The 115,343-nt window shown below is 37.3% G+C and carries 109 protein-coding genes and 1 pseudogene (1 of these 110 running past the window's edge); 73 read left to right on the forward strand and 37 right to left on the reverse strand.

The window, feature by feature from the left end; all coding sequences use genetic code 11:
• Window positions 1-456 precede the first annotated feature (456 nt).
• Window positions 457-2,622: a malate synthase G gene (locus NQ782_RS11060; protein WP_000126961.1), complete on the forward strand. Its 2,166-nt coding sequence runs from the start codon at window positions 457-459 to the stop codon at window positions 2,620-2,622.
• A gap of 101 nt (window positions 2,623-2,723) precedes the next feature.
• The gene (locus tag NQ782_RS11065; RefSeq protein WP_057092788.1) at window positions 2,724-3,173 is read left to right on the forward strand and encodes a GNAT family N-acetyltransferase; all 450 of its coding nucleotides are present in this window, start codon (window positions 2,724-2,726) and stop codon (window positions 3,171-3,173) included.
• A gap of 66 nt (window positions 3,174-3,239) precedes the next feature.
• Here NQ782_RS11065 and NQ782_RS11070 read toward each other — a convergent pair whose 3' ends face one another.
• From NQ782_RS11070 to NQ782_RS11095, 6 genes and pseudogenes are all read right to left on the reverse strand, one after another.
• The gene (locus NQ782_RS11070) at window positions 3,240-3,653 is read right to left on the reverse strand and encodes a biopolymer transporter ExbD (protein WP_000525670.1); all 414 of its coding nucleotides are present in this window, start codon (window positions 3,651-3,653) and stop codon (window positions 3,240-3,242) included.
• A 19-nt stretch (window positions 3,654-3,672) separates the two neighbouring features.
• Window positions 3,673-4,095 carry a biopolymer transporter ExbD gene (locus NQ782_RS11075; RefSeq protein WP_032051263.1) on the reverse strand — a complete coding sequence of 141 codons (423 nt, stop codon included), beginning with the start codon at window positions 4,093-4,095 and terminating at the stop codon, window positions 3,673-3,675.
• A 15-nt stretch (window positions 4,096-4,110) separates the two neighbouring features.
• Window positions 4,111-4,992 (reverse strand): MotA/TolQ/ExbB proton channel family protein, encoded by an 882-nt coding sequence (locus NQ782_RS11080; RefSeq protein WP_002061127.1) that lies wholly within the window; start codon window positions 4,990-4,992, stop codon window positions 4,111-4,113.
• Window positions 4,993-5,032: 40 nt separating this feature from the next.
• Complete coding sequence (locus tag NQ782_RS11085) at window positions 5,033-5,749, reverse strand: energy transducer TonB (protein ID WP_057092790.1); 717 nt, start codon at window positions 5,747-5,749, stop codon at window positions 5,033-5,035.
• Window positions 5,750-5,858: 109 nt separating this feature from the next.
• On the reverse strand, window positions 5,859-8,573 hold the full coding sequence (locus NQ782_RS11090) for a TonB-dependent receptor (protein ID WP_029424371.1): 2,715 nt from the start codon (window positions 8,571-8,573) through the stop codon (window positions 5,859-5,861).
• 520 nt (window positions 8,574-9,093) lie between these two features.
• Window positions 9,094-9,186: pseudogene (locus NQ782_RS11095) on the reverse strand (hypothetical protein); the annotation flags it as partial.
• Between the two features lie 162 nt (window positions 9,187-9,348).
• Between NQ782_RS11095 and NQ782_RS11100 the strand changes: the two are divergent.
• The 7 genes from NQ782_RS11100 (at window position 9,349) to NQ782_RS11130 (ending at window position 19,623) form a co-directional block, all read left to right on the forward strand.
• Window positions 9,349-11,139, forward strand: a complete 1,791-nt coding sequence (locus tag NQ782_RS11100) for an ABC transporter substrate-binding protein (protein WP_086230978.1) — start codon at window positions 9,349-9,351, stop codon at window positions 11,137-11,139.
• Window positions 11,140-11,154: 15 nt separating this feature from the next.
• Entirely contained in the window at window positions 11,155-12,978 is a 1,824-nt protein-coding gene (locus tag NQ782_RS11105) for an ABC transporter substrate-binding protein (RefSeq protein WP_086230977.1), read from the forward strand.
• The gene (locus tag NQ782_RS11110; RefSeq protein ID WP_086230976.1) at window positions 12,979-15,012 is read left to right on the forward strand and encodes a M3 family metallopeptidase; all 2,034 of its coding nucleotides are present in this window, start codon (window positions 12,979-12,981) and stop codon (window positions 15,010-15,012) included. It abuts the gene before it with no gap.
• A 12-nt stretch (window positions 15,013-15,024) separates the two neighbouring features.
• A complete protein-coding gene (locus tag NQ782_RS11115; protein WP_000881926.1) occupies window positions 15,025-15,963 on the forward strand; it encodes an ABC transporter permease in 939 nt (312 codons plus the stop codon).
• Between the two features lie 7 nt (window positions 15,964-15,970).
• On the forward strand, window positions 15,971-17,113 hold the full coding sequence (locus NQ782_RS11120; protein ID WP_057093695.1) for an ABC transporter permease: 1,143 nt from the start codon (window positions 15,971-15,973) through the stop codon (window positions 17,111-17,113).
• 12 nt (window positions 17,114-17,125) lie between these two features.
• Window positions 17,126-18,856, forward strand: a complete 1,731-nt coding sequence (locus NQ782_RS11125) for an ABC transporter ATP-binding protein (RefSeq protein ID WP_057093697.1) — start codon at window positions 17,126-17,128, stop codon at window positions 18,854-18,856.
• A gap of 107 nt (window positions 18,857-18,963) precedes the next feature.
• Window positions 18,964-19,623 (forward strand): SOS response-associated peptidase family protein, encoded by a 660-nt coding sequence (locus NQ782_RS11130; RefSeq protein WP_000332555.1) that lies wholly within the window; start codon window positions 18,964-18,966, stop codon window positions 19,621-19,623.
• Between the two features lie 53 nt (window positions 19,624-19,676).
• On the opposite strand, the gene NQ782_RS11135 is transcribed toward NQ782_RS11130, so the two are convergent.
• The gene (locus tag NQ782_RS11135) at window positions 19,677-20,045 is read right to left on the reverse strand and encodes a hypothetical protein (protein WP_000979740.1); all 369 of its coding nucleotides are present in this window, start codon (window positions 20,043-20,045) and stop codon (window positions 19,677-19,679) included.
• A gap of 309 nt (window positions 20,046-20,354) precedes the next feature.
• Between NQ782_RS11135 and NQ782_RS11140 the strand changes: the two genes are divergently transcribed.
• Together NQ782_RS11140 and NQ782_RS11145 are read left to right on the forward strand one after the other, a co-directional pair.
• Window positions 20,355-21,212: a 3'(2'),5'-bisphosphate nucleotidase CysQ gene (locus NQ782_RS11140; protein WP_000471053.1), complete on the forward strand. Its 858-nt coding sequence runs from the start codon at window positions 20,355-20,357 to the stop codon at window positions 21,210-21,212.
• 57 nt (window positions 21,213-21,269) lie between these two features.
• On the forward strand, window positions 21,270-22,004 hold the full coding sequence (locus tag NQ782_RS11145; RefSeq protein ID WP_001162376.1) for a histidine phosphatase family protein: 735 nt from the start codon (window positions 21,270-21,272) through the stop codon (window positions 22,002-22,004).
• Window positions 22,005-22,060: 56 nt separating this feature from the next.
• Here NQ782_RS11145 and rpsT read toward each other — a convergent pair whose 3' ends face one another.
• Entirely contained in the window at window positions 22,061-22,327 is a 267-nt protein-coding gene (rpsT, locus tag NQ782_RS11150) for a 30S ribosomal protein S20 (protein ID WP_000013652.1), read from the reverse strand.
• Between the two features lie 212 nt (window positions 22,328-22,539).
• Between rpsT and NQ782_RS11155 the strand changes: the two genes are divergently transcribed.
• The 8 genes from NQ782_RS11155 to NQ782_RS11190 all read left to right on the forward strand — a co-directional run bounded on the left by NQ782_RS11155 (window position 22,540) and on the right by NQ782_RS11190 (window position 31,794).
• Window positions 22,540-23,205: an NAD(P)H-binding protein gene (locus tag NQ782_RS11155; RefSeq protein WP_000156076.1), complete on the forward strand. Its 666-nt coding sequence runs from the start codon at window positions 22,540-22,542 to the stop codon at window positions 23,203-23,205.
• Between the two features lie 12 nt (window positions 23,206-23,217).
• Window positions 23,218-23,724, forward strand: coding sequence for a ribonuclease E activity regulator RraA (rraA, locus tag NQ782_RS11160; RefSeq protein WP_000108825.1), 507 nt, complete (start codon window positions 23,218-23,220; stop codon window positions 23,722-23,724).
• A 24-nt stretch (window positions 23,725-23,748) separates the two neighbouring features.
• Window positions 23,749-24,531: a glutathione S-transferase N-terminal domain-containing protein gene (locus NQ782_RS11165; protein WP_085944070.1), complete on the forward strand. Its 783-nt coding sequence runs from the start codon at window positions 23,749-23,751 to the stop codon at window positions 24,529-24,531.
• 145 nt (window positions 24,532-24,676) lie between these two features.
• A complete protein-coding gene (locus tag NQ782_RS11170) occupies window positions 24,677-25,609 on the forward strand; it encodes a Dyp-type peroxidase (RefSeq protein WP_001222569.1) in 933 nt (310 codons plus the stop codon).
• A 75-nt stretch (window positions 25,610-25,684) separates the two neighbouring features.
• On the forward strand, window positions 25,685-26,041 hold the full coding sequence (locus NQ782_RS11175; RefSeq protein ID WP_057093699.1) for a hypothetical protein: 357 nt from the start codon (window positions 25,685-25,687) through the stop codon (window positions 26,039-26,041).
• Between the two features lie 134 nt (window positions 26,042-26,175).
• Entirely contained in the window at window positions 26,176-29,637 is a 3,462-nt protein-coding gene (gene mfd / locus NQ782_RS11180; protein ID WP_057093701.1) for a transcription-repair coupling factor, read from the forward strand.
• 200 nt (window positions 29,638-29,837) lie between these two features.
• On the forward strand, window positions 29,838-30,272 hold the full coding sequence (locus NQ782_RS11185; protein ID WP_000492048.1) for an HIT domain-containing protein: 435 nt from the start codon (window positions 29,838-29,840) through the stop codon (window positions 30,270-30,272).
• A gap of 52 nt (window positions 30,273-30,324) precedes the next feature.
• Window positions 30,325-31,794: an adenylate/guanylate cyclase domain-containing protein gene (locus NQ782_RS11190; protein WP_057093702.1), complete on the forward strand. Its 1,470-nt coding sequence runs from the start codon at window positions 30,325-30,327 to the stop codon at window positions 31,792-31,794.
• A gap of 48 nt (window positions 31,795-31,842) precedes the next feature.
• Here NQ782_RS11190 and fdx read toward each other — a convergent pair whose 3' ends face one another.
• The 8 genes from fdx to NQ782_RS11230 form a co-directional block, all read right to left on the reverse strand.
• A complete protein-coding gene (gene fdx / locus NQ782_RS11195; RefSeq protein ID WP_001137383.1) occupies window positions 31,843-32,181 on the reverse strand; it encodes an ISC system 2Fe-2S type ferredoxin in 339 nt (112 codons plus the stop codon).
• Window positions 32,182-32,199: 18 nt separating this feature from the next.
• Window positions 32,200-34,059, reverse strand: coding sequence for a Fe-S protein assembly chaperone HscA (hscA, locus tag NQ782_RS11200; protein WP_001196570.1), 1,860 nt, complete (start codon window positions 34,057-34,059; stop codon window positions 32,200-32,202).
• A gap of 38 nt (window positions 34,060-34,097) precedes the next feature.
• Complete coding sequence (gene hscB, locus NQ782_RS11205) at window positions 34,098-34,616, reverse strand: Fe-S protein assembly co-chaperone HscB (protein ID WP_001015254.1); 519 nt, start codon at window positions 34,614-34,616, stop codon at window positions 34,098-34,100.
• A gap of 85 nt (window positions 34,617-34,701) precedes the next feature.
• Window positions 34,702-35,022: an iron-sulfur cluster assembly protein IscA gene (gene iscA / locus NQ782_RS11210; protein WP_000581597.1), complete on the reverse strand. Its 321-nt coding sequence runs from the start codon at window positions 35,020-35,022 to the stop codon at window positions 34,702-34,704.
• A 30-nt stretch (window positions 35,023-35,052) separates the two neighbouring features.
• The gene (gene iscU, locus NQ782_RS11215; RefSeq protein WP_000331712.1) at window positions 35,053-35,439 is read right to left on the reverse strand and encodes a Fe-S cluster assembly scaffold IscU; all 387 of its coding nucleotides are present in this window, start codon (window positions 35,437-35,439) and stop codon (window positions 35,053-35,055) included.
• 66 nt (window positions 35,440-35,505) lie between these two features.
• Window positions 35,506-36,723 (reverse strand): IscS subfamily cysteine desulfurase, encoded by a 1,218-nt coding sequence (locus NQ782_RS11220; RefSeq protein WP_000828390.1) that lies wholly within the window; start codon window positions 36,721-36,723, stop codon window positions 35,506-35,508.
• 1 nt (window position 36,724) lies between these two features.
• Window positions 36,725-37,198 carry an Rrf2 family transcriptional regulator gene (locus tag NQ782_RS11225; protein WP_001241480.1) on the reverse strand — a complete coding sequence of 158 codons (474 nt, stop codon included), beginning with the start codon at window positions 37,196-37,198 and terminating at the stop codon, window positions 36,725-36,727.
• Window positions 37,199-37,308: 110 nt separating this feature from the next.
• On the reverse strand, window positions 37,309-37,956 hold the full coding sequence (locus tag NQ782_RS11230; protein WP_000005343.1) for a hypothetical protein: 648 nt from the start codon (window positions 37,954-37,956) through the stop codon (window positions 37,309-37,311).
• Between the two features lie 210 nt (window positions 37,957-38,166).
• Between NQ782_RS11230 and NQ782_RS11235 the strand changes: the two genes are divergently transcribed.
• The 3 genes from NQ782_RS11235 to NQ782_RS11245 all read left to right on the forward strand — a co-directional run bounded on the left by NQ782_RS11235 (window position 38,167) and on the right by NQ782_RS11245 (window position 41,061).
• The gene (locus NQ782_RS11235; protein ID WP_000368000.1) at window positions 38,167-38,622 is read left to right on the forward strand and encodes a phasin family protein; all 456 of its coding nucleotides are present in this window, start codon (window positions 38,167-38,169) and stop codon (window positions 38,620-38,622) included.
• 169 nt (window positions 38,623-38,791) lie between these two features.
• On the forward strand, window positions 38,792-39,064 hold the full coding sequence (locus NQ782_RS11240; RefSeq protein WP_001043034.1) for an HU family DNA-binding protein: 273 nt from the start codon (window positions 38,792-38,794) through the stop codon (window positions 39,062-39,064).
• A 131-nt stretch (window positions 39,065-39,195) separates the two neighbouring features.
• Window positions 39,196-41,061, forward strand: a complete 1,866-nt coding sequence (locus tag NQ782_RS11245) for a SurA N-terminal domain-containing protein (protein WP_057093704.1) — start codon at window positions 39,196-39,198, stop codon at window positions 41,059-41,061.
• 39 nt (window positions 41,062-41,100) lie between these two features.
• Here NQ782_RS11245 and NQ782_RS11250 read toward each other — a convergent pair whose 3' ends face one another.
• A complete protein-coding gene (locus NQ782_RS11250) occupies window positions 41,101-42,066 on the reverse strand; it encodes an AraC family transcriptional regulator (RefSeq protein ID WP_000565267.1) in 966 nt (321 codons plus the stop codon).
• Between the two features lie 171 nt (window positions 42,067-42,237).
• On the opposite strand from NQ782_RS11250, the gene NQ782_RS11255 reads away from it, so the two are divergent.
• Window positions 42,238-43,461 (forward strand): alkane 1-monooxygenase, encoded by a 1,224-nt coding sequence (locus tag NQ782_RS11255; RefSeq protein ID WP_032028389.1) that lies wholly within the window; start codon window positions 42,238-42,240, stop codon window positions 43,459-43,461.
• Window positions 43,462-43,580: 119 nt separating this feature from the next.
• Here the strand turns inward: NQ782_RS11255 and NQ782_RS11260 are convergent, their stop codons facing one another.
• The 4 genes from NQ782_RS11260 to NQ782_RS11275 form a co-directional block, all read right to left on the reverse strand.
• The gene (locus tag NQ782_RS11260) at window positions 43,581-44,786 is read right to left on the reverse strand and encodes an acyl-CoA dehydrogenase family protein (RefSeq protein ID WP_057093133.1); all 1,206 of its coding nucleotides are present in this window, start codon (window positions 44,784-44,786) and stop codon (window positions 43,581-43,583) included.
• 21 nt (window positions 44,787-44,807) lie between these two features.
• The gene (locus tag NQ782_RS11265) at window positions 44,808-46,091 is read right to left on the reverse strand and encodes an acyl-CoA dehydrogenase family protein (RefSeq protein WP_086230990.1); all 1,284 of its coding nucleotides are present in this window, start codon (window positions 46,089-46,091) and stop codon (window positions 44,808-44,810) included.
• Between the two features lie 229 nt (window positions 46,092-46,320).
• Entirely contained in the window at window positions 46,321-47,694 is a 1,374-nt protein-coding gene (locus NQ782_RS11270) for an AarF/ABC1/UbiB kinase family protein (RefSeq protein WP_267581201.1), read from the reverse strand.
• A 236-nt stretch (window positions 47,695-47,930) separates the two neighbouring features.
• Window positions 47,931-48,233, reverse strand: coding sequence for a hypothetical protein (locus NQ782_RS11275; protein WP_057093134.1), 303 nt, complete (start codon window positions 48,231-48,233; stop codon window positions 47,931-47,933).
• Between the two features lie 190 nt (window positions 48,234-48,423).
• On the opposite strand from NQ782_RS11275, the gene ybaK reads away from it, so the two are divergent.
• The 20 genes from ybaK to NQ782_RS11375 all read left to right on the forward strand — a co-directional run bounded on the left by ybaK (window position 48,424) and on the right by NQ782_RS11375 (window position 72,297).
• Window positions 48,424-48,888 carry a Cys-tRNA(Pro) deacylase gene (ybaK, locus tag NQ782_RS11280; protein ID WP_000186520.1) on the forward strand — a complete coding sequence of 155 codons (465 nt, stop codon included), beginning with the start codon at window positions 48,424-48,426 and terminating at the stop codon, window positions 48,886-48,888.
• A 373-nt stretch (window positions 48,889-49,261) separates the two neighbouring features.
• On the forward strand, window positions 49,262-51,046 hold the full coding sequence (locus NQ782_RS11285) for an IucA/IucC family siderophore biosynthesis protein (protein ID WP_057093137.1): 1,785 nt from the start codon (window positions 49,262-49,264) through the stop codon (window positions 51,044-51,046).
• Window positions 51,039-52,472, forward strand: a complete 1,434-nt coding sequence (locus NQ782_RS11290; RefSeq protein WP_057093139.1) for a lysine N(6)-hydroxylase/L-ornithine N(5)-oxygenase family protein — start codon at window positions 51,039-51,041, stop codon at window positions 52,470-52,472. Before NQ782_RS11285 ends, NQ782_RS11290 begins: the two co-directional genes overlap by 8 nt.
• Window positions 52,473-52,492: 20 nt before the next feature.
• Window positions 52,493-53,932: a DHA2 family efflux MFS transporter permease subunit gene (locus NQ782_RS11295; protein ID WP_057093140.1), complete on the forward strand. Its 1,440-nt coding sequence runs from the start codon at window positions 52,493-52,495 to the stop codon at window positions 53,930-53,932.
• Window positions 53,933-53,943: 11 nt separating this feature from the next.
• Window positions 53,944-55,785: an IucA/IucC family siderophore biosynthesis protein gene (locus NQ782_RS11300; protein WP_057093143.1), complete on the forward strand. Its 1,842-nt coding sequence runs from the start codon at window positions 53,944-53,946 to the stop codon at window positions 55,783-55,785.
• Between the two features lie 9 nt (window positions 55,786-55,794).
• A complete protein-coding gene (locus NQ782_RS11305; protein ID WP_057093145.1) occupies window positions 55,795-57,705 on the forward strand; it encodes an IucA/IucC family siderophore biosynthesis protein in 1,911 nt (636 codons plus the stop codon).
• 12 nt (window positions 57,706-57,717) lie between these two features.
• On the forward strand, window positions 57,718-58,488 hold the full coding sequence (locus tag NQ782_RS11310; RefSeq protein WP_057093147.1) for a (2Fe-2S)-binding protein: 771 nt from the start codon (window positions 57,718-57,720) through the stop codon (window positions 58,486-58,488).
• The gene (locus tag NQ782_RS11315) at window positions 58,475-59,092 is read left to right on the forward strand and encodes an RraA family protein (protein ID WP_001071706.1); all 618 of its coding nucleotides are present in this window, start codon (window positions 58,475-58,477) and stop codon (window positions 59,090-59,092) included. The genes NQ782_RS11310 and NQ782_RS11315 overlap by 14 nt, the downstream gene beginning before the upstream one ends.
• Before the next feature lie 163 nt (window positions 59,093-59,255).
• Window positions 59,256-61,400 carry a TonB-dependent receptor gene (locus NQ782_RS11320; RefSeq protein WP_370529499.1) on the forward strand — a complete coding sequence of 715 codons (2,145 nt, stop codon included), beginning with the start codon at window positions 59,256-59,258 and terminating at the stop codon, window positions 61,398-61,400.
• A gap of 84 nt (window positions 61,401-61,484) precedes the next feature.
• Window positions 61,485-61,778 carry a hypothetical protein gene (locus NQ782_RS11325; protein WP_000018791.1) on the forward strand — a complete coding sequence of 98 codons (294 nt, stop codon included), beginning with the start codon at window positions 61,485-61,487 and terminating at the stop codon, window positions 61,776-61,778.
• Window positions 61,779-63,302, forward strand: a complete 1,524-nt coding sequence (locus tag NQ782_RS11330; protein WP_002133430.1) for a PepSY domain-containing protein — start codon at window positions 61,779-61,781, stop codon at window positions 63,300-63,302.
• Window positions 63,299-63,637, forward strand: a complete 339-nt coding sequence (locus NQ782_RS11335) for a hypothetical protein (protein ID WP_000006577.1) — start codon at window positions 63,299-63,301, stop codon at window positions 63,635-63,637. The genes NQ782_RS11330 and NQ782_RS11335 overlap by 4 nt, the downstream gene beginning before the upstream one ends.
• Before the next feature lie 134 nt (window positions 63,638-63,771).
• A complete protein-coding gene (locus NQ782_RS11340) occupies window positions 63,772-64,392 on the forward strand; it encodes a GNAT family N-acetyltransferase (RefSeq protein ID WP_000956973.1) in 621 nt (206 codons plus the stop codon).
• Window positions 64,393-64,723: 331 nt separating this feature from the next.
• A complete protein-coding gene (mtlD, locus tag NQ782_RS11345) occupies window positions 64,724-66,868 on the forward strand; it encodes a bifunctional mannitol-1-phosphate dehydrogenase/phosphatase (protein ID WP_057093148.1) in 2,145 nt (714 codons plus the stop codon).
• Window positions 66,869-66,972: 104 nt separating this feature from the next.
• Window positions 66,973-67,599, forward strand: coding sequence for a 2'-5' RNA ligase family protein (locus NQ782_RS11350; protein WP_057093150.1), 627 nt, complete (start codon window positions 66,973-66,975; stop codon window positions 67,597-67,599).
• Window positions 67,587-68,105, forward strand: coding sequence for a bifunctional adenosylcobinamide kinase/adenosylcobinamide-phosphate guanylyltransferase (gene cobU / locus NQ782_RS11355; protein WP_000939716.1), 519 nt, complete (start codon window positions 67,587-67,589; stop codon window positions 68,103-68,105). Before NQ782_RS11350 ends, cobU begins: the two co-directional genes overlap by 13 nt.
• A gap of 1 nt (window position 68,106) precedes the next feature.
• On the forward strand, window positions 68,107-69,162 hold the full coding sequence (gene cobT, locus NQ782_RS11360) for a nicotinate-nucleotide--dimethylbenzimidazole phosphoribosyltransferase (RefSeq protein ID WP_057093152.1): 1,056 nt from the start codon (window positions 68,107-68,109) through the stop codon (window positions 69,160-69,162).
• Window positions 69,155-69,754 carry a histidine phosphatase family protein gene (locus NQ782_RS11365; protein ID WP_057093154.1) on the forward strand — a complete coding sequence of 200 codons (600 nt, stop codon included), beginning with the start codon at window positions 69,155-69,157 and terminating at the stop codon, window positions 69,752-69,754. The genes cobT and NQ782_RS11365 overlap by 8 nt, the downstream gene beginning before the upstream one ends.
• 124 nt (window positions 69,755-69,878) lie before the next feature.
• Entirely contained in the window at window positions 69,879-71,447 is a 1,569-nt protein-coding gene (locus NQ782_RS11370; protein ID WP_057093156.1) for a histidine-type phosphatase, read from the forward strand.
• 106 nt (window positions 71,448-71,553) lie between these two features.
• Window positions 71,554-72,297: an adenosylcobinamide-GDP ribazoletransferase gene (locus tag NQ782_RS11375; RefSeq protein ID WP_057093159.1), complete on the forward strand. Its 744-nt coding sequence runs from the start codon at window positions 71,554-71,556 to the stop codon at window positions 72,295-72,297.
• A 76-nt stretch (window positions 72,298-72,373) separates the two neighbouring features.
• On the opposite strand, the gene NQ782_RS11380 is transcribed toward NQ782_RS11375, so the two are convergent.
• The 6 genes from NQ782_RS11380 to NQ782_RS11405 form a co-directional block, all read right to left on the reverse strand.
• Window positions 72,374-73,483: a 3-deoxy-7-phosphoheptulonate synthase gene (locus NQ782_RS11380; protein ID WP_000572397.1), complete on the reverse strand. Its 1,110-nt coding sequence runs from the start codon at window positions 73,481-73,483 to the stop codon at window positions 72,374-72,376.
• Window positions 73,484-73,579: 96 nt separating this feature from the next.
• The gene (locus NQ782_RS11385; RefSeq protein WP_000011876.1) at window positions 73,580-74,467 is read right to left on the reverse strand and encodes a sulfite exporter TauE/SafE family protein; all 888 of its coding nucleotides are present in this window, start codon (window positions 74,465-74,467) and stop codon (window positions 73,580-73,582) included.
• 132 nt (window positions 74,468-74,599) lie between these two features.
• The gene (locus NQ782_RS11390) at window positions 74,600-74,902 is read right to left on the reverse strand and encodes a hypothetical protein (protein WP_057093160.1); all 303 of its coding nucleotides are present in this window, start codon (window positions 74,900-74,902) and stop codon (window positions 74,600-74,602) included.
• The gene (locus NQ782_RS11395; RefSeq protein ID WP_057093162.1) at window positions 74,899-76,455 is read right to left on the reverse strand and encodes a PepSY domain-containing protein; all 1,557 of its coding nucleotides are present in this window, start codon (window positions 76,453-76,455) and stop codon (window positions 74,899-74,901) included. Before NQ782_RS11395 ends, NQ782_RS11390 begins: the two co-directional genes overlap by 4 nt.
• Entirely contained in the window at window positions 76,448-76,747 is a 300-nt protein-coding gene (locus NQ782_RS11400; RefSeq protein ID WP_000091759.1) for a hypothetical protein, read from the reverse strand. The genes NQ782_RS11395 and NQ782_RS11400 overlap by 8 nt, the downstream gene beginning before the upstream one ends.
• Before the next feature lie 60 nt (window positions 76,748-76,807).
• Window positions 76,808-78,943 (reverse strand): TonB-dependent siderophore receptor, encoded by a 2,136-nt coding sequence (locus NQ782_RS11405; RefSeq protein ID WP_057093165.1) that lies wholly within the window; start codon window positions 78,941-78,943, stop codon window positions 76,808-76,810.
• 221 nt (window positions 78,944-79,164) lie between these two features.
• Between NQ782_RS11405 and lpxB the strand changes: the two genes are divergently transcribed.
• Window positions 79,165-80,340: a lipid-A-disaccharide synthase gene (gene lpxB, locus NQ782_RS11410; protein ID WP_000013434.1), complete on the forward strand. Its 1,176-nt coding sequence runs from the start codon at window positions 79,165-79,167 to the stop codon at window positions 80,338-80,340.
• Here lpxB and NQ782_RS11415 read toward each other — a convergent pair.
• Entirely contained in the window at window positions 80,337-80,984 is a 648-nt protein-coding gene (locus tag NQ782_RS11415; RefSeq protein WP_000091623.1) for a CerR family C-terminal domain-containing protein, read from the reverse strand. The two genes, lpxB and NQ782_RS11415, sit on opposite strands and share 4 nt — an antisense overlap.
• Window positions 80,985-81,102: 118 nt before the next feature.
• Here NQ782_RS11415 and NQ782_RS11420 point away from each other — a divergent pair, with 118 nt between their 5' ends.
• Genes NQ782_RS11420 through NQ782_RS11435 form a run of 4 tightly spaced genes read left to right on the forward strand, consistent with a single transcriptional unit; the run spans window position 81,103 to window position 86,133 of the window.
• Window positions 81,103-82,125: an HlyD family efflux transporter periplasmic adaptor subunit gene (locus NQ782_RS11420; RefSeq protein ID WP_086230974.1), complete on the forward strand. Its 1,023-nt coding sequence runs from the start codon at window positions 81,103-81,105 to the stop codon at window positions 82,123-82,125.
• A complete protein-coding gene (locus NQ782_RS11425; protein ID WP_057093779.1) occupies window positions 82,118-83,875 on the forward strand; it encodes an ATP-binding cassette domain-containing protein in 1,758 nt (585 codons plus the stop codon). Before NQ782_RS11420 ends, NQ782_RS11425 begins: the two co-directional genes overlap by 8 nt.
• Before the next feature lie 10 nt (window positions 83,876-83,885).
• A complete protein-coding gene (locus tag NQ782_RS11430; RefSeq protein WP_057093781.1) occupies window positions 83,886-85,010 on the forward strand; it encodes an ABC transporter permease in 1,125 nt (374 codons plus the stop codon).
• 4 nt (window positions 85,011-85,014) lie between these two features.
• A complete protein-coding gene (locus NQ782_RS11435; protein ID WP_057093782.1) occupies window positions 85,015-86,133 on the forward strand; it encodes an ABC transporter permease in 1,119 nt (372 codons plus the stop codon).
• A 49-nt stretch (window positions 86,134-86,182) separates the two neighbouring features.
• Here the strand turns inward: NQ782_RS11435 and NQ782_RS11440 are convergent, their stop codons facing one another.
• On the reverse strand, window positions 86,183-87,052 hold the full coding sequence (locus NQ782_RS11440) for a DUF2797 domain-containing protein (protein WP_000422836.1): 870 nt from the start codon (window positions 87,050-87,052) through the stop codon (window positions 86,183-86,185).
• A 39-nt stretch (window positions 87,053-87,091) separates the two neighbouring features.
• On the opposite strand from NQ782_RS11440, the gene NQ782_RS11445 reads away from it, so the two are divergent.
• Together NQ782_RS11445 and NQ782_RS11450 are read left to right on the forward strand one after the other, a co-directional pair.
• Window positions 87,092-87,553, forward strand: coding sequence for a DUF6231 family protein (locus NQ782_RS11445; RefSeq protein ID WP_000840537.1), 462 nt, complete (start codon window positions 87,092-87,094; stop codon window positions 87,551-87,553).
• 99 nt (window positions 87,554-87,652) lie between these two features.
• Complete coding sequence (locus NQ782_RS11450; protein WP_000183448.1) at window positions 87,653-88,243, forward strand: YidB family protein; 591 nt, start codon at window positions 87,653-87,655, stop codon at window positions 88,241-88,243.
• A 108-nt stretch (window positions 88,244-88,351) separates the two neighbouring features.
• On the opposite strand, the gene NQ782_RS11455 is transcribed toward NQ782_RS11450, so the two are convergent.
• From NQ782_RS11455 to NQ782_RS11465, 3 genes are all read right to left on the reverse strand, one after another.
• Entirely contained in the window at window positions 88,352-89,458 is a 1,107-nt protein-coding gene (locus NQ782_RS11455; RefSeq protein ID WP_000734917.1) for a porin, read from the reverse strand.
• 254 nt (window positions 89,459-89,712) lie between these two features.
• Complete coding sequence (locus tag NQ782_RS11460) at window positions 89,713-90,126, reverse strand: HIT family protein (protein ID WP_057093743.1); 414 nt, start codon at window positions 90,124-90,126, stop codon at window positions 89,713-89,715.
• Window positions 90,127-90,144: 18 nt separating this feature from the next.
• Window positions 90,145-90,414, reverse strand: coding sequence for a YARHG domain-containing protein (locus NQ782_RS11465; RefSeq protein WP_031983120.1), 270 nt, complete (start codon window positions 90,412-90,414; stop codon window positions 90,145-90,147).
• Window positions 90,415-90,677: 263 nt separating this feature from the next.
• On the opposite strand from NQ782_RS11465, the gene NQ782_RS11470 reads away from it, so the two are divergent.
• The 5 genes from NQ782_RS11470 (at window position 90,678) to NQ782_RS11490 (ending at window position 93,654) form a co-directional block, all read left to right on the forward strand.
• Window positions 90,678-91,103 (forward strand): GFA family protein, encoded by a 426-nt coding sequence (locus NQ782_RS11470; protein WP_057094157.1) that lies wholly within the window; start codon window positions 90,678-90,680, stop codon window positions 91,101-91,103.
• A gap of 130 nt (window positions 91,104-91,233) precedes the next feature.
• A complete protein-coding gene (locus NQ782_RS11475; RefSeq protein WP_000564581.1) occupies window positions 91,234-91,434 on the forward strand; it encodes a hypothetical protein in 201 nt (66 codons plus the stop codon).
• 500 nt (window positions 91,435-91,934) lie between these two features.
• Window positions 91,935-92,159 carry a hypothetical protein gene (locus NQ782_RS11480; RefSeq protein WP_000826149.1) on the forward strand — a complete coding sequence of 75 codons (225 nt, stop codon included), beginning with the start codon at window positions 91,935-91,937 and terminating at the stop codon, window positions 92,157-92,159.
• Window positions 92,160-92,337: 178 nt separating this feature from the next.
• Window positions 92,338-92,712: a TonB C-terminal domain-containing protein gene (locus NQ782_RS11485; protein ID WP_000800035.1), complete on the forward strand. Its 375-nt coding sequence runs from the start codon at window positions 92,338-92,340 to the stop codon at window positions 92,710-92,712.
• Window positions 92,713-92,886: 174 nt separating this feature from the next.
• On the forward strand, window positions 92,887-93,654 hold the full coding sequence (locus NQ782_RS11490) for a class I SAM-dependent methyltransferase (RefSeq protein WP_000934174.1): 768 nt from the start codon (window positions 92,887-92,889) through the stop codon (window positions 93,652-93,654).
• An 80-nt stretch (window positions 93,655-93,734) separates the two neighbouring features.
• Here the strand turns inward: NQ782_RS11490 and NQ782_RS11495 are convergent, their stop codons facing one another.
• On the reverse strand, window positions 93,735-94,820 hold the full coding sequence (locus NQ782_RS11495) for an alpha/beta fold hydrolase (protein ID WP_267581200.1): 1,086 nt from the start codon (window positions 94,818-94,820) through the stop codon (window positions 93,735-93,737).
• 133 nt (window positions 94,821-94,953) lie between these two features.
• On the opposite strand from NQ782_RS11495, the gene NQ782_RS11500 reads away from it, so the two are divergent.
• From NQ782_RS11500 to NQ782_RS11530, 7 genes are all read left to right on the forward strand, one after another.
• Window positions 94,954-96,141, forward strand: a complete 1,188-nt coding sequence (locus NQ782_RS11500; RefSeq protein WP_001076394.1) for an O-succinylhomoserine sulfhydrylase — start codon at window positions 94,954-94,956, stop codon at window positions 96,139-96,141.
• 177 nt (window positions 96,142-96,318) lie between these two features.
• Window positions 96,319-96,555, forward strand: a complete 237-nt coding sequence (locus NQ782_RS11505) for a hypothetical protein (protein ID WP_000917295.1) — start codon at window positions 96,319-96,321, stop codon at window positions 96,553-96,555.
• 265 nt (window positions 96,556-96,820) lie between these two features.
• On the forward strand, window positions 96,821-97,150 hold the full coding sequence (locus NQ782_RS11510; protein ID WP_001024697.1) for a YbaB/EbfC family nucleoid-associated protein: 330 nt from the start codon (window positions 96,821-96,823) through the stop codon (window positions 97,148-97,150).
• Window positions 97,151-97,159: 9 nt separating this feature from the next.
• A complete protein-coding gene (gene recR / locus NQ782_RS11515; RefSeq protein WP_000490551.1) occupies window positions 97,160-97,756 on the forward strand; it encodes a recombination mediator RecR in 597 nt (198 codons plus the stop codon).
• A gap of 305 nt (window positions 97,757-98,061) precedes the next feature.
• The gene (locus NQ782_RS11520) at window positions 98,062-99,186 is read left to right on the forward strand and encodes an HRDC domain-containing protein (protein WP_057093472.1); all 1,125 of its coding nucleotides are present in this window, start codon (window positions 98,062-98,064) and stop codon (window positions 99,184-99,186) included.
• A gap of 502 nt (window positions 99,187-99,688) precedes the next feature.
• Entirely contained in the window at window positions 99,689-99,955 is a 267-nt protein-coding gene (locus tag NQ782_RS11525; protein ID WP_000183704.1) for a hypothetical protein, read from the forward strand.
• Window positions 99,956-100,085: 130 nt separating this feature from the next.
• On the forward strand, window positions 100,086-100,427 hold the full coding sequence (locus NQ782_RS11530; RefSeq protein ID WP_045544175.1) for a hypothetical protein: 342 nt from the start codon (window positions 100,086-100,088) through the stop codon (window positions 100,425-100,427).
• A gap of 71 nt (window positions 100,428-100,498) precedes the next feature.
• Here NQ782_RS11530 and NQ782_RS11535 read toward each other — a convergent pair whose 3' ends face one another.
• Entirely contained in the window at window positions 100,499-100,663 is a 165-nt protein-coding gene (locus NQ782_RS11535) for a hypothetical protein (RefSeq protein ID WP_000086293.1), read from the reverse strand.
• A gap of 442 nt (window positions 100,664-101,105) precedes the next feature.
• Between NQ782_RS11535 and NQ782_RS11540 the strand changes: the two genes are divergently transcribed.
• From NQ782_RS11540 to aroC, 7 genes are all read left to right on the forward strand, one after another.
• Window positions 101,106-101,411: a YcgL domain-containing protein gene (locus tag NQ782_RS11540; protein ID WP_057092968.1), complete on the forward strand. Its 306-nt coding sequence runs from the start codon at window positions 101,106-101,108 to the stop codon at window positions 101,409-101,411.
• Complete coding sequence (locus tag NQ782_RS11545) at window positions 101,404-101,790, forward strand: hypothetical protein (protein WP_001206390.1); 387 nt, start codon at window positions 101,404-101,406, stop codon at window positions 101,788-101,790. Before NQ782_RS11540 ends, NQ782_RS11545 begins: the two co-directional genes overlap by 8 nt.
• A gap of 29 nt (window positions 101,791-101,819) precedes the next feature.
• Complete coding sequence (locus NQ782_RS11550) at window positions 101,820-102,671, forward strand: MoxR family ATPase (RefSeq protein ID WP_001271636.1); 852 nt, start codon at window positions 101,820-101,822, stop codon at window positions 102,669-102,671.
• Between the two features lie 15 nt (window positions 102,672-102,686).
• A complete protein-coding gene (locus tag NQ782_RS11555; RefSeq protein ID WP_000498051.1) occupies window positions 102,687-103,874 on the forward strand; it encodes a VWA domain-containing protein in 1,188 nt (395 codons plus the stop codon).
• 36 nt (window positions 103,875-103,910) lie between these two features.
• Window positions 103,911-105,116 (forward strand): tryptophan synthase subunit beta, encoded by a 1,206-nt coding sequence (gene trpB, locus NQ782_RS11560; RefSeq protein WP_057092971.1) that lies wholly within the window; start codon window positions 103,911-103,913, stop codon window positions 105,114-105,116.
• 236 nt (window positions 105,117-105,352) lie between these two features.
• Complete coding sequence (gene prmB / locus NQ782_RS11565; protein ID WP_000441019.1) at window positions 105,353-106,357, forward strand: 50S ribosomal protein L3 N(5)-glutamine methyltransferase; 1,005 nt, start codon at window positions 105,353-105,355, stop codon at window positions 106,355-106,357.
• A 12-nt stretch (window positions 106,358-106,369) separates the two neighbouring features.
• Window positions 106,370-107,461 carry a chorismate synthase gene (aroC, locus tag NQ782_RS11570; RefSeq protein ID WP_000918444.1) on the forward strand — a complete coding sequence of 364 codons (1,092 nt, stop codon included), beginning with the start codon at window positions 106,370-106,372 and terminating at the stop codon, window positions 107,459-107,461.
• 96 nt (window positions 107,462-107,557) lie between these two features.
• Here aroC and NQ782_RS11575 read toward each other — a convergent pair whose 3' ends face one another.
• Complete coding sequence (locus NQ782_RS11575) at window positions 107,558-108,787, reverse strand: GGDEF domain-containing protein (protein WP_057092973.1); 1,230 nt, start codon at window positions 108,785-108,787, stop codon at window positions 107,558-107,560.
• 320 nt (window positions 108,788-109,107) lie between these two features.
• On the opposite strand from NQ782_RS11575, the gene NQ782_RS11580 reads away from it, so the two are divergent.
• Entirely contained in the window at window positions 109,108-109,860 is a 753-nt protein-coding gene (locus tag NQ782_RS11580) for a TenA family transcriptional regulator (protein WP_000126114.1), read from the forward strand.
• A gap of 46 nt (window positions 109,861-109,906) precedes the next feature.
• On the opposite strand, the gene NQ782_RS11585 is transcribed toward NQ782_RS11580, so the two are convergent.
• Window positions 109,907-111,046, reverse strand: coding sequence for a helix-turn-helix domain-containing protein (locus NQ782_RS11585; protein ID WP_086230973.1), 1,140 nt, complete (start codon window positions 111,044-111,046; stop codon window positions 109,907-109,909).
• 157 nt (window positions 111,047-111,203) lie between these two features.
• Entirely contained in the window at window positions 111,204-112,190 is a 987-nt protein-coding gene (gene lipA / locus NQ782_RS11590; RefSeq protein WP_000364554.1) for a lipoyl synthase, read from the reverse strand.
• Window positions 112,191-112,553: 363 nt separating this feature from the next.
• Between lipA and NQ782_RS11595 the strand changes: the two genes are divergently transcribed.
• The 3 genes in view from NQ782_RS11595 to NQ782_RS11605 are tightly spaced (at most 13 nt apart) and all read left to right on the forward strand, a layout consistent with a single transcriptional unit that may run on beyond the window.
• The gene (locus tag NQ782_RS11595) at window positions 112,554-113,516 is read left to right on the forward strand and encodes a thiamine pyrophosphate-dependent dehydrogenase E1 component subunit alpha (RefSeq protein WP_001177517.1); all 963 of its coding nucleotides are present in this window, start codon (window positions 112,554-112,556) and stop codon (window positions 113,514-113,516) included.
• Between the two features lie 13 nt (window positions 113,517-113,529).
• Entirely contained in the window at window positions 113,530-114,549 is a 1,020-nt protein-coding gene (locus tag NQ782_RS11600; protein WP_001133051.1) for an alpha-ketoacid dehydrogenase subunit beta, read from the forward strand.
• Window position 114,550: 1 nt separating this feature from the next.
• Window positions 114,551-115,343: the 5' portion of a 2-oxo acid dehydrogenase subunit E2 gene (locus NQ782_RS11605; protein WP_057092886.1), read on the forward strand. The gene runs 743 nt beyond the window's last position; 793 of the gene's 1,536 nt are visible here — the first part of the coding sequence; it begins with the start codon at window positions 114,551-114,553; its stop codon lies off the right edge, out of view.

Genomic DNA, 115,343 nt, shown 5'->3' on the forward strand with positions numbered 1-115,343 from the left:
ATGTAGTTTAAAAAATACGTAAAACAAGACAAATGCAGATTTAAAAAATAGTGCAACAAAAGTGTAGTAATCTTATTTAACCTACTGATTTATATAAGTAACAACCGCTCTAAATTGAGCGCTTTTTTTACAACAAAAAAAGATAAATTTAGCGAAATAGTACTTTTTCATTGTGCAAAGTTTGATATAACTAAATACGCTTTAGAAAAAACAAGATAGTGAAATTTTTTGTCTGTTAACAAAAAGTCTAGTTTCAGTATCTTTAAATATTGAATAAATTGTTGGGAATCCTAGTTAGAATTTTAATATTTTCCTATATAGAAAAATTTATCTTTGTCAATAGTTATGCAAGGGAAAATGCTTACTATTTAGGAATGTGATATTAGTATTCAGCTTAATTTAAATCGGTATACTAGGATTCTCTTGGTATAAAAAGTAGCAACTTCAGGAAAGACAATGACTGCACGTATTCAAAAAGGCAAGTTAGCGATTGCTAAAGAACTTTACGATTTTATCGAAAATGAAGCTTTACCAGGTTCTGGTTTAGATAGTGAAACTTACTGGAAGAACTTTGAGCAAGTTGTTGTCGACCTTAGTCCAAAGAATAAAGCATTATTGGCTAAGCGTGATGAATTACAAGCAAAAATTGATGAATGGCACCGCAACAATAAATTTGAATTAGGTGCTTACAAAGCATTTTTAACTGAAATTGGTTATTTATTACCAGAAGTTGAAGACTTCCAAATTACTACTGAAAACGTAGATGAAGAAATTGCATTGTTAGCAGGGCCACAATTAGTAGTGCCTGTACGTAATGCACGTTATTGCTTAAATGCAGCAAATGCGCGTTGGGGTTCTTTATATGATGCACTTTACGGTTTTGATGTAATTTCAGAAGAAGGCGGTGCAGAAAAAGGAAAAGGATATAACCCTGTACGTGGTGCGAAAGTTATTGAGTTTGCTAAAAACTTCTTAAATGAAATTTTCCCGCTTGCGCAAGGATCACATGCTGATGCAACTAAATATGCAATCGAGCAGAATAAACTCGTTGTGACTTTAAAAGATGGTACTAAAACTGGCTTAGCTCATGAAGCTCAATTTGTGGGCTTCAATGGTGAAGAAGCGAACCCTTCAGAAGTTGTTCTTTTGAGTAATGGCCTACATGTCATTATTGAAATTGATGCGAATAGCCCAATTGGCCAAACTGATTTAGCGGGTGTTAAAGATCTAACACTTGAAGCTGCGGTTACAACAATTCAGGATCTTGAAGACTCTGTAGCAGCTGTTGATGCAGAAGAAAAAGTTGAAGGTTATCGTAACTGGTTAGGTTTGATGAAGGGTACTCTTCAAGAATCTATCGAAAAAAATGGTAAAACAATTGTTCGCGCTTTGAATAAAGACCGTGAAATTAAAAATTTGATCGGTGGCACAACAAAACTACATGGTCGTTCACTTATGTTACTTCGTAACGTAGGTCATTTAATGACGAATCCAGCGATTTTAGTTGATGGTGAAGAAATTTTCGAAGGTATTATGGATGCGTTGGTAACGCCATTGTTATCAATTGCTGACATCCGTAGTGAAAACGAAAATAAAAACTCTCGTAAAGGGTCTATGTATATTGTTAAACCAAAAATGCATGGTCCTGAAGAAGTTGCTTTTGCTGTTGAGTTATTTGAGCGTGCTGAGCAAGCCCTAGGATTACCAGCGAAGTCTTTAAAAATCGGTATTATGGATGAAGAACGCCGTACATCTGTAAACCTGAAAAACTGTATTGCTGCTGCTAAAGATCGCACAATCTTTATTAACACTGGGTTCATGGACCGTACTGGTGATGAAATCCATACTTCTATGGAAGCTGCTCCAGTTGTTCGTAAAGAAGCGGTTAAAACACAAAAATGGATTGCTGCATACGAAAACCGTAACGTTGCAATTGGTTTGAAATGTGGTTTACAAGGTAAAGCTCAAATTGGTAAAGGCATGTGGCCAAAACCAGATAGCATGAAAGATATGTTGGCAACTAAAGCTGCTCATCCAAATGCTGGTGCTTCATGTGCTTGGGTTCCATCACCAACAGGTGCTGTACTTCATGCGATGCATTACCATCAAGTAAATGTAAAAGCACGTCAAGATCAGTTAAAAGCTGAAGAAATGTTGTCATTAGATGACTTGTTAACTCCTCCATTTGCAACTGATACAAACTGGTCAGCAGAAGAAATTAATAACGAACTTGAAAATAACTGCCAAGGTATTTTAGGTTACGTTGTTCGTTGGGTTGACTTAGGTGTAGGTTGTTCAAAAGTTCCTGATATTAACAATGTGGGCTTAATGGAAGACCGTGCAACATTACGTATTTCTTCTCAACATGTTGCCAACTGGTTACGTCACGGTATTGTGACTCGTGAACAAGTTGAAGAAGTGCTTAAACGCATGGCAAAAATTGTTGATGAACAAAATGCGAATGATCCATTGTATAAACCAATGGCTGCTAACTTCGAAACTAATATTGCTTTCCAGGCAGCTTCAGACCTTATCTTTAAAGGTTGTGAACAGCCTTCTGGTTATACTGAGCCATTACTACATGCGGCTCGTTTAAAATTAAAAGGTTATACAGGTGACTAATTTTAACCTGTTATAAAAAAGCCTCTTCGGAGGCTTTTTTATTTCCGGTATATTTTGTGCTTATAGATAAGACGTGAATTTATAAATAAAGGATTTCAAGTTTGATTAACTTAAAAACTCTCGATAGTGAGAATTGGCTTCTATGCGCAAAATTATCATTAGATGAATCTCAAAAGGACTACGTCGCACCAAATGTATATTCTATTGCTGAGTCTAAAGTTGAGGAACACTATTGCCCAAGAGTGATCTATTTTAATGATGAGGTGGTTGGGTTCTTAATGTATTGTGTGGAAATTGATCCCCCTGATGAGACATTATTTTGGTTGTTTCGATTTATGATTGGCAAAGATCATCAAGCTAAAGGTTATGGTACCTTAGCGTTGCAAATGGCAATTGATGAAATGGCTGCAAAAGGGGCTAAACGAATCCGAACGATGTATAAATCTTCTAATAACATTGCTGGAAAACTTTATAAAAAAATGAATTTTATAGAAACTGGGGAATATGATGAATGTGGTGATATTATTTTAGAGTTGGGTATTTCTTTTTAAAAAACGCTAACTGAGGATTCAAGTTAGCGTTGAAGGAAATGGAATTAACTAAAGTTAAAAGCGATATTAATTGCTACTCACAATCCCAATTTTAGTTACACCTAAACGCTGAGCCGTAGCCATGACCATCGCTACATTTTTATATTCGGCCATTTGGTCTGGTTTAAGTTTGATTTGGTCTTGATCTTTTTTGGCGACAACACCTTGAAATAAAGTCTCTAGTGCCTTGCGGTCAGAAACCTGTTGGTTATTCCAAAATACTTTGCCTGCTGCATCAATTCTTACATCAATGACTTCAGGTGGCTTTTCATTTGTTGGTGGCGGTGTGCCATTTGGCAAATTAATATTAATCGCATTGTTTGGTGCAGGTATAGTAATAATAAACATAATAATGAGTACTAGCATGACATCAATAAGCGGTGTCATGTTCACCTCTAGCATTACATCGTCATCATTATTTGAGCCAACATTCATACCCATAAAATTCTCCTTAAAATCATTACGGGGAAGCTGGAGGGGTAGTAACAAAAGCAATTTTGCCAATACCAGCTTGTTTGGTCGTACTAATGACCTGATCTATCGCTTCAAAATGGGTAAGCTGATCTCCTCGAATATGTACCTCCGGCTGCGGTCTTTTTTGTGCCACAGCTTGTAATTTTGCTAACAATATTTCTTTATTCGGTACATAATTCTCGTTCCAGAAAATATCGCCTTTCTTATTAACTGAAAGTTGGATGTTTTCAGGCGTGGTCGCGTACGGAGTATTTTTTTCTTCTGGTAGTTTCACTGGAACTGTATGTGTAACTACCGGAATAGTAATAAGAAAAATAATAAGTAAAACCAACATGACATCTACGAGAGGTGTCGTGTTAATCGTTCCAATCATTTCGTCATCATCTTCAGAACCAACACTCATACCCATAATGTCTGCTCCTGATTATTTAATGCTGCGATTAATTGAATTGTTGGTATTAATTTCTCCGCTTAATAAAACTGCATGTAAATCGGAACCAAATGAACGAACATTTTCCATCACTGCTTTATTACGACGAGTCAACCAGTTGTAACCCAGTACAGCAGGTACTGCGACCGCAAGACCAATAGCTGTCATAATGAGAGCTTCACCAACTGGGCCTGCAACTTTATCAATAGATGCCTGACCTGAAATCCCGATTGCAGTTAAAGCGTGATAGATTCCCCATACTGTTCCGAAAAGACCTACGAAAGGTGCTGTAGAGCCAACTGTTGCTAAAAAAGCGAGACCGCCGCCTAAATGGTTTTGTACTTTTTCAATCGCACGTTGTATTGAAATGCTCACCCAAGTATTAAAGTCAATGCGTTCAAGTAGAGAGCCGCCGTGTGATTTAGTCGAGTTAATGCCTTTTTCTGCAATAAAACGGTACGCGCTACTTTGTTCTAAACCTTCTGCAGCATTATCAAGCGAAGTTGCCTCCCAGAAATGTTTTTCAGCTTCTTTACCTTGGCGTTTGACTTTACCTTGTTGTAATAATTTAGAGATGATGATGTACCAAGTACCAATCGACATGAGTACTAAAATAAATAAGGTAGACTTAGCGACTAAGTCACCTTCACGCCAAAGGGCTTCTAGACCATATGGATTTTTAACAGTTTCACTTGTTGCAGGCTTTGGTGGTGGAGTTGGAGTACTTGTATTTGAAGTAGCTTCAGTAGTTGCTGTTGCTACAGGAGCATTGCTCGTTTCTTCTGCGAAAACTGAGCTTAATGGAAGTAACGAGCAAGCTGCGATTAAACTTGCAGAAGCGAAATGTACTAGTGGTTGAGTTGATTTTTTCATCATATATCTCCAATATTTTTTAATTTCTTGCTAATTCAATTGTTTATTCAATTACGAATGGATATTCAATTTCATACCAGTCTTGCTGAGGCACGCCATCTTTCATTGCTGGTTTGAACGTACATAAGCTGTAGGCTTTAGTTGCTGCTTTATCTAAAATTTTGCTGCCACTCGATTTTTTTACTTTGGCATCAATGACTTTGCCGGATGTATCAACCAAAACACGTATACGCACCGTTCCTTGCTCTTCGTTCATGAGTGCTTCGCGTGGATATTCTGGTTTTTCACAGCCCGCAGAGCCTTCTGAAACACCACGAGTTACACCAGCGGGTTTAGGTGCTGGTGCAGCAGCCGCGACTGGAGTGGGTGCAGCAACAGGGCTCGGAGAAGGAGTGCTAGGTGCAGCAGGAGCCGGAGTAGCGACTTTAGTCGGTTGAGCTACTGGCGTCGTTTTTTGTACTGGTGTTGCTACTTTCTCTACTTCTTTTGGTGGCTCAGGAACCTTGGCAACTTTTTCTACCATTTTTGGTGGCTCAGGTGGTTTTTCCTTTGGTTTCGGCTCTTCCGGCTTTGGTGGAGGAGGCGGCTTAATATCCTGAATAATTTGTAATTCCACAGGTTTTTCTGCTGGTTTTTGAATATTGTTTGCTAAACCTGACATCAGAATATAGGCAACAAGAAGATGCAGAAAAATGACTGCAGCAATACCAATTAGGCGTTTGGCAGGTTTATTTTCTATGTCTGTAAAAGTCATGCCCATAGTTACTCCTGAAACTGTAGACAAACAATTTTTAAAATGACTGTTTGGCTAAGAATGAGTATTTGTTCTGCAAACTAACTGTTGTGAGCTACATTTGCAGAACTACCATTTAGAACTTATATGTACCTCGTACAAAGTAAGTACGTCCTAAAGGATCTGCGTAACGTGGGTCATATCCCATTTGGAAGTTGTCACCAACATTTGAAGCAGGAGGATCTTCATCAAAGATATTCTTAATACCTGCTGTAACTTCTAGATTTTTAAAGCCTTTGTATGTGCCTGAAATATTATAAATTGTATAGTCGCTTACTTTATGATCACGATAACCTTCCGCAACAGAAGAACTTGAATTTTGGTCATCGTAACCACGAGTGAATTGTTGTTGGAAATTTACACCCCAGTTTTGGTAATTCCAATATAAATTAGCAGTATGTTTCCAACGAATAATTGGAGCATCTCCAACATATGCTCCTAAACTACTAATCCATTCTCCATCTTTTTCATTTTGATATTTATATTTAATGACATAAGTTCCATCAATTCCAAAACCAAATCGACCTGTTGCTGTCATTGGCGTTATATAGTTTAAACTTACATCAACTCCTGAAGTTTTTAAGTCACCCATATTGTCTTGAGTTGTAATGATATGATTAAGTGTTCCATCTGGATTACGTACGAACTTATCAGCATATTTTGTTGGATTGTTAAAAATATCACCTTCAGGTAACGCTGCTATTTGGTTTTCAACTTCAATATTAAAGTAGTCTAGAGTTAGAACTAAATTCTTAATTGGTTCTAGAACCAAACCAGCTGTAAACGATTTTGATTCCTCAGGATCAAGATCTTTATTTCCTCCATTTTTGCGGTCAAATTGGGTTTCGCAATCACGGCTGGCAACACCACCAGATGGAAGAGTATCTCCTGGATTTTTAGGAGGGCCATTCGGACAAAGTACAGGATCATTATAGTAAGCTGAAGTATTTGTTATGGAGTTAGGAGCATTTACTTCCCATAAAGTTGGTGCTCTAAATCCTGTGCTATAAGAGGTACGAAACATTAATTGTTTAATTGGTTCCCAGCGAAGTGCGAATTTAGGATTAAACGTATCTCCGAAATCACTATAATCATCGTAACGGGCTGCAAGTTGAGCTTCTAATGTTTTATGTAATGGAATATGCAGTTCAGTAAAGACTGCTTTAATATCTCTTTTTCCTTTATTGGTAGGTTCATCAGGATCAACCCCTGTACTTGGTGCTTGACTAGCCACTTCAGACACCACGTTTGAGGTCCATTCATCATGGCGATAGCTAGCTCCTATTGCAAAACCAACGTCACCTGCTGGTAATGTAAATATAGGTCGACTAGCAGTGAAATCAACAGTAGTTGAATCAACATCTGCTTTTAAATAAGTACCAGTTACGCCCAGTGTATCCCATAAACCCGCATCTTCTGGTGCTTGTGGACCAAAAGGGTTTAAAATCCCATTATTTAAAGCTTCTTGAGTTTTTTTGTAGTTAAGATATCCACTGTTTAGCCGGTCTTCTGCTTCGCTATGAGCATAAGTAATACCGGTATTGATATCCCAACCATAAGCTTCGCCTTCTAAACCACCGAATATTCGATGTGACTCATTAATACTAGAACTAACACGATTACCAGCTTGAGAACGAATATAAAGTTCAAGTGGGCCACTAACTTTATTCATAGCAGGTGTAATTCCATTACCTGGATAATATTTACTATCTGGATTCAATGTTAAATCGAAGAAAACGTCTGGAGCGACAGAAGTAGTAATTTCATTACGTGCGTAAACATATTCTGCTACAGCATTTAAATTGTCATTTAGCTTAAAAGTAGCACGCCCCAATGCTGAGATATCTTCAGTTTTTGGAACAATTCCAATCACTGCTTGACTGTTATAACGGCAGAATCCACCTTGAGCGTACACAAGCGGGTTATTCCCGCATCCAGTTGCTGCATATGGGTTTCCTTCGGTTCCAGTTTTTGTGTCATAAAAGTTAGCAGGAAAACTACCACTGCTACCTTTTGTAATACCTAACTCTGGTAATAATCCTCCGCGTTTACTAACTTTACGATCTTTAGCCATAACATCGTTGCCATGTCGATAATCAACGACACCAAAGATATTGAAGCCATTTTCATCAAGATCACCATAACCACCAAATACACTTACATCTTGTGTATCCCCCCCATTTTGCTCTGGTTGTGTCAAACCGCCACTGATGTTTAAACCAGTAAATTGTTTTTTAGTAATGAAGTTGATTACACCACCAATCGCATCTGTACCATAAATTGCTGATGCTCCATCTCGTAAGACCTCAATGCGATCTAACATGGCGAGTGGAATAATATTTAAATTAGTGACACCACTATCATAAGCATTAGCAGCTAAACGACGACCATTAAGTAAGATTAAGGTTTTATTGGCACCAATTCCTCGGAGATCTGCTGCTGAACCTACAGTTCCGCTAGCGCCTACATTTTGCGCAGTAACAAAACTTGATTGATTTGCACTGATTTTTGCTAAGGCTTCTTCGGTTGTTGTCACCCCTTGTTTTAAAATTTCATCAACTTTCACCACAGTAATGGGAGAAGCACTTTGTGCCGCAACCCCTTTAATTGAAGAACCTGTAACGGCAACTTTTACGACTTTTGTTGGTTTTTCATCAGTACTTGATTGTTCGGTTTCTGCTGCTTGTGCCATGGTAAGACACATCATGCTTAAACTAAGGGTGCTTAATTTAAGAATTGTTTTGCCAATCTTGGGGGTTGCCTGAGATCGAACATTGTATTTTTTTTTCATCGTGGACTTGATCCCTTTTTGTTGTCGTTAGCGATATTGCTGGAAAGTTTTTAAGCAAAGCAAGTGCCAACTATATATTTTTCTTTTTTTAGTTTATGCAAAATATTGATAAATATTGATTTTATTATGCTTGAGTATGATGCTTTAGCTTTTTTGATATAAAAATAAATTTTCCATTTGGAAAATTTTTTGATGTTGGCGAAAAGTTTCAAATTTATTTGTATAAAAAATATACATTACTGGACTCTTCACATGCTTATTAAATAAAAATGTATCGTTTTAGAGCCTTTTAATATGTAATGTTATAATATTTATCCCTACATGGTTAAATTATATTTTTATTATTAATCAATATATTGTTTTAAAAATATCTGTAATTTAGGCTTGATCTAATGTGGATCATAATTAATTTTTAATGTATTTTATTTGTGCATTTAAGGTATTAGATGATTAACTTATATGAATATAATATTTGGCAAAAAGTTACTTTTATTTATATAGTTCAAAAGTTTTTAAGTATCTAATAAAAATATGAATTTTTAATGTTTTTAAATATTTTAATATGGATATTAATAAATGGCATGAAATTCGCTTTATATTCAATGGTTACAAAACACTAGGTATTTGAGTTTATTTTTCCATTTGATCAAATCGAAAGAGCATAAAGGAAAGCAAATTTCAAATCCTAAATAGGCCTATCTGTTGAAAAAGAACTTTTCTTATGCAGATTTAGATGTTACTCAAAAGGATAATATCTTTTAAAAAAACTAATTACGTGGGTATGAACTTGAAATTAAAATTTTTTAAGCTCGCCATTTTAAGTCTGGCTATTACATCAGTTCCTTGTGCTTACGCAATTACGCCAGCGCAACCAAACAAAATTTTGCATGTTGCCTATGAGGCCCCAGATGATGGCTTCGATATGGTCAAAACCACCAATTTCTATAGTGCTAATATTGCTGAGGCAATTTTTGAGCCTTTACTCAAATATGACTATCTAGCGCGTCCACTACAGTTAGTTCCCAATACTGTAGAAAGCCTGCCCAAAGTGGAACAAGACGGTAAAGTTTATATATTTAAGATTAAGCCGGGTATCTATTTTACCAATGATCCAGCTTTTAAAGGTAAACGCCGTGAGTTGGTGGCTGAAGACTACGTCTATACAATTAAACGTATTTTAGACCCTAAAAATAGAGCGCCTTCTGTTTCTTTTATTGATGGTAAGTTACAAGGTGCCGATGCGGTTGTAGCTCAAGCAAAGAAAACTGGAAAATTTGATTATGCTACCCCAATTGCTGGAGTTAAAGCTCTTGATCGATATACTCTACAATTTACTTTGACTCGCCAAGACTATAATTTTCCTTATATTCTTGCCTATATTGCATTTGGTGGTGTTGCTAAAGAGGTTGTTGATTATTACGGTGATCGTATTGGCATGCATCCAGTAGGTACTGGTCCTTATATGTTAAGTAAATATGTACCGAGAAGTAAGGTCGAGTTAGTTGCTAATCCTGATTATCGTGGTTTTGTCTGGAATTTTAAGTCAACAGGAACACCTTGGGATAACCAACTTGTTAAGGAAATGTCTGGAAAGAAAATGCCACAAGTTGGCAAGGTGGTGGTCAGTATTATTGAAGAAGAGCAGTCACGATGGTTAGCTTTTCAGTCTGGACAACTAGACTTTGATAAACTCACAGCGAATGCTGTTCCTCAAGCTTTAGATGGAAATCAGCTTAAAGCTTCTTTTAAGAAGAGAGGAATTAAGCACTATCCAAATAAGGATCCTGAGATTACCTATACTATGATGAATATGCGTGATCCGGTGATCGGTGGTTTTAGCCCAGAAAAAATAGCGCTTCGTAGAGCAATTACTCTGTCATACAATCAAAAAGAAAGCATACAACAAGCTTATAAAAGTCAGGCTGTTAGATCACAAATGTTTATACCTGAAGGTGTAAACGGATATAACCCGAAGTATAAAAGTAGCGTAGGATATAATCCGCTGTTAGCAAATAAACTACTTGATCATTATGGTTATAAAAAAGGGGCTGATGGCTACCGGACCTTACCAAATGGCAAACCTTTAATTTTAAAAATCAATACAGAAAATAGCTCAGCATCGGTTATTCATTCAGAACTCTGGAAAAAAAATCTAGATGCGATTGGCATTCGAGCTGACTTTAAGGTAAGTAACTTTGCAGATAACTTAAAAGCCGCTACTCAATGTAAATATATGATCTGGAGCGGTGCATGGATTGCTGACTATCCTGAAGGAGATAATTTTGCACAATTATTATATGGACCAAATGCTGGGCAGGGAAACCATGCTTGTTATCAGTCTAAAACATATGATGCTCTTTATACTCAGGCCATTCATTTACCACCTCAACAACGTCTACCATATTACGAAAAACTTAACCGTCAGATAGAAGCTGATAACCCTTGGATTATTCATGTAACACGAATTCGTAATTGGTTGATACAGCCTCAAGTTCAGGGGTTTAAAGCTCACCCAATGATGAATACCAACTGGCAATATCTTGATATTACCCCTATTAAAAAATAATTTTAGATAAAGATCATCATGACCGAAAATTTAAAACAAAAGCTTAAGCACTGTAGTGTCGGCCTATTCTTTGCCGGAATGGCTTTAACGGGTTCTATATCTATTTTTGCGAAAAGCCCAGCCGATCCAAATAAAGTTTTGCGTTATGTATTCCCAACAGCTGAAACAGGCTTCGACCCAGCTTATGTACATGACTTATATTCAGCGCATGTACTCACATCTATATTTGAAACTTTATATACCTATGACTATTTGGCAAGACCAGCAAAATTAATCCCACACGTGGCTACGGCTATGCCAGAAGTGAGTGCAGATGGTCTGACTTATACCATTCATATTAAGAAGGGTATTTACTTTACAGCCGACCCAGCGTTTAAAGGTAAACCTAGAGAGTTAACAGCTTACGATTATGCATATTCTTTTAAGCGGTTATTAGACCCAAATTTACGCTCACCCAATAGTTGGTTATTGGAAGATAAAATTGAAGGTATGAATGCTTTAGTCAAAGCAGCCAATAAATCCGGAAAATTTAATTACGATCAAAATGTAAGTGGTTTACAAACACCTGATAAGTACACTTTGGTGATTCGGTTAGTAAAACCAGACTATAACTTCCCTTTATTACTGGCTCATGATCCGACAGGTGCGGTGGCACGCGAAGTCATCGAGAAATATAAAGATAAAGCTGGTTTTGTTATGGGGCATCCGGTAGGAACCGGACCTTATATGCTCAGTAAGTGGATACCTGCCTCACGTATTGTTTTAAAAGCAAATCCTGAATATCGAGGTTTTACCTGGAACTTTAATGCCAGTAGCCCCGGGGATGAAGCAATTGTAAAGCGCCTTAAAGGTAAACAAATGCCTCAAATCGGCACAATTGATATTCAAGTCATGGAAGAAAACCAGTCACGATGGTTAGCATTCCAGCGTGGTGAGGTAGATATCATTCAGCTTGAAGGGCAATTAGTTTCAAAAGCGATTAAAGACGGTAAATTAAGACCCGAGCTTGCAAAAGAAGGCGTGCAATTATCTCGTATTGTTGATCCAGAAATTAGTTATATCTATTGGAATCTCAAAGATCCCGTTGTTGGAGGAATGAGTAAAGAAAAAATTGCCTTACGCCGTGCTATTGCGATGTCCCGTTCAATAGATCAAGAGATTAAATTGGTAAGGAATAGTGATGCAGAACGTCTTCATTTCCCAGTTCCACCTGGTGTAGAGGGATATGACCCACAGTATAGAAGCAGTACACCATATTCAGTAAAAGCAGCCAATCTGCTGTTGGATCGATATCACTACAAAAAAGATGCTTCTGGTTGGCGTACACAACCAAACGGCAAGCCGCTCGTGGTCGAATATAAAGCGCGCAATGACAGTATTGGCCAACAAAGTGCTGAACTTTGGAAGAAAAACTTCGATAGCCTACATATTCGCATGGTGTATAAGCCAATGCTTTTTTCAGACTTACTTCGATCACAAAAACAATGTGAGGGAATGTTTGGTTCTTCTGCATGGATCGCTGATTATCCAGATGGGGATAATTTTATGCAGAATTTTTATGGCCCAAATACTCATATGACTAACTGGTCTTGTGGTTCGATACCAGAGTTCGATGAGTTGTACCGCCAGTCTCAACAAGTGAAGCCAGGCCCAGAAAGAGATGCGTTATATCGAAAAATGACGCGTTTGTTAGAGGTTTATATGCCTGTGCAAATGTCTTATGCACGCTATCGCAATATGTTGGCCCAACCACGAATTATTGGATATAAGAAGCATCCGATTTTACATGCTGAATGGATGTACTTCGATATTGATACAAATACGAAATCTAATTATTAAATGAAAAAAATTGGAGATACGATGAAAAATAATACACTGAAAATGACTACATTATGTATGTTGACCATAGGTATAAGTCAATTTGCATCGGCTGAAGCGACGCGTGCGACATTACCATTACTCAAAGCAGAGCAACTCCCAGCATGGTGTGATTCTAATTTAAAAAAAATTCAGCAAGAGATTTCTAGTTTTGAAAAAACGCCTGTTAAAAACGATGCTGCCGCTGCTCCGATATTAGCCAAGTGGGATAAAATTTTTGCTCATCTTGAAGATTTTTCGGGACCCATAGGTCTATATAGTAATGTAGACCCAGATGCGAAATTACGTAAGGCAGCAGAAGACTGCGAAATCAAAATTAATCAATTTCATACTGATATCTTCCAAAACTCCAAACTGTATAACGTAATTAAAAATACAAAAGCGACTGATCCGATTGACCAGAAATACCGTCAAGATATTCTGGATCAATTTGAAGACACAGGGGTTCAGTTAGAACCAGCAAAACGCGCAAGAATGAAGGCTATTCTGGATGAGTTGACTAAACTTGAACAAGAATATAACCGTAATATTCGTGATAACCCGGAAAAACTTGAATTTACTCCTGAAGAGATGAAAGGCTTACCGGAAAGTTATATTTCGGGGTTAAAGAAAAATACGAAAGGAAATTATCTATTAGGTTTTGAGTATCCGGAGTATCGCCCTTTCATGGAGCTAGCGGATAATGATGATGCCAGAAAAAAATACCAGATTGCCTTTACACGACGTGGGACTGAACAAAATTTAAAACTACTCAAACAGGCAATAGATTTACGTTATGAACTTGCACAGTTATTTGGAAAAGCAAGTTATGCAGATTGGGCTTTAAAAGACCGAATGGCAAAAACACCAGAAGCTGTAAACAAGTTTTTGGCAGAAGTACAAAAAACTGTAGCACCACTTGAACGTAAAGAAGTAGAAGAGCTTCGTGCCTTTAAAGCACAAACTTTAAAAACACCACTAGATAAAACCGAGATAACGCGCTGGAGTGAAGCTTACTGGAGTGAAAAACTTCGTAAGAGTAAATATCAAATTGATCAGGAAAAGCTTCGTGATTATTTTCCAACTTTAGCTGCTCAAAAATGGTTATTTGCCATTTCATCTGATCTTTACGGTATTGATTTTAAACCTGTCAAAGTTAAAGCATGGCAGGATGAAGTTGAATATTACGATGTAGTTGATAAAAAGACAGGAAAACTCCTTGGTGGCTTATATATGGATAAATTCCCTCGTGAAGGGAAATATGGCCATGCAGCAGTTTGGGGAGTATATGGTGGCAGCACTTTAACCAACCGATTACCGATTTCAGTATTGGTGACCAACTTTAACCGTAAAGGTTTAAATAGTGATGAGCTTGAGACTTTTGTACATGAGTTCGGTCATGCTTTACATGGCATCTTATCAAATACCCGCTATACCAGTCAGTCCGGAACTTCTGTAGAGCGTGATTTTGTAGAAGCACCTTCTCAAATGTATGAAGAGTGGGCACGCCGTAAAGAAACCTTATCTAAAGTGGCCGATTATTGTGATCCAGCTTGTCCACGTGTTGACGATGAATTAATTGCCCGTTTAAAAGCAGTACATAATTATGGCCGTGGCTTGCGTTATGCCCGTCAGACGCTTTATGCACAATATGACATGGCACTTCATACGGCAGATGCCTTAAAAGTAAAACCTTTAGAAACTTGGCAAAAAATGGAAGCTGCTACAGCCTTAGGATATGTGCCAACAACTGAATTCCCCGGGCAATTCGGGCATTTAATGGGTGGTTATCAGGCAGGTTATTACGGTTATATGTGGTCTGAGGTTTTAGCGCTAGACATGCTTTCTGCTTATGGTGACAACCTGAACAACCCACAAGTGGGACAACGTTATCGTCAGACGATTTTATCGCAGGGTAGCCAAAAACCAGCAGCTGAATTGGTTAAAGATTTCCTTGGTCGTGATCCTGACAATAAAGCATTCTTTAACGAAATTACCGGACAACGGGTTAAATAAGGAATTATCACTATGCTGGCATATGTTATTCGGCGTTTATGGCAGATGATTCCGACCATGTTGGGAGTAGTGCTGCTTATTTTTATCTTATTTAATTGGGTCGGTGGAGATCCTGCCTATATTCTGGCAGGTAAGATGTCTAACCCTGAGCAGATTGAAAATATCCGTAAACAGTTAGGTGTTGATCAACCTTATTATGTTCAACTTTGGATTTTTATTAAGCAAATTCTTACTTTTGACTATGGCGCAAGTTGGAGCACAGGTGAATCCGTTTCACAAATTATCTTAACCCGTTTAGGACCGTCGCTCACACTTTTAATTCCACTCACCATTTTACAAACAGTTATTTCAATTATTTTAGCATTGGCTGTAGCGGCGGTACGTGGCTCTCTAACTGATCGTATGGTCATGATGTTATGTACCATCGGTATGTCGATTAGTATTTTGGTTTACATTATTGTTTTTCAATATGTTTTGGCTTATCAACTGAGCTGGTTCCCAGTACAGGGATGGAGCGATAGTTTTACCGAAAATTTATTTAAGTTTTCCTTACTACCAATTCTAATCATGCTTGTGGTGAGTATTGCACCTACTTTACGTTTATATCGTAGCTTTGTGCTTGATGAAGTAAATCAGGATTATGTGAGAACCGCACGTGCTAAAGGTGTAGGGGAAAGCCGAATTTTAAGTGTGCATGTTCTACGTAATGCCTCAATTCCGATTATTACTGATGTGATGTCAAATTTACCGGCATTATTGATAGGTGCATTTTTAATTGAACGCTTTTTTGGTATTCCCGGTATTGGTCGTGAAGTGATTATTGCTGTAGAGCGTAGTGATTTTCCTGTCATCAAAGCCATTACTGTATATATTGCAGCTGCAACCATGATTTTTAATTTGATTGCGGACTTGGTCTACAAAGTGGTTGATCCACGTGTACAGTTGAAGTAGGTGGGTTATGCTGAGTGTTTTATCAAAAAGAAAGTTAGAAACCCAGACCGCTCCTGCTTCAGCGGGGCTATGGCGACTTGCCATGCGTCGTCTCTGGGCCGATAAAATTGCAATGGCATCGCTCATTGTTGTGTTGTTCTATTTGATCGTATTAATACTATCACTAACGGGTGTGATTGCATCTGATTGGAATAAAGAAGTTGCTGTCAGTTATGCGCCTCCTACATTTATAGGTGCAGATAAGACAACGGAAGCTTTGAAAAGTACAGCCGCTGTAGATGAGGAATTACCGGAAAATCCAGTCGATCCCTTAAAAGATGTAATTCACCAACTTAAGGCTGAAATCAAACAAGAAAAGAGCTCTGGAAGTGCAATTGATTATTATGGTGTAGTTGATCCATTAGTTGATGATATGAAAGCAATTGATCAGCAACTCGGTGGACATTTACTTGATCAGCAAAGTGAACTAAAAAGTACCCTAATTTTTGGTGCTGACAAATGGGGACAAGATGTCCTTAAAAAAACCATTAAAGGCGCTGAAACTTCAATTATTGTAGGGCTTGTTTCTGCCTTATTGGCAGTCACATTAGGAACGCTTTTAGGGGCAGTTTCAGGTTATTTTGGTGGTTGGGTCGATGATATTCTCAACTGGTTTTATAATATTTTTACTTCCATTCCATATTTATTATTAGTTCTTGCGATTGCTGCTGTACTACAACAAAAGGGCATTTTATCTATTGTTCTGATTTTAGGCTTAACGGGCTGGACAGGTGTCTATCGGTTAATTCGTGCTGAATATATGAAACATACCGCACGCGAATATGTACTTGCAGCTAAAGCCATTGGTGTCGGTCATTTTCGCCGTATGTTTATTCATATTTTTCCTAACGTCAGCCATATTGCATTGGTCCAAATGTCTATTTTGGTGGTTTCTTTTATTAAATCGGAAGTGATTTTGAGTTTCTTAGGGTTCGGTGTGCCAGTAGGTGTAGTGTCTTGGGGCAGTATGTTAAATGAAGCGCAAAGTGAACTTCTTTTAGGTAAGTGGTGGCAGCTTGTCGCAGCCTCTGTCGCAATGGCTGTTTTGGTTACGGCATTTTCAATGTTTACTGATGCGCTACGCGATGCATTAGACCCGAAACTAAAATAAGAGGAAATCCAAATGTCAGAACAAGAAAAAAAGACCCCATTACTTCATATTGAAAACTTACGTGTAAGCTTTAAAGGTGAAGATAAACAATATATCGAAACTGTGAAAGGAATTTCCTTTGATATTCCGACCAACACGACTGTAGCTTTGGTTGGTGAATCAGGTAGTGGTAAGTCTGTCACTTCTTTGGCAACTATGGGTTTATTACCCGTAGGTCAAAGTAAGATTGATGAAAAAAGTAAGATTATTTTTGAAGGTAAAGACTTGCTTGACTTATCGCGCACAGAGATGCGAAAAATCTGTGGCAAAGATATTGCCATGATTTTTCAGGAACCGATGTCATCATTAAATCCGGTTTTTACGGTTGGCAATCAAATTGCAGAAGTGTTGTGTTTACATATGGGTATGAGCCGAAAACAGGCACGACAACGTGTTTTAGAGTTGCTTAAAGAGGTCGGTATACCGTCACCAGAAGCGAAAATTGATGCTTATCCTAACCAGCTTTCGGGTGGTCAGCAGCAACGTGTCATGATTGCAATGGCAATTGCTTGTGAACCTAAGCTACTGATTGCCGATGAACCGACTACGGCACTTGATGTCACCATTCAAAAGCAAATTATTGATTTACTTGAATCATTGCGACAGCGCCGTCAAATGTCGATGCTTTTTATTACTCACGATTTGGCTTTGGTTGGTGAAATTGCAGATCAAGTGATTGTGATGCGACATGGTGAAATTAGAGAGCAAGGTACCGCAGAACAAGTTTTGGAACAGCCTAAAGATGTATATACCCGAGCCTTACTTTACTGTCGTCCTCAAATGTCACAAAGACCTTATCGTTTGCCTGTAACCAGTGATTTTATGCGACAAGAAAACAATATATTGGTTGAGCAAAGCTTTGATGTTTCAGAAATTCCTGAGCGTAAACGTGGTTTAAATGGCGATGAGCACATTATTTTAGAAGTAAAAGATCTGAAAAAAAGTTTTTATAGTCGTAAAGGATTGTTTGGCAAAGAAGAATTTCAGGCAGTAAAAGGTGTTTCTTTTAAACTGGCTAAAGGAAAAACGCTTGGTTTGGTAGGAGAATCGGGCTCCGGTAAAACGACTGTCGGGTTATTGCTCATGCGCTTACATCAAGCCTCTGGGGGGCAGGCTTTAATTGAAGGTAAAGATATTCTTTCTTTAACTGAAAAAGAGTTTGCCAAATATCAAAGGAAGATCCAAATCATCTTTCAAAATCCATATGCTTCACTAAATCCACGCTTTACGATTGGGCAGATCTTATTGGAACCTATGCAAATTCATGGAATTGGTAAAGATGATGCAGAACGTAAGCAAATTGCGCTTGGTTTACTTGAGAGAGTGAATCTGCCTGAACAAGCTTATTATCGATACCCACATGAGTTCTCGGGCGGTCAACGCCAACGTATTGCGATTGCGCGCTGCTTAACGCTAAAGCCTGAAATTCTAATTTGTGATGAATCTGTTTCGGCGTTAGATGTTTCAGTTCAGGCACAAGTACTTAATTTATTACAAGACTTACAAGATGAGTTTGGGCTTAGTTATATTTTTATTTCACATGATTTGTCGGTTGTGAAATATATCTCTGATCAGGTTATGGTCATGAATCATGGGGAAGTTATTGAAATTGCCAACTCGGATGAGCTCTATGCACATCCGCAACATGACTACACCAAACGACTATTGCAGGCCATTCCACAAGGAATTCAGCACGTTTCTTAAGCGTAAAGTTATGTCGTTAAAGGCACTTTCGAGTGCCTTTTTATTTGGTTTATAGAATAAATACTTATAAAATAAGAGATGTAAAAGTAGAGTATTTTATTCCTGCTATGTGTGCCAACTTTAAGCCTTTAACTCTCGCCCAATTGCAGCAACTTCAGTTGCCTGTGGTCGGCTTTAGCTATGCTGATGAGGTTTATCCGGGTGGGACAATGCCATTATTATTCAAATCACCGCAAGGTTTTGAGTGGCGTGAAGTCATGTTCGGTTTGGTTCCTAAATGGGCAGAAGATACGAACATAGCAAAACATACTTATAACGCCCGTCATGAAACGATTTTCCAAAAACCGAGTTTTCAAGAAGCTGCTCTTAAATGTAAGTTCGGTGTAATACCCGTCACGGAGTTTTATGAGAGTAAATATATAAATGATAAACCTGAGCGGTGGGGCGTACGCCGTAAAGATGGGCAGGCTTTTTTTATCGCAGCAATCTATGAAATTTGCAAAATGAATGAAACGATTGTCCGTTCTGCGAGTATGTTAACCATGGATGCGATTGATCATCCCATGATGAAAGACTTCCATGAACCGGGTGATGTTAAAAGATCAGTCATTGTGATTCCACATGACCGCTTAGATGAATGGTTAAGTTTAGAAACACCAGATATTTCAAGCTTTATTGAAGGCTTTCCTGTTGAGGAATTTGAATGTTTACATGTTCCTAAAGAGAAGATTATAAAACCTACACCTCAATTAAGTATGTTTGAATAACTGCATTGGAGTTAGGTTATTGGCTTAATTTTTAAGTCAATAACCTTTGATATTTAATCAATATTCTTACTTAAAGTTTGTACCTGCTCATCTTGCGCCAGATAAGCCAATTCAATCGGTGAGATTACAAAAGTTGAGTTATCTGAGGTTTGTTTAAAAACAAATCCATATTCAAAAGATTGCGTATTTTTACTTGGTAACCAAAATAAATAAGGACAGCCTGTATAGCTACCATCCCAACCCATTTCTTTAGCTAAGGCCAAAGCTGTATCAGATTTAGCAATAATTTCTTTAAGCGATTCTTTATCTCTTTGGGAGACATCACCATCATCATCTGCAAATGTTTGTAAAAACTCATTTAATGGAGTTAAGTCTTCCCAGTTATTTTCAATTGTTGAGAAGTGATATCCATATAGCATCATATTTAGTCTTCCATTTTGTTATTGTGCTATTGAACATAACAAGAAATGCGTGAAAAAGAAATGGTTGAATTTACTTTAAGTTGTTTATTTTTCATAAGTTATAGCATATTTTCTATACAAAAATTAACTGAGCTTTCTCTTGAGTAATAAGCGTCTAATCAAGTTAAAATATAAAGATTCAGCTGTTGAAGGAATAATAGTGTTCTTAATAAAAAGTTAAGTCTTTTTGTAAGGATACTAGACTGTTGGTGAATATTGAATTTGTCATAATTCACTTATAATGAAAAGGAAAGTAAATAGAGCTTATTTATGTTTATAACAACAACTCGCCCCAATGATGCTTTAATTGAACAGTTACTACCAATCTTGGAAGAAGCTAGCCAAATCTTATTACAAGAATATCAAAATTATTCGGCTGGATATGAATTTACGATTGAAGAAAAACATGACGACTCACCTGTAACGCAAGCAGATTTAAAGGTAAATCGTTTTTTATTAAAGCATCTTGCAGAAATTACACCTGAGTTACCGGTTTTATCGGAAGAAAGTGACTATAGCGCTCGCCATGCTTGGTCTTCTTGCTGGATGCTAGATCCACTTGATGGTACGAAAGAGTTTATACATGAGCGAGATGAGTTCACGATAAACTTGAGTTTGATTGAAGGGCGTGAAACGATTTTTTCGGTGATTGTTGTGCCATGTGAGCAAGTTGTTTATTTAGGTTATTTAAAAGATTTACCTTTTAAATATAGCTTTAGCCAACAACAATGGTATCAATATCAAAAAACACCTTATTCAACACAAGCACCTGTACAAATCGGTTTAAGTCATAGTAGTAAAAATCCAAAATATCAGAAATTCATTGAACCTATTGAAAAGATTCGTACCGTAATTCGACGTGAAGCAGGTAGCGCTTATAAGTTTTGTATGATGTTAGAAGGCGAGATCGATATTTATCCTAGATTTCATCCGACATCAGAATGGGATACCAGCTCAGGTCAAGGATTATTAGAAAGTATAGGTGGAGGTTTACTCACTCTAACAGGTAAACCCTTTGAATATAACCAGCGTGATACCGTATTAAATGGGGGCTTTATCGCATTTCGTGATCAGGAAAGCAAAAAAATAGCATTTGAAGCTTTAGCTCAATCAGGTGTTTTGGATTGAGAGTTATTGTAGACATGCTATAGTGGCAAAATATTGAGAAAAGATGACAAGATAAAAATGGCACTCGATTTATTGCCTAAAAGCATGTTTGAAGCAATTGATTTATTGCCTGATGCTTCGACCCCTGTAACCCTTTTTACACGTCACTCCTTAAGAGAGTTGGTAGATGGGCAAGGCTTGGCAGGATATGACCTTCAGCTTACACCGCAAGGACGTGAGCTTGCTCAGGAATGGGGTAGCTATTTAATTAAAAACACGGATCGTGTAATTCAACATTGCATTTCTAGCCCAATTCAACGTTGTGTAGACACTGCTGCACTTATGATTGAAGGAGCAGATGGAGTGAGTCCTGAGCCGAATACACATACAATTGAAATAGTTGAACAAGGTTTGTTGGTTGAACCTGGAAGCTTTGTACTGGATATTCAACAGGCGGCGCCTTATTTCCGTAAACAAGGGGCACTTGGTTTTATTAATAGTTTTGTGAACAATGCCTTGCCGGGTATGAAACATCCAATTACTGGCGTATTAGATGTATTAGAGCTGATTTATCAAACTCATCCTAAAACAAAAAGTGGTCTAAGTTTAGCTGTAAGTCACGACACAATTATTGCAGCGATTGTTGCAGTAATTTCAGGCAATAACCAAATACAAAAAGCAGATTGGCCTGCCATGATGGAAGGGCTGTTTGTATGGTTTGAAGGTGATGAATTTCCAAATTGTAAATTAAAGTGGATTTGGAGAGGCAAAACTTACGAGTTAGATGTTTCTGAGTTTCATAAAGTACAGTAAACACAAAAACATAGACAATAAAAAAAGCCCTGTTGGGCTTTTTTTACATGCTTCAATTAGTTAGCTAAAGCTTTAACTTGAGCATTTAAACGGCTCTTATGACGAGCAGCTTTATTTTTGTGGATGATGCCTTTATCAGCCATGCGGTCGATTACAGGAACAGCTTTTTTGTAAGCTTCTGTAGCAACAGCATAATCACCACCAGCGATTGCACTTAAAGTACGTTTGATGTAAGTACGAACCATAGAACGCAAGCTTGCGTTGTGTTTACGCGCTTTAACGTTTTGGCGCGCACGTTTTTTAGCTTGAGCAGAGTTTGCCACTCTTGCACTCCTTGAAAATAAGTTGGTCTGGGCGGGCTGTGGTCAATCCAGTAAACTGGTGTAACCATCACCAGCCCGTAAACAAGTGCCATATTGTGATGAATCAATACCGTGAAGTCAAGCCTTGAGAGCATTTTAAGCGGTTTTAGGGGCTGCTAAAACCGTAAGAAAAGGTTAAATTTGATACAAACTTAAAGAGGGTTGGATAAAAAATGACTATAAGTACGAAAAAAGCAATTGTAGTAGGTGCTACAGGACTCGTTGGTTTAGCGCTTGTTGAACAACTTGAGCAAACACCAGAATTTGAGGCCATTACCGTTGTAGTAAGAAAAGAATCACAACTACTTAATACATATAAGAAAGTTACTCAGCTCGTTATAGACGATTTTTTATTGCTCAATGATGAAGATGTGAATGGTCATACTCATGCATTTAGTTGCTTAGGTACAACTTTAAAAATAGCGGGCTCAAAACAAGGCTTTTATGCAGTTGATTATGAGATAAATGCTCACTTTGCAGACTTAATCCAAGATAAACATATTCATTTTTTAATTGTTAGTGCACTTGGGGCAAATGCTAATTCGCCAATTTTCTACAATAAAGTAAAAGGCGAATTAGAAGATTATATTCAAAGTTTAGGAATCGAAAAATTATCTATTTTTAGACCTTCTCTACTGATTGGTAAGCGTAGCGATGTGCGTTTTATTGAAGATTTAGGACAAAGTCTATTTAAACTTATTGAAAATAAATGGACTAAGCCTTTCAAATATAAACCAGTTACAGCAGAGCAATTGGCTCATACCATGGTCGTAGCGGCACTAACGCAAATTGAAGCTTTTAAACGATATGATAATCTCAGCATACAACAAACTCGATAAGGGAGAATAAAAGTGTCGACAGTACCATTTGTGACATGTGATTTATTAGATGACAATCCGGAAAAAGATTTGCAAGTAGTCACGCCCTCAATGGACGGTAAGTTCTTTAAAAGCTATGGTGCACGTCAAACTTTTGGCGGACAAGTTGTGACTGTAAAGTGTTTCGAAGATAACTCGCGTGTAAAAGAGTTGCTGGCTACAGATGGTACAGGGAAGGTATTGGTTGTGGATGGTGGTGCTTCAATGCGCTGTGCACTTATGGGAGATATGATTGCTGAATCGGCAGTTAAAAATAACTGGAATGGTGTGGTTATTTATGGCTGTGTACGTGATGTTGATGCACTTGCAAGCTTAGATTTAGGTGTACATGCATTGGCTGCAATTCCGCAAAAAAGTAACCGTAAGGGCATTGGTGAAGTAGATATTCCTTTGTATTTTGGTGGAGTCACAATTCAATCTGGTGATTTTATCTATGCAGATAATAATGGAATTGTGATTGCTAAAGAAAAACTAGTCTAGCTCCACAATTAAATAAAGGAATGCATAATGGTGAATCATCAAATTAAAGTACTGCAAGCATTAGCGTCTGCAATTGCTGAAGGTGGTAGAGGTGTTACAGGTACAGCATTTCCTAAACAGCCTGTTAGAGCTCTTAAACTTTATGAATTTGAGGGTTCACCATTTTGTCGCCGCGTTCGTGAAGTGATTACACTTTTAAATTTGGATGTCGAAATTTATCCATGCCCGAAAGGTGGATTAAAATATCGCTCCATAGTTAAAGAAATTGGCGGTAAATTACAGTTTCCTTTTTTTATTGATGAAAATACAGGTGACAAATTATACGAATCACAAGATATTATTCATCATTTATTTAAATACTATGGTAAGACAGGCCAAACTCCTGATAAGTTTTCAAATTATCCAAAAATGCCATATCTGGCGTTTGCCGGAACATTATTAAATGGTGCTCGTGGGGTCTGGATTAATAAAAAAATAGTAAATAGAGCTGCGCCTGAGCATAAACTTGAACTATGGAGCTTTGAAGCAAGTCCGTATTCAAGAGTAGTAAGAAGTGTATTAAGTGAGCTTGAGCTACCTTACATTTTACATAGTGTTGCCAAAGAAAGATGGCAAGATATGGGGCCTGCGATTCTTCGGTTAAAACCGGGCAAATATGAACCTTTAAAAGAGGGAAAGCGAGAAAAATTGTTGCTGGTCATGCAAGGTAAAATGCAAGTGCCTTATTTAGTGGACCCAAATACAGGCGTTAAAATGTTTGAATCTGCGGAAATTGTAAAGTACCTAAAAAAACAATATGGCAGTTAAAATATAAATGAGAAAAACACACTAGAGATTGAGATAACTCAGTCTCTTTTAAGAAGCGACAACAATAAGAAATCATACGATAAAAACATGAATATGCTAAATTACTACCTTAAATTACCAAAATAAGGCCTGTTTTATGGAATGTATGAGAATTCAGCCTGTAACGAGTCATCCTGGAGAAAATGCTTTATTTATTGTATTAGGATTAGCTCAAGGTGATTCTGTTGTAGAAAAAGTAAAAGATTTTGCTGGTAAATTCTCAGCGTTAACCAGAAGTTTGTCTAACCGTTATCCTGAAACTAAATTTAATGCCATATTAGGTTTTAGCTCAAACGCGTGGGATATTTTATTTCCACAGCAAGCAAAGCCTCAAGAATTAGAAACATTTCAAGAAATCAAAGGCCCAAAATACACAGCCGTTTCAACACCCGGGGATTTATTCTTTCATATTCGTGCTGATCGACAGGCTTTATGTTATGAGTTAGGAAGTATCATCAATGAACAGTTAGGTAAAGTAACTTACCCAATTGATGAAGTGCATGGTTTTCGTTATTTCGATGGGCGTGCGATTATTGGCTTTGTAGATGGAACAGAAAATCCTGAACCTGTAATTGCTGCACAATGGGCATTAGTGGGTAACGAAGATCCTGACTTTATTGGGGGAAGTTATGCATTTATCCAAAAATATACCCATGATATGGAAAAATGGCGTGCCTTAAGCGATGAGGAACAAGAAAGAGTTATCGGGCGTAAAAAGTTCAACGATATTGAGCTTGATGATGACGAGAAGCCTTTAACAGCACATAATGTAGTAAGTAAAGCGCATGATGCAGAAGGCAATGAACTAAAAATTATGCGTGCAAATATGCCTTTTTCGAATCCATCCAAAAATGAATATGGTACTTTTTTTATTGGTTACTCACGTAAATTTAGTACGACACGTCAAATGCTTGAAAATATGTTCTTAGGAAATGAGCAAGGTAATCTTGATCGATTACTTGACTTTAGTACTGCCCAAACAGGAACTCTATTTTTCGTACCGACAGTAGATTTTCTAGATAGCTTGGGTGACGAGTAGGCATTAAAAATAAACTTAGATGGTAGAGGTGAATTGCCTCTACTATATAAATTGAAATTAATATGATGTGATGAGATGTTTAAAAAATTAACCCAACTTTTTCAAGGTTCGAAACAGACACCAGAACAAATTTATTTACAAGAGAATCAGCTCAGTTTTGATTCAGAGCGTGGTCCGGTTATTAAAGATGTCGTGATTAATGAAAAGTGGTCAGAGCACCTTGAGTATTTTTCAAATCGTAAATTACAGAATTTTGATAACTTACCTAAGCTATTTCAAATTACACCACAAATTAATGAAAAGATTGATTTAGAGATTGCAACGCAACGATATGTGGAAAGGTTAGGTAATACACAAGAAAAGTTACTTGAGCTTAAAGCAATCATACAGGTATTAAACCAATATTATGTGATGTTTTTACGAGACAAATAACTTCAAATGATTGTTTAAGAACTATAAAAAAGTATCACAAAGTAGTAGCTTGATTGCAGAAAAATAACTCAATTCACTAAAAACATCATGCTACTATTAACCTCATATCTTTTTAGCTCATAAAAGCCATATACATGTTTCAACAAGAAATCTCTCAATTGAATTTGCAACAGCTCAAGGCCGGTGAAAAGCGTTGGGTGGGGTCATTATTAGGTTCATCAGCAGCTTTATTGCTTAAAGAAATTGCCACTCAGCATTCTTCTTTATTGTTATTAGTCGCTCGAAACAACCAACATGTTGCTCAATTAGAAAGTGAACTTGAGTTTTATGGAGTTAAGCCGACAATTTTTCCGGATTGGGAAATTTTGCCTTATGACCGTTTATCTCCCCATCAAGATATTGTGTCAGAACGTCTTGCTATTTTATCTAATATGCCTCAGCAAGGCGTATTACTGATTTCAGCAAGTACCTTGGCTCAACGGGTTGCACCTTACTCATGGGTATTGGGAGAACACTTTGATATAAAAGTGGGTCAAAAATTTGATTTAGAACAACAAAAATTAAGGTTAGTTCAGGCGGGCTACCACTTAGTAGATACAGTTTATGACCATGGTGAGTTTGCTGTACGCGGCAGTATTATGGATATTTTTGCATCGGGTCAAGAATCTCCAATCCGCATAGATTTATTTGACGATGAAATTGATTCTTTAAAATTCTTTGACCCTGAAACTCAAAGAACAACAACCACACTAAAAAGTTTTACGGTTTTACCCGCGAAAGAATTCCCTTTAAAAGAAGGACGTTCAGTTTTTAGAGACCGTTATTCTGAGTTTTTTCCTACTGCCAATCCTAAGAAAAATCCAATTTATCAGGACGTTTTAGATGGTATAGCATCGCCTGGTATTGAATTTTATTTACCGCTATTTTTTGATAAAGAACAAATGCAGTCACAAAGTATGTTCACAACATACTTACCAAAGAATTGCATTGTAATTACAACTAGTGATATTGACACTGATTTAACGAATTTCTGGAAAGAAGTTATGCGTCGTTATGAAGACCGGCGCCATAATATTGATCAACCTATTCTTGCTCCAGAAGAGCTATTTATTTCTCCAAATCATTTGTTAAGTGCTTTAAACCAGTTTCCACGAATGCTTGTAAGCGCAGAAACTATTGAAGAAAAAGCTGGTGCACTTAATCTTAAAACTGAACAACCACCCAAGTTGCCAGTCGATCCGAAAAAAGAAAAACCATTTAGTGCCGTAAAAAAATATATTGATGAAGCAAATCATCCTGTTCTATTGGTTGCGGAAAGTGCAGGACGTCGCGAAAGCTTAAAAGATGCGTTGCGTTCAAGTTTAGGTGAGATTCCAAATGTAGAGAATTTTGAGCAATTCCAAATTAGTCAGTTCGCAATTGCTATTACTAATGCGCCTTTAGATCGTGGTTTACTTTTAACTGATCAATTAACGGTTATTTCAGAAAATCAGCTTTACGAGCACCGAGTTGTACAGCGTCGTCGCAAGCGTCAACAGGAAGTTTCAGAAGAGTTTTTGATTCGAAGCTTAACTGAGCTAAGTATTGGTGCTCCTGTTGTACATATCGATCATGGTGTGGGGCGTTATGCTGGTTTAATTACACTCGCGATTGAAGGACAAGACTATGAGTTCTTACAACTAGATTATGCCGAAGATGCAAAAGTCTATGTTCCAGTAACGAACTTGCATCTAATTAGCCGTTATAGTGGTGGCGACCCGGATTTAGCACCGTTACATAAAATCGGAACTGATGCTTGGAGTAAAGCTAAGCGTAAAGCATTAGAGCAAATTCATGACGTTGCAGCTGAGCTTTTACATATTCAGGCACGTCGTCAGTCAAAACCCGGCTTTGCTTTTGAACTGGACCAGTCGCTCTATATGCAATTTGCGAGTGGCTTTGCGTATGAAGAAACACTTGATCAGGCTAATGCAATTGAAGCCACACTCTATGATATGCAGCAAGCAAAACCAATGGATAGGTTGGTGTGTGGTGATGTGGGTTTTGGTAAAACCGAGGTGGCCATGCGTGCAGCATTTGTAGCGGTACAAAATGGCAAACAGGTTGCTGTTTTAGTTCCTACGACTTTACTAGCTCAACAACATTATGAGTCTTTTAAAGACCGTTTTGCTGATTGGCCAGTACGTATTGAAGTGCTCTCACGTTTTGGTTCAAACAAAACACATTTGAAAAATATTGAAGACTTGGCAAATGGTAAAGTCGACATTGTGGTAGGTACACATAAGCTTCTACAAGAGAATGTTCAGTTTAAAGATTTAGGTTTAATGGTTGTAGACGAGGAGCATCGCTTTGGTGTGCGTGATAAGGAGCGTATCAAAGCTTTACGTGCCGATGTTGATATGTTGACACTTACAGCAACGCCAATTCCTCGTACGCTTAATATGGCTTTTTCGGGGATGCGTGATTTGTCGATTATTGCCACTCCGCCAGCCCGTCGATTAGCAGTAAAAACCTTTGTGCAAGAGCATACAGATGCTTCAATCAAGGAAGCGATTTTGCGTGAGTTACTTCGTGGTGGACAAGTTTATTTCTTACATAATGAAGTAGAGACCATTGAGCGAGCTGCCGAAAATATTCGTGTGCTTGTACCCGAAGCACGTGTAGCGGTAGCACATGGACAAATGCGTGAACGCGAACTTGAGCAAGTTATGCAGCAGTTCTATCACAAAGAATATAATGTGCTGGTGTGCTCAACCATTATTGAGACAGGTATCGATGTTCCAAATGCCAATACAATTTTAATTGAACGTGCGGATAAACTTGGTTTAGCGCAATTACACCAGTTACGTGGCCGTGTAGGTCGTTCGCATCACCAAGCATACGCCTATTTGTTAGTACCTTCGATTAAACACTTAAAAGGTGATGCCGAAAAACGCCTTGATGCGATTCAACGTGCTTCGACATTAGGTGCAGGCTTTATGCTCGCTACGGAAGATTTGGAAATTCGTGGGGCAGGCGAATTGTTAGGCGAGCAACAAAGTGGCTCAATGCAGGCGATAGGATATAGCTTGTATATGGAAATGCTTGAGAAAGCGACTAAAGCAATTCAACAAGGTAAAACCCCGAATTTTGATGCTCCATTGTCGTTAACTGCCGAAATTAACTTACATATTCCTGCACTTATTCCAGATGATTACCTAGGTGATGTTCATCAGCGTCTATTATTCTATAAACGTATTAGTAATACCGATACACAGGAAAAACTAGATAACATCCGTATGGAGCTTATTGACCGTTTCGGTATTCCACCGCAGTCGGTTAAGCACTTGTTTAGCGTGCATCAAATCCGTTTGAAAGCAGAACATTTAGGTATTACGAAAATTGATATTAATACTCAAGGTGGAAATATTGAGTTTTCACCAGATACGCCAGTTCAAGCCATTAGTATTATTCAGTTAATGCAAAAAAATCCGACCTATTACCGTATGGAAGGCGGACAACGTTTGAAGGTGATGGTGCAGCTTGAAGAGTATGAAAAACGAATTCAATTTATCAATGATTTATTGCAAAAATTGATGAGTGAACTACATGCCTGAGACCTGTTTTTCTAACCAGCGCTAGCTAATTAGGACATTTGTTTTGATGTAATCGGATTTTATGCACTATTTATACCTTGAGATATGAATAAGTGCATAAAATCATTGTTATTTGTAAGCAAACGGGCTACTAATAATATTCACATCAAAACTGATGTGATAGTATTAGCCATTATTGTTTATTGTCATTTATAAAAGATATGTTTAGTTTGCATCCACAACTTGCTCAAGATACTTTTTTTGTAGGCGATTTCCCGCTTTCAACATGTCGTTTAATGAATGATATGCAATTTCCTTGGTTGATTTTAGTACCACGCGTACCAGGAATCACGGAACTATACGAATTGAGTCAAGCTGACCAAGAACAGTTTCTACGTGAATCAAGCTGGTTATCTAGCCAGTTATCTCGCGTTTTCCGTGCTGATAAAATGAATGTAGCAGCTTTAGGTAATATGGTGCCTCAATTGCATTTCCATCATGTTGTCCGCTATCAAAATGATGTAGCTTGGCCGAAACCTGTATGGGGTACACCAGCTGTGCCATATACAAGTGATGTTTTAGCTCATATGCGTCAGACTCTTATGCTTGCTCTACGTGGCCAAGGTGATATGCCTTTTGATTGGCGCATGGATTAAATCAATGTAATGCCACATATCAATGTGGCAACATTGAAATGTGGAGGATAGGGTGCAATTAGAGAGGTTTATAGATCGGGAACCTAAGCAGTTTGCATATTTTCATCGTTTGATGGGATATTCAATTCTGTCATTAATTTTAGTGATCTATGCCTTTACCTCACCGAATACTAATTATCAAATCTATATTCCTCCTTTTTTTCTTTTTTTACTTTTTGTCAGTTCTAAACTAGAACACTGGTTGCAGTACCAGTTTGATAAGAAAACTCAAAAAAGTGTTTTTTTTGCAATAGATGCGATTGTAGTGGCTGTTACTCTGGCAGGAGTGCACCTTAATCTCGTTCCAACATTTATTGCGCTTTTTGCATTGTTTTACTCAGCAATTAATAGTCGTATTTCCTTTGCAGTTATTTGTTTAACGAGTTTGCTTGGTGCGATTATTTTTTATTTAAGTACATTTTTCCTATTTGGTTTTCATCCATATTTCCAAGCCACAAGCCAAGAATTAACAGTAATTACCTTACTTGGTTTGGTAATGTTTATCACTATTGGAAATTATTACCAACACCGCTGGGTTAAAAAAATTAGTCAGCAACGTCAGCATTATTATGACCAGATGACACGTTATATTGCTTTTGCTAATCAGTTAAGCCGCTATGCTCCATTACAATTATGGCAGTCGATTATGCGTGGGGAAGCTGAAGCAAAAATCGAATATAAACGTAAAAAAATGACCGTATTCTTTTCTGATATTCAGGGATTTACTGAACTATCAGAAACTTTAATTCCTGATGACTTAGCTTTCTTGCTTAACGATTATTTAAGTCATATGACTGAAATTGCAAAGCAATATGAAGCGACGGTCGACAAATTTATGGGAGATGCGATTCTCATATTTTTTGGAGATCCGAATTCACAAGGGGTTGAGCAAGATGCCAAATCGTGTGTAGAAATGGCAATTGCTATGCGTCAGCAAATGAAGCTGCTGCGCGAACGATGGAAGAAAATGGGATATTCGGCCTTACATATCCGTATGGGTATTAGTACAGGTTATTGCCACGTAGGGAATTATGGTGCAACCCATCGTATGGCTTATACGATTGTAGGTCGCGACGTAAATTTAGCGGCACGTTTACAGTATGCTGCTGAAATTGATGAAATACTCATTTCTGATGATACTTATCAATTGATCAAAAGTGATTTTCTATGTGCGCCTAAGACCCCAATTTATTTAAAGGGTATTCAAGGGGCAGTAAAAACATGGCAAGTCATGGAAAAATACACAGGAAATAAATCAGATCATCAACAATGGTTTGATTATGAATATAAAGGTTTCCATTTAGTTTTAAATTTAGAAGAAGTACAAAACTACGAATACCCTGAGTTGGTTGAAGTGCTTGAAAAAATGATTCAGCGCATTAAAGTTCAACAAACTTTGGTTAATACTCAAGGTGTTGCTCAGCTTAGACTTGAGGATGAAGTTAAGCCTATAAATATCGATGAAGAACAAGATCAGGTATAAATTTATATAAATAAAAAAAGCTGCCTAAGCAGCTTTTTTTATTATTTATTAGTGATTTTCCGAAGCGTGGTTAATTGTGTATTTCGGAATCTCAATTTCAAGATCTTCATCTACAACTTTCACCTGACATGAAAGACGTGAGTCAGGTTCCAGCCCCCAAGCACGGTCTAGAAGATCGGCTTCAACATCATTCATTTCTTCTAAGCTATCAAAGCCTTTACGAACGATCACATGACAAGTTGTACATGCACAAGACATATCACAAGCATGTTCAATTTTGATTCCTTTGTTGAGCAAACTTTGGCAAAGATTTGCATTTTGTTCAACCTCAAATTCTGCTCCTTCTGGGCAAAATTGAGCGTGAGGAAGTACTTTAATACGTGGCATATTGATCACCTATACCTTTTAATTTGATTTTGACCAATCATCGAGCTTCGTGCCTTTTAAGGCATGGTCAATATGTCGATTCATCCGTAGTGCTGCAAAAGCATCACTATGTACTTTAAGTTGTTGAACTGCTTGCTCAATCGCTTGGATATCACTGCCTTCAAGCTGAGCTTTTAATGATCCCTTGGCAGAGTTGAGTGCTTCAAGCTGCTTTTCATCAAGTAAATCTGCATCTACTTTTAATGCTTGCTCAAGAGCCTCAAGCTCACGTTCTGCTTCAACTTTAGTTTCTTTTAAATGACGAAGATTTTTGTCCTCTTCGGCATGTTGGAAACCTTCAATTAATAAGCGTTCCGTATCTGCCTCAGATAAACCATAAGATGGTTTGATATCGATATGAGCTTGCACGCCAGAAGTTGCTTCACGAGCAGAAACGGTGAGTAAGCCATCTGCATCAACTTGGAAAGTGACTTCAATACGAGCTTGGCCTGCAGTCATTGGTGGAATGCCATGAAGTACAAATCTACCTAATGAACGGCAATGTTCAACTAAATCACGTTCGCCCTGAACTACATGAATTAACATAGCAGTTTGGCCATCTTGATAGGTGGTGAACTCTTGGCGACGTGCAACAGGAATCGCTGTATTACGAGATATCAGGCGCTCAACGAGTCCTCCCATTGTCTCTAGACCCAGAGAAAGAGGGGTTACATCTAAAAGAAGAGAACCATCTTGGCTATTACCGATTAACTGGTTGGCTGTAATAGAAGCGCCAATTGCCACCACTTCATCTGGGTTGATCGTGCAAAGAGGTTCTTGGGCAAAAACTTCCCGTACTGCTTTTTGAACAGCATAAGAGCGAGTAGAACCACCTACCAAAACAACATTTTGAATATCGGTTAACTCGAGTTTTGCATCACGCAGTACACGTTTACAAACACTAATCGTTTTGTCTAATGCTACTTGAATAATGCTTTCAAATGTAGGGCGATCTAGTGTGAGAGTTGCTTCGAGTAACTTTAATTCAACTGAATCTTGAGTTGATAATTGTTCTTTAGCTTGACGTGCTGCCACAATAAATACGGCATAATCTTCATCACTTAATACATCAATATTAAGTTGTTTTTTAGCCCATTTTACGATTAGACGGTCTAAGTCATCACCACCTAAAGCAGTGTGACCGCCAGTCGCTAAAACTTCAAATACGCCTTGTGAAAAACGTAAGATAGATACGTCAAAAGTACCGCCACCCAAGTCATAAATTACATAATTACGGTCGGTCGCTAAATTACTTTCTTGATCTAATCCATAAGCTACAGCGGCAGCTGTAGGCTCATTTAATAAACGTAATACATTTAAACCGGCAAGTTGAGCTGCATCGCGAGTTGCTTGACGCTGAGCTTCATCGAAATATGCAGGAACGGTAATTACTGCTCCATTAACAGGATTTTGTAAGCTGTCTTCAGCGCGAGCTTTTAATTGTTTTAAAATTTCAGCTGAGATTTCTACTGGTGTTTTGCGTCCAGCACGAGTTTCAAAAGCAGGCATTTCATTTTCTGAGCCTACTAACTCATAAGGGTGTTGAAATTTAATATCTGCCTTTGAACGGCCCATAAATCGTTTAACAGAAACAATTGTATTTTTTGGATCTGCAATGATAAACGGTTTAGCTTCTTCACCATAATGAGTTGTATTGTCCCCATAATGAACGATAGAAGGAAGTAATCTTCTATTTTGAACATCATTGAGTACTTTAGGTTTGCCTGATAACACTGTCGCAACTAATGAGTGTGTTGTTCCTAGGTCAATACCAATCGCAATGCGATGTTGGTGTGGGGCACTGGATTGACCCGGTTCAGCAATTTGCAAAAGTGCCATGAGTTAAATCCCTTGAAAATAAAGTAGAGAAAGCAAAATTAAAAATCGTCGTCTAAATCAAAACTGTCTTCATCATCTAACAGTTGATCTTCTGCTTTATCAATATCGTTTAAAACACGTTGAAAGAAACGTAACTTACGTACGGTATCGCGTGCTTCTGCCCAATCTTCTTCACTGTAATCAATTTTGAATTCACGGACCAAACCATCAATCCATTGTTGTACTTCTAATCTTAAAGTACGTAAATGTTCAGATGATGTCGCTTCATCAAGTTGTTCACGAAGTTCTAAAGCGGATTGTAGAAATTCGAAATCACTAATAGATTGATCAAGATGATGATCTTGCTTTTTAAGAGCTAAAAGATAAGCAGCGCGGCTATCAACTTGAGAAAGCGTTTTAAAAGCTTGATTGATTTCACTTGATTTGATCAATGCTTGATCTTTATCTGCGGCTTTATCTGGATGATATTGTTGTTGCAAACTTAAGAAATTTGATTTCAAGCTTGCCAAATCGATATCGAGTGCCACAGGTAAATTGAACAACTCAAAATGATTCATTAGAAATGAGGTCCACATTAATTAAATACATTAAAACAGTGCTGTTAAAAGGCACTGTTTTAATGAGAAAAAGGAAAGGAGAGGATTAAACAGTGAATGACTCACCACAACCACATTCACCCTTTTTATTAGGATTGTTAAATTCGAACCCTTCATTAAGGCCATTTTTAACATAGTCCATTTCTAAGCCGTCTAAGTAAACTAAGCTTTTAGGATCTACAAAAACCTTAACGCCGAATTGTTCGAAAATTTGATCATGTTCATCGATATCATCTACAAATTCGAGAACATAAGCCAACCCAGAACAACCAGAAGTTTTCACACCAACGCGAATGCCTTCACCCTTACCTCGATTTTTAAGGTAATTGCTAATATGAGTCGCAGCATTTTCAGTTAAATGAATCATGAAAACTCCAACGTTTATAATGGTAACAAATTAAGCTTTTGATTTTTTACTACGATAATCTTCAATCGCAGCTTTAATTGCATCTTCAGCTAATACAGAACAGTGAACTTTTACTGGCGGAAGAGCTAGCTCAGTTGCAATATCAATGTTTTTGATTGCTTGAGCTTCATCAAGTGTCTTGCCTTTTAACCATTCTGTTACAAGTGAACTTGATGCAATTGCAGAACCGCAACCATAAGTCTTGAAACGTGCTTCTTCGATTACACCGTTGTCATTTACTTGAATCTGTAAACGCATTACGTCGCCACATGCAGGTGCACCCACCATACCTGTACCAACATTCTCAGAGTTTTTGTCTAAAACACCAACATTACGTGGATTTTCGTAATGATCAATTACCTTTTCGCTATAAGCCATTTCGCTTCTCCAAACCTCGGGGTCAGCCTAATATTAATATGAGGGTTAAAACACTAATTTCAATAATTAGTGTTCTGCCCATTCAACTGTAGAAAGATCGATACCTTCTTTGTACATATCCCAAAGCGGAGAAAGTTCACGTAATTTCTCAACAGCGGCTTTGGTAATTGTAAGCACGTGGTCAATATCTTCTTCAGTCGTGTATTTACCAAAACTAAAGCGAATTGAGCTGTGTGCTAGCTCATCAGATAAACCTAATGCGCGAAGAACATATGAAGGCTCTAAAGTAGCAGAAGTACAAGCAGAACCACTTGATACAGCAGCGTCTTTAAGCGACATCATTAAAGATTCACCTTCAACAAAGTTGAAGCTGACATTTAAATAGTTAGCAACGTTTTGAGTTGGGTGGCCATTTAAGAACACTTGTTCAAGGTCTTGTAAACCGTTCCAAAGTTTGTCACGAAGTTTACGAATACGTTCTTGTTCTGCATGCATTGTTTTGCCTGCAAGTTCAAAAGCTTCACCCATACCAACAATTTGGTGAGTCGCTAAAGTACCAGAACGCATACCACGTTCATGTCCACCGCCATGAATTTGTGCTTTTAGACGAACACGTGGGCTACGACGTACATATAATGCGCCGATACCTTTTGGACCATAAATTTTATGAGCAGAGAAACTCATTAGGTCAATTTTCATTGTAGATAAGTCGATATCGACTTTACCAGCTGCTTGTGCTGCATCTACATGGAAAAACGTTTTATTTGCACGTGTTAATTCACCGATCGCTGCTACATCTGTAACTGTACCAATTTCATTGTTTACCATCATAAGAGAAACAAGAATAGTATCTGGGCGAAGGGCAGCCTTAACCATTTCAGGAGTAATTAAACCTGTTTGTGGTTCTGGCTCTAAATAAGTGATTTCAAAACCTTGTTCTTCCAATTCACGGCAAGGATCTAGAACAGCTTTATGTTCAATTTTACTTGTAATGATATGTTTGCCTTTAGATGCATAGAATTGAGCAACACCTTTAAGAGCAAGGTTGTCTGATTCAGTTGCACCAGAAGTCCAAACGATTTCACGTGGGTCAGCTTTAATTAAGTTTGCGACTTGCTCACGTGCATATTCAACTTTTTCTTCTGCCTGCCAGCCATAAGCGTGGGAACGAGATGCAGCATTACCAAAGGTACCGTCGAAAGTTAAACACTCCATCATACGTTCTGCAACTTGCGGATCTACTGGAGTGGTTGCTGCGTAATCAAGATAAATTGGACGTTTCATATCAAATACCTGTACCCGATAAAAGAGCTGAATCTGTGCCAGTTACATTTTGGCGTAATGCAACAGTTTGAACGTTGTCTCGGCTAATGAGGTTGGCAAGAGTGATTTTAGCTAAATAGTCGGCAATATGATGAGAGAGTTCTTGCCATAAATCGTGAGTAAGACACATTGCACCATTTTGGCAGTTGCCTTTATGGTCACAACGCGTTGCATCAACGGTTTCATTTACGGCTTCAATGATTTCTAACACAGTAATTTCATCAGCGTTTCGAGCCAAATGGTAACCACCATTTGCACCGCGAACACTAGAAACTAACCCATGACGCTTAAGTTTTGCGAACAACTGCTCTAAATAAGCAACTGAAATAGATTGACGTGCGGCAATTTCGGCGAGCGTGATCGTTTGTTCAGTTGGCTGCAAAGCTAAATCAAGTAGAGCAGTCACTGCGTAGCGACCGCGAGTTGTAAGGCGCATGATTCGATACACATGTTAAGACTAGATAATAGGATTTTATGAATCCCGACTAAAATAGTCAAGTTTTTTTATTTTTAATTCAAGTGCAGGATCAAATTAGAAAAAATAAGTTAAGCTACCCACAAATTATATATGAAATAAACAATAAATATTAGGCTAATTATACCAAAGCACAAGTTAATGTTCCGTTGGCGCTGTTGTAAACGTGCAATTCGGTTTTGATACTGTTTAATTTCGACATGCAACGAATTTATTTCTGAGCGTTGTTGGTCGATTTTTTCAAGTAATGGAGCAATTTTTTTGCGAGAGGCTAGGGCTTCGGCTTCATCATCTGGTGCGTTGAACCACTGTTTCCAGTCTGCTAGAAGCTTAGGTAAAGTGAGATGCGAAATTAAATCGATAAGTTCTTTTTTAGTCTCTGCATCCCCATCAATTCGCATGTTATTCAGGCTACGTTGATTTGAAAAAACAAAAATTTTGATAAGGTCAACGAGAGTACTATTAATTTCTAAATCAATCCGACGGTCATATGAGTGAATATCAAATAGCAATCCTTTTTCCGTAAACTGCACATAGAAATCGAAAAATGGCAAATAGCTATTAATACGGATTGTTATTTTATTGGCGATAAACTTTTTCGCTTGCAAGCGAAGAACACCATCGTGGGTGAGAATAAATGAGAAAAAAGTTTCTAAAATAATTAGAACAATATTCAGCAACAGACGTGGATGTTTTTGTCTTTGTTGCGTTTCACTCATAAAAGTATATCCTTAAATATTAGAGATTAATTGAGAGAATGAGACATCCTATCTCAAACTTAACACAATGTCCTGTTAAATATATTTACATGACATGATTGTTTTGTAGAACAGTTTCATAAATGTATCAAGTCTTGACTTTGTTATTATAAGAATATTTTGTGGTTAAATAACACTTCGTCTCTCTCATCCGATCAGGAGCTTAGATCAATGGATAATGCAAACATAGAAACACAAGCAGAAGAGCAAGGAGAAAAAAATAAATCAAAATCAAAAAGTTCTAGAAAATCTGCATTAGATTTTAGAAAGTATACTAAACAAATCTGGTTGGCAGGTTTGGGTGCTTTTTCACGTGCCGAAGAAGAAGGGAACAAACTATTTGACTCATTAGTCAAAGTAGGGGAAGAGTTAGAATCCAAAACAGGTGATTTAGCAGATACAACTGTTGGTAAAGTAACCGAAAAAGCAAAAGAGTCGGTTTCTGATACAAAAGACAAGGTCGAGAAAATTTTAGATACGAGTGTAAACCACTCTTTAAATAGAATTGGCTTGGTCACTCCGAAGGATTTACAGCACATTGAACAACTCCTAGTTCAACTGCATATAAAGGTAGATGCTTTAATTGAAGAAAATCAGAAATTGAAGGCAAAATTGAATGAAAAGTAAAAAAATGTAGGGATTTAGCAAATATATAACAGTTTTTTAGCATTTATTTTTGCTAAAAGCTCTGCTCTAGTATTGCGTTTTCCCCCAAAGCATTGCTATAAAGGCGTCATGGCCTTTTAAACTATAGCCTTGGACCTTAAACAAACGATATTAAGAGGATGTTTTATTCATGAATAAATCAGAATTAATCGATGCAATTGCTGAAAAAGGGGGAGTATCTAAGACTGATGCAGGCAAGGCACTCGATGCGACAATTGCGTCAATTACTGAAGCACTTAAAAAAGGTGACACAGTAACTTTAGTTGGTTTTGGTACTTTCAGTGTTAAAGAACGTGCTGCACGTACTGGTCGTAACCCTAAAACTGGTGAAGAGCTTCAAATTAAAGCAACAAAAGTACCTAGCTTTAAAGCTGGTAAAGGTCTTAAAGATTCAGTTGCTTAATCTTTTAAGATGATTAAACGCGCCAATATAGGCGCGTTTTTTATTAAAAATCTGAATTGACCAATATTGCTCATTCATTCATTGTGGTTTTTCAGTTAAAATTCTCCTCGAAATAAAATATTGGAATACTTATGGAATCGTTTCGTACAGTCATTAAGGGTTGGCTCGGCAAAGTCCTTTTAGTTTTGTTTTTGACCCCTTTAGCGCTTGTAGGTATTGAAGGATATTTTAATAGGGGAAACAAGGCAGATGTCGCAAAAACTGTAAATGGACAGGACATATCAAAAAAAGACCTTGAAACTTTAACGCAAAGGTATAAAGAACAATATTTAGCTGCTGTAAAGGGTGATGAAAGTTTACTTAATTTACCGGTAATTCAAGCCAAAGCTCTTGATATATTGGTATCCCGTAATTTGCTCATTCAACAAGCTGAAAAATTAGGTATTTCTTTAAGCGATGCTCAAATCGAGCAAATGTTAGCTCAGCAGCCAAGTTTGCAAGAAAATGGCCAGTTTTCACAAAAATTATATGAAAATTATTTGCGTTCGATTGGTATGACAAGCGAAGGTTTAATTGCTAGCTTACGTCAAGATCACGCTTTAAAAATGTTGACTTCAACTTTTGCAGATTATTCTTTAGTGAGTAAAGTTGATTTAATGCAAATTGCGAATTTGCAAACTGAACAGCGTACATTGCATTTGGCTAGTATTAAGTTAGACCCTTATAAAGCTGGTTTAACTGCATCGAACCAAGAGGCTACTGATTACTACAACAAACATCAGAATGAGTTTAAACAGCCTGCTTCTGTTGATGTAGATTATGTTGTTTTATCTCCGTCTTTAATGGCTAAGCCAGCTCCAGCCACAGATGCCGAGCTTAAACAAGCTTATGCAAAGTTCGTAGAAACTCAGCAAAAAGATGCTAAACGCATAGTGAAACATATCCTTATTACGACAGACGCTCGTGATGATGCGGCAGCTCAAAAACTTGCTAAAGATGTATATGCAAAAATTCAGGGTGGACTTTCATTTGCTCAAGCAGCAGCTCAGTTCTCTGAAGATCCAACTTCTAAAACGAAAGGTGGATTAGTTGAAGCATATGCACCTGGTGTTTTCTCTGATGCATTTGATAAAACTGTTTTAAGCTTGAAAAATGGTCAAATTTCTCAGCCAGTAAAAACACAATATGGCTATCATATTATTGAAGCGGAGGCTCAGGCGAACCAAATTCCTTCATTTGAAGCTGAGAAACCACGTTTAATTGCAGAAGTTGAAAAGAATAAAGTTGCATCTGTTTATTCAGATACCGTAAATAGCTTGAATGAAACGATTGTTGGTAATGATTCTTTAGACGCTGTTGTACAGCAGGTTAAAGGTACAAAAATCGAATCATTAAATGGTGTAACTTTAGCCACTCAAAATCCATATTTAAGTGATCCTAACGTAAAAATTAAATTGTTTAATGATGATGTGAAAAATGGCGATCGTAATGCTTCATCTAATATTCAATTAGCGAACGGAGATACTGTTTGGGTTAAAGTACGTGACTATCATGCGGCTGGTGTTAAACCACTTGCCCAAGCAATGAATGAAGTAAAAGCTAAAGTAATTGATGAGAAAGCACGTAAAGCAGCTCAAGCGAAAATCGCTACAATGCTGACAGAATTCAAAACTCAGTCAGCTGAACAAGTTGTCGCGAAAAATAAAGTTGCTTTTGAATCAGCGGGTGTATTTACTCGTTCACAAGGTTTAAAACGTGCAATTGAGCGTGCAGCATTTAGTGTTCCTGCGCCAAAACCAGGTATGTGGTCTGTAACTACCGCGAACTTACCAAATGAGTTAGTGGTTGTGGCTGTTTCTAATGTAAATTCAGCTGCTGTTAACGCTATGCCTGCTGATCAGTTGCAACAATTAAAACAGCTTTACCGCCAATCTCGTGGTCAACAGATACTTGAAGATTACAGCGAATACTTAAAGTCACACGCTAAAATCAAATAAAATTTATGTAATAAAAAAAGCGCTTCGGCGCTTTTTTTATTATTCATCGAGATTAGTACCAATATAATTTTGTCTATATTGTTTAGGTGATAAATCAAATACTCTTTTAAATGCCTGACTAAATGCGGTTTCGGAAGAATAGCCCACTTTATTTGAAATTTGTTGTATTGATAAATTACTTGTGCGTAGATATTGGCTAGCTAAGCGGAAGCGATAATGCTGTAAATAAGTAAGAGGTGGTTCACCAATAATACTATTAAAAAGATTGGCAAACTTAGATCGTGACATGCAGCATTGTTCAGCTAATGATTCAACAGTCCAGCTTATTTCAGGTTGACTATGAATTGCGGATAAAGCATTACTTAATTCAGGATGTGTGAGGGCACCTAACCAATTTTGTTGATCTGACATTTGTTGAATATGATCACGAATACATTCTATTAAAAGAATACTGACTAAGTGATCAATAATTTTGTCATGGCCTGGTTGGATTTTTTGTGTTTCGACCGCTAAAAAGTAGAGACCTATTTGCAACCATTCAGGAGGAGTGGCCTGGTTCTCATGTTGAATATGCATAATAGAGGGTAATGCATTAATAAGTGGCCCTGCCATATAAGTATCGACTTGACAGCGCAAGCAGAGTAATAGGGTATTTTCAGATGTTGATGAGCCTAACTCAATTGGATCGTGGCGATGTCCATTAAATAATGGAGTAATATCGACTGGATCTACAAGTTTACTTGCAGTAGCTTTTGAGTCTGTAGCATGATGCGCTTTTCCAGAAGGAATTAAAATAATATCTCCAGCTCTTGCTGTTATTTTCTCTGACACATTTAATTGGATATATACAGAACCCGTTAAAACGATATAAGCCAGTAAAGCAGATTGATCTTGTGTTTTAAAAGCCCATTCACCTTGTGCTTTTATATAAATATATTCAGACTTATTTAAGTGGATATCATCAAAAAATTTACTTAGTGCATCCATGTTTACGTGATCAATCATTATTTTAATAAAATTATAGTGAGCTATAAGAATAGATCAACATGTGTTTTTAGGACAAAAAAGTGGAAGAAAATGCCAAAGACTTTGAAATAGGTTTTTTGGACGGTTACAACTGTTAAGAAAATAGTATTTCTTTAACTATATAGATATATAGAAAAAGGAAATATGACTATGAATGCCCCAGTAAATGTTCAGCAAGAACTTATGCCAGTGCCAGCGTCTATGCGTGAGATAGATCGTAAGCGCTATTTATGGATGATTAGTCCGGCTCTACCTGTAATTGGTTTAGGTATTTTAGCTGGATACCATTTTGGTCCACGCCCATTAAAGAAAGTATTTGCTTTAGGTGGCCCACTTTTATTACACGTTGTGATTCCTGCAATTGATACAATTATTGGTAAAGATGCGCGTAATCCAACCGATGAAGAAATTAAACTTCTTGAGAAAGATCCATATTATTCGCGTTTGGTAAAAAGTTTTATTCCATTACAGTATGCGGCAAATATTTATGCATGTTATTTAACAAGCCGTAAAGATACTTCATTTATTGACAAAATTTTGCTTGGTATTTCCATGGGTGCCTTTAATGGTATTGCGATTAATACAGCCCATGAATTAAGTCATAAACATGATCGTATAGACCATATTTTATCCCATCTTGCTTTAGTGCCTACAGGTTACAACCATTTCCGTATTGAGCATCCATATGGCCATCATAAGCGTGCAGCTACTCCTGAAGATCCAGCATCTTCACGTATGGGTGAAACATTCTATGAATTTTGGCCACGTACTGTTATCGGTTCTTTTAAATCAGCAATTGAAATTGAGAAAAATCGTTTAAAACGTAAAGGTAAAGAGTTTTGGTCACTCGATAACGAATTGCTGCAAGGCTGGGGTATGAGTGCTGCTTTCCATGCTTCTATGGTAGGAATTTTTGGTAAAGGTACGATTCCTTATTTAGCAACACAAGCATTTTACGGGATTAGTCTATTCGAAATTATTAACTATATTGAACATTATGGCTTATTGCGTCAGAAAAAAGAAAATGGTCAATATGAACGTACAATGCCAGAGCATAGCTGGAATAATAACAATGTAGTGACCAACTTATTCTTATATCAGTTACAGCGTCACTCAGATCATCATGCTTATCCAACTCGTCCATTCCAAACGTTACGTCATTTTGATGAAGCACCAGAGTTGCCAAGTGGCTATGCAAGTATGCTGCTACCAGCCATGATTCCTTCATGGTGGTTTAAAATGATGGATAAGCGTGTATTTGATCACTACAAAGGGGATTTAAATAAAGCAAATATTTCACCAAAACGTCGTGCAAAAATCTTCAAAAAATTTGGTGTAGTCGATAAGTCCTTAGAAGCTACACAGGCTGAATAATTAAAAAATATATTCCTGAAATACCGAACCCTCTAATCATGTGATTAGAGGGTTTTATTTTTGCCGATAAATCATAGTGCTAAAAAGCAAGGAAGTTAAAAAACTCCCTTGCAATATTTCTATTTTAGTTCACTTGAAGATTTTCCAAGCTCACGTCGAGCAATAATAAGTTGCTGGATTTGTTGAGTACCTTCAAAAATATCAAGAATTTTTGAATCACGTGCCCACTTCTCAAGTAGTTCATCTTCGTTATAGCCAACACTTGCTGCTAACTCGACACACTTCAAAGTGATTTCATTGCCTACACGACCTGCTTTTGCTTTAGCGATGGAAGCTTCTTTTGAGTTTGGTTTCTTGTTGTCGGCCATCCAGGTGGCTTTCAGCATAAGTAACCGTGCAGCTTCCCATTCGGCTTCCATTCGGTAAATTTGTGCAGCAAGGTTGGATGTTTGCAAATATGGAGTCGAGTAATTGGGGTCTAACTGGTCATTAAAAATTTCTTTAATACGCTCTAAAGAAGCCTTGGCACAGCCAATTGCCATTGCTGCGACTAATGGACGTGTATTATCAAAGGTTTCCATTACACCGGCAAAACCTTTTGCAACATCAATTTCAGGGTTACCGAGCAAGTTTTCAGCTGGAACCCGACAGTCAGTAAAACTAATAACGGCTGTATCAGAAGCTTTAATTCCTAACTTATGTTCAAGTCGTTCAACCTTCATTCCGGGTGTACCCTTAGGCACTACGAATGACTTGATTGCTGCTCGTCCAAGTTTTCGGTCAAGTGTAGCCCATACAACCACGGAGTCCGCACGTTCACCAGAAGTTACGAAAATCTTTTCACCATTTAAAATATAGTCATTGCCATCTTTAGTTGCCGTAGTACGGATCGCAGCAGAATCAGAACCGCAACCTGGCTCGGTAATGGCCATAGCTGCCCAAGTACCTTTAAAACGTTCTAGTTGCTCATCATTTGCGACCGCGGCAATTGCAGAGTTTCCTAAACCTTGACGTGGCATGCTCAGTAATAGTCCAGTATCGCCATAACACATTTCAATGATGCCTAACGCTGTTGACATGTTGGTTCCATTACGGACTCCTTCATTATCAGATTCACCACGTTTTCCTGCACCAGCAGCACCTGCATTAATTCCTTCACCACCTTCATTCATGCCATCAATGAGTGAAGCAAGCATATCCAGCTCTTTCGGATAAGCATGTTCTGCTTTATCGTATTTACGGGAAATAGGGCGTAATACATTGACCGCAACATCATGTGCCTGATCAATCATCATTTTGAATTTTTTTGGATTTTGTAAATTCATGAAAATATCCTCTGATTGATCTTAAGCATGTAGGCCAGAATGTAAAATTGCGGTTGCACGTAAATCACGATACCAACGTTCAACAGGGTGTTCTTTTGTAAACCCATGACCACCTAAAATTTGTACGCCATCTGTTCCTATTTTCATGGATTTTTCTGCGCAAAGAATGCGAGCTAAATATGCTTCACGATGGAACGGTTTACCTGCTTCGGCAAGACTTACCGCATTTAGAATCAGCATACGCATAGCATCAATTTCAATTGCCATGTCTGCAATCATGAATGCGACACTTTGACGATGTGAAATTGGTTCTCCGAAAGCAGTTCGCTCATTGGCATATTTAATACAGTAGGCTTTTACTGCTTCACAGGTTCCTACAGCCATTGCACACCACATTAAGTTGCCTAAATCTAAAAAGGCGATGTAATCAAAATCTGTTGTACCTAGTCGTAGAGCGGGGGTATGGCTGAATTTTAAAGTAGCTGTCTCTGTTGCTTTGAGACCCATTGCTGGAGTGTTCTTAATGGAAATAGTGTCACCCACTTGCACTACAAATACATCTGGTTTGCCATTAAAGTCAGCACTCACTAAGAACACATCAGCCAAATCTCCTAAAATGACTAAGGTTTTTTCACCATCTATAAAATATTGATCATTTTCAAGAGAGGCTTTTGTTTTTAAAACATAAGGGTTAAATGCTGGAGTAGCTTCTTGTACAGCGAAAGTGGCGGTAATGTCTGAGTCTTCTGCAAAGCAAGGTAAATACATTGACTGAACTTCAGTAGAACCCCAACGTGTAATGGCATTAATAACACTAAACGTACTTAAGAGCCCTGCTGTAAGACTAAAATCACCTTCAGCTAGTTTTTCAGCAATCAATAAGTTACTTACAATATTTTGTTCAGCGGCGACACCACCTAGTGCTTCTGGAAGAGCGTAATAGTTTAATCCTAAATCTTCTACATATTGCCAAAGGCTTTCTGGAAATTGAGCTGTCTGATCAGCATCATGAGCTAATCCCAATAAAACTTCTTGAGCAAATTGAGACATTGCCTCTGAAGTCATTTGTTGTTCTTCAGTTAGGCTTAAATCAAATAGGTTTTTCTTCTGTTGAGGCAGGCGTTGTTGGGGAATTTGCTTAGGTTTAAATGCTTTCTGAGTCTGACTTAATGCTCTAAAACCAGCTTTTGAACCTTGGTAAAGAGACCTTTCAAGAAATTTACGTAGTTTGAGTTGATCAAGTACATCGCTTCCAGCTAGTTTTGTGATCAGCGATAAACCCAACCCTTGGGCTTTATTGATCATATTTGTCATGATTATGGTGTCCTAACACATTGTTATTGTTTTATGCTGACACGCTGTATAAGAAAAAACTATGTCGTTGCTGACATTCAAAAAATGAGTAGATAAATGGTAAAAGCAAAATAGGTTTTGGTTTATGTTTCTGATTTCAAAAAATAAAATAAATTTTTAAAAAGAACTATTTTGATTGGATTGACTAGAATGACACGGAATCATTCTAGTCTTAATAATATTAAGTAAAGTTACGAATCATACGTCGTACATTTGTTTTGGCATCAATGACAGTCATAAATGTATATGCGCCAATAAACTTACGGCTAATAAACATAAATTCTTTTGGAGGAACCGAGAAATATCGAGACGCCATTGATTTGCTTGCTTGCTGCATAACACGACTATGTAACTGGCTCTTTTTCCAGTCATAACGTTCATGTTCATCCATCAGGCCAGCTGGCATATCTGGATTATTTGCAGGCGTACTGAATGCTTCTGTCGCAAGTAAAAACACATCGGCCATGCCGGGTTTAATACTTTCAGGCATTGCATCGAAAAACTCATATCCAGTCATTGCTTGGACCATCGCATGTTTATCATGCTGATAACCCGCTTGTATAAGATTACGCGCAACTGAGAGTAAATGTTCATCGAACTGACGGATCGCACCAAAGTCTAATAGTACAATTTTATCCTGAATATCTTGGCCATTACCTAAACGAACAAGGTAGTTACCAAAGTTAGGGTCAGTTTGCATTTCACCCCATTCAAAAATCTCACGAACTGCAATCTCTAGTGAAGCTTCACCGAGTTGATTGCGACGTTCTTGAGGAAGGGAAAGCATGACTGGACTATTGATAGGCACGCCACGTTCAAAGGTCATACATAAGACTTGATCGGTACAGTATTTATCTACAATTGTAGGGACGATATAGCGCTCATCATCTTTTAAACGCTCAGCAAAGCGACGTGTTGTGGCTGCCTCTACGTGATAATTGACTTCACGATGCATCATTTCACGTACTTCATCGAACCACTGATCAAACTCACGAGTTTGAGGAACCATACGTGTAAGCTTAAGCATGTTTTTAAACAGGCTCATATCGGAGTCAATTGCATTCGCAACACCAGGGTATTGAATTTTTAAAACTAACTCTAAACCGTCTGACTTACGTGTTGCGCGATGAACTTGTGCCAGAGAAGCCGTACCAATAGGCTCATGGTCAATTGTTAGATCATTTAACTTAGAACCTAGTTGTTCTTGTAAATGAGGTTTAATTGCTGGCCAGTCTAAAGCAACAGTTTGGTTATTTAAGGTATTTAAAGCTTGAGTAATTTCTTCTGGTAAAAAATGTTCACCATAAAGCGCCATCATTTGGCCAATCTTGACAATAGAACCTTTTAGTTTGCCAATTTCAGAAACAAGATAATTAGCTTGCTCGCTCATTGCCTTTTTACGCTTCTTCTCTTTTTCTTCTTCACTAGAAAAGAGGGAAGAGGCACTTGCAGTAGCCCAACGTGTTCCTGCCAGTAAAGAAGCTTTCGCGATTGATAAGCGTCGATCCATGGAAGAAGTTTTTAAACTCTTAAGCTTATCGTTCTGATTTGACATGAAAATAGAATCCTATGCGCATCATGCAGCCAAACGCTGGTGATCTAAAATTGTAACGAATATTACATGTTTTGAACGTATTAAAATAGTTCCCTCAGACTGAATGGTGAGTTGAAAGTCTCATTTTAGATTTTAATTTTCTAAAAATAGCCTAAGCGTTAGAGAGAAAATTAAAATATCCACCACTCAGAAAAATAAACCACTATAAAACGTCGTATCAGATGCTAACCGTAAAATTACATTTTAAACTGAATTTTCAATTCAGCCTTTTGCATTAAATGCATACGATTAGCTTGAATATGTTGAATAACCATTTGCTTGACGGAATCATGCATAAAACCAAGCGCATAAGCCTTTACAATAACGATGCTAGGCAGTGTATAGAAAAAGTACTTAACATCATCAAAAGTCGCATTATTAAAAATGCCTTGTTCGATTAAGGTCTGCTGTAAAAATTGCTTTTCATTTAATACATGATCTGAAGACTCATCCCAAAAACGGTGACGCATTGCCATCAGATTATTGTGTTTGTAACTCATAAATTCGCCAGTTCAGACTTTAAATCTCAACTAAATATATTGGAGTCATCTACTCAATATCAAGTTTAGATTGTTTTTTGTTCGGTGTAGGTTTGATTTTTCATGTAAATGATGTAAATAGCCTAAGCAAATTTTAAACTTTTCTTAAAATAAATATAATCAATATCATTTCATTAAAATTTAAACTCCTATGACTCCTGCATGTAGATTGTTAAAAAGTAACAAAATCGAATTTTCTATCCATGAATATGAACATGACGCAAATGCTAAAAGTTTTGGCTTAGAAGCTGCGGAAAAATTAAACCTTAATGTAAATGAGGTGTTTAAAACACTTCTGGTTACCGATGAGAAAAATTATTTTGTTGCGGTTATACCAGTTAACCATCAACTCAATTTAAAAAAAGTAGCTACGGCAGTGGGGTGTAAAAAATTACAGATGGCAAATCCTAAAGATGCCGAACGGTTAACAGGGTACTTAGTGGGTGGAATTAGTCCTTTAGGCCAAAAGAAACGTTTGAAGACAGTAATTGATGCCTCTGCACAAGAGCTCAGCAAAATTTATGTAAGTGGCGGTAAGAGAGGGTTAGATATTGGTGTAAATCCTAAAGATTTAGCACAAATATTAACGGCGCAATTTGTAGATGTACTTGATTAAATTTATGAAAAGGTGGCTACTTATTAATTTAAGCAGGAGTGGGTTGGCTCAAATCGGGTTTTATAATGAAAACCTATTGTAAATGAGAAGATTATCATTTAATACTATTGTTAAATTTAGTGAAGAAATTTACATTAAGTAATCACTCTTAGAATAAACATATTTAATTTCAAAAAGTTATTAAAAAAACAAAAATTATTCAGCATGTTGAATAATGAAATGATAATAATTATCATTAATACTATTCTTAGCCTTACATTGGCTGAGTAGAAAAATCATAAACTAAATATGATTAAGCAGTTGTTTTTAACAAATTGTTAAAAAGAAATTTTTTTAAAACAAAAGCTTAAGATTCTGAATAGGATGTAGTCAGATGCAAGAACTTGCCAACCGATTGGCGATACAAAATTTCGTCAACGCTTATATGCAAGAGACTGGCAAAGGATATTTACTTTCTTTTGACCAACAAAGTTCAACTCAACAAGCGTTTAGCTCTGGTTTGACGCTGTTAACTCTTCCTCTTCCTTCTATACAAGCAGAATGTTCTGTACCTTTATCTTATGTAAGTCGTGTAGGACGCCATCGTCTCGCTGCTTTACCGAAAATGTGTATTGATGGTCAATGGCAAAAAATCAGTGCAGGAACCATTGTTAGTCTTTTACTTGAAGAGTTGGTTATTGAATCTCAATTCAAATTAGATGCTGCTTCATTGTTAGAGAAATGGATACAAAGCCGGGACGCGCTACTACAATTCTTAAAACAACGCCACAATGATTTCGATGATTTAGTAAAGGCTGGACAGAATTTTATTGAAAGCGAACAGGTATTAATTTTGGGTCATAGTATGCACCCAGCGCCTAAAAGCCGGAATGGTTTTGTTCATGAAGATTGGTTGAAGTTTTCACCTGAACATGCTGGAAAAACTCAGTTACATTATTGGCTTGTTCATCAGAATTATATTGCTGAAGGTTGTGCAACTGAGCAGCCAATTTCAGATCAAGTTAAAGACGCAATCCGTTGGTATTTGTCCGAAAGCGATTTAAACCTGTTAAAGACTCATGTTGAATTTAAATTATTGCCACTACATCCTTGGCAAGCTCGTTATTTACAAGGTAAACCTTGGTTTGAGCAATTAAAACAAACAGGACAGTTAGTTGATATCGGTTTACGTGGATGGCAATTTTCACCGACTACATCAATTCGGACCTTAGCAAGTTTTAACGCCCCTTGGATGGTTAAAACTTCACTATCAGTCATGATCACTAATTCAATTCGAGTGAATTTGGCAAAAGAGTGTCATCGTGGCGAAATTTCTTATCGTTTATGGCACAGTGATTTAGGTAAAAAAATATTAAAACAATGCCCAACATTGAAAGCAGTTAATGATCCAGCCTGGATAGCCCTGCAAATAGACGGCGAGATTATTAATGAGACAATTTGTATTTTCCGTGATCAACCATTTGCAGTACAGCAACAAGTCACTTGTATTGCATCTTTATGTCAAGACCATCCAAATAAAGAGTTAAATCGTTTTAATGCTTTATTTGACCAAATTGCTCAGAAAAATCAACAAACGAATTTTAAAGAAATTGCTTTGGATTGGTTTGATCATTTCTTGAAGATTGGCTTGGCTCCGTTAATGTATGTTTATCATAAATACGGTATGGCTTTTGAATCGCATCAACAAAATGTATTACTTGAGCTAGAAGATGGTTTACCGAAAAATCTCTGGTTACGTGACAACCAAGGCTTTTATTATATTGAAGAGTTTGCAACTGAAATTGTAGAAGCATTACCAGATTTACTAGAAAAAGCTCATGCGGTTGGTCCTAAAGATTTTGTGGATGAACGCTTTAGTTATTATTTCTTTGGCAACACTTTATTTGGTTTGATTAATGCAATTGGAGCAACTGGCTATATCTCTGAAGATGAACTGTTAATCCATTTGCAACAAAATTTACTTCAATTATTAGAGCAATATCCAGATAGTACATTATTACAGGGTTTATTGTTTAACGATTCTTTACCGTATAAAGGCAATTTACTTACACGTTTACATGAATTAGATGAGCTTATTGCTCCATTAGAACATCAGTCCGTGTATGTGCAGCTACCAAATCCACTGTACGTTGAACAGAAGGATGTGAGCTATGCTTGATTTTATTGGAATTGGGCTAGGGCCGTTTAATTTAAGTCTGGCTAGTCTGTTACATGATAAAAGCGAGCTGCAATATCGCTTTTTTGATCAGCGTGAGAAATTTGACTGGCATGCTGGTATGCAATTGCCCAATGCGATGTTACAAGTTCCTTTTATGGCTGATTTGGTTAGTATGGTTGAGCCAACCAGCCCTTTTAGTTTTTTAAACTATTTAAAACACCATCAACGTTTATATAAATTCTATTTTAGAGAAAATTTGTATATACCGCGTCAGGAATATAACCATTATTGTCAATGGGTTGTAGAACAACTTAACCATATTGAGTTTAGTAGCCGTGTGCTGGACATTAAACCGATTATAGGTGGATTTGATGTAGAGGTAGTGTGTAATGGGCACCACCAACATTATCGTACTCGACAATTGGTATTGGGAGTGGGTACAACTCCACATTTACCAGAAAGCCTACAACAGATTTACTCAAAATCAGGAACCTGCCTGCATTCATCAGAATATTTACAGTACAGCTCCCAGAAGTTATCAGGAAATGTAGTTTTAATTGGTTCTGGACAGTCCGCAGCAGAGATTTTTTTAGATCTATTTGATCGTCAGTATATGAATGGTCGAACTACACCAGACTTTCATCTTTATTGGTTAACCCGTTCTGCTGGTTTCTTTCCAATGGAAAATACACCATTCGGTTTAGAACATTTTAGTCCGGATTACATGCATTACTTTTACCATTTACCATCAGGTTTAAAGGCAGAGTTACCAGCGCAACAAGCAAATTTATATAAAGGTATTAGCAGTAAAACGATACGTGATATTTATGAGCGTTTATATCATCGTAGTATCGGTGGAATGCCTACAGATGTTACGTTGGCTGGACATCATCAACTGCAATATGCAGAGCTCTTAGAAAACCAGAAAACAAAGTTGTGTTTTGAACACCGTCAGCAAAATAAGAATTATATTCTGGAGGCTGATTGTGTTATTGCAGCTACGGGTTATCGTTATCCAAACCCTAAGTTTCTACAAAATTTACAATCTTTGATCATACGAGATCAGGCCGACCATTGGCAGGTGGCTTCAAACTTTAAAGTCAATTATCAAGGTGAGGGATCTATATTTATTCAAAATATGGAAGTTTATCACCACGGCGTAGGTACGCCTGATTTAGGCTTAGGAGCATATAGGGCAGCCACAATTGCAAATCAATTGGTTGGTGAAGAGTTATTCAAACTTGATCATTCTCAGTCGTTCCAACAATTTGGAGTGAATGCATCAGCGCAAGAAGAAGTTTCTATTCGCAATATTGCAGCCTCAAAAATAACCGAGTTTTCAAGACCCTTAAATAAATCAGGGCCAATGCGTCATTCTGCTTTGGGAGCGTATGCACGAAGTAAATTATCTGAGCATATTGAATAAGCTGAACAGAGGATATGTGTATGGAACGTTCTTCTGTGTCCGCGGCTCAACCTCATGAGCAAAGTTTACAACGCTACGTACTTCTGACGGTTATGCTTGGTACAGGTACGGTTAGTTTAAATAACAGTAGTTTCAACCCTGCAATACCTCATTTAATGTCCTATTTTCAGGTAGGTGAGGTATGGGCAAGTTGGGTCGTTGTTGCCTTTTTATTAGCAATGAGTATCAGTTTGCCTTTAGCTGGGTTCCTAAGCCAGCGTTTTGGTAAGCGGTCAATTTATTTAATTGCCTTATTGGGGTTTGCTTTGGCTTCTACAGCAGGTGGTTTATTTAATCAGTTTGAATCGGTGTTGATTGCTAGAGCTCTGCAAGGCTTTTGTAGCGGATTAATGATTCCATTATCTCTTGGACTAATTTTTTCAGTTACGCCAAGTGAACAACGGGGAAGTACAACAGGATTATGGGGTGCCATGATCATGCTAACCTTAGCAGTTGGGCCTATGCTCGGAGCACTGGTTTTGGTATGGCTTAATTGGAAGGCCTTATTTTTTATCAATTTACCTGTTGCTTGTCTGGCATTAATTTTAGGCTATGTTTTTCTACCTAAAGAGCAAGGGGACAATAAGCAAGAGTTTGACTGGGCAGGATTCTTTTTTCTCGGTTCAAGCATAGTTTTATTACTTGGGACACTGAGCCAAATCCATCAAATTCAGGACTTATTTCAACCTCTATATGGTGCGCTTTTAGTTCTAAGTGTGCTGCTTTTTATAAGATTTATTTTTTTACAAAAGAATAAGTCGATGCCATTAATCGAGCCAGCTTTGTTTGCTACGAAGGGTTTCCGCTACAGCTTAGTCATTTGTGTGGCACAAACAGTAGGCTTATTTATTGGCATGTTGCTCATTCCACTATGGATACAGCACCTTCTAAAGTTAAGCCCGCTTTGGACTGGTTTTGCGCTAATGAGCAGTGCAGTAGTTACCGGTATTTGTAGTCAACCTGCAGGAAAATATCTAGATCGTTACGGTGCTGCAAAAATCATGTCTCTTGGACTAATGATTACTGTGGCTTCTTTTCTTTTGCTTGCTTGGGCACCTGTACAAAATGTCTGGTTCATTGTGTTTTGTATGATATTACATGGCTTAGGAATGGGACTTTCTTATATGCCATCGACTACGGCAGGTTTGAACAGCTTACGCCAGCAGCAACAGCATCTAGTTACTCAAGCGGCCTCTCTAAATAATTTATTCCGACGTATTTTTGCTGCAGTGGCAGTCGTTATTGCCGCGTTATATCTTCAGCTAAGACAACAATCATTGCCGTTAAATACTCAAGCAATATTTACATCATTTCACACTATGCAGGAAATCTTTGTGTGTTGTGCAATTCTTATACTTTGCACTTTGCCTTTCGCATGGCGTTTTCCTGAACAGTACAGAATCGACCAATTAAAGAAATAGGATTAATAAAAATGGGACAATTACATCCAGTTTTATCAAATACACATGTGATTCAAAATGCTTTACAGGCTTGGCAACATCCAAATTCGGATCAGGCAAAATATGTTGAGCAACGTGTTATTAAGCAATTACTTCAAGCTTTAATTTTTGAAGATATTATTCATTCAGAATATGATGGAAAAAATTTTATTATAGAAATACAAAATAGTCAGCGCCAAACCATTCGTTATGTCGCTGCAGGGCAAAGACAATATAGTTACAAGCTGGTACGTCTCGCCCGCAATCAGGATGTATTTCGTCAAGATGAAAACGGTCATTATCAGATTGCTACTTTAAATTTAGTTATTGATGAAATTCTTAGAACCATAACCGATGCAGCAAAAGTTGAAGATTTTATTTTTGAATTAAAACGAACATTTATTCATGATTTACAGTCTCAAGCATGTTTTGATCACTATGCTTTGCCAGCAATTCAATATCCATATGATATTTTAGAATCATATTTAATGGATGGTCATCCATATCATCCGTGTTACAAGTCACGTGTAGGTTTTAGTTTACAAGACAATGTACGCTATGGGGTAGAGTTCGCCCAACCAATCGCCTTGGTCTGGTTGGCTGTGCATCAGGACATTGTTGCAAAAAAACATTCAGAAGATATAGAGCCAGATTTATTTTTTAAGGAGCAATTGAATTCACAAGACCAAGAGCTATTCCTGCAACATCTCTCAGATCGTGATTTGAAGGCTGATGAATATATTTGGATTCCGGTTCATCCTTGGCAATGGGAAAACCATTTAATTTCTATTTTTGCTGAAGAAATTCTAAATGGCAAAATTGTTTATTTAGGGCAAAGTCAGGATCGCTATTTAGCCCAACAATCTCTACGCACTATGACTAACTTGCAGCATCCGGAAAAGCCTTATATCAAACTGTCGATGAGTCTAACTAATACATCAAGCTCACGTGTTCTGGCTAAACATACAGTAATGAATGGGCCAATTATTACAGACTGGTTGCAACGCTTAATTAAACAGAGCAAAACCGCCCAAGAGCTTGATTTTGCTGTATTACGTGAAGTGTATGGTTTAAGCGTGGATTTTACTAAATTGCCAAAATCACATGCTCAACAGGCCTATGGCACAATTGGATGTCTATGGCGTGAGAGTGTGCATCAATATTTACGTGAAGGTGAAGATGCAATACCGTTAAATGGCGTGAGTCATATCCAAAAAGATGGGCAAGCATTAATTGCACCCTGGTTACAGCAATATGGTGTTGAATCATGGACACGTCAACTTTTGAAAGTTGTGATTACTCCTTTGATTCATTTACTTTTTGCGGAGGGAATTGCAACTGAATCACATGGCCAAAATATTATTCTTGTACATAAACAAGGTTGGCCAACGCGAGTTCTTTTAAAAGACTTCCATGATGGTGTGCGCTATAGCCCAGCACATTTAGCGCAGCCTGAATTGGCTCCTGAACTCGATCAGTTGCCGCCTGAGCATGCAAAAACCAACAGTATGTCATTTATTTTGACAGATGATTTAAATGGTATTCGTGATTTTAGCTGTGCCTGTCTGTTTTTTGTCGCTTTAACCGATATTGCAATATTTTTAAATCAAAACTTTGATCTTCCAGAAAAAAGTTTCTGGCAATGGGCTGCGGAAGTCATCCAAAATTACCAGCAGCAACATCCAGAGCATGCTTCACGTTACCAATTATTTGATGTTTTTGCCGAAAAATTACGCATTGAGTCATTAACTAAACGGCGTTTATTTGGCGATCGTAGTATACAAATTAAATTTGTAGATAACCCGTTAGCTCCTTTTAAATTGCAGGTGAAGTGAGATTTATCTATGAATGCACTTCAGCCCGTTTATCAAGTAATGAACCAAGGAATCTTACAGGATTTTATCAATAGCCTTCTGGTTGAAACGATTATTCCTGAACAGTTTATTTTTGATTTTGCGACTGCCCAAACTGCGCTAAATCAACATGGCAAAAATCTTCAAGAAGTATTTAAAAACACGTCTGAACAATTTTCTTTTGTGCTATTACACGAAGAGAATCGGCAAGGCTTGGTCATGTTTACGGTACAAAAAGGTATTACTCAAGCCTGGAAGTTTGCTAATGAAACAGAAGTTTTTCTATTGGAACGCACAAATGATCATGTTCAGATCAATGTGATTGGGATAATAGAACTTTTTGAGTTTATTCAAGCGATAGGTCTTTTTAATCATTGTAGTGCTGATAAAGTTCAAGCCTTTTATGAGCAGCTGCAAAAATGTTTAAAGCAATATCATTTATTACAACAGCATCGGGTAAATGCACATGATTTATTGAATCAAAGCTTGGCACATAGATTCCGCATTTTAGAACAATATGCAGGTTATCGGGACCGCCCATATCATCCTTTAGCCAAATTAAAAGAAGGTCTCAGTCAGCAAGAGTATATGCAATATTGTCCGGAATTCGCTCAAGAATTATCTATTCATTGGGTGGCTGTACATAAAGATAAAATGATGTTTGGTGAAGGGGTAGAAAATATTTTCAAACAACAGCCAAGCGAAATTTTTATTCCTCGTTCTGAGCGATATCAATTAAAACAGGAAATGTTTCAACGTGGGTTAAATGAAACCCACATTGCAATGCCAATTCATCCTTGGCAATTTGAGCATTTATTTCCCAAATTCTATGCGGATGATATTGCCGAAGGCATTTGTCATCCTTTGAATTTTATCTCTAAAGGAATGTATGCCAGTGCGTCTATGCGTAGCCTCTTATCAAAAAATGTTTTAGAAGAAAGTCTAAAATTACCGATAGGAATTAAAGCTCTTGGTTCATTAAGATTTTTGCCTATTGTGAAAATGATTAATGGTGAAAAAAATCAGAAATTATTACAGCAAGCCAAGGCAAAAGATGCTGTCTTAAAACAAAAATTATGGCTTTGTGAAGAAACACAATGGTGGTCATACTTACCCGAGAAGCAAAATGACCGGACAGCAGACAATGAGTGGTTATTTGTAGAGAAACCTACCCATTTGGCAGCTCAGCGCCGTCATATTCCAGCTGAATTATTGCAAGAACCTTATCAACTTATACCAATGGCAAGTCTTGGACATACAATTATGGATCAGCCTGCCATTTTTGATTATATTTTGCAGCTTCAACACAAGGACATAAATTCCAAGCAGATACTTATCGAGTTTGAGAAACTGTGTACATGTTTCTTTGATGTAAATTTGCGATTATTCCGCTTAGGGCTTATGGGTGAAATTCATGGGCAAAACATATGTCTTGTGTTGAAAAATGGCGAATTTGATGGATTGATGTTCCGTGATCATGATTCATTACGTATTTATTTACCTTGGGTAGAGCAAAACGGATTAAAAGATCCTAATTATTTGAGTCCACATGATTTTAGAAATACGCTTTATCATGAATCGGTAGAGGCTCTGTTATTTTATATTCAAACTTTAGGTATTCAGGTTAATCTAGGGTGTATTGTTGATAATTTAGCGAGTCACTATCAAATTGAAGTTAAGGATCTATGGTCTGTACTTACTCATGCGTTACAGCAAGTTATTCAAAATCTAAACTTCCAGCCAGAGATTTTGACTCAGCTCCAACATTTACTATTTGAAGTGCCTGAATGGCCATATAAGCAGTTACTTCGACCTTTGCTAGAACAAGATACACGGATTGGTAGTATGCCATCGGGAATTGGGAAAACCCGAAACCCACTTTGGTATGCCTTAAATTGTTAGTGATATCTGACGATGAATACGTCTTTTAAAATACAGGCAGAGAAGTGCGCAACTCTGCCTATATTGCAACAGCGTCTGAAATTAAATGTTCAAATACTACCTGAAAGTTCAACAACCTTAGATTGTCTGTTGAATGAAGATGTATGTCGACAGGTGTTACAGGATTTTGCAACACGTATTCATGCTAAAAATCTAACTTGTGCGACCTCATTGTTTGTCAAATATTGGTGTACAAGTTGGATCTTACCTTTTTTATATTGCCATGCGGCTGTTTTGCCATTTGTAAAATGGGATAGTTCAGCATTAGTTATAGACTTGCCGGAACAATGGTATTGGGATAGGACTTTACAGTTAAACCAAACAAGTTTTTATTCTTTTCAGATTATACATTTGCAAGAGTTTAATGACTTGATAGAACAACTTAATCTGTTATTTAAGCAGTTAGCGAAAATAGGTCGCGTACCTTATGTATTACTCTGGGAAAATGTAGCTGTTCGAGTAGTACAGTTTTATCATTCTTTTACAAAGCAAAATCTAAATCCGGATATACAGTCTCGGTTAGAACGGCAAAAACAATTCTTTAAGTCAAAAACTGCCGAAAGTTTTTATTTAACTGAAAATCCGTTTATGCGTTTATGGAATGGATGGCATCCAGAATTTAATACTTTTATGAGACAAAAATGCTGTTTCTATTTTCAGCTTGAAGAGGCTGAACAAACCTTATGCCGTAATTGTCCCTTACGTTTAAAAGAAATCGGAAAATTTAAAAATGAATCAAATTGATACTTCTAAAGCACTTGTTACAGCATATAAAGAAATAGCAACCTCTACTATTGGTCATGTACTTGATCAGGGATATATTCCACAGGTATTCCCCTTAAGACCTGAAGATAAGGTGGTAGGGATTGTACGTACGGTTCGGATTGAGTCGATCAATGCGAGTGGTTTAAGACAAGTCTTGATGAGTTGTCAACCAAATGAAGTTCTCGTTATTGATGCAAGATATGATCTACAACGTGCTTGCTGGGGAGAGCAAAGGAGCGTAGCTGCTATACACTGTGGTCTGGCTGGGGTTGTGGTCTTAGGTGCTATTACAGATCGGCAGGCTTTACTTAAACTCAAACTTCCTATATTTGCTCATACAACCAGTTGTTTAACCACTCGTAATGAAGGGGAAAGTCTCGTTGAAATAGATGCCAAGATTCATATTAATCATACCATTGTACAAACTGGAGATCTGATTGTAGGGGATGCAGATGGAATATTTATAATAAAAATGGATGTGGCACAGCAATATTTAAAAGAATTTCAAATGCTTGAGCAAAATGAACAAAATAAGAAAAATGAATTCTTTTTAAAAAATAACATAGATGACTATTATTTTTAATAAAAATCATTCTCATTAATGTTCGTATTTAGTATGATGTCGTGCCTCTTGAAAAATCGTTGAGTAACATTTGGGCTAGGGAGAAATGGAAAAAATGAATGTAAACAATAAGATTGGGGTTAAATCACGTAATCACATACGTTCAAAACAAGTACTTTTTAAGATGACACCTTGTTGTCTTGCCATATCGGCTATTTTTGCACAGCAGGCTTATGCAGAAACCGTAACTCAAACGGCTGAAGTAAGCGAAAATGCAACACAAAAACCAGTAACCCAATTGCAAAAGATTGTAGTAACTGCGACTCGTACACCAAAAAATATTGCAGAGATTGCAGGTACAGTTCAATCTATTGATCAGAAACAAATTATCCAGCAAGCTACGGCGGGTCGTAAAGTTGCTGATATTCTTGCTCAACTTGTACCATCACTCGGCGCAAGCAGCGGCACAAGTACTAACTATGGCCAAACCATGCGTGGTCGTGATGTCATGATCATGATTGATGGTGTTTCGCAAACAGGTTCACGTGATGTCGCACGTCAGTTGAACAGCATTAGCCCAAGCATGATTGAGCGTATCGAAGTGCTTTCTGGTTCAACCAGTATTTATGGTGCAGGTGCAACAGGCGGTATTATCAATATTATTACCAAGCGCGCAGATGCTTCTAAACCATTAAGTTTTGAAACCAAGCTAGGCATTACTTCATCGGATAAATTCCGTGGAGATGGTCTAGCTTATGAAGTAGGTCAATCAGTTTCGTTCAATAAAGACAATATCAATGGTTTCTTAGGTGCAAACTTTACCAGCCGTGGCTCACAGTTTGATGCACATGGTGACCGTATTGCCCTAGAGCCGTATCAAACCAGCCGTCAAGATACTGACACGATTGATGTCAATGGCCGTGTAAATATTGATTTGACGAATACCCAATCATTGAGCTTTGGTGCGCAATATTACAAAGATGAGCAAGATACAGACTATGGCCCAGATTACGGCGCGAATTATGGCGTAACGACTAGTCAGCCAAACTCATACGTTGCTAAAAAAGGTTTACAGTTACCTGATCAACCATTTACTGAACGTGTTGCGTTCAATACTCAATACCAAAATAAAGATGTATTGGGTCAGGTAGTGAACTTGGAAGCTTACTACCGCAAAGAAGATGCACGTTTCTTCCCGATTTATACAGGTGGTGAATCTGTTAAGCAATCTCAGTCTGAGATTGAAGTTGCTGGCTTCCGTTCAACAGTGCAAAGTGATTTAACAGTTGCCAATCGTGATCTGAAACTGACTTATGGTTTAGATTATGACCATGAAACAGACCATCAATATTATGAAGGGCTTATTGCTTCGAATACAGGTCTTAGCTATACACCAACAGGTGTAACTACCGATGCAGGCCCAGACACAACGATTCAAAGTGCTGGTGCATTCTTACAAGCTGACTATGCATTGACAGACCGTTTGAATGTACAGGCAGGTACGCGTTATCAGTACATTAAAGCGGATACAGATGCATATAGCACTTCAAAAGGTGAGCAACCAAGTGGTTCTGTCAATGATGATGCAGTGCTATTTAACTTAGGTACCGTATATAAGCTGACCGATGATCAGCAAGTCTTTGCCAATTTCTCACAAGGTTTCAGCTTCCCAGATGTACAACGTATGATGCGTGATGCATTTAGTATGACCACTGCCGATATTCAGCCAATTCGTGTAAACAGTTATGAGCTTGGTTGGCGCTTACAAGAAGAGCAAGGTCTAAACTTGGGGGTAACAGGTTTCTATAACACTTCTGACAAAGTACTCAGATTCGTGAACAAAGTTGCAAGTATTGTAGATACAGACCAACGTATTTATGGTGCTGAATTGACTGCAAGCTATCCGTTCCTAGAAGACTTTAAAGTGGGCGGAACACTCGGTTATACCCGTGGTCAGTACAAAGATACCGATGGTAAATGGAAAGAGCTGAATGCACTTCAAGTTTCACCAGTCAAAGGTACTATATTTGGTGAATGGGATAGCGATGAAGGTTATGGCGCTCGAGTGCAAGTGCTTGCCATTAAAGGTACAGATGAAGCCGTTAAAGATGGTTCAGCTGGTGCAGTAGACATTAAAGGTTACACCACTATGGATGTCTTGGCGCATTTTCCTGCTTGGAAAGGTCGTGTAGATTTTGGCGTATATAACGTATGGAACAAAGACTATCGCACTGTTTATAGCCAACAAGCTGTCGCAACCTATGCACCAGTTGCAAGTATTCCTGCTGAAGGCCGTACTTATGGTTTAAGTTATACTTTTAACTATTAATGCAACTAACGAAAGAGATACCTGTATAGAGCAGGTATTTCTTTCAATCAAATCTGGCATATTTAAATTTTTAAGGCTATTTAAATGAGTCATCTAAAAAAACAAGAAAATTTTAATTTTACGTATAGCAGGATCTTTTTTATCTGTTTAGCCGCTTATTGCTACAGTTCATGGCTCAGCCTTGTTTTGGCTAAATGGTTACCTTTTGCTAAAGCAGAGAATGTTTATTTTTCGGTATTTATCAGTTTTATCTTTTTTATTTTTTATATTGTCTTTACGAGTTCCATTTTATCAAAACTATGGTTTTGGATGATCAATAGCTTAGGCGTAGTGTTATTAGTGAGCTATTGGCTATTAGCTAAATGGGGAGTGGCTTAAATGAATTTTCGTCAAATTCAGGCAATACTACATAGTTGGTTTGGAATTATTGTTCTTTGGGTTATCTTTTTTATTTTTTTTACGGGCTCTATTGCTTATTTTCGAACGGAAATTAATGTTTGGGCACAGCCAGAAGCAATCAGCCATATTCAAACAATCCCTTCTGCACAACATTCTGCGCAAACTGCGTTTAACTATCTCAATCAACATGCACCAAATGCCAAAAGATGGCGAGTCACAGTAGCCAATGAGCGGATGCCTGTGAATCTACTTCAATGGCAGGATAAAGAGGGGAAACATCAAGAGCTACAAAACCCTAATACCGGAGAGCTATTGGGGCCTGTACGGAAGACTTTGGGTGGAGATTTCTTTTTCAAACTACATTACACGCTTTATCCTTTGCCAAGCACGTTCGGTAGCTTAGTTGTAGCAGTTGTTGCCTTAATTCTATTAATTAGTTTAATCACAGGTGTGATTACACATAAGAAAATTATTAAAGAGTTTTTTACCTTTAGGGCTTTTAAAGGACAGCGTTCTTTATTAGATCTTCATCACATAACAGGAGTTATCACTTTTCCTTTTTATTTGGTGATGGCCTTTACTGGACTGTTGATTTTATTTTATCTAGTTTTACCGTGGGGATTATCGGAACAATATGGTAAAGCTGGTATACCTAAGTTCTATAATGAAATGCAGTTTACCGAGGTGGCAAAACCTCGAGAACCTTCCTTAACAGAAGCGATGCAACCTTTTAATCAATTCATGGCACAAATGCCTAAGCGAACAGAATCTGGAGCTATTTTAGATAAATTTGAAGTTCAAAAGCCTAATACAGCCGATGGCATGATTACATTTGACTATAACTATAAAAATATTATTACCTTAAATACTCCTCAATATATTTTTGCAACAAATACGGCTGAACGACTCAATCAGCCACGAAATTTAAGTGCAATTGCACAATTAGGTTCATCAAGTTATGGGATTCATTTAGGTTACTTTGCTTCTATCTGGATGCGTTTTATTTTGGCTTGTTTAGGAATAATAGGATGTGTCATGTTGGTTGCAGGCGCATTACTATGGCAAAAAAAGCGCATCAAAGAACAAAAGAAATTTGGATATAGATTAGTAAGACATTTGAACTTTTTTACTTTCTTAGGGCTGCCTTTTGCCTCAGCCTTTTATTTAATGGTTAGTCGGATTATACCTGCTTCATTTGAGCCGAGGGAACTATACGAGGTTTCAGCATTTTATATAGCATGGCTATTAAGCTTATTGATTAGCTTTAGCTGCTCAATAAGGAAGGGAATAATCATCATGCTATATATTACGGCTGCTGTTTTATTCCTTATTCCAGTTATTAGTGTCGTTCTGGTGCCAGAAGCCTCTTTATTAAATAGTTTAAAGTCTGTGCATTGGTCTCTTGCTGGTATCGATCTGGCGCTCATACTGCTCGGGCTATTCTATTTAGTAGTACTACGCTTCTACCAAACCAAATTTATTACGTTAGGAGAGGCCAAATGAGCTTTGCATCATTATTTTGGGCTATTGCTGCCATAATGCAAGCATGTATGCTCAGCCAATTTGGTCAGAAAAAGCTTCAATATAGCTGGCTTAAAAGTACATCTAGACGAATTTTATATGGAACAACCATATTATTTTTGCTTAGTTCATTGTTTTTGAATTGCTCCTTTGAAGGAAGCTCAGTAGGAGTCTTATCATGGTTTTTTGCCATCATCACAACCGCTTTCTTTTTGCAAATTATTGTTTTTTATTTTTTTAGAAAATATTTTATTCCTATTTGGTTAATGGTAATCGTCGTTGCAATTATTTTCTCGATTGTTGAGTTGGTACCTTAAATATTAGCAGGGGAAAGCTGAATTTTTTGTCCATAATTTATGCAATAAAAAAAATAGTAAAAATAAGCTTGCATCTTAAATAAAAATGATTATCATTATCAATTATAGGTTATGTCATAGCAAGGACCGTTATAATGCTTACGCTTTCACAAAAGCTCCCAGATTATTTTGAATATATTGAAAATGATGTTAGCTACTCATTACGTCAGGTTCAGTATCCTCAAGATATACCACTATTACACCGCTGGATGCATGAGCCACACGTTATTCCTCAGTGGCAATTAAATAAAAGCGAAATAGAACTCAAAGTTTATTTTGAAAAAATGCTAGCTGATGATCATCAACGTTTAATGATTGTAGGAATCAATGGTCAAGACGTGGGTTATGCCGAAATTTATGAAGGGAAGCGTGATCGCCTAGCTCGTTATTATAAAGGTGAAGACAATGATTTAGGTTGGCATTTACTATTTGGGGAGAAATCTGCTTTTGGTCAAGGCTTTTTGCGCCCAACAATTCGTTTATTGAATTTCTATATTTTTGAAAATTCCCCAACAAATAGAATTGTAGGAGAACCTGATCATACAGTGAAGCCTTATGCGGCTGTAGTAGAAGACATGTGCTATGAAGAGCAGGGCTTAATTCCAATGCCGGAAAAAACGGCAATGTTGTATTACTGTTTCCGTGAAAAGTTCTATGACAGATTTTTTGAGTTATACCAGGCATCGCAACAAAAATTACAGCAAAAAGCGAGTTAATTTCTGGTATGGGTAGACCTGCAAGACATAATAAAAACAATGCAGGTCTGTTTAGCAGTAAATGGACCTAAGAAAAATAAACATGATCAGCGCATAAAAAGAAGAAGCAAAAGTAGCACGCGAGGAAGGCTTGCTACTTTTGTGCTTAAAACTCAGTTTCAGAATTATCTATATTGTTCAACCTTTTTGAGTTTTTAACTCTTCTCAGTAACAGATTGCTTATATTTTTGATTAAAAAATAACCACTAATGTTTCATTTATTATCATCCTGCCTTTTTTAGCAATTTTTTGTATACCCTGAATAAAACATGATCAAAAAAGAGGTAAAAACGTGCTTATTTTTCATGGAAAACCTGTTCATGGAGCTATCTTCGATATGGATGGGACAATGTTTGATACTGAACGGTTGCGGTTTCAAACATTGCAACAGGCATCTCAAGAACTCATTGGGCAGGAGTTTTCACACGAATATTTAATGCAATGTTTGGGGTTAAGTGCGACTACAGCGGAAAAGCTTGCACAACGTTTATACGGAGTAGATGTTCCATATAAGGAAATTCGAAAACGTGCCGATGAGATGGAACTAGAACATATTCGAAAACACGGCGTACCTATTAAAAAAGGTTTGGTTCAAGTTCTAGAGCGTTTAAGAAAATCTGGTTTAAGAATGGCTGTGGCTACTTCAAGCCGTAGAGCAATTGCCGAAGAATATTTAATTAATGCAAATGTTTATAAATTTTTTGATGTCATTACTTGTGGGGATGAAGTAGAACAAGGGAAGCCACATCCAGAAATCTTTTTAAAAGCGGCTAGTCAACTTCATTTAGACGCTAACCAATGTTTAATGTTTGAAGATTCGGAAAATGGTTTAACTTCAGCACATACATCGAAAGGTTTAACGATTTTATTAAAAGATATTAAAGAACCAAATGATGAAATGCTGGAAAAAGCGCATTTTTATTATGACCAGATGTATGACTTTTTAACTGATCTTGACCAATTTATTCCCGTTATGGATATGCCAGAGATACAGGAACCTTTTCCGCAAAGTCTGAATCAGCTTACGGTTGGAATACATGGTTTCGGTGCTATTGGCGGTGGTTATATAGCGCAGATCTTGTCGCATTGGGATGGTTATACGAAACCAAAACGTATAATTGCGTCAACAAGAAATAGTCTTTTCCGCGAAGCTGTAAATGCGTTTGGAACCTATAGTATTCGCTATGGGCAATTTTCTTATGATGAACGTATTGAGAATATGACCATTGTTGATTCTGACAATGAACAACAAATGTTAGAGATGTATACTCATTCAAGTTTGATTGCATTATGTTTGCCTGAGCAAGCGATCGAACCTGAATCAAAGATAATTGCAAAAGGGTTATATGCGCGTTTTAATTCGCAACTTGAAACATGTATAGAACCTTTACCCTTTCTAATTATTTTAAATAAGGTTGGTGCGAAATATTTGGTTATGAAGCATCTTAAAGAAGCTCTACTAGAGTTAACCAACGATGAAGATGTAACCGAGCATATTTTAAAAGAGCATTACTTTTGCGACACCGTAGTTAATCGCATGGTTTCAAAACTTTCTAATCAGAATTTATATCGTCAACTTCGTATTAAGCATAATTTTCTTGAACAGCATTTAGAAGATGTGGAGCAAGAAGATCAAATCGAAATTGAAGACTGTAATAAACTGAATCAAGATCAACTAAATCAGGCTTCTATCTATGTTGATAACATGCGCCGTAATTTCCAGCCGGGACATATCTTACAAAGCATGGATTTAATCTTGTTCCATAGTGAAACTGATATGCCAATCTATGTAGAGAAAGGCATTCCTTTACTTGAAAAGTTGCGTCAGGTGGTATTGGTTGACCAAATTACTGACATTCAACTCATTAAAAATCGTTTATGGAATGGTGTACATGCGATGCTTGCTTGGTATGCATCTTTAATGGGTTATGAATCTATTGGTGTTGCCATGGGTGATCATTTAGTTAAAGCATTTGCAGAGAACTTAATTGCAGAAGTGAAGCAGGGACTTGCTATTGTATTACCTAACTATGCAAAAGATCTGGATCGAATGTCACAAAGTTTTCTAGACTCATGTGAATATGCATTTAAAGATCCTTGTCAACGCGTAGCTAGAGATCCACTACGCAAACTCAATCATAATGAACGTGTCATGGCATCAATTGCTATGAATATTTGTCATGATTTGCCTTATAAAAATTTATTAAAAGGTGCTGCTTTAGGTTATGCCTATGCGATTCAATTTTTAGAAATTGAAGAGACTAAAGCTGTTGAACATCTGCAGCCGCAAATTCAGAACCTAGACTTGAGTACAACTCAAAGAAGACAGCTTGAAGCTGAGTTGGTTCAACTTATCCAATATTTGTTTTCTGAACAAGGTAAACAACCTTTGGATAAGTTGAACAATACCAAAACTACATCAAATCAATATGTTTGAGTTTGCTTATTAAATTAACCTCAACAATTGAAAGGCAAACATGTTTTAATACAAAACTTGAATAATTTTGAATTAAAACTGTGCTGTTGAAACCCTCCACACTCATGGTGCCAACACCAATACAGGATTATCCTGAATGGCACCTTGGGCGTCAAAATTACGCATTGTGGTATCTAGAAATTAATGATCAGAAATTAGTTCATTATCTAGATCAATTGCGTGCGCATTTTTCAGAATATCTAGTAGAACCTAATCACCGTCAATATCATGTCACGCTGTTTATATGTGGATTCTTGACCCATGAAAATAAAGTTCATGGTGATGACTTTTGTTTTAGTGACTTTGTGCAGCAAAGGGAAATTTTAAGAAAAGAAGATATTGCACCATTTCAATTAAAAATTGGATCAGTTGATAGCTTTAGCAGTGCTTTATTTGTAGAAGTCCAAGACACCGAAAATAACTTATCTCTCATACGGCAAAAATTAGGTACAGTTTCTAATGAAATTGCCGCTTTAGATTACTGTCCGCATATTACATTGGGTTTGTATAAGAAAGACTATAGTAGTAATTTGATTTTACAAAAAATTTCTCAATTACCTGTACAATACACACAGGCTGAATTTGATCTTAAAGTTGAGCATTTAAGCTTTGGCTATTATCAGGCTCAAACTTTACAAGGTCAGCTGTATCCGTATGAGCATTTGTTTTTAGGTGATTCATGTTGCAATTGATTTTAGGTGGTGCCCGTTCTGGTAAAAGCCGATTGGCTGAACAAACGGCCATATCTATGCAATTAGCTGTCACTTATGTGGCTACGGCACAAGCGCTTGATCCAGAAATGCAAAGCCGGATTGTCCATCATCAAAATCAGCGTCCTGCTCACTGGTCTTTGGTTGAAGAACCATTATTTTTAGCAAAAACTCTGCAAGAAATTGATCGACCGAACCAAATTATTCTGGTGGATTGTTTAACACTTTGGCTAACCAATTTGTTACTTTTAGAAGATCAAAACATTCAACAATTTGAGTGTGAGCAGCTGTTAAGAGTTTTACCCACACTTCAGTCAGAAATTATTTTAGTAAGTAATGAAACGGGTTTAGGCGTTGTGCCACTAGGTGAAATTAGCCGCCGTTTTGTCGATGAAGCAGGAAGGCTACATCAGGCTTTAGGACAAATTGCAGATAAAGTTGTGTTTTGTGTGGCTGGTTTTCCAATGATTTTAAAAGGTGATAAGTAAAATGAACTGGTGGTTAGAATCCGTACAGCAACCTAATTTAGACGCAAAACAACAAGCTGAGCAACATCAACTCCAACTTACCAAACCTACAGGTGCCTTAGGCGATCTAGAGCAAATTGCAATTACACTTGCCAGTTTACAGTCAAATGCACATCCACAAGTTAGCCATCCATGGATCACAATTTTTGCAGGTGATCATGGTGTAGTTGAAGAAAATATCTCTGCATATCCCCAAGCTGTTACCCGTCAAATGTTGCAAAACTTCACAACTGGCGGTGCGGCAATTAGTGTCATTGCTAAATATCATCAAGCTCATTTGCAAGTGATTGACTGTGGCACAGTAGGCGAAGCATACGAATATGCAGGTGTTGAACGTCATTGTATTCGTGCCGGCACAGCAAATTTTGCCAAACAAGCTGCAATGAATCTAGATGAATGTCGTGCTGCCTTAGAGTTAGGGAAAAAAAGTGTAGATACTGCTAAAGCGAATAGAGCAGATATTTATATTGCGGGTGAAATGGGGATTGGAAATACCTGTTCTGCCTCTGCTTTAGCCTGCCTTTTATTAAATGATACTGCCGAGCAATTGACTGGAGTAGGTACAGGAATTGGTGCTGATCAGTTAAGACATAAAATTGAAGTAATTGAAAAGGCAATTGAACTTCATCATAAACATGTCATTGGTGATGTCTTCAAAACACTATGTGCTGTAGGTGGTTTGGAAATTGCGGCAATTACAGGTGCTTATATCCGCTGTGCGCAAGTGGGTTTACCTGTGATTGTAGACGGTTTTATTAGTTCTGTAGCCGCTTTATGTGCTGTGCGGATGAATCCTCAAGTGCGTGATTGGATGTTGTTTGGTCATCAATCGGCTGAATATGGACATCGCCGTATTTTACAAGAACTCAATGCTGAGCCGATTTTAAATATGAATTTGCGTTTGGGTGAAGGTAGTGGTGCTGGCGCTGCTTTGGCATTGGTTAAAATGGCTTGCGCTTTACATAACCAAATGGCTACCTTCGCTCAAGCGGCTGTAAGCGGAAATAAAATTGGCTAAATTTAGGATTGATTTGCTCAGACATGGAGAAAGCCAGTATAGCCATACCTTACGTGGCCATTTAGATGATGAGTTAACAGCAAAAGGTTGGCAGCAAATGCAGGCAACCATTGAGCAAGTTACAGACCAGACATGGGATGTAATTGTAAGCTCTTCATTAAAACGTTGTGCTTGTTTTGCTGAGCAACTGTCGAAGACAACTCAGCTGCCTTTACTTGTAAATCATGACTTAAAAGAAATGTATTTTGGTGAATGGGAAGGCGTCTCAACTCAGCAAATTTATGAAACCTCACCCGAATTATTGGCAAACTTTTGGCAAAAACCAAGTCAATATTGTCCACCTCGCGCAGAAACATTAAACCAGTTTCAAACAAGGGTTCTTAAAGGTTTTCAGAATTTGCTGGAGCAAATGCAAAAGCAAAACTTACAGCATGCTTTAGTTATTACTCATGGAGGTGTAATTAAGCTATTGGCTTGTTTAGCCAGACAACAGCCTCTAGATGACTTACTTAAAATGCCGGCAGAGCTTGGAAAATTATATTCACTCGAATTTTTTGAAACAGATGGTCAATTAACTTTTAAGTTAAGATAGTAGTTTTATATTTTTATACACTTGTAAGTTATTATTTTTAAAATGTTATTTTAGCCTGTGTAATAGAACTGTCATTGCTAGTATCTAAGCTATTGGCATTTCTTATTAATCACACATCTGGCTTATGAATATTTTATTTAAAACAACTGTGCTTGCAGCATCATTATTACTCGCGGCTTGTAATAACAATGATGATCAAGAAGCTCAAACTGCACCATCTACAAACCCATCAAAATATTATCAAACGAAAACACCTTATCAACCTCAACAAGACTTAAAAAGCTATGAACAAGCGCCGACAGGGTTCCAGCCAGTTTTTACAGAGTTAGTGGCACGTCACGGTTCGAGAGGTTTATCAAGTCTGAAATATGATTTAGCACTTTATAATTTATGGAAACAGGCGAAAGCTGAAAATGCCTTAACGCCATTAGGTGAGCAATTAGGTGCTGATTTAGAAGCAATGATGAAAGCGAATATTTTGTTAGGTTATGGTGTTGAAGGGATCCGTCAGTACGGTTATGGAAATGAAACCATGACTGGTATTTTAGAACACCGCGGTATTGCCGATCGATTATTACAGCGCTTACCAACTCTTTTAAATGCTCAGGCGTCTATATTGGTACAAAGTTCTGGAGTAGACCGTGCGGTAGATAGTGCTAAATTTTTCACTGCTGAACTCATTAAACAACAACCCCAACTGAAAGATAAAATTGTTCCATTGTCTTATACCAATTTATCGAGTGAAAGCGTGCCAAGTATTGAAGATGGTGGCGTTGATCGTTTTAAACTTTATTTTCATAGTTTGAATGCAGACGAAGACTTAGCTCAACCACTGAGTGATAGCCAACAAAAAATTTATGATGCAAGTCAGGCTTATCAAGATTTTGAAGAAGATAATAAAGATTTAGCTCAAAAGTTAGATGAGTTATCTAAAAATACTCAGGCTGAAAAAACTGCCCAAATGGTACTCAGCCCGATTTTTAAAGCTGACTTCATTAAAAAGCTCGGTACCACTGGTTATAGCTTTAGCAATACCGGATCCTTTACAGTAACTTCGCCTAAAGGTGAGCAAATTACAGAAAAAGGTAAGGGGAAAAATACAATTGCCAGCGCAGTTGATGCAGCGGCTTATATTTATGAACTCTATTCAATTTCTGGTGGTATGAAAGATGAGTTAAAAGGTATTAATTTTGATAAATATATGCCTTTGGAAGCCGCAAAATTTTATGCTGAATTTAATGACGCCAATGATTTTTACGAAAAAGGTCCAAGCTTTACAGAATCAAATCAAGTCACCAGTGAAATCGCCCAAGGACTTAAACAAGACCTGTTCCAACAAGTTGATGCTGTTGTGAATAAAGCCCAACCTTATAAAGCAGTTTTACGTTTTGCCCATGCTGAAATTATTATTCCTTTAGCAACTAGCTTAGATTTGCATAATATGATGCAGCCGTTACCACTACGTCAGACTTATAATTACTCGACAAGCGCATGGCGTGGTGAAGTAGTTTCACCTATGGCGGCAAATTTACAATGGGATATTTACCAAAATAACCAAGGCTCTACTTTGGTAAAAATGCTTTATAACGAAAAAGAAACTTTATTTAAACCTGCATGTAATTATGCACGTTATACACCAACCAGTTTTTACTATGACTACATCAAATTGAAACAGTGCTATCAAATGCAATAGATTTTCAGTTTTTGAAGTCTTTAATGGGAGTAGGGATTGCTATTCCCATTTTTATTTCTTCATAATTCAATTTGTTTTTAAATATAGACCAGTTAGAGACTTGGATATGACACCTTTTTGGATAGCATTGCAATTTTTAACTGTTCTGCCTATTGAGCTAAAAACAATACCAACGGCGCAACAAAATGGTCGAGCTATTCTGTTTTATCCTCTAGTTGGTCTGATTATTGGGGGCATACTTTTTCTTGTTACCTGTATTTTTGTTAAATTACCCGCTCTTTTACTTGCGGCAATCGTACTCGCTTTATGGATCTGGCTAACGGGTGGATTGCATTTAGATGGGCTAGCAGATACTGCCGATGCGTGGGTAGGTGGTTTTGGAGATAAACTACGTACTTTACAAATCATGAAGGATCCAAGTTGTGGTCCAATTGGAGTCCTCAGCTTAGTTATCATATGTTTGCTCAAATTTGCACTAGTTTATGTGTTGATTGAACAGCATCAATCTTTATTTTTAATATGCATTCCTATCCTTGGGCGTGTGGTGCCATCTATTTTGTTTTTAACTACACCATATGTCCGCGAAAGAGGCTTAGGCCGTTCTTTGACAGACCATTTACCCAAAACTGCTTCATGGATAATAACTGGGTTCGTTCTGTTATTACCTTTGTATTGGGAGTGGCAAGGGCTTATTGCCATCATTGGTTTTTTAATCAGTCTTGTTTATTTAAGACATGTGTTTATAAAAAGGATTGGCGGTATTACAGGGGATACCGTCGGTGCAGCGATTGAAATAGGAGAAACTGTACTGATGTTTACTTTTGTCATAAGTTATTTTTATTTAGTTTGATGTTAAATTCCACCTCAATAAAATAAAAAAAGCCCTCAAAAAATGAGGGCTTAATTTTCAATCTTAAAAAGATGAATTAGCGGTTTGGTAAAACTTCTTTTAAAGCTTCATGCATTTCAAGCAAGGTCTTTTCAGTAGTTTCCCAGTCAATACAACCATCAGTTACTGATTTACCATATTCAAGGTCACAAAGATTGTCAGGAATATCTTGGCGACCACCTTTTAGATGACTTTCGACCATAATACCTACAATTGACTTATTGCCGTCTAAAATCTGTTCAGTAATGTTTTTAAGAACAAGCGGCTGTAAGTAAGGGTCTTTATTCGAGTTAGCGTGGCTTGCATCAATCATAATTTTGTTGCTCACTTTTGCTTTCGCTAAAGCGTTTTCTGCTTCTGCAACAGAGCCAGCATCGTAGTTTGGTTTACCATTACCGCCACGTAATACCACGTGTGCATAAGGGTTACCTTTTGTATTAATGATTGAAACCTGACCGTCTTCATTTAAGCCTAAGAAACTATGGCCATATTTAACAGACTGCATGGCATTGGTTGCGACAGTTAAACCGCCGTCTGTACCATTTTTAAAACCTACTGGTGATGATAGACCAGAAGACATTTCGCGGTGAGTTTGGCTTTCGGTTGTACGTGCACCAATCGCAGACCAAGAAATTAAGTCTTGATAGTACTGTGGAGAGTTAGGATCAAGTGCTTCAGTTGCACAAGGTAAACCTTTTTCATTTAACTCAAGCAAAAGTTTACGACCAATACGTAAACCTTTTTCGATGTTAAATGAGTCATTCATATCCGGATCATTAATTAAGCCTTTCCAGCCAATTGTGGTACGTGGTTTTTCAAAATAAACACGCATAACCAGATATAAAGTATCTTTAACCTTTTCGCTTAGCGCTTTTAGGCGATCAGCATATTCGTGAGCAGCTTTTGGATCATGAATAGAGCAAGGACCAATAACGACAAATAAACGTTTATCTGAACCATCTAAAATATTACGAATAGTTTCGCGGCCTTTTAGAACAGTTTGTGAAGCAACATCAGATAACGGAAGTTCTGATTTAAGCTCAGCTGGTGTTACAAGAGTTTGGATGCTTTTAATGTTAACGTCGTCGATATCTGGCTTGGAAACGGAATTTGAATGTGTAGTCATTGCTGTCACTGGTTCGATCATACTAAAGGTTGTTTTGTGTACTGAATATACCATGAAATAATTATGAAAATACTACATCTCATGGCAATTCAGTTTGGAAAAATCCCATTGATTTTACTATCTTTCGGTCGAGTTGCCTGTTTTTTCAGCAACTACTGCTTGTTGTTGTACCACAGCTGCTTTTGGTTTGGCTTTGACTGGGTGGACCATAAAGTTAACACCAAGAGCAAATAGTGTAATACCCAAAATTTTACGGATTAAACGTTCCGGCATACGTGAGCTAATTAATGTTCCAATAATAATTGCCGGAATTGAACCTACTAATAACCACATAAGCAGCACAAAGTCGACATTACCGGCACTCATATGCCCAAGACCTGCGACTAGGGTCAAGAGTACAGCGTGTACGACATCGGAACCAATAATACGAATCATTGGTAAGTTAGGGAACATGATTACAAGTGCCATAATTCCAAAGGCACCAGCGCCGACTGAGGATAGTGTTACGAATACGCCCAAAATAATACCCATAATCACAATATAGGTGCGTTTATTTTGAACAGCTAATTGCTCATTTTCAGTTTGAGTATTCTCTTTATTTCGGAATTTATTAAAGAACTTTTCAATCCGAGTACGGAAAATGATAGAAACACCAGTTAAGGTCAACATAAAGCCTAATACCATGGTTAATACAGCTTTATAATGAGTTGACTGACTTAAATAATGCTCAAGTACCCACGCAGTACCAAAAGATGCAGGAATACTACCGACCGCTAGCCATAAAACAATCGGCCAGACGATATTAAGTTTTTTTGCGTGAACCATCGATCCACAGAACTTAGAGATCGCGGCGTAAAGTAAATCAGTACCAATTGCGATATGCGGTTCAATCCTAAAAAGACCAATTAAAATTGGTGTCATTAATGATCCACCACCAACTCCTGTAATACCTACACAGAAGCCAACTAACATACCTGCCAAGATAAATTCAAAAGCACCAGACATCTTTATCGCCACTTATCACGAAACGCAGATATCTTATTCCTTTTAGAGATAAACAGTTGTCATGAATAATGATTTACTTATGCAAAAAAAAGCTAAGCAATCAAAATCATGCTTAGCTTGAGGAAATTTTATTCAAATTGATGACTTAGATGAAGTTTTTGCTGGCTTGAGTGGGTTAAGCCAAAGTATCAGTAAAAAGGTTAGGGGTGTTGCAAAGATCCACCAACTGACAAAACCAATTGAAAAACCATATTTCTTGATGAGAATAAACCCACCCAAAGCAAATAATAGAAAAGCCGCTATCTTTAACAATGAATAATATTTTTGAGCTAGAGGTTTGAAATGACCAGTTGATTTCGGTGAGCGATATTTTTCAGTCGATATGAATAGTAAATACATGCCTAGTAAAGTCAGGATAAACACAAAGAACATCATGAATTCACCTCAATATTTAACTTACTCAGCTTTTTTTGAATTTTATCTGAAGCTTTATGTTGAATAGGCTTAATTTTAAGAAATATAAAAAAGGCTAGAGCTGCAAATAACCAGAAAAATATATCTATACGTGCAAAATCCCAATAACTACTAAAGTTTTGAATATAATTGTTTTTTAGTAAATAACTTATATTCAAGACAGGGAGTACAATACTAAGCAGAATAAAAATACCTAGCTGAGTTTGCCATAAATATTGTTTTTTAGTGATGAGCGCAATAATAAAGCTCATGAGCCACACAAAGAAGAAACTATAAATTTCATAATTAACAGTGGGGGCCGTGACAGTAAACAATCGATTCGCATACAAATAAGCAAGAGTTGCACAAGGCAAACCTACAAAGGTAGCAACATTTAAACGGTCAACTAAATAGTGCCCGAAATGAAACTTACTATTTTTATTTTGAAATTGGCGTTTAAGGCTCCAAAGCAACAAGCCAGAGGCAATCATTACACAGCCTAAAATGCCAGAGAAAAACAATCCTAAACGAAGTAGAGGCTGAGCAAAAGTTGCCATATGTAGACCATATACTCCAGCATAAAGTGTGGCAATAGGACTATGATTACGTGTATCACCCAAGACTTTAGCATTTGTAGCATCTAATGTGATTTGTGCTTGATTACGGGTAATAGAATGGTCTTCTTGCTGAATAAACGTAATTTGAGCCTGATTCGTATTTGGATTTTTAACACTCATAGTTGCTAAAGTTTGATTTCCCCAACGCTGTTTAAGTTGAGCTAATAGCTTTTCAACTGGTAAATTCTGTGCAGGATGCGGTGTTGTACTTTCTGTGACTGTTTTTGTACGTATATCATTGAAATATTGATATGGATTCTCTGGATAGAGTTTTTGCATTCCCCAAGGCAAATATAGATAGAAGAAAATAGCCAAGCCAGTAAAAGTAACTGTTAAAAAGAAGGGCAGTGCAATAACAGATGAAACATTATGAAAATCTAACCATGAGCGCTGCGATTTAAAGGTACGCAAGGTAAAAAAATCGGTGAAGATTTTTTTATGAGTAATAATGCCTGAGATTAAGGCAATCAACATAATAAAAGCTGCTAAAGATACGACCAACCGCCCAATTAATATCGGGACACCAAAAAGTTGATAATGGAAACGGTAGAAAAAGTCACCGCCTTCAGTCGCAGAAAGTTTTAATTCTTGACCAGTGTTTGCATCGAGGGTTGCATTTCCATAACTACCATCTGGTTTTTCCCAATACATCGTATTTACCGGACTTTCAGGTGTAGCAACAGTTAAATACCAAGATTTAGCATCTGAAGCGTGTTCTTGTAAGTATTGATATGCCGTTTTAATTGCCACATCTTGTTTTATTTCAAATTGTGCAAGGGGTGGTTGCATCCACAAATTAATTTCATGGCGGTAATAAGACAAACTTCCCATTAAAAAAATAGCAAATACGAGCCATCCAAAAATTAAACCAGTCCACGAGTGGAGCCATGCCATAGATTGACGTATACCTTTATGCATAACCTACCGTCCGTGTCACAATAAAGAAAAGGGCAAATAATGCGATTGATAAAATGGTCAGTCGCAATAATGATTGGATGCAGAAACCAACAATCACGAAAAATACATAAAACAAAATAGAAATAAAGGCCGCCAAATAGATAGCTTCTGGTTTGTCTAAGTTCAAATGGAAAATTTCAGTTAGTCCAAGACTTAAGTACGCCATACAGGCATAACCCATACCGAAAACAATTAAGAATCGATAGAAAACTTTTATGCGATATAACATCGGAAGATTTAAAGTTCTGGACATATTTACTGACACATAAAAAATAAAAAGAAAGCCAACCCCAAATTGGGATTGGCTACGCTATTAATATTTAAACTTTACAGCAACTGTATAGTTGGCTGGGGCACCATAAAAAGCCTGCCCATCTGGGAAACTATTTAAATATTTCTTGTCAAAAATATTATTACCATTTGCTTGAAGCGTAATATGATCATTGACTTCATAGCTTGCCATTAAATTGACTAAAGCATATGCATCTTGTTTGATCGTACCGTTTACATTTGAGTCATATAACTTTATCCCATCTTGCCACTGTAAACCTGCACCAACTTTAAGCTTAGGTAAAACTGGCGGAGTATAGGTAGTTAGCAAGTTAAGTGTCTGGTTTGGATTGTATGTTCTTGCTTCGCCACCATTTTTAGTGTCTTTAATACTAAATTGAGCATAGCCGAAAGAAAGATTTACGTTATCAGTAATTTGACCTGATAGACCGACTTCTACACCTTGCGATTCTAGATCACTCGTTGGTACTTTTCGGTTAAGTGGGTTTCCATCCGAGTTACGTAAAGGGTAATTGTTTTGTTCAGTTTTAAATACTGAAAGTGTGCCTGTTAAACGGTCATCTAGCCATGAGCTTTTTACACCCATTTCATAGCTTTTACCTTCAATAGGTTTTAAAGCTTGATTGGTATCTTTATCAATACCAGTTTGTGGACGGAAAATAGAGGTATAACTCATGTAACCCGTATATTCAGGTGTAAAATTATAGGTTAATCCGACATATGGAGAAACTTTACTTTCACTATATGTCATTGGTGAGCTATAACTTTCGCCTTTACTCTCAGCTTGAACATAGTTTGCACCAAGTAAAAGTTTTAAATCTTCATTAAGATGTAAACGTGTCGCGGCATAAATTGAGTTAATATTTTGTTTATAGTTAGCCGCTTCTGTGAAATCTGACCAAGTTATAGATTGCGGTGTCCAACTTGTCCAATCGGTAGTAGTTGACTTTATAACGTTACTATCGTTAATCGTTCCTGTAGATTGTTTATCTTGTTGATGATTACGTATATAGCTGTAGCCTAGAGTTGCTTCATGTTCTCGGTTAAATAGCTTATAGGTCCCTTCGAGATTAAAATCTACAGCATGTTTTTCTTGATGTTCTTGTCCACCCCAAGGCGTTAGAGAAACACCGGACCCATCAGCTTTTGGGTAACCATAGTAATAGAGAAGACGGCTATTATGCTTCGTATCAAGATAGTTGTAAGTCAGCTTAGCATTCCATTGATCATTAAGTTTTTGCTTTAATTCAACAAAAGCATTTTTTGTCTCATTATCCCAATGTGCCCAATCAGGGTTTGGATTATACGAGCGGTCATAGGAAATTTGTTTACCGTTGGCATCTAATAAAGGTAGTGCACCCCAGTTGTTTGCATTAGGTTTATTTTGTTCTTGGCTATAACCTGCGGTAAGTAAAGTGCTATCTGTTAAATCGGCTTCAACAATACCAGCAAAGCCGTTTTTTTCCGCAGAATATCGGTCTAGGTAAGAATCACCAGTTTGTTCATAGCCCATAATACGGCCACGTACTTTTCCACTTGGTAGAATTGAGCCAGATACGTCAGCTTCATAGCGCTGCGTATCCCATGAACCGTAACTTACACCACCGCTTGCTTGAAATTCTTGTGTTGGACGTTTTCGAATATTATTGATGGTTGCACTCGGATCGCCAAAGGCATTAGTTAACGAGTCAGCTCCTTTAACTACTTCTACACGATCATAAAAGTAAGTATCAGGATTCGTATTATTATAGTTATAACCTGAAAGAGGGAAGCCTACGCCGTCCGTTAATATATTTGAAATTTCAAAGCCGCGAGCCATATAAGTGGTTCGCTCAGTTTCTTGATTAGAGACAGTTACACCAGGGGTATTTCTTAAAACATCACGAGTACTGGTAAGGCCAAAATCTTCAATTTGCTGACGAGTAACGACATTAATGGTTTGGGGTGTTTCCTTAGCCTCAATATTAAGCTTGGTTGCACTACTCGAGTTTTTAACATTATATGCCTTGGTCTGTTCAGAAGACTGCTCTGCATTTGATGCTTTGACTTGAATCGTTTGCAAAGCTTGTACCTGTGCATCTTGGGCATAGGTGAGGTTGGCATAACAAATCGCGCAGGCGATTACAGACAACTTAAATGGTCGAGGTGGGATATTCATAAGATTAAAGATAATGTAAATAATTCTCATTTATTTTATTGTTTGTAAATGTAAGCTACAATTCAAATAACATTGTTAATTTAGATTAAAAGATAGTGCATGAATGTAATTTTAGATAGTGATGTGCTAGGGCTAGGTTTAGCTGGGATTGATTAGGTAAGTTCAAGATTAATAAGTCTCTATGCTAGAATGCGTTATTTCAAATTCTTGGGTAAATCGCCTTGGCAAACCGAAAACTTAAAATAGGCATTGTAGTTGGAGAAGTTTCTGGAGATACGCTCGGCGTAAAACTCATGCGTAGTTTTCGTGAGCAGGGAATCGATGCTGAATTTGAGGGAATCGGTGGCCCTCAAATGATTGCGGAAGGTTTTAACAGTTATTACCCAATGGAAACTCTGTCTGTGATGGGCATTGTTGAGGTATTAAAAGACTTAAAAAAACTATTCGCCGTACGTGATGGCTTAATTAATCAATGGACTCAGCATCCAGTTGATATTTTTATTGGTATTGATGCACCAGACTTTAACCTCAGACTTTCGAAAAGTATCAAAGAAAAGAATCTTCCAATAAAAACAGTTCAATATGTGAGTCCATCAGTTTGGGCATGGCGCCAAGGGCGAGTACATGGCATCAAACAAAGTATAGATTTAGTACTTTGCTTATTTCCTTTTGAAAAAGTTTTTTATGAACAATATGAAGTTCCAGCGGCATTTGTAGGCCATCCACTAGCTAAACAATTACCGCTTGAGAACCCTATTCAAATTGCTAAACAAGAATTGGGTGTTGATGAAAATCAAAAACATATTGCTTTGTTGCCTGGTAGCCGCAAAGGTGAAGTAGAAAGACTTCTTCCTATGCTATTGGGGGCAGCCAATATTTTGCATACAAAATATCCAGATATTCAGTTTTTAATTCCTGCAATTAATGATGCGCGTAAACAGCAGATTGAGCAGGGGGTTGAACAATTAGCACCGCAGTTAAAAGCAAAAATTCATATTTTAGAAAATACGGATAGCGAATCGAAAATTGGTCGTATGGTCATGAACGCGAGTGACATTATTGCTTTAGCGTCTGGAACGGCGACATTAGAAGCAATGCTCATGCATAGACCAATGGTCACTTTCTATAAACTGCATTGGCTAACTTATTTAATTGCTAAATTCTTGGTGAAAATACCTTATTACTCTTTGCCAAATATCATCGCGGGTAAAAAAGTAATTGAAGAGCTGATTCAGGCAGATGCAACACCTGAAAATTTAGCGGCTGAAATAGAAAAACTAATGAATGTAGAAACCGCTCAAATTCAAGTAATGCAACATTTAACTATGCATAAACAGCTTATTTCTGGAAATACAGAAGATCCGGTTCAAGCCATTTTGCAATGTTTGAATAGCTAATTTTTAAGATTTGATTGGCTAATTGCTTTTAATCCAGCTAATGAAAATTTTTTAAAGTGTTCAACTAAATCATGTAATGGCATCTGAGCAATATTTTTAAGTGGCTCAGGTGCTTGAGCATTAGGCCCGGCAATAATAAGCATCATGCACGGGGTCATCACGCTTAAAATACAAGGTAAAACGGCCGGATCATTTTCATCTAAGTTCGCCACTTGACTAATCAACTTTCGAATAAGAAAAAATTTTCTCATTCCAGTTAATTCAATAAAACTTAATAAATGCTCAGACGGTGAAAACAGTTCGCGAATAAAAACTTTGCCATGCCAAACATCTTTTTCCGTCAACTTATGTAGTAAGGTTTCAAGTAATAAACTCAATTTTTCTTCGGGAGAGTAAGTACTTTCAACAAGTTCTAGTAAGTATTGTTCATCTAGATAATGGGCATGAGCTTCCATTAACACTGCTTGATATAGTCCATCTCGGCCATCAAAGTGATAATTAATTGCTGCTAAATCGACATTTGCTACTTTGGCAATTGTTTTGTTTGCTGTTTTTGCAAAACCATATTGGGCGATTAAGGGTCCTGCTGCCTCAATAATTTTAGTCTTTGTCAAATCACCATCACTTCGTCTAGATCTGGACATGTTTAAACCTAATTTTATTTCATCATAAAAGTATATCTTTTATTCAAAGATTAAGGTAATTTAAATTTAAATTGAATTTAAACTATGTAAATTTGAATTTAATAAGAAGGCCAAAAAGATGAATAAAAAAGTGATTGCCGGCATTTTAGTTGTTATAGCTGTAGTTGCCATCGGCTTTTGGGTATGGGGATATAATCATAAAAAACAATTAGATAATAATGTATTAACTTTATATGGAAATGTGGATATCCGCCAAGTTTCACTTGCATTTGAACAGTCTGGCCGTATTCAGAAACTTTTAGTTCAAGAGGGCGATAAAGTTCAAGCAGGTCAAGTACTGGCGACTCTTAATACTAATGCATTACAAATTCAGGCAAAGCAAGCTCAAGCACAACTTAAAGCTCAACAAGAGGCAATTATTAAACAAGAGATTGGAGCTCGCCCTGAAGAAATCACCCAAGCAAAAGCTCAACTTGCGTCTGCCCAAGCTGAGCTTGATAAAACCAATAAAAACTTGCAACGCTTACAAATTTTGGTAAGTAGTACCGATGGTCGAGCAATTAGCCAACAAGAACTCGACTATGCCAAAAGTAATCAACATAGTGCTGAGGCAGCGGTCCGTGAAAGACAAGCCAATTTAGAATTATTAATTAAAGGTGCACGAAAAGAAGATCGTGAAGCAACCAGAGCACAGTATGAAGTGACTAAGGCTAATTTAGATTTAATTAACTATAACCTTACTCAAGCAGAACTAAGGTCTCCTGTAAATGCAGTGGTACGAGCTCGGTTGCAAGAAGTTGGCGACATGACAACTGCTCAAAAGGCCGTTTATACATTAGCCTTGACCAATCTAAAATGGATTCGGGTGTATGTAAATGAACACGATTTAAGTTCAATTAAAATGGGAGGCACGGCTCAAGTCATTCGTGATGCTTATCCCAATCAGCCTATTAATGGAAAAATTGGCTATATATCTTCAGTGGCTGAGTTCACACCTAAAACAGTACAGACAGAAGAGATTAGAACAACACTTGTTTACGAAGTTCGGGTGTATGTACATGATCCGAATGATCAATTAAAAATGGGTCAACCTGTGACAGTAAAAGTCTCACTTGCTTTAAGTGAGAAAGCCTATGATTGATAGTAAAGCAGTGGTTCAAGCCCATAATTTATTCATGACTTTTAAAGCCGAAAATAAAAATTCAGCAGATATTAGTGCAATTGTTGATTTGAATATGCAAATCAAAAAAGGAGAACTTACCGCTTTAGTCGGTCCAGATGGTGCGGGTAAAACAACTTTATTAAGGTTAATTGCAGGACTATATAAAGCGAGTTCAGGTTCTCTTCATGTGCTTGGATTTGATATTGAAAAACATCCTCAAGTTGTCCAAGACCGTATTAGTTATATGCCACAACGTTTTGGACTCTATGAAGACTTAAGTGTACAAGAGAATCTAAATTTATATGCCGACTTACATGGCGTTCCAAAAAATGTACGTAACCAAAGATTTAAACGTTTATTAGAAATAACGGATCTTACTCAGTTTAATCAACGTCTAGCAGGGCAACTTTCTGGTGGAATGAAGCAAAAACTAGGATTGGCATGTACTCTAGTTCGTTCCCCAGAGTTACTCTTGCTTGATGAGCCTAGTGTTGGCGTAGATCCTTTATCAAGACGGGATTTATGGATCATTATTGAACAACTTGTTCAGGAAGAAAATTTAAGCGTAATTATAAGTACCGCTTATATGGATGAGGCAGAAAAGTGCGCTTACGTATATATCATGCATGAAGGCAAAATTTTAAGACAAGGTTCACCTGAGCAATTAAAAGCGTTAGTACATGAGCAAACATGGAAAATAAAACCTTCAGAGCAGATTAAGACTCGGATTGTACAAGCCCAGTTACTTGGAAATTCTGGAGAGATTATTGATGCAGTGCCAAGAGGAGAGCAAGTAAACTTTATTAGTCGCCAAAAAGAACTATCAACAGATATTTTACCTCTGGGGCTAGTGGCAAATAGGCGAACACCTGAACTCGAAGATGCTTTTATGATGTTGTTACAGCAAAATCAAAAACAACAAATCTCTATTTCTCAGCAGGCTTTTCGATTAGAACAAAACAATAATTCGCAATCAGACCAAGCGGTCATTGTAGTTAAAGATTTAGTCAGAACTTTTGGTGATTTTACTGCTGTTGCCAATACGTCATTTACTGTACAGCGTGGAGAGATCTTTGGGTTACTCGGGCCAAATGGAGCTGGTAAAACCACGACATTTCGCATGTTATGTGGGTTACTACCGGCAAGTAGCGGTTACCTAGAAGTTGCAGGTAAAAACTTACGGACGGCCCGTGCTGAAGCAAGAGCTAAAGTAGGCTACGTCTCTCAAAAATTTGCACTGTATAGCAATTTAACTGTGTTGGAAAACTTAAAGTTCTTTGGTGGAGCCTATGGTTTATCGGGCAAAAAACTAGATCAACAAATTGATAAAGCTTTACAACAATATGATTTAAAGCCGCAAATTAAAAGCGGTGATTTACCTGGTGGTTATAAACAGCGCTTATCTATGGCGGCTGCATTATTACATGAACCAGAAATTTTATTTTTAGACGAACCTACGAGTGGAATAGACCCGCTTGCACGGCGTTTATTTTGGTACAGCATTGGTAAACTCGCAAATCAAGGCATTACCATCATTATTACCACCCATTTTATGGAGGAAGCAGAATATTGTGACCGCATTGCCATACAAGATGCAGGAAAGTTACTAGCCCTAGATTCTCCTCAACAGGTTCGCGAATTGGCAAGTAAAGATAAACATATTGTTGATATGAATGAGGCTTTTATTGCAATTGTGGAACAAGCACGTGCATTAAGGCATGCGGGTTAGGAGACCTACAATGAGCTTTGCATTTTGGAGTCGCTTGAAAGCTTTAGTTCGGAAAGAAACTAAACAGCTTCTTCGTGACAAAAGCAGTCTCGGAATTGGCCTAGTTTTGCCTGTTATCTTAATTTTACTGTTTGGTTATGGACTTTCTTTTGACTTGAACCAAGCACGAGTTGGTGTTGTAGTTGATCAGTCCTCGCCGCAGGTCAATCAGGTCTTAGCTGGCTTAAATGGATCGCTATATTTAACCAGTCTAAAATTTCATAATTTGCCTGAAGCAGAACAGGCCATTCGAAATGGCAAAATTGATGCAATTTTGCATTTGCCTTCCGATTTTGCAAGTCAGGCCCAACAAGGTAACGCAAAGGTTCAATTGCTATTAAATGGTAGATCGACCACCATAGCAACTGCTTTAGAGGGGTATGTCGCGGGTGCTTTGGCTACCGCGCCATCAATACAAATTGATCGTAGCCCAATATTAGCATCTGCAAGCGCCGTTAAAATTGAACAAAGAATATGGTTTAACGAATCTGGTAATAGTACTTGGTTTTTAGTGCCGGGTTTAATGGTACTCATTTTAACTTTAATTGGCGCATTTTTAACGGGTCTGCTTATTGCGCGTGAAAGGGAAAGGGGAACATTAGAAGCCTTATTTGTCACGCCAGTACGGCCATTTGAAATTGTGTTGGCAAAACTCATTCCGTACGTTGTTGTCGGCATGATTGATATCGTTATTTGTATTGTTGCTGCACATTTTATTTTTGAAGTACCTATGCGCGGTTCATTATTCTCAATTTTATCTGCTTCATTTCTATATTTAATCGTTTCATTATTACTTGGTTTAACTATATCTGGCTTTGCCCAAAGTCAGTTTCAGGCGAGTCAAATTGCTTTGTTGGCAAGTTTTATGCCAGCGCTGATGCTTTCAGGATTTGTTTTTGATACACGCAACTTGCCTTTGGTTGTGCAAATTATTAGCCAGTTACTTCCAGCGACGCATTTTATGGTTTTAATTAAAACTTTATTTATGGGAGGGGATGATTGGAAGCTATGGTTTAAAGAGTGCGGTATTTTATTGGGATATATCGTTGTTTTGATATGTGCTGTGAACTTTTCACTGAAAAAACGGTTGAGATAAAGTTATGTGGCAGCAATTAATCACGTGGCTGAAACACTTAAGTTTTTTAGTCAAAAAAGAATTCTTAACCATTTTTAGTGATCCTGCAAATAGGGCTATTCTATTTGTACCCGCCCTGATGCAAGCACTTTTATTTGGGTATGCGGCTACTTATGACGTTAACCATGTAGATTATGCAATTTTAGATCAGAGCAACGGGCAGGTTTCACATGAGCTCATCTCGAAGCTCGATGGCTCTGGTATTTTTAAGCGTGTTGCAACACTGGAATATACCGAACAAATCAAACAGGTCATTGATAACCGTCAGGCATTGCTCGTAATTACGATCCCCAATGATATCGAAAGTAAATTAAATAATAACCAAAGCGCTCCTATACAGGTCATTGTTGATGGCAGGAATTCATCTACAGCTATGGTCGCAGGGTCATATCTAAGTAAAATTATTGGTCAATTCAATCAGCAAAAGTTTAATTCAGCTTTACCGATTAGCCTTGAAACAAGAACATGGTACAACCCAAATCAGGAATCTCGTTGGAGCTTAATGCCTGCATTAATTGCAGCATTAAGTATGATGCAGACATTACTTTTATCTGCTTTATCAGTTGCGCGTGAACGTGAGCAGGGTACGTTTGATCAATTATTAGTGACACCTTATACGCCATTACAAATTATGATTGGTAAGGCTTTGCCGCCGATTTTTGTAGGTTTGATGCAATCGACCATTATTTTATTGATTATTTTGTTCTGGTTTAAAATTCCAATGAATGGCTCTATTGGACTGCTTTATTTTGGATTATTCAGCTTTAACGTGGCTGTAGTTGGTGTGGGCTTATCAATTTCAGCTTTATCATTAAATATGCAACAAGCCATGCTTTTTACATTTTTATTGATTATGCCTTTGATGTTACTTTCAGGCTTACTGACACCTGTAGAAAACATGCCAAAAGCATTACAAGTAGCAACTTATGCAAATCCATTAAGATTTGGAATTAACTTAGTACAGCGGGTTTATTTGGAAGGTGCAAGCTTTGCACAAGTCAAATTGAACTTTTTACCAATGATTGTGCTGGGGATAGTAACTTTACCTTTAGCAGCTTGGTTGTTTAGAAATAGATTATCTTAGTTATATTAATTAAAAAGCCCCATTTTTATGGGGCTTTTTTTAAAGCAACTTATGCACGTACAATCAGCTCATAACCTGTATATTTACGGATATTAATAACACCAATATCAAATATTAAATATTGGCCCTTAATACCTTGCAATACTCCACGAATTTTTGGTGTTTTATCTAAGTTTAAAGACTTAATTTTTTCAGGATATTGTTCAACTGGATAAACAAACTCACGTGGCAATTCATTTTCTAGTAATTCAACCGTTTCGTTAAATTCAAGATTTTGGCTAAATTCTTCACGAATAGTTTGAATTTTAGGAGCGAATTCTTCAATTAACTGATCACGTTGTTCAATCAAATTTAGAGGTTCAGCTTCGCCTTTGAGAAGTTTACGCCAATCTGTCTTATCCGCAATTAAGGAACCAAACATGGTTTCAAGCTGGCCAGATAAACGACGTGAACCAACTTTTAAAATAGGTAAGGCTTGAGTTGCCCCTTGATCTAACCAACGACCAGGCATATGGCTAACGCGAGTAATACCTACTTTTAAAGCACTTGAATTTGCCAAATACACAATATGAGGCTGGAAACATACGCTGTGGGCAAAATCATCTTCACGACATGTACCCAAATGGTAGTGGCATGTTTCAGGTTTCATAATGCAAAGGTCACATTCCGCTTTCGTTTTAAAGCATTTAAAGCAGTGGCCTTGCGAATAAGACTTTGGTGTTTTAGCACCACAAGAGGTGCAATAAATATTACCTGTCCATTCGATTTCTAGTTCTTGTCCTAAATTAAAAGGAAGATCAATTTCTGAACGGTCTAATACAAATTTGTATTCAACATTTGCCTTGGTTGTCTGTTGATCAGTTACACTAGCATCTTTTAGGCCTGCATGCATTTTATGGCAAATGCCTTGTAGTTCCATAAAGTTTAAACTCACATCTTTCAATTAAGGGTTGCAGTTATGGCTGAACAAAATGTCATCACTTCTATGCTAGACGATTTATCAAACGAACAGCCTATTCATACTGCACTTTGTATTGGCCAGAAAATTGACCAGAATAACGCAATTCAATGGCACTATTTTACCGTAACTGAGCTGTTAAGTCTGCCTTTTACTCAGCGTTATGATTTGGGTTTTGTATTGTTTGATACTGATGAAATGCAGGACATTAGTGATGTGCAGAAATCACAATTATTAGTAAAGCTAAGAGATTTATTAGCAAAACGAATTGTTGTCGTGAGCAAACGCAGTGATGAACAGCTTCTGCGTTCTTTAGGTTTTACCCAACTTATTGATAAGACTTCACATGATAGTGATTTTGCTTTATGGCAATTTAATATTTTGACCTATAAGCATGTCCCAGACTGGTTTAATTCAAAATTTTGGGCAAATCCAGAAAATTGGAATAAATTCCGTTGGTAAAAGACCTTGCAATCTCTTTCAAAATTTAACAATTTGATTTTTGCTGTCTTAACAAAAAAACGCGTATGCTCATGTATAAACCATACATAAGAGTTACTCATGACAAATTTAAGCAACATTGTAGAAGTTTTGGCTAAGCAAGCTTTAGGTGGGAATCAGCAAGCGTCAGGTCAAGGTGGTTTAGGTGGAATTTTAGGTTCTGTACTAGGACAAATGGGTGGTAATACTTCATCTGGTGCCCAAGGTGGTCTTGGTGGAGTATTGGGTTCTGTATTGGGACAAGTCACTGGTAATAACAACACACCTCAAGCTGGTGGTGGTGTACAAAGTTTATTAATTGCAGTGGTACCTTTAATCTTAGGTTGGGTTCAGCAACAAGGTGGTTTACAAGCTGCTCTTGAGAAATTAAAAGGCGCTGGCTTAGGTAGCCAAGTTCAAAGTTGGGTTGATCCAAACCAAAGTAATAGTGAAGTTCCGACCCAGCAATTACAAAGTCTGTTTAATCCAGCAGACATTGAACAAGTTGCTCAGCAAGCTCAAGCACCAAAAGAACAAGTTTATGGTGCAATCGCTTCTGTCTTACCTCAAGTCATTGATTCTTTAACACCTCAAGGTGAGAGTACAGATCATCAAGAAGCTAACCAAGATATTCAAAATGTGATGAATCTTGTAAGTGGTTTCTTAAAATAAAATATAAATTTTTTAAAAGCCGATATTTTTATATCGGCTTTTTTGATAGCACAATAAAATAAAAGGGCATAAGCCCTTTTATTTTAGATATGAATCGAACATAACTGATTAGAAGTTATATTCAATACCAGTACCTACAACAGTTTGTTTGTCGTCGTCGTTCAACCAGTCACGTTTTTGTTGAGCAACGATACCGTAGAAGCGAGCTTGTTTATTGATTTGATAATCAAGACCTAAACCATACAAGTCAATTTTACGATCTGCCTGACCACTTACTTGTGTTTCAGCAGAAGCATATTCTGCTTTTACTTTAAGTTTAGTGTTAGGAATTTTATAAGCAGCAGTTACCGCGTATGCTTCTTCTTCTAAACCACGGTAAGCTTTACCAGCTTTATCGATTGAACCATCTGATTTATATGTTTGACCATATGCAGTCAAGTCATCAGTAGGTTCAGCATGTTGCCATAAAGCACCTACTACAAAACCAGATTTAGCAATGTCATAAGAACCAGTTACACGGTAAGCGTCTGTATAAACATCTTTCAAACCGTAAGCAGCATATTTACCTTTGATACCGAAGTCACCAGCAGCAGCGATTGCTAAACCTAAGTCTTTATTTTCATAACCTAGAGAAGTCGAAACTGAATCGAAGCTATCATTTTTGCTGTCTTTACCAGTTTCGCCTTTTTTACTATCAGAAGTGCTTTCACCAGTTTGAGCCATGATATTGAATGTCAAACCAGCTAATAATTTAGGGTCTAATTCAAAACCAACTACGTTATCTAAACGGTTTTCACCGTACATAATATTTGTAATATCTAAACGTGTGTCATCGTTAAAGATGTCTTGGTTGCTACCAGCAGAGGTTTTGAAGTAAGAGTCATATTTACCTACTTTTAACGTACCGACGCCTTCAGTTTTTAAACCAATAAAACGGTTACGGGCGCTAAGGTCAGTATCTGAACCAGAACCATCAGTAGAAATTGCCCATTCAGCTAAATAAACAGCAGATAGCTTATCAGTCAACTTCTCTTCGCCTTTTACCCCAATACGAGAAGAGTTTGAGTTAACTTCGGTAACGTCACTTTTACCATCGAAATTTTTGTTGTCAACTTGGTTAATGGAAACGTTTAGTTTGCCGTACAAAGTTGGCGCTGCTTGCACCGCGTTTACGCTCAAAGTTGCAACTGCGGCAGCGAGAAGCAATTTCTTCATTGAGATTTCTCCAAAAGGTATTTTTAAATGGCGTATGCCTAGCTAACTTTTATTTTTTAGTTGGCTTATGTACAAAAAGTTACAGAAGCTCACCAACTTGCTAAGAAGTATCTGTAAACTTTGTGACAATGGAGTGAAGAAGAAATGACAGTTTTATGACAATTAAAAATTGGAAATACTTTATTTTCTTTTGATTTTATTACACTTTTTAAATAAAAAAAGCGGAGTTTAAACTCCGCTTTTATCTCTTAAAATCAAAGTGCTGCTTTAATTTTCTCAGCCAAAGATTTGATTTTATTTTGGTCTCCTAATTGCGCCGCATGTTTGCCAAGTTGGTGAACATTTGTCGGAATTAGGTGAAAATGAACATGAGGGACAGTTTGTCCGGCAGCTGCTCCTGATAACTGCATGAGCACAATTCCATCCAAATTTAATGCAGTTTCCATTGCCTTAGCAATTTTTTGCACGATCTGGATGGTATAAGCTGCCGCTTCAGGAGGTAAATCAAGTAAAGTTACTGCAGGAGTTTTTGGAATAACTAATGCATGACCATCGGCTTGGGGCATAATATCCATAAAAGCTAGAACTTGATCATCTTCATAGAGTTTTATCGCTGGAAGTTCACCACGTAAAATTTTTGCGAAGATATTTTGATCATCATATGCCATGTATTATTCCTTTAAATACTATTTACATTTCAATTCTTTTTGACGTTCTTTAATTGCGTCTAGACGTTGCTGCTCTTTATCAGAGAATTTTGGCTTAGTCGTATGACAGTTTTCATTACCATATTTTTCTTTAGCATCTTGGTCTTTAAAACAAAAGCCTTTTGACGCATAAATCAAATTGTAATCATCTTGCAATTTTTGACATTCTTGCTCAGGTGTTGCAGCTTGAGCACTGAAACAGGCAAGGGTCACCATTCCAGCGAATACCGCAACCATTAATTTATTCATGAGCTTTTCCTCAGTTAAAGGTATGAACCTGTACTCAATATAAGGTTTATTCCCAATATTTCAATGACTATTAATTACTCAAGTGTTATTTAAAGCCATATTTCACCTTATAATATAAAAAAGCTTTATATATCAAGATCTTTTTTATAATCTGTTTTAAATCAAAAGATTAGATATATTTTATATTAAACAATTAAAATATATACTTAACCAATATTTAAAGTCATGATTAAAATTTTATAGTAATGAAATAAGTACGTTATATGAGTAACATCGGTTCTTGTTTATGCCATAAAGTAAAATTCTCTGTACCTTGTGAAATCAAAACGGTTTATCACTGCCATTGCAGCTTATGCCGAAAACAAACAGGTACTGGAGCGAATGCCGCTACTTTAGTAAAAGAAAATCAGTTTAATTGGTTGATGGGTAAGGAATATGTGGCTACCTATAAAAAAGAAACTGGTTTTACTTCATCATTTTGTAATAGATGTGGCTCGCCTGTCCCTAATAAAATTAATGGTACAAACTATATGTGGATTCCATTAGGACTTCTTGAACAACCGTTTAAACCAGATTTAAAAATTAATTTTTGTATAGAGTCAAAACATGATTGGGTTGTGTTAGGGGATGCTCATAAAAACTTTGCACATTTACCTGAGTTAGAAGAGTTTTTAAAATATTTTGAATAACACTATTTAACTTTTTATATATTTTAATAATTTTTAAGTATTCTTTACATAAATGATGTGTGTTCACTGTTGAATATATCCGATATTTATTTGAGCATGAAATCACATAGCTAAAAAAAGGATGGTTCACATGATAGATGAAGAAAAGCCTTTAAATTTTGAAGATGATGACGAGCCTCTTGATTTTGAAGATGAAGAATTCATAGACGATAAAAAAGAGGACGAAATGTATAACTCGATTACTAAAGATGGCTCTAGTGTCGATCCTGCTGATGATGGGACACGGCATATTCGTCCTGAAGACGGCGATCCGATTGAAATTGATGAGTAAATGCATCAGTTTAAAAAAGATTAGTCTTTTTAATCTTTAAGTATAAGTGTAATATCCGAGCGCTGTCACAAACAGCAAAAAGTCCTGAATGATCAGCGCAAAAAATCAAAAAGGGTAAAGCCTGCTTACAAAGCGGGCTTTTTTTGTATTTATAAAAATCTAGACTAAAGAAAGTAAGTAAACGCTTTTAAGAAAATATTTAATTTTTCAAAAAATATTTAACAGAAGAGAAGAACAGATACAAATACTTAGTGTTTGTAATGTGCATTTAAGAGGAGTACAAAGGTAAATAACAAAAATAAGAAAAGTAAAAAGATCATAAGTTAAAACATATCATTAAATTATTTAGGTATTTTACACAATTTAACACTTTATGCAAATTACTTTACATTTCATTGAGTTTTTGTAAAGAATTGGCTTAGTCCTAATCGTTTTAAAAATGTGACAATCAGTGGATAATTTGTTAGATTGTTTGATTTTTATAATAACAGGTGAGACAGATGAAGAGATTGTTACTTGTATTGGCTACAGGATTTGGTTTAGATGGGTGTGCATCGTTAACACAAAAAGCAGATGAAAATTATATTACTAAATCGCCTGTTACTCCGGTCAATACTGCCTTTAATGCCACTAAAGTACTTGAACATGGAATTTTTACTGAGCAGGATATTGCTGATATGCCTGAACACTCAAGTATAAATTCCCGCTATAAAATATCTTTTTAAAACGTTGCTGAAAATTATAATTAAATAGTTAAACTAAATAATCCTCGTAAATTAGCTAAAATCTAGAATTTGCTAAGAACTTATTTAGTAGTAGCTATTTAGGATAAAACCACCATTTAGGTAGTTTTTAAAAAGATAAAATGTTAAATTTTAATCATTGAAAAAATTGGTTTTATAAATGAAAAACGTCATTATTTTAACTTCTATATTGTTATTAAGTGGGTGCACAATTAATTCTAAGTTATTATCACCAGCAAAAAGTGATGATGACAAAATTATTGTAGAAGCAGAAAAGTACAAGCAACAATATCAAAAAAAGATCTTTAAAATTTGGAATGTTCCGCCTTCTTCAGTGGGAATGAGTGCTAGCGTTAAAGTCTTTTTAAGTGATACTGGTGAGATTGAACAAATTATTTTTCTAGATAAAGAAGACCAAAAGTTTAAGTCGAGTATTGAAAAGGCAATATGGCGTGCAAGTCCCTTTGTTTTACCTTCTAATCCGGAAGTTAGAAAACAAGTAAGAAAGTTCAACATTAAATTTACTGCAAAGTAATTTTTAAATATGAACTTGGCCTTACATTAAAAAACCACCATTTGGTGGTTTTTTTATTAAGAATTGATAGAGATACAAATTATAACTTTATTTTATTAATTATTGAAAAACTAATCATTATTTTTTATCTACTTTTTCTTTTATGGTTAACTCATCAAAGAAGAGGAATAAGCCATGTTGAATCAACATGAGATAAATTTAAAACAGTATCAAAATAAATCTTTAAGTTATTTGAATAGCACCGCTCACTCTGAAGGGGTCGAGTTTGATAAATTCATTAAAGAAATTGATGAATATCCAAATGCTGTTGTTTTAGATTTAGGTTGCGGTGGTGGTCATGTAGCTTATAACGTTGCTCGCCATGCAGATCTGGTTTTTGCTTATGATTTATCTCATGAAATGCTCGATACAGTGTCAAAAGCTGCCAATGCTCGAAAAATAAAAAATATTTTTGTACAACAAGGCATTGCTGAAGATATGCCTTTTACTGATGAACAATTTGATGTAATCATTAGTCGATATTCTGCCCATCATTGGCAGCATGTCCCAACAGCAATGAAAGAAATAAATCGTGTATTAAAGCCAAATGGCACTGTTATTTTTGTTGATATTATTAGCTCAAGTTTCCCTATTTTAGATACATTTTTACAGACTATAGAAGTGATTCGAGACCCTAGTCATGTAAGAAATTACAGTATTAAAGACTGGGTTCACTTTATTGAAGATGCTGGTTTTGAATTAACAATTTTAGAAAAACAAACCCTCAAACTAGATTTTGATAGTTGGGTACAGCGCATGAAGACACCTGAAGATCAAATAAAAACGCTTAGGTATCTCCAAGAAAATGCAGCAGATGTTGTTAAAAAGTATTTTAATATTCAAAAAGATGGAAGTTTTGAAAGTAAGGTCGGGTACTTTGTATTCAAAAAACTATCCTTCTAGTGAGTTTTAGCTTAGATTTGTTTTCATAGAGAAAGCGTTAGATAAAAGCCCTCATATAGATGGCTTTATTATGCCTAAATTTAGATTTTTGTTGAACGCTTACTCAGCCATGTTGCTAGCTTTGGCCAGAATTCCTGCGCACTTGCTTGGCTTGACATTAGACCTAAATGACCACCAGGAATAAGAGTAAACGTAACATCTTGGCTACAGGTTAACTGGCTTAATGGCTGAGCTGCATCAGCCGTAACTAATTGATCACTACGGCCAGCTCCAACTAAGAGTGAACAGTCGATATTTTTTAATTCGATTTTTTTATCTTTTAACTGAATAGAACCCTGTCTTAATGGATTTTGCAGCCAAACATTAAATAACATGTCCTGATTAATACCTCCCGGATAATCAATCATATTGTTTAAAAAACTGCTTAATGTGGCATGTTCTTGTACGAACTGAAGGTCATTAAGGTTCTTAAGTAATTGAATATGACCATCGAACCAGCCTTTAGGGTCAAGAATTTTAAAGCCTATGGAATTTAAAATGCCCGGAGTATGAATCAAACGCTTCGGTAAACCTGAGTAAATACGTTCCTGAAGCTTTTTATTACGGGCAATAGTGTTGTTTATGGTTCGGTAGAGTTTTCCAATATAACCAGAAGCATAGCTATCGATTGGGCTACCTAAAACTATAAGGTTTTTGACATAATTTGGATGATTATGCGCTGTATATAAAGTAACGAATATGCCAGCCATACTCCATCCGTGTAGAGAAATTTGATCACTGCCTGAATGTGTGCGAACAAACTCTATAGCTTTAGGAATAAAATCTTCAATAAACGATAAAAAGTTAAGATGTCTATCTTTAAAGCCTAAACGCCCCCAATCGACAAGGTATACGTCAAAACCTGCATTTTGGAAGTATTTGATAAGAGAACGATATGGATATAAATCATAAATCGCCATATTAATAGCTAAAGGTGCCACAAATACTAATGGTTCTCTAAAGCTCTTTTCTGTAGCTGCATAATAACGAACACGGGTTTGGTTGAATTCACCAATCACTTCAAATGGAGTGCTTTGTGACAATACTAATGTTTGAGGACGAAATAGTCGGGTAGAGAGGTGCTTGATTTGACTTTGTTCTGAGACAAGGGACTTTAAGCGTTTCATCTTGTTTTACCAACTATACTAAAGATTGATTGAAGTCTAAGCGATAATTTTCAGGTTTACCTTGACCTTAAATACCTTAGGCACTCAAAATGATGATAGTTTTTAGTACATGACCAGTAAAGGCGAACATTTAATGAACCAGTCTGATGATTTAGAATACCAACTTGATACTTTAGCCATTCGTACCGGACACACTCGTAGTTTTGAAGGTGAGCATGGTGAACCAATTTTTTTGACTTCATCTTTTGTATATGAAAACGCTGCTGAAGCAGCTGCAAAATTTTCTGGTCAGGTTCAAGGAAATATCTATTCTCGTTTTACTAATCCGACTGTATCGATGTTCGAAAAACGTTTAGCAGCTTTAGATGGGGCTGAACGTGCCGTGGCTACAAGCTCAGGTATGGGAGCAATTCTATCAATTGCGATGGCGTATCTAAAAGCAGGTGATCATGTTATTTGCTCAAGAGCAGTTTTTGGTTCTATTGTTGCTTTATTTGAAAAGTACATTGCCAAGTTTGGTGTAGATATCACATTTGTGGATCTAAGCGATTTAAATGCATGGAAAAATGCAGTACGTCCAGAAACTAAACTATTATTTGTTGAGTCACCATCTAATCCATTAGCTGAAATCGCAGATATCCAAGCACTTGCAGATATTGCGCATGCAAATGGCGCATTACTTGCTGTTGACAATAGTTTCTGTACACCTGTTTTACAGCAACCGTTAAAGTTGGGTGCAGATCTCGTGATTTACTCTGCGACTAAATATTTAGATGGCCAAGGCCGTGCGTTAGGTGGTGCAGTGGTAGGTAACCATCAACTCCTAGAAGAAGTTTTTAGCGTAGTGCGTACTTTAGGGCCATCTATGAGTCCGTTTAATGCATGGATTTTCTTAAAAGGATTAGAAACTTTACGTTTACGTATGAAAGCGCACTGTGAAAATGCTCAAAAACTTGCCGAGTGGTTGTCTACCCATGAAAAAGTAGAAAAGGTCTATTATGGCGGGCTTCCAACTCATGAAGGTCATGAACTTGCAGCAAAACAGCAAAATGGCTTTGGCGGGATTGTTTCTTTTGTAGTTAAAGGTGAGCGTGAAGGCGCATGGAAGGTTATTGATAACACCAAATTTATTTCTATCACGGGTAATTTAGGTGATGTGAAATCAACAATTACGCATCCTGCTACAACCACACACGGCAAACTTTCTGCTGAAGCAAAACAAGCTGCTGGTATTCAAGAAGGCTTAATCCGCGTTTCGGTTGGCTTAGAAGATATTAACGATATTATTGGTGATATCTCACGTGGATTAGATTTGATCTAATAAAATTTATATATCTAAGAATTAAGCCACACTCATTTTAGTGTGGCTTTACTTTAAGGGAAGTTACTCACAAACAACGATTGAAATAAAAAAGCTACATTTTGTTGTAAATGAATTAAAAATCACAACGTATAAAAGTTCTAAATTTAATAAAAATAACAAAGTGAGTTTTTAACCATGCTTAAGCCTATAATTATTTTAGTTGCTATAGGGGCAATTGGTTTGGTTGGATACAAAGTATTTGCCCAAAAGGATGAACCGACTCAAATTAACGAAACTGTTTTATTGATTAATGATGCAAATAAATCAGTTGAAGAAGCTGATCATACAATAGAAAAAGCGAATGCCTCTTTTCAGAAAATTCCCTTGAATGAATACAAACCTGACAATAGCACCCTCCAAGCCTCGCAGTAGTTTAACTTAAATTTTAGAACTGGCCTTCGCAGTAAAAAGTTTCGTATAGAAAGCTTTAAATGGATGAGTTACCTAAAAGAGTTTCATAGATACCAATAGAAAACATTAATTTATTGTGTCAGAATTGCGGATTAATTTTGATTTAAACGTACTGACCTCAATGATCTTACTGATCGATAGGGGCGTTCAAAGAGTTTAAGTTCCGAAGTGTTATATGACTATCAATAATACTTGAAATATTTGATAGAGATACGGAGTTAGGTTTATGAATATCAATATGCTCATGCAGCAAGCGCAGCGCATGCAAAAAGATATGGAATCAAATATAAAAAAGGCTAAAGAAGAGCTTGCTCAAACTGAAGTACACGCTGAAGCGGGCGGTGGTTTAGTTAAAGTAACAATGACTGGCCGTTATATCGTAAAACGTATCGAAATTAATCCAGAATTACTTCAAGACGAACCTGATATGATTGAAGATTTAATCGCAGCTGCGGTGAATGATGCTGTGCGTCAAGCTGAAGTAGTTTCTGAAGAAAAAATGCAAAAAGCTAACTCAGGTATGGGTTTACCTCCTGGTTTAGCAGGCATGTTCTAAGGAAAATCAGTGTTTAGCGATAGATTTGAACAACTCGTTCAAGCTTTACGTATTTTGCCTAGCGTTGGACCGAAGTCGGCCCAACGTATGGCTTTACATCTCTTGATGAAAAATCGTGAAGGTGCATTTGCTTTAGCACATGCTCTACATGAAGCATCAAGTTATATTCATGAATGTAGTGTTTGCCACTCTTTAACAGAGCATGAAATTTGTGATATTTGCGCTTCAACAGAAAGAGATGATCAATTGCTTTGTGTAGTTGAGTCTCCGGCAGATGTTATGGCAATCGAGCAAAGTGGTAGTTTTCGTGGCAAATACCATGTGTTGGGTGGACACCTTTCTCCATTAGATGGAATCGGGCCAGAAGAAATAGGCATTCCTTATCTAATCCAACGTTTAAGCCAAGGTACGATCGAAGAAGTCATTTTGGCAACTAATGCTACTGTGGAAGGTCAGGCGACAGCGCATTATTTGGTTGAAGCGACGAAGCATTTACCTATTCACATGACACGTATTGCTCAAGGCGTACCACAAGGTGGCGAGCTTGAATATGTGGATAGTCATACCTTAAGTCAGGCTGTTCATAACCGTATGCGTATGAAATAAGTACCTCGGTGCTTATTTCAAATATTTTTTGAATAATATCATATTATCAAAAAATCTTTTTAAAAGACAAAAACATATTTTTAAAAACGACTCAATGAATATATAAATTAAAAAAAGCTTTTGTAAAAAATAAACATTTAGAAGGATATTAAATTTGAAAAATTTAAAATAATGATCAAAAAATTATCTCTTTTTTGGAAAATTGTTCAAAAATAGATTATTCATCAAGGATTCAGTAGCATTTTTCTAATCCTATGTTATATATACCAGAGTTTAAAGCACTCTTTGCATTTACTTGAGAAAGCATGTTTCAGTTTATCCAACAGCAAACCGAATTGGTTGATGTTCTTCAACAAATGGATCAATGTTCAACTTATGGGCTTGATACAGAATTTATTAAGGTTGATACCCTTTGGCCTAAACTTGGAGTATGTCAAGTCAATGTCAACGGAAATGTATATTTGCTGGATGGAGTGTCTTTAGATTTAAGCGAGTTTTGGAAAAAAATCTTTCTTGCTCAACAAAATATTTTTCATGCATGTGGTGAAGATATTGATTTAATCTATCACTATGCCGATGAACAAAACCTATTAAATGTTTTTGATACTCAAGTTGGATTATCCTTTTTGGGACATGGTTTACAAGTAAGTTATCAAGGTGCATTAAAGCTTTGTTTAGAGGTTGATATTGAAAAGGATCAGACTCGATCAGACTGGTTGGCACGTCCTTTATCTCCGCAACAGCTATGCTATGCGGCAAATGATGTTTTATACCTTATGCAATTGGCTAACCATATTAAAGATCAGCTTAAACAAAAAGGGCTTTATGAGTATGTTCTTGAGGATTGTAGTAGCTTAACCAAAGAAATTATTAGTGAAACACCAACCCCATTGTTATATACAGATGTGGGCAATTATCGTCATTCACGTCGTCAATTAATGCAATTGCAAAATTTAAGTGAGTGGCGTGAAGAGGTAGTTAGAGCAACTAACCAGCCACGTAGTTTTATTCTTAGAAACTCGACGATGATTGATTTAGTCGAAAAAAATCCACGCAATAGTTTCCAATTATCTCAAGTAAAAGATATCCGTCCGAATGTTGTCCGTGAATATGGAAAGATTATTCTTGATCTTTTAAAAGACTTACCTGTTGAAGGACACTGGCCAGCTAAAATTGCTAAACCTTTTAAAATTACATCCAAAGAAACCCTAAATAAAATGGATGCATTGATTGCTAAAGCGATAGAACAAACCTCTATACCTAAAGAAGTTTTACTACGTAAGAAATGGTTAAATGCGATTCATCAGCATGTGCTTACTAAAGGTGATGAACAGGACCTCCCAGATTATTTATTGGGTTGGCGCTATGAGCTTTTAACTAAGCCGCTTATTCAGTTATTTAAAGAAGAGAAAGCCAGTCTTTTATTTTAGGTTTAGGTATTAAGAAAAATTTTCAGTTAAATTGAATTTTAAGATTCAAAATAACTTATCTGATTAATAACTGATCAGTTGGTGTTCGTTAATATAACTTTAAAATAAAATCATTTAATAAGTTAGTCTTTATAAGATTAACTTTTTGTTTAGTTTGAGTTTACATTCTGCTGATTTAATAAAGTTTAAATTATAAAAAGATGAGTTAATCTTAATTATAGAAAGTCATGCTGAATTAAATTAACTTTATTAGTGAGAAAAATTCAATTGTGTATATATACAGGTCTGTATATTCTTGGTAGCAAGAAAAACAATTTCAAAATAAACAATATATAACTATAAGTTTGTTTCGGTGCAGAAATATAGAGGCCTTCTCGGGGAGAGGAGGCCTCTAATTTTATATATGGAGGTGTAAAAAGTTTTTAAAATCAATAATAAGCTAATATTGAGATCATTTTTTTTATGTTATAAATGAAAACTACTAATAATTAGAGATATAAATATGACGAATAATTTTAATGCTGAACAGGCAAGAAAAAATGCGAAAGACGTAAAAATAGATCAAGCACTATTGTTAGAAAAAATTTTATCTGGAACCGAGGAAATCTCGAAAGAAGGTAAGCGACGGGCAGTTTTTCAATTTCCAATAGATGCTTTGCATCCTGAACATATCACACAGGTAGAGGAAGAGTTAAAGACACGAGGTTTTAATGTCTCAACCAATATTGAGCAATCAGGTACAACAGTCAATATTGAAGTCAGTTTCTAAGCTTTTGTTCAATGAAAACGCCCATAATTTTGGGCGTTTTTTATAATTTTTTACAATCTAAATTCATGATAATCAACATATTGTTTGACAGGTTTATCCTTCTTCTGTAGCTTTACTTTTTGAGTGGAATATGGATATGAACTTCCAAACAATACTTTCATCTTTCAAAAATCAATCTACTGGTACAGATGCATTTAAGAATTTAAAAAGTGCCTGTGAACACCATCTCAAACACTCATCAGACCTAAACGAAAAAGCTGTAATTTATCTCATTTATGGGTTTGCCCGTAGTTATGTCATCTTATATGAAGATGAAGCGGTAACTACCGATTTCGCTCAAGCTTCGAAAGAAATGTTAGTGAATTACATGAATCGCTTAAATGAAGCCTTACGTACTCAAGATGACCATATAATCTTAAATACTTTAAATCAGGTAAGTAATGATTATATGCAAGGCTCAAGAATCTTTTAATGCTTGCGTTAACATGTTGATAAGATACTTCTTTAGTCATAGGCCAACTAAAGAAGTATCCAGCGGTAGTTTTAATGTGATTTTTTCTTGCCGCCGCCATCTTGTTTATTGACGGTAGACCATGCAATACGTTCAGCTTCTTCTTGAGAATGACCTCTATCTACTTCACTCTCAACAATATGTTTCGCCTGACGTTTTTGTTTTGCTGTATAAGATGATTTGTCGCCACGAGACATAGCATAGACCTCCATATTTTCTTTTAAGATCTTCTATTATTGAATCATATTAAAAATCAAAAACGGTTAAATAATGTCTTATCCTGTATACATAAGTTGAATCTTATTTAGAGCTTATTTAACTTTATACTTAACCGTAAATTTATAAAATTCAATAGATTAAATCAAAGCTAGTCTGCTTTAGTTCAAATTTTATTGTTTTTAAAATGTAAAATTTTTATTTTATAAAAGTCGACAAAAAGATTTTTTATGTAAAATTAAACAGTTAATGAAGGTTGAAAATTTAAAACTTTGGAAAATTAAAAGTTATTTATCGACCTTAATGATTGTTGTAGGTTAATATTTCGCAAGAAAAGAAAAAACGACTGATGCGTAAACAAACCTGCGTGTGTCTGTCGTTTTTTTTCATGTATGCTGTCCTTAGTTCAAGAGTTGATTTGAAATGCACTGTGATATTTATAGATCGAGCAAAAAAGATGAAATGTACATTTATATTGCTCGTCCAAACTATCCTGATGAAACGGAGCAAGCCGATCCGTTTGAAAAAGTTCCAGAAGCTGTTTTACAAGCCTTTGGCCGTGCAACGTTTGTCATGCATTTAGAATTGGCTCCAACACGTAAATTAGCGCGTGTAAATGTTTTACATGTTCTAGACTCATTACGAACAAAAGGCTTCTTTATTCAGATGCCGCCAGAAGGGTTAATTAACCCAAATGCAGTTGAACCAGAGGGCTTACGTGGTGCGTGAAGATCAAGCTGGAATTTTAAATCAATTACTTTCTTCTCTCGATGCAATTCCTGAAGAGATTATTGCTTTAACAGCTTATGGCGTTGGCGCTATTATTGCCTTGTGGTGCTGGTGGCGTTTAATGCGCCGCTTACCTACCACTTTGGGCGCAATAAGCTGGTTAGTTGTTTTTGCTATTTTGGTGACACCGACTGTTTCGGAAGGGCCTAATGCATCTGTAGCGCCAGCTATTTTTGGACTACTATTTGGTGTTTTAACTAAAGACAGTCCTTTAATCTGGTCAAATTTATCCTTAATTCTGTTTGTAATCGGTCTAGGTTTGGTTATTGGCTATTGTTGGTCAAAATATATAACAAACAAAAGCATGCGTTCCATCTAACCATTGAAATAGAAAAATAAGGTCTCTACATGTCTGCTGATACCCAACATTTTACCGGTACAGATCAATATATCGCGACTGATAGTCTTAAACTTGCTGTAAAAGCAGCTCGTGCTTTGCAAAAGCCTTTATTGGTTAAAGGTGAGCCGGGTACAGGTAAGACTTTACTTGCCGAGCAAGTGGCAGAAAGTCTTGGTTTAAAACTCATTACTTGGCACATCAAGTCAACGACTAAGGCACAGCAAGGCTTATATGAATACGATGCTGTGTCTCGTTTGCGTGATAGCCAACTGGGTGATGATCGTGTTTACGATATTAAGAACTATATTAAGCCCGGTAAATTGTGGGAAGCTTTCACCAGTGAAGAGCGCTGTGTGCTTTTAATTGATGAAATTGATAAGGCAGACATTGAATTTCCAAATGACCTGTTACATGAACTTGATAAAATGTCTTTTTATGTTTATGAAACAGGCGAAACAATTACGGCTACTCAACGTCCAATCGTAATTATTACTTCAAATAATGAAAAAGAATTGCCAGATGCTTTCTTGCGTCGCTGTTTCTTCCATTACATTGAGTTCCCAGATGAAGCAACGATGCGCGAAATTATCTCGGTACATTTCCCGAATATCTCTGCAACTTTGGTAAATGAAGCGCTTCAAGTTTTCTTCAAGCTCCGTGAAATTCCTAACTTGAAGAAACCACCATCTACATCTGAACTGATCGATTGGTTGAGTCTGCTTATGGCAGATGATATGCCTGAAGATGTACTACGTAATCGAGATACATCAAAAGCAATTCCACCTTTGTATGGCGCACTCATTAAAAACGAACAAGATGTGCAACTGCTTGAACGTTTGGCTTTCATGTCGCGACGTTAAAGGAGGGAATAACCCATGTTTGTGCGGTTATTTTACACCTTACGAAAATATGGTGTTCCAGTCACGACTCGTGAACTGATTGACTTAAATCGTGCAGTAAGCGAAGGGCTAGTTTTTGCCGATCAAGAAGATTTCTATCAACTTGCTAAAACCATTTTAGTTAAAGATGAACGTTTTTTTGATAAGTTCGATCGTGCCATGAAAGATTACTTTGATGGCATAGAAACCTTTGATATTGATGAGTTACTCAAGCAAGTCCATAAACTTCCAAAAGACTGGTTCGACTTAGAACTTCTAGAAAAGCATTTAACACCAGAGCAAAGAGCTGAACTTCAAAAAGCAGGTTCTTTAGAAGAACTGATGAAAATGCTAGAAGAGCGTTTACGTGAACAGCATAAAAAACATCAAGGTGGTAACCGTATGGTTGGCACGGGTGGAACTTCACCTTTTGGTGCTTTTGGTGACCATCCGGAAGGCGTCAGAATTGGTGGGCCGGGCCGTAAACGTTCAGCGGTTAAAGTTTGGGAACAGCGTAAATACCAAAATCTAGATGATGACCAAGTTCTTGGTACCCGCCAAATGCAAATTGCTTTACGACGTTTACGTAAATTTGCAAGACAAGGTGCTGCCGAAGAGTTAGACGTTGACGGTACAATCCGTGAAACGGCCAAGCAGGGTATTCTTGACGTCCAAATGGTGCCAGAGCGTCGAAATCGAATCAAAGTGCTCATGTTGTTTGATGTAGGCGGTTCGATGGATGCACACATTGCCCAATGTGAAAAGTTATTTAGCGCAGCTAAAACAGAATTTAAAACGCTTGAATACTTTTATTTTCATAACTGTCTTTATGACTATGTTTGGAAAGATAATTACCGAAGAACAGCGACCCGCATGAATACGTGGGATTTGTTTCATACTTACGGACGTGACTATCGTGTAATTGTCGTAGGTGATGCCAGTATGGCACCGTATGAGCTGAAATCGGTAGGTGGCTCGGTTGAATATATGAATGATGAAACAGGTGAGGTTTGGTTGCGTCGCCTACGTCAACATTTTGATAAAACAGCATGGTTAAACCCTGAAACTGAAGGGTATTGGCATTACACTCAAACTATTGGTTGGATTAAAGAGATTTTTGAAAACCACATGTATCCAATGACTCTAAAAGGCATTGAGGATTTGACGCGTTACCTTTCTCGATAAACTTGATAACTTTAATAATTTAAAAAGAGGGATAATATGCAACATCAAATTAATGGTATTGCTTTACCAAATGAACAAGGATTTTTTGGTGAGTATGGAGGTCAGTTTATTCCTCCGCATTTAAAAGAAGCAATGGATGAAATTAATGTTGCTTATGAAGAAATTCGCCATACACCAGAATTTCAAAATGAATTAGCAGACCTCTTTGCAAATTATGTCGGCCGTCCAAGTCCTTTATTTCATGCAAAACGCCTTTCAGAACAGTTAGGTGGCGCGCAAATTTATTTAAAACGTGAAGACTTAAATCATACCGGTGCCCATAAAATTAATCACTGTTTAGGTGAGGCTCTACTTGCTAAATATATGGGCAAAAAGAAAGTTATCGCCGAGACTGGTGCGGGTCAACATGGGGTTGCTTTAGCAACTGCTTGTGCTCTAGTGGGTATTCCATGTGAGATCCACATGGGTCAAGTTGATATTGAAAAAGAACATCCAAATGTGGTCAAAATGAAAATTTTGGGCGCTCATTTGGTGTCAGTAACTCGCGGTACAGCAACCTTAAAAGATGCGGTTGATAGCGCGTTTGAAGAATATTTAAAAGATCCTAAAAATTTTATTTATGCGATTGGTTCTGTGGTTGGTCCACATCCATTTCCTAAAATGGTTCGAGATTTTCAATCAATTATTGGTAAGGAAATTAAAGAGCAGACGCATCAACGATTTGGTAAAAACCCAGATTATGTTGTCGCATGTGTCGGTGGCGGTTCAAATGCAATCGGTGCGTTTACAGCTTTTTTAAACGATTCAGATGTGAAACTTGTAGGAGTTGAACCTGCTGGGCATGGGCTAGATACAAATATGCATTCGGCAACCCTAACATTAGGTAAACCGAGCCAAATTCATGGTATGGCATGTTATGTTCTTGAAAATGAGGCTGGTGAACCTTTACCTGTGCATTCTATCGCTTCAGGATTGGACTATCCTGGTGTTGGGCCACAACATAGTTTCTTAAAAGATTTAGGCCGTGTGGAATATAGCACTGCAACTGACCAAGAATGTTTAGATGCGTTTATGACCTTATCACGAGTTGAAGGTATTGTTCCTGCGCTTGAAAGCTCACATGCTGTCGCATGGGCAATACGTGAAGCGTCAAAGCGGCCGAAAGAAACCATGATCGTGGTGAATCTATCGGGTCGTGGCGATAAAGATTCTGATTATGTGGCAGAAAAACTTAAGCTTTAAACTAAATATACTTAAAGAGCGGCCCATTTCGAAAGGCCGCTTTTTTATTTTATAGACTAAATTTTACCCTACTTAAAAGTTCATTATTTCTTAATTAAAACAAAGTATTTTGTTTTTGAGCCGTGACTGTTCGTGATAGATATGTAAAACACTGGTTCACAAGGCAAAGCGTTGCTTTGCACTACCTCACTCAGTAGAATAGTCACTTTGCAAAATTTGCCTTTGGAGACGCCTAAGTGGAGCGACCGACGATTAGCCCTGAACATTTACAGGAAGCTGCTGAAAATTTATCAACAATTCGAGATTTTATTCGTTTTGGGGTGTCAGCATTACGTCAATATGATGCACATTTAGGACAAGGTACTGAAGATTATTTCGCAGAAAGCTCTGCATTAGTTTTACAAACCTTATCTCTTGAATGGTCAGCAGATTCAGAGATTTTAGATGCGAAGCTTTTACCAAGTGAAAAAGCAGAATTCTTAAGCTTGTTGGAACGCCGTATTAATGAGCGTATTCCGACTTCTTATTTATTAAATTTAGCTTATTTCTTTAATAAGCCATTTTATGTGGATGAGCGCGTACTTATTCCTCGCTCACCAATTGCAGAGTTAATTGAGCAACGTTTTGCGCCATATTGTTTAGATGAAAATGGCCAAATGCGTGAAGCGCTTAATAACTTACCAGAAAATACCAAGCCTAAAACGCCACAACGTATTTTAGATATGTGTACAGGTTCTGGCTGTATTGCGGTAGCTTTAGCTTATGCTTATCCAGATGCAGAAGTAGATGCAACAGACATCTCTAAAGAAGCTTTAGAAGTAGCATCAATTAATGTTGAACATCACAATAAACAATACCAAGTTGCATTACTTGAGTCGGATTTATTTGAAAAAATTCCAGCTGAAAACCAGTACGATTTAATTGTAAGTAACCCTCCGTATGTTGATGCCGAAGACATGGCTGACTTGCCGGAAGAGTTTTTACATGAACCTGAACTTGCATTAGCAGCAGGTCAGGATGGTTTAGACTTGGTTCGTAAAATGCTTGCTCAAGCGGCAGATTACTTAACGGAAGATGGTCTTATAGTTATTGAAGTCGGTAACTCTGAATGGGCTATGCGCCAAAACTTTAATACAGTTGATTTCAACTGGCTTACTTTCCAAAAAGGTGGTTCAGGTATTTTTGCTTTGACTGCTGAACAATGTCGTCGTTATAGAAAATTATTTGAAGAACAAGTTTAAGGAGTTGGACATATGGCAGGGAACAGTATTGGACAACTCTTTCGTGTGACTACATGCGGTGAATCGCATGGGGTTGGTTTAATGGCAATTGTTGATGGAGTGCCACCAGGCCTTGCATTAACCGAAGAAGATTTGCAAAAAGATCTGGATCGCCGTAAGCCGGGAACCTCGAAATTTGCGACGCAGCGTAAAGAGCCTGATCAGGTTGAAATCATTTCTGGTGTGTTTGAGGGTAAAACTACTGGTACGCCAATTGGTTTACTCATTCGCAATACAGACCAAAAATCGAAAGATTATGGAAATATTGCACAAACTTTTAGACCGGGTCACGCAGATTACACTTATACGCAAAAGTATGGTTTCCGCGACTATCGCGGCGGTGGTCGTTCAAGTGCTCGTGAAACTGCTATGCGTGTTGCAGCTGGTGCTATTGCGAAGAAATATCTAGCAGAAAAATTTGGTGTTCTGATCCGCGGTCATGTGACTCAAATTGGTAATGAAGTTGCTGAAAAACTAGATTGGAATGAAGTTCCAAATAATCCATTTTTCTGTGGCGATGTAGATGCTGTTCCTCGTTTTGAAGCATTAGTTACATCTTTACGTGAGCAAGGTACAAGTTGCGGTGCTAAGTTAGAAATTTTAGCCGAAAAAGTTCCTGTAGGTTGGGGTGAGCCTGTCTTTGATCGTTTAGATGCTGATATTGCACATGCAATGATGAGTATTAATGCGGTTAAAGGTGTTGAAATTGGTGATGGTTTTGCTGTAGCAGGACAGTTCGGACATGAAACACGTGACGAATTGACTAGCCATGGTTTTCTAGCAAATCATGCTGGTGGTATTTTAGGTGGTATTTCAAGTGGCCAGACCATTCGTGTGGCGATTGCACTAAAACCAACAGCAAGTATTACTACTCCGGGTAAAACGATTAATTTAAATCGTGAAGATACTGATGTGTTAACTAAAGGCCGTCATGACCCGTGTGTGGGCGTTCGAGCAACTCCGATTGCAGAAGCAATGTTAGCGATAGTTCTAATGGATCATTTCTTACGCCACCGTGCTCAAAACGCGGATGTTGTTCCTCCATTTGCGCCAATCGAACCATAGTCAGTTCTAATCAGCGTATTTAAAAAGCCACATAAACAAAATTATGTGGCTTTTCTATTTTTATTGAAATCACATGATTACCTTAAAAATAAATCATTAAGTTAGATCTACAATTTGTTCTTCATTCAAAGCAATTTGATATTGATTGCGGCCATTTGTTTTTGCCTGATAGAGCGCATGATCAGCACGACTAACAAAAGCAGAAATTGAATCATTTAAACGTGGAATTGTGGTCGCCACGCCAACACTAATGGTTACGTATGGTGAAACACTACTACATGGATGAACAATAGCAATTTTCTTAATTGCATTCATTAATCTTTCGGCCTGAATTTTGGCTTGTTGTGCATTTGTCATTGGGAACAGAAGTAAGAATTCTTCACCGCCATAACGGGCAACCAAATCGCCACTACGAGCAGCAATTGAGGAAATTCCAGTCGCAATATCTTTTAAACACTGATCACCCTTGAGATGGCCTAAGCTATCGTTATATGGTTTAAAGAAGTCAATATCAACCATCATAATAGTAAGAGGAGTCTCATGGCGTAATGCGCGTCGCCATTCATTATCAAGTGTTTCATCAAGATAACGTCGGTTAGCAAGCCCGGTTAAAGCATCTTGTTGAGAAAGCAGTGACAGTTGTTGAGCTTGTTGCATGAGTTCAATACGGTTGAGCTCAATCATACAGTTTTGTAAATAGTTTTCACGGTGCTGACGATCCGTAGCATAGGCAAGGGTCATGCCTAAGAAACTACTAAACGTATAGGTACGGTTTAAGAAGGTCCAGTCTATGTCTCCGTTCAAATAGGTACTTACCAAAATACCAATAAGACCGCCGACCCATCCTGCAATAATGGCAGTATAAAAACGCATGCCTACCGCACCATAGATAATCACAATGGCATACATCATTGCTGCATGAAAAAGTACATTATCTTGGCCATTTTCTAAAACGTTAATTAAGATAAATGTTATGGCAACGGCAGCGGAAGAACCAATTCCGACATAATAATCAAACCACTGATTTAATTTTTTAATAAATGATAAAATCCAGGCGATTAAAACAATTATGCCTACCCAAGAATAATAGCTTAACCAGGATAAAACTTGTTCGGTTGGTAAAACTTGGTATATACCAAAGCTTAAAAATAAATATAATATTAAAATAATAGGTGCTCTATAGCGAAACTCATAAGCTGCACCATTTTGATATTGAAAACGATATATCGTTTCAAGTTGCTTTGGAAACCATACGAAATTTAATCCGCGTGTGGTTAATAAATCTATTTGTTCCTGTCCCAATATATTGGAACCTTGCAACTTCATAATTAATGCTCTCTATATTGGAAGTTGGCATAAAATGAGACTTGTTTTATTAAAGTTCCATCTAAAAGTATTGGTTATATAATGTGTGGTTTATTTAAAATAATAATACAGATTTTTTAAAAAAGTAATGATTTTTACGCCCCCTAATTGTGATAAAAATCACGACATTTCAATGATTAGCGTCACAATTATCTAAAGATTCGAAACCTTTGAGAAAAAATTACAAATGGTCGATTAAAGATTGTATCTTTATCATTTTCGGATAGACTTATAGCCGTGAAGTACAGATGATTGCTGTCATATAAATAGGAAAATTAGCAATGACTGCTCTAAATCAATATGGAATGAGTTTAGAAATTACGCCGCATAATGGATGGTCTCAGCGGTTTTGGGAGGATCTTTTACCAGTGAAGGAGCGGGTGAGTAAACATCCGTTTTTTACTGAAATGGCCAATGGGGGATTGAGCCTAGAAAGTTTCCGTTATGCTTTACTTAACTTCTATCCATTGGTAGCGCATTTCCCGTCATATATGGCTGGTGCGTTAGCTAAAGCAACTGCTTTTGCAGAACCTGGCGTTACTGAAACAAGAGATTGGTTAATTCAAAATATTAAGGTCGAAGAGCGCCATTTACAGTGGTATCGGGATTGGGCTAGAGGTTTTGGATTAACGGTAGAACAACTCGATAGTGTTCGCCCACCAGCTTCGATGAATGCGGTGAATCATTTTCTTTGGAATATGAGTCATCGTGGCAACTTGGCTGAATGTCTGGCAGCGACCAATTTAGCAATTGAATGGGCGACAGGTGACTGGTCTATTCAAGTCTATAAAGGCATACACGCTTATACGGATCATCCGGAAGTTACCATTGATAAGCGTTCTTTAGCCTGGTTACGTGCACATGCTCATTATGATGATTTACATCCTTATGAAGCCATGGAGCTGATTAAACGTTTGTGTAATGAACGTCCTGATTGGCAGCAAAAAGCATTTCATGCGGCAGAAGAAGGGCTGCGGTATTATGAATTAGCTTTAGACGATTGCTATAGAGTACAGCTTCAAGCCTCTGCTTGATCTCATCTTAAAAAGGGAGAATATTCTACATATTCTCCCTTTTATTTTATTCAAGCAATTTTAAGAGCTTTGCCCGATACGGTGTTTCTTCGGGCAGAAGTTCAAGTAAGCGTTCAACGGCATCAACACGGTCGGGAACACGGCTAACCACACGTAATAGTTGGTCTACATCATCAATTTGATAGATAACATGACTCAAGCGGGCGTCAAAGCAATCTCTCCAAGCACACAAAAACGGACTTTCTGACTTGGCTAAAAAACTACCTCTATACAGTGTTAAAGTGGTTGCAGTAAAACCTAAGTTTAGTGCTTGCTCAGCCATGAGAAAGTCACATTGAATTTCACAGTTAAGTCTATATGGTCGTGACTCGATCACATCGGGAATCAGGTTTCGAAGCTGTGAGAGCTCAGCTTTTAGTGTAGTGGTACTCACTGGTCGATCGCCATATAAGGCATAGTGAAGCTCTTCTAAGTTTATGCCTTCCGGACATAAAGCAAGAATACATAAAATTTCGATTTGGCGCTGCGTGAGTGTCAAGCCATGTTGATTGTATTGAACCTTAGGCGTGCCTAGCGCCTTAATATATAAAATGTTCTTTTGATGAAGTTGAATGGCTTGTTTTACAATATCAGCACAGCGTTCAACAGCTAAAATTCCAAGTGAGTTATGCTTTTGATATTTAGTTGATAAGTTCATAATGCCGTAAAACTGGCCTGTGTTTGCATCGGTGATAGGGGCTGCATAACATACCCAGTCTCTAACGCTGTTCATCTGATTTTCATGTGAATAAACACAACTTGCAGAATGTGTATTTAGTGCAAGACCAATTGCATTTTGACCAACTGCTTGGGTTGACCATTGTCCACCTTCAATAAAATGGACTTGTTCGGCAGATGAACGCATAGGCGTACTACTCCATGTCCAGAGTAAAGTACCGTGAGGGTCAGTCACCCCAATTGCCATATCTGCATCTTCAGCAATGTGCATCAAATTTCTATGGCACTCTTGGATTGAACGACCAAATAAGGAATGTTGCCATTCCTGATCTAGATCAAATATAGGAGCCGCATCTAGATCGAGTGACGGCTTTTTTCCTAAACAAGGTGTTCCAGAGATTGTTTCCGGTCTAAAGAAAGACGGAAGGTTGTCTGTAGAAGGCAATAATAATTGTTTTGACATATCCATATCGAAGTTCCTTTATCGTTGAAATGGCGTATCCGTGGCCGCTCAACAGGTTTAGCTTTCTTATTGTGACTATTTCCTCGTTATTTCATTTACCTTAAATAATTTTAAACGGTTTGACTATTATCCTATTGGGTAAGTTTTGTTATTTCGCCTCGCCCTATGACAAAACATCCTCTCTTGAAAATGGCTTTGGGGCAGGTTCTCCGAAATATTGCCGATCGGCAAAATAGCTAGAACGGACCATCGGCGCACTCCAGATATTTTTAAAGCCTAAACGCTGACCATGCTGAGTGTATCTTTCAAATTCTTGTAAATTCACAAACCGGTGAATAGGGGCATGTGATTTAGAGGGCTGTAAATATTGTCCAATAGTCACTAAATCTACATCATGATCTTTTAAATCGTTGAGTAGAGCAATAACCTCAGCTTCAATTTCTCCTAGCCCTACCATTAGACCGCATTTAGTTTTGATATCAGGACAGTATTTTTTAAAACGTTTTAATAAATTTAATGAATGCTGATAGTCAGAACCGGGACGCATTGCTTTATATAAACGCGGTACTGTCTCAATATTATGATTAAATACATCGGGTGGTGATAAGCTTAATGTAGAGAGTGCTGTTTCTAAACGGCCACGAAAGTCCGGAACTAAAATTTCAATTAGCGTATCTGGACAACGGTTTCTGATTTCTTCAATACACTTCACAAAATGTGCTGCGCCCCCATCATGTAGATCATCACGGTCTACAGAGGTAATGACTACATATTTTAAGTTTAGGTTAGCGACCGTCTCAGCTAGATGTTTAGGTTCATTTTCATCTAAAGGCATTGGACGACCATGTGCTACATCGCAGAAAGGGCAACGTCTTGTACAAATATCTCCCATAATCATAAATGTTGCCGTACCACCACCAAAACATTCAGGTAGATTTGGACATGCAGCTTCTTCGCAAACACTATGTAGCTTTTGTTGGCGTAATAAATTTTTGATACGTTGAATTTCTTCGAAATCAGTTATTTTTGCTCGAATCCATTCAGGTTTTTTAGGTAGTTCTTCGGTAGGTAAAATTTTAATAGGAATACGAGAAACTTTATCTATTCCTCTTAACTTAATACCTGTCTCTATTTGCCTTTTTAAGTCCATATATAAAATTCCATTTTATATTAAATTAATTTGCAACTTGACTGGTTATAATAAAAACCTTATTTCTATAAATAAGAAATAAAGAATTTATTAATGCGTATAGTGCACAGCAAATATTATAAATTAATAAAGGTTGGTTAAAGGTTTGTTTTGCAAGTGCGTGAAATTAATTAAGATTTTTTAATTTTATTTTTGCGGTGTAAGTTTGTGATAAATAAAAATTAATAGCTAAAAAACTTATTTAAAAATTTTTAGTCTAATAGCATATTAAATTAAATTGAGCTTTATTATTTATAGCGAAATATATAGCACTCGCTGAAACTTGGTTGATTTTTAATAATCAAGATAATAAAGGAAAAGGATATGCAATTAACGGAAGAGCAATTACTCGCAGCATATAAACGCATGCGTGATATTCGTGAATTTGAAGATCGACTTCATGAAGAAAATACCAATGGTGATATTCCAGGCTTTATTCACTTATATAGCGGAGAAGAAGCTGTAGCAGTCGGGATTTGCGAAAACTTAACCGACAAAGACTATATCACTTCAACACACCGTGGACATGGACACTGTATTGCAAAAGGCTGTGATATTCACGCCATGATGCTGGAAATTTTCGGTAAAGATGACGGACTATGCCGTGGAAAAGGCGGTTCTATGCATATTGCCGATTTAGATAAAGGTATGCTCGGTGCCAACGGGATTGTGGGTGGTGGGCCTCCTTTAGCAATTGGTGCAGCGTTGACAGCGAAAACCTTAAAGACTGGTGGCGTCGGACTGTCTTTTACAGGTGATGGTGGTTCAAACCAAGGCCTTACTTTTGAAGCGATGAACATGGCTGTTGTTCTTAAACTTCCAGTAATTTTCGTTTTTGAAAATAACGGCTTTGGCGAAGGTACTGGTCATGATTACGCAGTAGGAAGTAAAGACATTGCTGGTCGTGCAGCAGGCTTTGGTTTACCGGCAGTTAAAGTTGATGGTACAGACTTCTTTGCCGTCTATGAAGCCGCTCAAACTGCCATTGAACGCGCGCGCCGTGGTGAAGGTCCAAGCGTGATTGAAACCATCACAAACCGTTTTTATGGCCACTTCGAAGGTGATCCTGGCTTGATTCGTTCTAAAGAAGAAGTCGAGTTCATCAAAGAAAATAAAGATCCTTTGAAAATTTTCCGTGAGAAAGTCAAAGGCAAAATTGATGAAGCCAAACTAGACGAGATTGATGCAGCTTCTAAGGCAAATGTTGATGATGCCGTTGCTAAAGCTCGTGCTGCGGCTTATCCAAAACCAGAACAACTCCTTACTGACGTCTATGTCTCTTACTAAAGGAATAGTAAAGATGCCAAATAAAAGTTTTCGTAATGCAATTAAAGAAGCCATTGAATCAGAAATGCGTCGTGATCCAACCGTATTTGTTGTTGGTGAAGATGTTCGTGGTGGGCACGGCGGTAAAAATACCGAAGAGAACGAGCTTGAAGGCTTCGGTGGGGTACTTGGTGTAACCAAAGGTTTATGGACGGAGTTTGGTTCAGAACGTGTGATTGATACACCAATTACCGAGTCTGCAATTATCGGTATGGCCGCCGGTGCGGCTGCAACAGGTTTACGTCCTGTTGCTGATTTAATGTTTATGGATTTCTATGGCGTGTGTCATGACATGCTCTATAACCAAGCCGCTAAATTCCGTTATATGTTTGGCGGAAAAGCAAAAGCACCCATGGTTGTGCGTGGCATGATTGGCGCAGGTTTCTCTGCGGCAGCTCAGCATTCTCAGTCACCATATAACGTATTTGCTGCGGTTCCGGGCTTAAAAGTTGTAGTTCCATCTAGCCCATATGATGTGAAAGGGCTGTTAATTCAAGCTATTCGTGATGATGACCCTGTAGTGTTCTGTGAGCATAAAATGCTTTATGACATTAAAGGCGAAGTTCCAGATGATGCCTATACTATTCCTTTTGGTGTAGCAAATTATACCCGTGAAGGGACAGATGTGACCATTATTGCTTTAGGCCTAATGGTACACCGTGCCAATGAAGTAGCAGACAAACTGGCAAAAGATGGCATTTCGGTTGAAGTGGTCGACCCTCGAACAATTTCACCTCTTGATGAAGAAGGAATTTTAGAGTCTGTTGCATCGACTGGGCGTGTGGTTATTGTGGATGAATCAGCGGCACGCTGTGGCTTTGGTCATGATGTTGCTGCACTGATTGCCCAAAAAGGTTTCCACTATTTGAAAGCACCTGTTGAACTCGTAACGCCACCACATACGCCTGTTCCATTCTCTCCAGTTTTAGAAAAAGAATGGATTCCAAGTGTAGAGCGTATTGAGCAAGCTGTACGAAAAACATTGGAGGCTTAGGATGAGCGAAATTAAAACGCTGGAGATCCCGAAATGGGGATTATCCATGGAAGAAGGCACGATCGCCCAATGGTTGATTAAAGAGGGTGATAGCTTTAATAAGGGCGATGAAATTTGTGAAATTGAAACCACAAAAATCGTCAATGTGTTAGAAGCGCCTTTTGCTGGAACGCTCCGTAAAATTTTAGCGAAAGATGGTGATACTTTACCTGTTGGTGGTCTTATTGCCGTATGTGCTGATAGTGAAGTTTCTGATGCAGAAATTGAAAAGTTTATCGCATCACTAGGTGGTTCAGCAGCTCAAGCACCCGAAGCACCTTCGGAGCAAAGTAAAGCGGAAACATCTGCACCTGTTGCTGAAAAAACAGCACAACCACAGACTGCAGCAGCTAGTGCTTCAGCTCCTGCAAAGGTAGCGAAAGATGACTACGCTGTACCAGAGTCATTACAAGGCTATCAAACATCTGATGAGTTGTTTGCAACACCACATGCGTTAAAGCTTGCAGAAAAGCACAATGTGAACTTAGCGAAAGTCACAGGTTCTGGTCGTGAAGGACGTATTAGTGTTCAAGACATCCAGAAGGCTGTACAGGCTGCTGGTGGTCAGTGGCCTGATATTAAGCAGCAAACTCAAGCTAAAGTGGTTAAATCTACGGCCGATGATAGCCAAGTTTTAGCAACGCCTGTAGCACGTCGTTTAGCAAAGCAGTGGGGCATTAACCTAAATGACTGCCGTGTTTCAGGTACTCGTGGCCGTGTCTGTAAAGAAGATGTTGAGGCCGTTTACTATCGTA

It is taken from the genome of Acinetobacter sp. BD54 (assembly GCF_044778325.1).
Taxonomy (GTDB): domain Bacteria; phylum Pseudomonadota; class Gammaproteobacteria; order Pseudomonadales; family Moraxellaceae; genus Acinetobacter; species Acinetobacter baumannii.

What these genes read in the sequence shown, in the direction of transcription:
- NQ782_RS11060 (WP_000126961.1), top strand. Translation starts at nt 457, where the DNA reads ATGACTGCACGTATTCAAAAAGGCAAGTTAGCGATTGCTAAAGAACTT.
- NQ782_RS11070 (WP_000525670.1), bottom strand. Translation starts at nt 3,653, where the DNA reads ATGGGTATGAATGTTGGCTCAAATAATGATGACGATGTAATGCTAGAG.
- NQ782_RS11075 (WP_032051263.1), bottom strand. Translation starts at nt 4,095, where the DNA reads ATGGGTATGAGTGTTGGTTCTGAAGATGATGACGAAATGATTGGAACG.
- NQ782_RS11080 (WP_002061127.1), bottom strand. Translation starts at nt 4,992, where the DNA reads ATGATGAAAAAATCAACTCAACCACTAGTACATTTCGCTTCTGCAAGT.
- NQ782_RS11085 (WP_057092790.1), bottom strand. Translation starts at nt 5,749, where the DNA reads ATGGGCATGACTTTTACAGACATAGAAAATAAACCTGCCAAACGCCTA.
- NQ782_RS11090 (WP_029424371.1), bottom strand. Translation starts at nt 8,573, where the DNA reads ATGAAAAAAAAATACAATGTTCGATCTCAGGCAACCCCCAAGATTGGC.
- NQ782_RS11110 (WP_086230976.1), top strand. Translation starts at nt 12,979, where the DNA reads ATGAAAAAAATTGGAGATACGATGAAAAATAATACACTGAAAATGACT.
- NQ782_RS11115 (WP_000881926.1), top strand. Translation starts at nt 15,025, where the DNA reads ATGCTGGCATATGTTATTCGGCGTTTATGGCAGATGATTCCGACCATG.
- NQ782_RS11120 (WP_057093695.1), top strand. Translation starts at nt 15,971, where the DNA reads ATGCTGAGTGTTTTATCAAAAAGAAAGTTAGAAACCCAGACCGCTCCT.
- NQ782_RS11125 (WP_057093697.1), top strand. Translation starts at nt 17,126, where the DNA reads ATGTCAGAACAAGAAAAAAAGACCCCATTACTTCATATTGAAAACTTA.
- NQ782_RS11130 (WP_000332555.1), top strand. Translation starts at nt 18,964, where the DNA reads ATGTGTGCCAACTTTAAGCCTTTAACTCTCGCCCAATTGCAGCAACTT.
- NQ782_RS11135 (WP_000979740.1), bottom strand. Translation starts at nt 20,045, where the DNA reads ATGATGCTATATGGATATCACTTCTCAACAATTGAAAATAACTGGGAA.
- NQ782_RS11140 (WP_000471053.1), top strand. Translation starts at nt 20,355, where the DNA reads ATGTTTATAACAACAACTCGCCCCAATGATGCTTTAATTGAACAGTTA.
- NQ782_RS11145 (WP_001162376.1), top strand. Translation starts at nt 21,270, where the DNA reads ATGGCACTCGATTTATTGCCTAAAAGCATGTTTGAAGCAATTGATTTA.
- NQ782_RS11155 (WP_000156076.1), top strand. Translation starts at nt 22,540, where the DNA reads ATGACTATAAGTACGAAAAAAGCAATTGTAGTAGGTGCTACAGGACTC.
- NQ782_RS11170 (WP_001222569.1), top strand. Translation starts at nt 24,677, where the DNA reads ATGAGAATTCAGCCTGTAACGAGTCATCCTGGAGAAAATGCTTTATTT.
- NQ782_RS11175 (WP_057093699.1), top strand. Translation starts at nt 25,685, where the DNA reads ATGTTTAAAAAATTAACCCAACTTTTTCAAGGTTCGAAACAGACACCA.
- mfd (WP_057093701.1), top strand. Translation starts at nt 26,176, where the DNA reads ATGTTTCAACAAGAAATCTCTCAATTGAATTTGCAACAGCTCAAGGCC.
- NQ782_RS11185 (WP_000492048.1), top strand. Translation starts at nt 29,838, where the DNA reads ATGTTTAGTTTGCATCCACAACTTGCTCAAGATACTTTTTTTGTAGGC.
- fdx (WP_001137383.1), bottom strand. Translation starts at nt 32,181, where the DNA reads ATGCCACGTATTAAAGTACTTCCTCACGCTCAATTTTGCCCAGAAGGA.
- hscA (WP_001196570.1), bottom strand. Translation starts at nt 34,059, where the DNA reads ATGGCACTTTTGCAAATTGCTGAACCGGGTCAATCCAGTGCCCCACAC.
- hscB (WP_001015254.1), bottom strand. Translation starts at nt 34,616, where the DNA reads ATGAATCATTTTGAGTTGTTCAATTTACCTGTGGCACTCGATATCGAT.
- iscA (WP_000581597.1), bottom strand. Translation starts at nt 35,022, where the DNA reads ATGATTCATTTAACTGAAAATGCTGCGACTCATATTAGCAATTACCTT.
- iscU (WP_000331712.1), bottom strand. Translation starts at nt 35,439, where the DNA reads ATGGCTTATAGCGAAAAGGTAATTGATCATTACGAAAATCCACGTAAT.
- NQ782_RS11220 (WP_000828390.1), bottom strand. Translation starts at nt 36,723, where the DNA reads ATGAAACGTCCAATTTATCTTGATTACGCAGCAACCACTCCAGTAGAT.
- NQ782_RS11225 (WP_001241480.1), bottom strand. Translation starts at nt 37,198, where the DNA reads ATGCGCCTTACAACTCGCGGTCGCTACGCAGTGACTGCTCTACTTGAT.
- NQ782_RS11230 (WP_000005343.1), bottom strand. Translation starts at nt 37,956, where the DNA reads ATGAGTGAAACGCAACAAAGACAAAAACATCCACGTCTGTTGCTGAAT.
- NQ782_RS11235 (WP_000368000.1), top strand. Translation starts at nt 38,167, where the DNA reads ATGGATAATGCAAACATAGAAACACAAGCAGAAGAGCAAGGAGAAAAA.
- NQ782_RS11240 (WP_001043034.1), top strand. Translation starts at nt 38,792, where the DNA reads ATGAATAAATCAGAATTAATCGATGCAATTGCTGAAAAAGGGGGAGTA.
- NQ782_RS11245 (WP_057093704.1), top strand. Translation starts at nt 39,196, where the DNA reads ATGGAATCGTTTCGTACAGTCATTAAGGGTTGGCTCGGCAAAGTCCTT.
- NQ782_RS11250 (WP_000565267.1), bottom strand. Translation starts at nt 42,066, where the DNA reads ATGATTGATCACGTAAACATGGATGCACTAAGTAAATTTTTTGATGAT.
- NQ782_RS11255 (WP_032028389.1), top strand. Translation starts at nt 42,238, where the DNA reads ATGAATGCCCCAGTAAATGTTCAGCAAGAACTTATGCCAGTGCCAGCG.
- NQ782_RS11260 (WP_057093133.1), bottom strand. Translation starts at nt 44,786, where the DNA reads ATGAATTTACAAAATCCAAAAAAATTCAAAATGATGATTGATCAGGCA.
- NQ782_RS11265 (WP_086230990.1), bottom strand. Translation starts at nt 46,091, where the DNA reads ATGATCAATAAAGCCCAAGGGTTGGGTTTATCGCTGATCACAAAACTA.
- NQ782_RS11270 (WP_267581201.1), bottom strand. Translation starts at nt 47,694, where the DNA reads ATGTCAAATCAGAACGATAAGCTTAAGAGTTTAAAAACTTCTTCCATG.
- NQ782_RS11275 (WP_057093134.1), bottom strand. Translation starts at nt 48,233, where the DNA reads ATGAGTTACAAACACAATAATCTGATGGCAATGCGTCACCGTTTTTGG.
- ybaK (WP_000186520.1), top strand. Translation starts at nt 48,424, where the DNA reads ATGACTCCTGCATGTAGATTGTTAAAAAGTAACAAAATCGAATTTTCT.
- NQ782_RS11285 (WP_057093137.1), top strand. Translation starts at nt 49,262, where the DNA reads ATGCAAGAACTTGCCAACCGATTGGCGATACAAAATTTCGTCAACGCT.
- NQ782_RS11290 (WP_057093139.1), top strand. Translation starts at nt 51,039, where the DNA reads ATGCTTGATTTTATTGGAATTGGGCTAGGGCCGTTTAATTTAAGTCTG.
- NQ782_RS11295 (WP_057093140.1), top strand. Translation starts at nt 52,493, where the DNA reads ATGGAACGTTCTTCTGTGTCCGCGGCTCAACCTCATGAGCAAAGTTTA.
- NQ782_RS11300 (WP_057093143.1), top strand. Translation starts at nt 53,944, where the DNA reads ATGGGACAATTACATCCAGTTTTATCAAATACACATGTGATTCAAAAT.
- NQ782_RS11305 (WP_057093145.1), top strand. Translation starts at nt 55,795, where the DNA reads ATGAATGCACTTCAGCCCGTTTATCAAGTAATGAACCAAGGAATCTTA.
- NQ782_RS11310 (WP_057093147.1), top strand. Translation starts at nt 57,718, where the DNA reads ATGAATACGTCTTTTAAAATACAGGCAGAGAAGTGCGCAACTCTGCCT.
- NQ782_RS11315 (WP_001071706.1), top strand. Translation starts at nt 58,475, where the DNA reads ATGAATCAAATTGATACTTCTAAAGCACTTGTTACAGCATATAAAGAA.
- NQ782_RS11320 (WP_370529499.1), top strand. Translation starts at nt 59,256, where the DNA reads ATGACACCTTGTTGTCTTGCCATATCGGCTATTTTTGCACAGCAGGCT.
- NQ782_RS11325 (WP_000018791.1), top strand. Translation starts at nt 61,485, where the DNA reads ATGAGTCATCTAAAAAAACAAGAAAATTTTAATTTTACGTATAGCAGG.
- NQ782_RS11330 (WP_002133430.1), top strand. Translation starts at nt 61,779, where the DNA reads ATGAATTTTCGTCAAATTCAGGCAATACTACATAGTTGGTTTGGAATT.
- NQ782_RS11335 (WP_000006577.1), top strand. Translation starts at nt 63,299, where the DNA reads ATGAGCTTTGCATCATTATTTTGGGCTATTGCTGCCATAATGCAAGCA.
- NQ782_RS11340 (WP_000956973.1), top strand. Translation starts at nt 63,772, where the DNA reads ATGCTTACGCTTTCACAAAAGCTCCCAGATTATTTTGAATATATTGAA.
- NQ782_RS11350 (WP_057093150.1), top strand. Translation starts at nt 66,973, where the DNA reads ATGGTGCCAACACCAATACAGGATTATCCTGAATGGCACCTTGGGCGT.
- cobU (WP_000939716.1), top strand. Translation starts at nt 67,587, where the DNA reads ATGTTGCAATTGATTTTAGGTGGTGCCCGTTCTGGTAAAAGCCGATTG.
- cobT (WP_057093152.1), top strand. Translation starts at nt 68,107, where the DNA reads ATGAACTGGTGGTTAGAATCCGTACAGCAACCTAATTTAGACGCAAAA.
- NQ782_RS11370 (WP_057093156.1), top strand. Translation starts at nt 69,879, where the DNA reads ATGAATATTTTATTTAAAACAACTGTGCTTGCAGCATCATTATTACTC.
- NQ782_RS11375 (WP_057093159.1), top strand. Translation starts at nt 71,554, where the DNA reads ATGACACCTTTTTGGATAGCATTGCAATTTTTAACTGTTCTGCCTATT.
- NQ782_RS11380 (WP_000572397.1), bottom strand. Translation starts at nt 73,483, where the DNA reads ATGATCGAACCAGTGACAGCAATGACTACACATTCAAATTCCGTTTCC.
- NQ782_RS11385 (WP_000011876.1), bottom strand. Translation starts at nt 74,467, where the DNA reads ATGTCTGGTGCTTTTGAATTTATCTTGGCAGGTATGTTAGTTGGCTTC.
- NQ782_RS11390 (WP_057093160.1), bottom strand. Translation starts at nt 74,902, where the DNA reads ATGATGTTCTTTGTGTTTATCCTGACTTTACTAGGCATGTATTTACTA.
- NQ782_RS11395 (WP_057093162.1), bottom strand. Translation starts at nt 76,455, where the DNA reads ATGCATAAAGGTATACGTCAATCTATGGCATGGCTCCACTCGTGGACT.
- NQ782_RS11400 (WP_000091759.1), bottom strand. Translation starts at nt 76,747, where the DNA reads ATGTCCAGAACTTTAAATCTTCCGATGTTATATCGCATAAAAGTTTTC.
- NQ782_RS11405 (WP_057093165.1), bottom strand. Translation starts at nt 78,943, where the DNA reads ATGAATATCCCACCTCGACCATTTAAGTTGTCTGTAATCGCCTGCGCG.
- NQ782_RS11415 (WP_000091623.1), bottom strand. Translation starts at nt 80,984, where the DNA reads ATGTCCAGATCTAGACGAAGTGATGGTGATTTGACAAAGACTAAAATT.
- NQ782_RS11420 (WP_086230974.1), top strand. Translation starts at nt 81,103, where the DNA reads ATGAATAAAAAAGTGATTGCCGGCATTTTAGTTGTTATAGCTGTAGTT.
- NQ782_RS11425 (WP_057093779.1), top strand. Translation starts at nt 82,118, where the DNA reads ATGATTGATAGTAAAGCAGTGGTTCAAGCCCATAATTTATTCATGACT.
- NQ782_RS11430 (WP_057093781.1), top strand. Translation starts at nt 83,886, where the DNA reads ATGAGCTTTGCATTTTGGAGTCGCTTGAAAGCTTTAGTTCGGAAAGAA.
- NQ782_RS11435 (WP_057093782.1), top strand. Translation starts at nt 85,015, where the DNA reads ATGTGGCAGCAATTAATCACGTGGCTGAAACACTTAAGTTTTTTAGTC.
- NQ782_RS11440 (WP_000422836.1), bottom strand. Translation starts at nt 87,052, where the DNA reads ATGGAACTACAAGGCATTTGCCATAAAATGCATGCAGGCCTAAAAGAT.
- NQ782_RS11445 (WP_000840537.1), top strand. Translation starts at nt 87,092, where the DNA reads ATGGCTGAACAAAATGTCATCACTTCTATGCTAGACGATTTATCAAAC.
- NQ782_RS11450 (WP_000183448.1), top strand. Translation starts at nt 87,653, where the DNA reads ATGACAAATTTAAGCAACATTGTAGAAGTTTTGGCTAAGCAAGCTTTA.
- NQ782_RS11455 (WP_000734917.1), bottom strand. Translation starts at nt 89,458, where the DNA reads ATGAAGAAATTGCTTCTCGCTGCCGCAGTTGCAACTTTGAGCGTAAAC.
- NQ782_RS11460 (WP_057093743.1), bottom strand. Translation starts at nt 90,126, where the DNA reads ATGGCATATGATGATCAAAATATCTTCGCAAAAATTTTACGTGGTGAA.
- NQ782_RS11465 (WP_031983120.1), bottom strand. Translation starts at nt 90,414, where the DNA reads ATGAATAAATTAATGGTTGCGGTATTCGCTGGAATGGTGACCCTTGCC.
- NQ782_RS11470 (WP_057094157.1), top strand. Translation starts at nt 90,678, where the DNA reads ATGAGTAACATCGGTTCTTGTTTATGCCATAAAGTAAAATTCTCTGTA.
- NQ782_RS11475 (WP_000564581.1), top strand. Translation starts at nt 91,234, where the DNA reads ATGATAGATGAAGAAAAGCCTTTAAATTTTGAAGATGATGACGAGCCT.
- NQ782_RS11480 (WP_000826149.1), top strand. Translation starts at nt 91,935, where the DNA reads ATGAAGAGATTGTTACTTGTATTGGCTACAGGATTTGGTTTAGATGGG.
- NQ782_RS11485 (WP_000800035.1), top strand. Translation starts at nt 92,338, where the DNA reads ATGAAAAACGTCATTATTTTAACTTCTATATTGTTATTAAGTGGGTGC.
- NQ782_RS11490 (WP_000934174.1), top strand. Translation starts at nt 92,887, where the DNA reads ATGTTGAATCAACATGAGATAAATTTAAAACAGTATCAAAATAAATCT.
- NQ782_RS11495 (WP_267581200.1), bottom strand. Translation starts at nt 94,820, where the DNA reads ATGAAACGCTTAAAGTCCCTTGTCTCAGAACAAAGTCAAATCAAGCAC.
- NQ782_RS11500 (WP_001076394.1), top strand. Translation starts at nt 94,954, where the DNA reads ATGAACCAGTCTGATGATTTAGAATACCAACTTGATACTTTAGCCATT.
- NQ782_RS11505 (WP_000917295.1), top strand. Translation starts at nt 96,319, where the DNA reads ATGCTTAAGCCTATAATTATTTTAGTTGCTATAGGGGCAATTGGTTTG.
- NQ782_RS11510 (WP_001024697.1), top strand. Translation starts at nt 96,821, where the DNA reads ATGAATATCAATATGCTCATGCAGCAAGCGCAGCGCATGCAAAAAGAT.
- NQ782_RS11520 (WP_057093472.1), top strand. Translation starts at nt 98,062, where the DNA reads ATGTTTCAGTTTATCCAACAGCAAACCGAATTGGTTGATGTTCTTCAA.
- NQ782_RS11525 (WP_000183704.1), top strand. Translation starts at nt 99,689, where the DNA reads ATGACGAATAATTTTAATGCTGAACAGGCAAGAAAAAATGCGAAAGAC.
- NQ782_RS11530 (WP_045544175.1), top strand. Translation starts at nt 100,086, where the DNA reads ATGGATATGAACTTCCAAACAATACTTTCATCTTTCAAAAATCAATCT.
- NQ782_RS11535 (WP_000086293.1), bottom strand. Translation starts at nt 100,663, where the DNA reads ATGTCTCGTGGCGACAAATCATCTTATACAGCAAAACAAAAACGTCAG.
- NQ782_RS11540 (WP_057092968.1), top strand. Translation starts at nt 101,106, where the DNA reads ATGCACTGTGATATTTATAGATCGAGCAAAAAAGATGAAATGTACATT.
- NQ782_RS11550 (WP_001271636.1), top strand. Translation starts at nt 101,820, where the DNA reads ATGTCTGCTGATACCCAACATTTTACCGGTACAGATCAATATATCGCG.
- NQ782_RS11555 (WP_000498051.1), top strand. Translation starts at nt 102,687, where the DNA reads ATGTTTGTGCGGTTATTTTACACCTTACGAAAATATGGTGTTCCAGTC.
- trpB (WP_057092971.1), top strand. Translation starts at nt 103,911, where the DNA reads ATGCAACATCAAATTAATGGTATTGCTTTACCAAATGAACAAGGATTT.
- aroC (WP_000918444.1), top strand. Translation starts at nt 106,370, where the DNA reads ATGGCAGGGAACAGTATTGGACAACTCTTTCGTGTGACTACATGCGGT.
- NQ782_RS11575 (WP_057092973.1), bottom strand. Translation starts at nt 108,787, where the DNA reads ATGAAGTTGCAAGGTTCCAATATATTGGGACAGGAACAAATAGATTTA.
- NQ782_RS11580 (WP_000126114.1), top strand. Translation starts at nt 109,108, where the DNA reads ATGACTGCTCTAAATCAATATGGAATGAGTTTAGAAATTACGCCGCAT.
- NQ782_RS11585 (WP_086230973.1), bottom strand. Translation starts at nt 111,046, where the DNA reads ATGGATATGTCAAAACAATTATTATTGCCTTCTACAGACAACCTTCCG.
- lipA (WP_000364554.1), bottom strand. Translation starts at nt 112,190, where the DNA reads ATGGACTTAAAAAGGCAAATAGAGACAGGTATTAAGTTAAGAGGAATA.
- NQ782_RS11595 (WP_001177517.1), top strand. Translation starts at nt 112,554, where the DNA reads ATGCAATTAACGGAAGAGCAATTACTCGCAGCATATAAACGCATGCGT.
- NQ782_RS11600 (WP_001133051.1), top strand. Translation starts at nt 113,530, where the DNA reads ATGCCAAATAAAAGTTTTCGTAATGCAATTAAAGAAGCCATTGAATCA.